The following is a 94,102-nucleotide window of genomic DNA, read 5'->3' on the forward strand; positions in this document are numbered from 1 at the left end:
TTGGGAGCGGAAGGCCCCCGGTTCGAATCCGGGTACCCCGACGGACGGCGCGGCACCCGCGAGCTGCGGGCCGCTGCGCCGTGTAGGGTCCCCGGCGCGGACGGCTAGGCTTCTGCGGTGGGGGGGGGGGGGCGGCCGGCGCCCCCCCCCCCCCCCCCCCCCCCCCCCCCCCCCACCCCCCCCCCCCCCCCCCCCCCCCCCCCCCCCCCCCCCACCCCCCCCCCCCCCCCCCCCCCCCCCCCCCCCCCCCCCCCCCCCCGGGTCCGCGGTCTCAGCGGCGCGCGCCCGCCCCGCGCCCGGCGTCGAGGTCGAGCACGCGGCGCCCCCCGTCCGCGCCGCCGGCCGGGGCGCTCAGGCCCGGCAGGTGCCGCAGCAGGTGCTCGCGGGCGCGCGCGGCCGCCTCGGCGTGCACGGGGTCGTGGTCGTACAGCTCCACGCTGAGCCAGCCCTCGTGCCCGGCCAGCGCCCGCCCCACGGCCGCGAAGTCGACGTCCCCGTCACCGGGCACCAGGTGCGCGTGCACGCGGCCGGCGATGTCCTCCACCTGCAGGTGCCGGGTCAGCGGCAGGTGCCGCTCCAGCGAGCCCAGGTAGTCCTCCTCGACCACGTTGGTGTGCCCGAGGTCCTGGCTCAGCCACAGGTCCTCGCTGCCCGTGCGGGCGATGAGCGCGGCCACCTCGGCGTTGGTCTGGCAGTGGAAGCCCGGCTCCGGCTCCACGCCCAGCACGGTGCTGCCGCGCGGCGCGCCGACGGCGTCCAGCTCGCGCTCCAGGGTCTCCAGCAGGACGGCGACCCCCTCGTCCAGCCACGCGTCGGCCTGCGCGGCGTCCACCGCGGGGTGGCGGCTGCCGGTGGAGAACACCACGAGCGGCACCCCCGCGCGCACGCCGATCCGCACCCCGCGCCGCAGCAGGTCCAGGCGCCGGGCGCGCTCGGCGGGGTCCGGGTCCACGAGCGCGGGCTCGAACGGCAGCGGGCTGAGCAGGTGCGGGTCGCCGGTGGCCAGGCTGCACGCCACCAGGCCCGTCTCCTCCAGCACCGCGCGCAGGGCGTCGGCCTCGCGCTCGGCGAACGACCACGGGTCGACGTGCTGGGCGTTCAGCGACAGCTCGATGCCGTCGTACCCGGCGTCGGCCAGCGTGCGCACGGCGGTGGGCAGGTCGACCGAGCGCAAGCCGTTGGCGTTGTACGCCAGCCGCAGGGCGGGGGTGTTCAGGGGCACTCCGGGCTCCTCGTCGTCGGTGGCCGTCGGACGGCGGCCACGGGCGGTGCGCAGCGGGGACGGGACGTCCGCGGGAAGGGGTGGGGGCAGCTTCACACGGAGCGGGCGCCGCGCGCGTGCCGAACCCGTGTCCCTCGCGGCTGGACCGGTCCTACGGTTGCGCTCACGTCCCGCGCCGGGGAGTGTGGCGCGGGTGACGCTCCAACGACCGGGCGCCCGGCGCTCGCGCGCGCCCCGGACCGGCGGCCGACGATGACGCCGGCCCCCGCGACCGACACCGCCGCGCCGCTCGCGCTCGGCCCCGCCGTCCAGCTGTTCCGCGAGCTGGGCGACCTCAAGCGCCTGCGCGACGCGCGCAGCCCCCTCTCGCTCGCCGACCGCGCGTTCCTGCGTTCCTGGCGCCGCCTGCTGGCCGGCGAGGAACCGGCCGACGTCGCCCGCACCGAGACCGCCGCGGCGCTCGCGGCGACGCGCCTGGCGGGCGTGGACGCGGGCGTGCTGCGCCTGGCGGGGTTGTCGTCCGAGGAGGTCGTGGACGTGCTCCAGCGGGGTTTCGACGCCGTCACGTCGACGGCGGGGCGAACCCTGGGTGAACTCTCCGACCTGCGGGACGCGTTGAGCGGCAACGCCTCCGACGGGACCGCACCGGGCGGGACGCTGCCCGCGCCGCCGCCGTTCGCCGAGGCGCTGGTGCGCCAGCCGCGCGCCGGGGCCACCCACCCCACCCGCCCGCGGGTGGTCGTGGAACCCCCCGAGAGCCACGGCGACCACTGCTTCACCACGGCCGTGTACGCGGGCCTGCTGGCCCCGCTGCACGGCGTCGACCGCGGCGAGGCGTTCCTCACCATGCTGGCCCACCACCTGCCCAACGCCGACCTGCCCGACGCGGGTTTCGGCGGCGAGGTGCTGCTGGGCGACCTGGCCCCGCGGGTGCTGGACGCCCTGCAGGAACGCTCGCTGGCGCAGCTGCCCGCGCGCCTGGCCGACCGGCTGCGGGAACTGCTGCCGCTGCGCGAGGACGTCGGCAGCGCGCTGGGCCGCGCGTGCACGTCGGCGGACGTCCTGGACCGCGTCCTGCAGGTTCACCACCACGCGCGCGCGGCGGGTTTCACCGCCGCGCAGGCCCTGGACGACCTCGACATCGTCCACCCCGGGCCGGTGCAGGAGTTCCAGCTGCGCCTGCTGGCCGACGCCGGGCTGCCCGTCCGGTGACGGCGACCGCGCCGGCGTTCCCCGCGCTGCCCGGCGGCGCCCCGTGGCCGGACCTGGACGGCATACCGTTCCGCCGCGCCGGGCGCGAGGACCTGGCCCTGGCCGCGGTGGACGCGCTGGCCGGCGGCGACGACGCGGCCGCGCGGGCGCTGCTGCTGCGCGACAACGACGACTGGTGGCACGAGGCGCCGCCCAGCGTGGACGAGGCGCGCGAGGCCGCGGCCTCGCCCACCCTGTCGCGGGCGGTGGAGGCGCTGCGGCTGGGCCGCGTCGGGGACTACCTGCGCTACCGCTGGTCCGACCCGGCGTTCCTGGCCGGGCTGGCGCTGCTGGACCGCGCGTGGCCGGGCACGGGACCGGGCGCCCCGGCGGTGCTGGAGGTGGCCGCCGGCACCGGCGTGCTGCTGCGCGAACTGGCCCTGCGCGGGGCGCGGCGGCTGACCGGCGTCGACGTCGTGCACGCCAAGCTGTGGCTGGCGCGCCGGTTCGTGCTGGCCGACGTGCCCGGCGGCGACGACGTCGCGCTCGTGGTGGCCGACGCCGCGCGGGCGTGGCCGCCGGAGGTCGAGGTCGCGCTCGGCGACGGCGACGACCGCGTCGTGCTGTGCCACGACGCCTTCTACTTCCTGCCCGACCCGCCCGCCACCGCGCGCCGCCTGCGCGAGCTGGCCGGGCCGGGCGGGCTCGTCGCCGTCGGCTCGGTGCCCAACGGCGCCCGGCCCGGCCCGGTGTCCGGGCAGCGGATGACGCCGCAGGACCTGGCGTCCTGGTTCCCCGGCGCGCTGCTGTTCGACGACGCCGACCTGGTCGAGGAGGTCGTCACCGGCCGCCCGGCCGCCCCCCGCCCGGCCGCCGAGCTGGCCGGCGCCACCCACGTCAGCCTCGTGCTGGGCGGGCGCGCCGACGGCTCGCCCGAGCCCGGCGCCCCCGCCCACGGGCTGCCCGTGCCCGGGCGGGCGCTGCGCCCCAACCCCCTGTACGGCCCCGACGGGCGCCTGGCGTGGCCCTCCCCGCGCTACGCCGACGACTACGCCGACCGCTCGCCCCACCTGCCCGAACGGCTGCCGCCGCAGGACGAGCTGGCCGCCGACCCCACCGCGTGGGCCCGCCGCCGGGTCCTCCTCGACCTCCCGGAGCACTGGTGACCACCGAACCCGAGCCCACGACGACCGGCTGGGTGATCGCCGGTGCCGGCTGGGTCGCCCGCGACCACATGGCCCCCGCGCTGGCCGCCTCCCCCACCAGCCGCGTCGTCGCCGTCGTCGACCGCGACCTCGCCGCGGCGCGCGCGCTGGCCGAGCGCTTCCCCGGCGCCCGCGCCACCGACGACCTCGCCGACGCCTTCGCCACCCCCGGCGCGCGGGTGGCGTACGTGGCCACCCCCAACCACGCCCACCGCGAGGTCGCCGCCGCGGCGGCCGCGGCCGGGCTGGCGGTGCTGTGCGAGAAGCCGCTGGCGGCCGCCCTGCCGGACGCGGCGGAGCTCGTGGCCGCCTGCGAGGGCGCGGGCGTGCTCGCCGCGACCGCCTTCGACCAGCGCTGGCACCCCGCCCACCGGGCCGCCGCCGACCTCGTGGCGAGCGGCCGGCTGGGCACGGTGACCGCGGTCCGGATCGTCTACGGCTGCTGGCTGCCGCCGGGCTGGTCGCCGCCGGGCAGCACCACGGGCGACAACTGGCGCGTGGACCCCGCCCGCGCCGGCGGCGGCGCCTACGTGGACCTGGCCCCGCACGGCCTCGACCTCGTCGGCGCGCTGCTGGGCGAGGACGTCGAGCGCGCCACCACCCTCGTGCAGCACCGCGTCCACGACTACGCCGTCGACGACGGCTCGGTGCTCGTGGGCGCCACCGGCAGCGGGACGCTGGTGACGATCCACAACTCCTTCAACACCGTCGAGACGCTGCCGCGCCGCCGGCTGGAGGTCGTCGGCACCGCCGCGCAGCTCGTCGCCACCGACACCATGGGCCAGACCGCGGGCGGCCGGCTGGAACTGCTGGACACCGCCACCGGCGAGGCGTCCGACGTGCCGTTCGACGCGGAGCTGTCGCCGTTCGCCGCGCAGGTGCGCGCCGTCGAGGAGCACCTGGCCGACCCGGCCTCCTGGCCGTTCCCGCTGGCGCGCGACCTGCGCCTGCTGCACCTGCTGCACGACGCCCTCGGCTCCGGCGTCCCCCGCTCCGCCCCGCACCCGACGCTGTCCGCCCAGGAGGTCCCCTCGTGACCGGTCCGAACGACGCCCACGACCTGCGCGACGTGCGCATCGCGGAACTGGCGCCGCTGCCCACGCGCGCGCACCGCAGCCACCAGGCCTACTCCTGCACCAACTGCGGGCACTGGCAGCGCTGGTTCCCGCACACGCCGCCGCCGCAGTGCCCGGTGTGCGCGGACGTGCGCAACGAGCTGCCCGAGGGGGGTTTCGCGTTCCGCACCGCGCCGGAGGTGGACGCCCTGGTGACGACGTCGTGGCGCGAGGCCGTGCCGGGTGTCACGGAGTTCTGGTGCGACCCCGTCGTGGGGCTCGGCTCGCACGGCTGGGTGCTGGAGACCGCCGACGGCCTGCTCGGGTTCGAGGCGGCTCCCTGGTACACCGCGGACGCGCTGGCCGAGCTGCGCCGCCGCGGCGGCCTGCGGGTGCTGGCCTCCAGCCACGTGCACGGGTTCGGCGGGCTGTGGCAGCTGCAGGACGAGCTGGACCCGCCGGTGGTCTCCGTCGGCGTGCACGACCTGACGTGGACGAAGGCGTTCCGGGTGACCTGGCCCGCCGACGACGAGCTGGAGCTGGCACCCGGCATCACCCTCGTGCGCACCGGTGGGCACTTCCCCGGTCACAGCGTCCTGCACGACGCCGGCCGCGGCCTGCTGTTCTGCGGGGACTCCCTGAAGATCGACCTCGACGAGGACGGGAGCGCGCGCGCCCTGAGCGCCCACAAGGCGTTCCACGCGCAGATCCCCCTCTCGCGCGCCGAGCTGCGGCAGATGCGCGAGATCGTCGGCGCCCTGGAGTTCGACACGGTGTTCAGCCCGTTCGAGTTCGCCGCCGGCGTCACCACGCGGCACGTGCTGGCGCTGGTGGACCACATGCTGGCGAACCCGCCGTCGGCGGCGCCCGTGCCGATGGACGTGCTGGCGCCGTCGCGGACGGTCCTCGCGTGAGCGCCCCCGCGCGCCCGCACCCGCTGACCGTCGAGCACGACGTCGAGACGGGCACCGACCACGACGTCACCGACCGCTTCCGCGGTGTCCTCGGCGAGCACGACCGGGTGGAGTTCCCCACCTACCGCCTCGACACCGTGGGCGTGCCGTCGTGGTGGACGATCGCCCCCGACAGCGTCGGCGCCCCGGCGGCCGGGCACGGCTACGGCGCCACCGACGCCGACGCCCGCCGCTCCAGCTGGGGGGAGTCCACCGAGCTGGGGCTGCTGCGCGAGCGCGCGGCCTCCCTGGAGCACCGGCGCGCCAGCTACCGCGAGCTCGTCGCCGAGCTGGGCGCCGACGCCGTGGTGGACCCGCCGTCGCTGTGCCTGGACGCGGGTGCGCCGTACTCGCCGGACGCGCCGCTGAACTGGCTGCCGCTGACGCGCTGGGGCACCGGGCAGACGGTGTGGGCACCCCTGGACGTCGTGGTGCGCGACACCGAGGGCCTGCCGCCGGGCCTCGTGGACGACCTGCCGCACCTGGTGACCCGGCACGGCAACGGCCTGGGCGCCGGGGACACCCTGGAGCGCGCCGTCGCCCACGGCATCGGCGAACTCCTGCAGCGCGACGGCAACGGCACCCGCTTCCGCGCGCTGGACACCGGCGTGGTGCTCGACCTCGGCCCGGACGACGAGCTGGTGCGCGACCCCGCCACCCGCGAGGCGCTGCGCCGGCTGCGCGCCGCCGGGGTTCGCGTGGTCCCCAAGCTGGCCAACGACTGGTGGGGCGTCGCGAACATCACCGTCGTCGGCGCCGACGACGACCCGCTGCAGCCGGTCATGGTGACCGCCGCCGGCGAGGCCGCCCACCCGGACCGGGAGACCGCGCTGCGCAAGGCGGTGCAGGAGTTCGCCGCCGCCCGCTCGCGCAAGGCGTTCACGCACGGCTCGCTGGAGGCCGTCGAGGCGATCAGCCCGCCCGGGTACCTGGAGCGCTACGCCGCCCGCCCCGAGAGCGCCGAACCCCGCGCGCTGCGCGGGATGCTGCGCTGGCTCGACATGGACGCCGACGCGCTGCGCGCGCTGCTGGAACCCGTCGTGCTCGCCGAGCGCACCCGCGTGCCGTTCGACGCCCTGCCCACCTGGTCGGCCCCCGCGGGCGCCGACCCGCAGCGGGCGCTGTGCGAGCACCTGGTGGCGCTGCTGGTCTCCCGCGGTCTCGACGTCCTCGTCCTGGACTGCTCGCGCCCCGGCGACGGGGTGGCCGTGGCCCGCGTCGTCGTGCCCGGTCTGGAGGTGGAGGTCATGAGCTACGGCCGCGTCGGCGAGCGCGGCGTCGCTGACCTGCTGGCCCGCGGGGACGGGCGCACCGGCCTGCACGGCATCGCCGGCCTGGGCGTCCCGGGGGAGGCCGGCGTGCCGGACACCGCCGCGCCCGTGCACCTGACCGCGGCTGCGACCGAGCGCCTGGGCGGCCCCGCGTGGCTGGACCGCGCCGCCGTGGACCGCGTCCTCGGCGACCTGTACCCGCTGTACCGCGAACCGGGCCTGCACGCGGCGGCCGTGGCCCGCCGGGAGGGGTGGACGGCGTGAGGATCTGCTTCGTCAGCCGGCGCTACTGGCCGGCGGTGTCCGGGATGAGCGTGTACGCGGAGAAGCTGCTGGAGGAGCTGGTCCGCCGCGGGCACGACGTCGTCCTCGTCTCGCAGTACCGCGGCGACGCGGCCGGTTCCGCCGTGTACGGCGGCGGTCCCCCGCCCGCGGACCGGGTGCCGGCCGGGGTGCGCGCGGTCGGTCTGGAGGCCCTCGGGGAGCAGCGGGTGGCCGACGGGCTGCCAGCCGACTTCGGCGCCGACATCGCGACCATGCGCGAGACCGTCGCGCGCCTGCACGAGGAGGAGCCGTTCGACCTGCTGCACGCGCAGTACGCCTGGCCCGTGGGCGCGGCCGTGCTCGAGGCGTCCGCGCAGCTGGGCGTGCCCAGCGTGGTCAGCGTGCAGGGCGGCGACGGGCACTGGGTCGGGCTGTGCTGCCGCGAGCACTCGGTGGGGATCCGCACCGTCCTCGACCGCGCGGACGCCGTGCTCATCGGCTCGCGCACCTTCGCCGACGAGGTCGTCGAGCACCACGGCACCGACCCGGAGCGGTTCACGCTGCTGGGCGGGGCCACCGACACCCGCGCGTTCACCCCGCCGTCGGAGGAGGCCGTGGGCTCGCTCGACCGCGACGGCGACGGCGTCACCACGCTGGTGTTCCACGGCCGGGTGGACCGGCGCAAGGGCGTGCTGGACCTGCTGCACGCGCTGGCCGCGCTGCGCGCCGAGGGGCGCCCGGTCCGGCTGGTCGTCTCCGGCATCGGCCCCGACGTCGCCGCGGTCGCGGCGCTGGTGGACGAGCTGGGCCTGGGCGGCGCCGTCGAGCAGCGCGGGTACGTCGCCTACGCCGACGCCCCGTCCGTCTACGCCGGCACCGACGTGTTCTGCTCCCCCACCTCCTCCGAGGGTTTCTCCAACACGATCCTCGAGGCGATGGCCGCCGGGCTGCCCGTCGTCACGACCCGCAGCGTCGGCGTCGTGGACTGCGTGCGCGACGGCGAGAACGGCCTGCTGCACGAGGTCGGCGACGTGGCCGGGCTGACGGACGCGCTGCGCCGCCTGCTCGACGACCCCGACCTGGCGCGCGAGCTGGCCGGCAAGGCGCTGCAGGAGGTGCGCGACGTGTGGTCGTGGCCGGCGTTGACCGACCGGATCGAGGCCGTGTACGAGCGGCTGGCCGGCACGCGGCCCGACACCTCGTGGACGGCGCTGCCCGAGCCCGAGCGGGTCACCAGCGCCGGGCGGGGCGTGGAACCCGCCGCGGACGGCGACCCGTGCCGGTTCCTCGCGGCCCCGCACCTGCTGTGAGCGCCGCTGCCCCCGTCCCCCGGCGCGTCGTCGCGGTGTCCCCGCACCTGGACGACGCCGCGTTCTCCGCCGGCGGGTTCCTCGCCGGGCTGGCCGCGGCCGGCGCCGACGTGCTGCTGCTCACCGTCTACACCGCCACCGTCCCGGACCCGCGGGGTTTCGCGCTGGCCTGCCAGCTCGACAAGGGCCTGGACGCGGACGTCGACTACATGGCGCTGCGGCGCGCCGAGGACGCCGCGGCGGTCCGCGCGCTCGGCGTGCGCGGTCGGCACCTGCCGCTGGCCGAGGCCCCGCACCGCGGCTACGGCAGCGCGGCCGCCCTCTTCGGCGACGTGGTGGCCGGCGACGAGGACCAGCCCGAGGCGGTCGCCGAGCACGTGCGTCACGTGCTGGACGAGGAGTTCGGGGACGGTGTGGACCTCGTGCTCGGCCCGCAGGCCCTCGGCGACCACGTCGACCACCGGCACGTGCGCGACGCCGTCGACCTGCTGCGCGCCGGACGGGACCTGCCGGTCTCGCGGTGGGCCGACACCCCCTACCTGCTGCGCCCGGGCGCCCAGACCCCGTGCGGCGCAGCCCGACGGCCCACCGCCGCCGAGCTGGACGCCAAGGTCGCCGCGTGCGCGGCCTACGCCACCCAGCTGGGGTTCCAGTTCGACGGGGTCGCCGCGATGGGCGAGGCGCTGCGCGCCGTGCCGGAGTTCTTCGACCCGGCACCCTGACCCGCACCTCACAGCTCGCTCCCACGCGGCGCACCGCCGCCGCAGGGTTCCGCGGCCGATGGTCGTGGTGCCCGGCAGGAACAGCGACTGGAGGAACCCGTGGACCGCGACACCCGGGACGAGACCGTCCCCACGTTCGAGGGGCGCGCCCTGGCCCGCCCGCACGAGGACGTCGAGGACCAGGGCCTGGCCTTCGACGTCGGCACCCTGCTGCAGCGCCGCCGCGTCCTGCACGGCTTGGCCGTCGGCGCCGCCCTGGGCCTGGCGGCCTGCGGCGGCGACTCGCAGGCCGGCACCACGTCGGCCGGGGCGCTGACCGAGATCCCCGACGAGACCGCCGGCCCCTACCCCGCCGACGGCTCCAACGGCCCGGACGTCCTGGAGGAGAGCGGCGTGGTGCGCAGCGACATCCGCTCCAGCTTCGGCACCGCCGGCGGCACCGCCCAGGGCGTCCCGATGACCCTGACGCTCGACGTCGTGGACGTCGTCGGCGGGGACGTCCCCCGCGAGGGCGCCGCCGTCTACGTCTGGCACTGCGACCGCGAGGGCCGCTACTCGATGTACTCCGAGGGCGTCGAGGACGAGAACTACCTGCGCGGCGTCCAGGTCGTCGGCGCGGACGGGAAGGTCAGGTTCACGAGCGTCTTCCCCGCCTGCTACTCCGGGCGCTGGCCGCACGTCCACTTCGAGGTCTACCCCGACCTGGACAGCACCGCCGACGAGGCGAACGCCGTCGCGATCTCCCAGGTCGCGCTGCCGCAGGACGTGTGCGGGACCGTCTACGCCACCAGCGGCTACGAGGCCTCGGTCGCCAACCTCGCGCAGGTGTCCCTGGAGTCGGACAACGTCTTCGGCGACGACGGTGGCGAGCGCCAGCTCGCCACCGTCACCGGCGACGTCAGCAGCGGCTACGCCGTCAGCCTCACCGTGCCCGTGGACTCCAGCACCCGCCCCGCCGGCGGCAGCGCCCCTTCCGGCGGGATGCCCAGCGGCGGCGAGGGGGTGCGCGGCGCCGGGACGAGCGGGCCGCCGCCGGACGGGACCCGCCCGGACGGCGAACCGCCCGCCGGGGCGCCCGGCGCGGGGGCGACCGCCACGGCCAGCACCTCCGCCGCGGCGGCCTGACGCGCGGCCCGGCGCAGCAGGCCGGACACCCCGAGGGCCGCGCCGGCCGCCAGCGCGCACGCGCCCGGGCCGGCGACGGCCAGCAGCGTCAGCGAGGCCGTCGCCCCGGTGGCCACCGCGCCCGTCGCGGCGGCGCTCAGCGCCCGGGGAGCTGCCAGCGCGGTGAGTCTCGTGCGGTCGTCCATCGGTGCCTCCCGGCCCGACGCCACCGGGACGGGCTCCCCGTGGTCGTCGCGTCACCGATGGTGGAGCTCCGGCTCCGGCCCGCTGCCGCGCGGCCCCCCGGCCCACCCGTCCGGCCGAGGTGCGTCACCCGACCGTCCCACCCGTCGCGCCCGGTCACGGCACGCCGTAGCGTCCGGGGACCGGCGTCGAGGGACGTGACGGCAGCGACGACGGGAGCACCATGGCCGCCGACCGCCCGCGGGTCCTCGACCGGCTCGAGGCGCGCGCCGGCCGCAGCGGGCTGCGCCTGGCCGGGCGCAACCCCGTGCTCGTCGCCGTCCGCGTCGCCCGGCGGTTCGTCGAGGTGCGCGTGGCGGGACTGGCCGCGGAGGCCGCCTACTACCTCGTCGTCTCCCTCGTCCCGCTCGTGACGATGGTCGGCGCCAGCCTCGGGCTCGTGCGCACCGTCCTGGGCCCGGGGGTGGCGGACCAGGTGCAGTCCACCCTCACGGACGCCGTCCGCGCCGTGCTCAGCCCCGACCTGGCCGACGACGTGGCCGTGCCCCTGGTGGAGCAGCTGCTGGCCGAGGAGCAGGTGGGGGTGGCCCTGACCAGCGTGGCCGCGGCCCTGTTCCTCGGCAGCAGGGTGTTCCGGGCCGCCGTGCGCACCCTCGGCGAGGCGTACCGGGTGCAGGAGCGGCGCGGGATCGTCCAGCTGTGGGGCCTGGCGCTGCTGTTCACGGTGGCCTCCGTCGTCCTCGTCGTCAGCGGCCTCACGCTCGTGGTGGTCGGTCCCCTGCTCGGCGGCGGCCAGCAGCTGGCCGACCGGGCCGGGGCCGGGGAGGCCTTCGCCGGCGCGTGGGGGGTGGTGCGGTGGCCCGTCCTCGTCGCCGGGGTCGTGGTGTTCCTGGCGTGGCTGTACACCGTCGGGCAGACCGCCCCGACGCGGTGGCGGGACGCCCTGCCCGGCGCCGCGCTGTCCACCGCGGGCCTGCTGCTCCTGGCGGTGGGGTTCCGCACCTACCTGGAGGTCGCCGGGCCGCGGACGCCCGACGTGGACGGCGGCCCCGCCGCCGTCCAGATCGGCGTGCAGTTCCTCGGCGTGGTCCTCGCGGCCCTGCTGCTGAGCTGGTTGACCAGCGTGGTCGTCCTGACGGGCGGCGTCGTCAACGCCGAGTGGGACGCCGCCCGCCCGCGGGGCGCGCGGCGCTGACCGGGGACGTCAGCCCGTCACCCGGGCCGGCGCGCGCAGCAGGCGCCCGCGCGGGCGCTCGGCCACGACGCGGCCGCGCAGCAGCGTGCGCCGCACGGCGCCGGTCAGCGCCGCGTCCCGCGGCGCCGACGGGCCGGCGGGTGGCCCCGTCTCCTCGTCGGGCGCCAGGACGACGGCGTCGGCGAGCGCTCCCTCCGCCAGCCGGCCCCGGTCCTCCAGCCCGGCCAGGGCCGCGGGACGGGTCGCCGTCCAGCCGGCGACCGCGGCCAGCGGCACCCCGCGCGCGCGGGCCAGCGTCCACACCAGCGGCAGGCGCGAGCGCAGGGCCTCGGCGCGGACCGCCCCGGGAGCTCCCGGCGCCGGGCCGGAGGAGACGGCGTCGACGGTGCCCGCGAGCAGTCCCGCCCACAGCGCCTCCCGGTCGGCCCGCCGGTGCGGGGCGTCGAGGGCGAGGTCGCCCGGGCGGGTGCCCGCGGTCAGCCGCACCCCGGCCGTGCGGGCGCGGGCGACCTCGGCGACCCCGGCCGCCGAGGTCACGGGCGCCACGTGGGCGCGGACACCGGTGAGGGCCGCCGCGTCGGCCACGGCCCGCACGAGCGCGGCCTCGCCGTCCGACCCGTCCGACCCGGCCGGGGCGTCCGGCCGGTCGGCCGCCGCGGCGCCCGGGAGGTGGACCAGGAGCAGGCCGTCCACGCGTGCCAGCTGCCCCGCCACCGCCGCCAGCTCGCCGGCGTCCAGGGGCGCGGGCCCGCCGGTGACCGGCGCGGGGGCCGGCCAGGCGTCCGCGTCCGGCAGGCGCAGCGCGCACTCCGCGCCGAACACGCCCGCCTCGTGCAGGGGCAGCAGCGAGCCCGCGCCGCCGGGCGCGACGGCGCCCCAGGAGCCGACGTCGACGGCGACCCGGTCCAGCGCCGCGGCCCGCCGCACCGCCAGCGCCACCGGGTCCAGCACCGGCGGGAAGCCGCCGGCGGCCGTGTCCAGCAGCGTCGTCGTCCCGCCGGCGGCCGCGGCCCGGGTGACGGCGACCAGGTCCGAGCGGCCGGGCCCGCTGACGCGCGCGTGGACGTCGACGAGACCGGGCAGCAGCACCTCGTCCTCGCCCAGGACGTCCTCGCGGGCGGCGTCCCACGCCACCCCGTACGCCTCCACGCCCGTGACGCGCCCGTCGCGCACGCCGATCGAGCACGCCCGCTCGGCGCCGTCGACGACGGCGCGCGTCGCCCGCAGCACCAGGTCCACCGCTGTCATCGTCGTCCTCCCACGGGTCGTGGCGGAGCGTATCCGCGCCCCACCCGGCCGCGGGAGGGGCGCGCAGGTGCGGGCCGGTGGGCGACGGCGCCACGATGGGCTCATGCGCATCACGCACCTGGGGCACGCCTGCGTGCTCGTGGAGACGGGCACCGCGCGGGTCCTGCTCGACCCGGGCACCTTCAGCTCCGGCTTCGAGGAGCTGCAGGACCTCGACGCGGTCCTCGTCACCCACGCCCACCCCGACCACGTGGACGTCGAGCGGCTGCCGCTGCTGCTGGAGTCCTGCGGCGGGGTGGCCCTGCACGCCGAGCCGGAGGCGGCGGCGGCCCTGCGGGAGGCCGGGATCGAGGCGGCGGCGCTGCGGGCGGGCTCGACCGTCGAGGTGGGCGGGGCGAGCGTGGAGGCCGTGGGCGGGCAGCACGCCGTCATCCACGCCGACCTGCCGCGCATCGGCAACGTCGGGCTGCTCGTGCGCGCGCCGGGCGAGCCGACGCTGTTCCACCCCGGCGACTCCTACGGCGCCGTGCCCGAGGGGGTGGACGTGCTCGCGGTGCCGCTGAACGCTCCGTGGGCGGCGAGCAAGGAGACGATCGACTTCGTGCGCGCCGTCGGCGCGCCCACCGGGTTCCCCGTGCACGACGCCCTGCTGTCGCCCACCGGCCGCGCCCTGTACCTGAAGCAGGTGCGCGAGCTGGGCGGCCTCGACGCCCGCGACCTCGCCGGCGCCGGCCCCGTGGAGTTCTGACCCTCCTCCCTCGCGTTCCCCGGGACCCGCGCTCCCCCGACCACCCCGTCCCCTCCCCGGCGTCACCACTCCTCCCTCCGTGATCTTGCAGGGATTCCCAGCAAGATCACGGAGGGGAGGTGCCGGGTGAACCGCCCACGACCACGGTGATCGTGGACGGGTGGACACGTGACCATCCACGATCACGGCAGGGTTCGACGGGCGGGGGCGGGGCGTCCCGGGTGGCGGGGGCGGGAGCGGGGGCGTGTACTCGCCGGGGCGCCGCCGCGGCCCGCGGCGGTGCGACGAGCAACCGCAGGAGGACAGCACCGTGGCGATCGCGACGACCGACCCGGCGACCGGCGAGACGCTCCGGGAGTTCGAGCCGATGAGCGACGAGGCCGTCGACGAGCGCGTGGCCCGCGCCGCCGCGGCGTTCGAGCGCTACCGGCTGACGACCGTGGACGACCGCGTCCGCTGGCTGCGCAGCGCCGCGGACGTCCTGGAGGCCGACACCGACGACGTGGCCCGGCTCATGACGACGGAGATGGGCAAGACCCTGGCCGCGGCCCGGGCCGAGACCGGCAAGTGCGTGGCCGCGCTGCGCTACTACGCCGACCACGCGCACGAGTTCCTCGCGCCGCGCCCGGCCGACGCGGAGGCCGTCGGAGCGCAGGAGGCGTACGTCGTGCACCAGCCGCTGGGCGTCGTGCTGGCCGTCATGCCGTGGAACTTCCCGCTGTGGCAGGCGATGCGGTTCGCCGCACCGGCCCTGGCGGCCGGGAACGTCGGCCTGCTCAAGCACGCCAGCAACGTCCCGCAGACCGCGCTGTACCTGGAGGAGCTGTTCCGGAAGGCCGGTTTCCCCGACGACGTGTTCCAGACCCTGCTCGTGGGTTCGTCCTCGATCGAGCGGGTGCTGCGCGACCGGCGCGTGGTGGCGGCGACCCTCACGGGCAGCGCCCCGGCCGGGAAGTCGGTCGCCTCGATCGCCGGGGACGAGCTGAAGCCGACGGTCCTGGAACTGGGCGGCAGCGACCCGTTCGTCGTCATGCCCTCGGCGGACCTGGCGAAGGCCGCCTCCGTCGCCGCGACCGCGCGCTGCCAGAACAACGGGCAGAGCTGCATCGCGGCCAAGCGGTTCTTCGTGCACGCCGACGTCGCGGAGGAGTTCACGCGGCTGTTCGCCGACGAGCTGGCGGCGCTGCGGGTGGGGCACCCGGCCGAGGAGGGCACGCAGGTCGGGCCGCTGGCCACCGAGTCCGGCCGCGACGACGTCGAGGAGTACGTGCGCGACGCCGTCGAGAAGGGCGCCACCGTCGTCACCGGTGGGCAGCGCCCCGACGGCCCGGGCTGGTACTACCCGCCGACGCTGCTGACGGGCGTCACGCAGGACATGCGCCTCTACGACGAGGAGGTGTTCGGGCCCGTCGCGGCGCTGTTCACCGTGTCGTCGCTGGAGGAGGCGATCGACATCGCCAACAGCCACCCGTACGGGCTGGGCTCGAACGTGTGGACCGACGACGAGGCCGAGCGCGAGCGGTTCGTGCGCGACGTGCAGGCCGGGATGGTGTTCGTCAACGGCATGACGACCAGCTACCCGGAACTCCCCTTCGGGGGCGTCAAGCAGTCCGGGTACGGCCGCGAGCTGACCGACCTGGGGATGCACGCCTTCACGAACGCGAAGACCGTCTGGGTGGGCGCCCCCAGCTCGCAGCAGGGCGGCGGGGACACCGCCACCGCCTCCGAGTGACCCCACCCCCCGCCGTGGTCCCGCTGGGTCTCCCGGCGGGGTCACGGCGGGGAGGGGGTGGGCACCTCCGGGCCGGCGGGGCGGCGACGACGCGCCTTGACCGCGTACATGGCTACGTCGGCCTCGTGCAGCAGCGCCTCGGGAGCGGTGGCCGGGTCGCGGGTGAGGGACGTGCCCGTGCTCGCCCCGACCCGCACCAGCGCACCGCCCACGGTGAACGGCGCCCGCAGCGAGGAGGCGACGCGCGCGGCGGCCGCCTCGACGTCCCCCGCACCGCCGACGCCGGTGAGCACGACGACGAACTCGTCGCCGCCGACCCGCGCCAGGCCGTCACCGGGGCGCAGGGTCCCCGCGAGCCGCTGCGCGACGAGGCGCAGGAGCGCGTCGCCCGCCCGGTGCCCCCACCGGTCGTTGACCGGTTTGAACCCGTCCAGGTCCAGGTAGACCACCGCGGTCCCGCCGCGCGGACCGGTGCGGGTCAGCTCGTCGCTCAGCCGCTCGTGCAGGCCGGCGCGGTTGAGCAGTCCCGTCAGGGGGTCGTGCGTGGCGGCGTGCCGCAGCTCGTCGTGGTGCGCGCGCCGCTCGGCGTCCAGGGCCGTCGCGGCCTCCTCGCGCCGGGCCGCCAGCAGCGCCGTGTTGACGATGAGCGAGGACGTGAGGACGGCCGTGACGACCGCGGCGACGTCGCTGACCGCCACGGGCAGCACGGAGGGCAGCAGGCCGAGGTGGACGCCCACCTGCACGAGGGCGGTGGCGAGCAGGCCGACGAGGACGCAGGGGCGCCCGGCGCGCGCGCCGGACCACGACACGTGCACCCCGGCCACCAGGGTGGCCGCCACCGGGACGAGGAACGGCAGCCCCGTGGGCGCCAGCACGAGGGCCAGCACGAGGTTGCCGAGGACGGCCCGCAGCCACACCCGGTTGTCCAGCCGCCCCCCGCCCAGCCGCCGCTGGACGGCCTCCAGGCGCACCAGCCACGTCAGCGGCCAGCCGACGACCTGCGTCCACGCCGGGGAGAGCACCGCCTCGTCGGGCAGCAGCAGCCACACCGGGTAGACCGCGGCGCCGATGAGCACCGCGGTGGACGCGGTCCGCGCGACCGCGCGCCGGCTGCCGGTGGCGCGCCGGGCGGTGCGTCGTGGCACGTCCACCTCCCGGTCGGGCGCCGGCCGCGCCGGGTCCCTCCCGCGCGCTCCACCCCGGGGTGTCGACCGGCGCGGCGGGGCCCTTGACGGCGCGGGGCGCGGGGTCACCCGCTCAGAGGCCGTAGGCCTCCAGCAGGCGCAGCCACACCTCGCTGACGGTCGGGTAGCTGGGCACCGCGTGCCACAGCCGGTCCAGCGGCACCTCGCCGACCACCGCGACCGTCGCCGAGTGCAGCAGCTCGGCGACGTCCTGCCCGACGAACGTGACGCCCACGACGACGCGGCGGTCCTCGTCGACGACCATCCGGGCCGCGCCGGTGTACCCGTCGGCCAGCAGCGACGCGCCCGCCACCGAGGCCAGGTCGACGTCCACGACGCGCGTGCGCAGGCCCTCCCGCTCGGCCCGCTCGGCCGTCAGGCCCACCTGGGCCACCTCCGGGTCGGTGAAGACGACCTGCGGCACGGCCCGCCCGGTGGCCGTGGCCGCGTACCGCGACCACGGCTCGGCCCGCTCGCCCAGCTCACCGGCGGCGCGCGCGGCGATCGCGTCACCGCAGGCGCGGGCGTCGTACTTGCCCTGGTGGGTCAGCTTCACCCGGCCCGACACGTCGCCCGCCGCGTACAGCCAGCCGCCCTCGACGCCGGCGACCAGGCCGGTGTCGTCCACCTCCAGCGAGCCGCCGTCCTCCAGGCCGACCGTCTCCAGGCCCACGCCCTCCGTGGCGGGGCGCCGGCCGGTGGCGACGAGGAGCTCGTCGGCCACGATCGTCGAGCCGTCCCCGAGCGTCACCGTCACCTCGCCCTCGCCGGTGGGCCGCGACACCTCCGCGAGCTCGGCGCCGAAGCGCACGTCCACGCCGTCGGCGCGCAGCGCGTCGGCGACCAGGCGCCCGGCGACCTCCTCCTGCCCGCTGAGCAGGCCCGAGCGGGCCAGCAGCGTCACCGTCGAGCCCAGCCGCGCCCACGCCTGCGCCATCTCCACGCCGACCACCCCGCCGCCGAGCACGACCAGCCGGCCGGGCACGGTGTCGGAGCTGGTGGCCTCCCGGCTCGTCCACGGCCGGGCCAGCGCCAGCCCCGGCACGTCGGGCAGCACGGGCACCGAGCCGGTGGCCAGCACGACGGCGTGCCGGGCGGTCAGCTCCACCTCCCCGTCGGGGCCGGTGACGACGAGGCGCCGCGGACCGGTCAGCCGCGCGCGCCCGCGCAGCAGGCCCAGCCCCGCGGAGTCCAGCCACTCCGCCTGCGAGGAGTCGTCCCAGTCGTGGGTGAAGACGGTCCGCCGCTCCAGCACCCGGGCGCTGTCCAGCTCCCCCGTCACCGCTTCGGCGGCCCCCGGCAGGCGGCGGGCGGCGGCCAGCACCTGCCCCGGCCGCAGCAGCGCCTTGCTGGGCATGCACGCCCAGTAGGAGCACTCCCCGCCCACCAGCTCGTCCTCGACGACGACGACGTCCAGCCCGGTGCGCGAGGCGCGGTCGGCGACGTTCTCGCCCACCGCCCCTGCCCCCACGACGACGACGTCGACCTCCTGCGCGCGGACTCCTGTCTCGGTCACGGCGGCGACGCTAGGGCCCGTGCGCCCGCCGCGCCACGGGTGCGGGCGTGTGGTTGCATCGACGGGTGGGCGTCGAGTTCAAGGCCTCCCCCCGCCCCACGCTGGGCGTCGAGTGGGAGATGGTGCTGGTCGACCGGCGCACGCGCGACCTGGCCTGCGCGGCGGCGGAGGTCATCGAGGCCGTCGACCTGGCACCCTCCGAGGCCGGCCCGCGCGTCCAGAAGGAGCTGCTGCGCAACACCCTCGAGGTGGTCAGCGGCGTCCACGGCACCGTGGCGGAGGTGGCCGACGACCTGCGCGCGTCGCTGGACGCGGTGCGCCGGGTGGCCGGCCCGATGGGCCTGGAGCTCGCCTGCTCGGGCACCCACCCGTTCGCGCGCTGGGACGAGCAGGTCGTCACCGACAACCCCCGCTACGCCGAGCTGCTGGAGCGCACCCAGTGGTGGGGCCGGCAGATGCTCATCTGGGGCGTGCACGTGCACGTGGGGGTCAGCTCGGTGCACAAGGTGCTGCCGCTGCTGAACTCGATGCTCAACTTCTACCCCCACCTGCAGGCGCTGTCGGCCAGCTCGCCGTACTGGACGGGCATCGACACGGGTTTCGCCAGCAACCGGGCGCAGATGTTCCAGCAGCTGCCGACGGCCGGGCTGCCGTTCCAGTTCGACCGGTGGGCGGAGTTCGAGAGCTACGTCGACGACATGCTCGTCACCGGGGTCATCGACGCCCTGTCCGACGTGCGCTGGGACATCCGCCCCTCCCCGCAGTGGGGGACGCTGGAGGTGCGCGTGGCCGACGGCACCCCGACGCTGCGGGAGCTGCGCGCGGTGACCGCGCTCGTGCACTGCCTCGTCGTGCACCTGGACGAGCGGCTGGAGGCGGGCGAGGAGCTGCCGACGATGCCGCCGTGGCACGTGCAGGAGAACAAGTGGCGGGCCTCGCGCTACGGCCTGGACGCCATCGTCATCACCGACGCCGCCGGGCACGAGCGGCTGGTCACCGAGGACCTGGCCGACTGGCTGGACCGGCTGGAACCCGTCGCGGACCGGCTCGGCTGCCGCGACGACCTGGCGCTGGTCGCCGACGTCCCGCGGCGCGGGGCCAGCTACCAGCGCCAGCGCGCCGTGCACGACGCGGCCGTGGCCGACGGCCACCCGGAACCGCTGCACGCCGTGGTCGACGCGCTCGTCGCGGAGATGCGCGAGCCCTGAGCGCCGAGGTGCGCGAACCCTGGGCCGGGCGCCTCAGCCGAGGACGTCCGCGGGGCTGACCGCCTCGATCCCGTGCGCCGCACCGACCTCCGGGGAGGTCAGACGGCCCTCGTGGGTGGACAGCCCGTGCGCCAGCGCCGCGTCGGCGCCCAGCGCGGCGCGCCAGCCGCGGTCGGCGAGCGCCGCGACGTAGGGCAGCGTGGCGCCCGTGAGCGCGTAGGTGGAGGTGTGCGGGACGGCGCCGGGCATGTTGGCCACGCAGTAGAACACCGACCCGTGCACGCGGAACGTCGGGTCGTCGTGCGTGGTGGGCCGCGAGCCCTCGAAGCAGCCGCCCTGGTCGATGGCGATGTCCACGAGCACCGAGCCGGGCCGCATCCGCGCCACCAGCTCGTCGGTGACGAGCTTCGGGGCGCGGGCGCCGGGCACGAGGACGGCGCCGACGACGAGGTCGGCGCTCAGCACCGCGCGCTGCAGCTCGAAGGCGTTGGAGGTGATCGTGCGCACCCGCCCGCCGAAGCGGGCGTCGACCTCGCGCAGCTTGGGGATCGACAGGTCCAGCACGGTGACCTCGGCGCCCATGCCCAGGGCGATCTGCGCGGCGTTCTGCCCGGAGACGCCGGCGCCGACGACGACGACGTCGGCGCCGCGCACGCCCGGGACCCCGCCCATGAGGACGCCGCGGCCGCCGCCGCCCTCGCCGGTGCCGCGCATGAGGTGGTAGGCGCCGACCTGGGGGGCCAGCCGCCCGGCGACCTCGGACATGGGCGCCAGCAGCGGCAGGGAGCGGTCGGGCAGCTGGACGGTCTCGTAGGCGATCGCGGTGGTGCCGGCGGCCAGCAGCGCGTCGGTGCACTCGCGGGAGGCCGCCAGGTGCAGGTAGGTGAACAGGACCTGGTCGCGGCGCAGGCGGTGGAACTCCTCGGCGACGGGCTCCTTGACCTTCAGGACGAGCTCGGCCTCCGCCCACACGTCGTCGGCGGAGGCGACGACCTTGGCGCCGGCGGCCTCGTAGTCGGCGTCGGGCAGGGAGCTGCCCGTGCCGGCGCCGGCCTCGACGAGCACGTCGTGGCCGCGGCCGACGAGCTCGTGGACGCCCGCGGGCGTCAGGGCGACGCGGTGCTCGCGGTTCTTGACCTCGCGCGGGACTCCGACGCGCACGACGACCTCCGGGGGTGGGCGGGTACGACCTGTCCCTCCAGGGTGAAGATGCTCGTGTTGGAGGGCAAGCAGTCCGCAGGACGTTCGGTACGGTGCGGGAGTGGGCGACGATCCTTCGACCGGCCCGGCGGCGGGGACGCCCGGTGCGAAGAACCTGCGGCGGGCCGTGGACCCGGTGGACCGGGCGATCCTGCACGTGCTGGCCGAGGACGCGCGGATCACCAACGCCGCCCTGGCCCAGCGCGTGGGCATCGCCGCCTCGACGTGCCTGCTGCGGGTGCGGGCGCTGCGCGAGTCCGGCGTCGTCCGCGGCTTCCACGCCGACGTCGACCCGCGGGCCCTCGGCCACGACCTGCAGGCGATGATCGCGGTCAAGCTCGCCGCGCACGCCCGCGGCAGCATGGGCCCCTTCGTGGCCCGCATCAGCCGCCAGCCGGAGGTCCTCGACGTCTACTTCGTGGCCGGCGCGAACGACTACCTGCTGCACGTGGCCGTCGCCAGCACCGCGGAGCTGCGCGACTTCGTCGCCGAGCACCTCTCCCGCGACCCCGACGTCGGCCTCACCGAGACGAGCCTGATCTTCGAGCACACCCGCGCCGCGGGCCGGCGCTGAGCGGTTCGCGCCCGGCCCCTCAGCCGCCGAAGGAGCGCGCCACCAGCGGCAGCGCCACCGTCATCGCCAGCGCGTTGAGCACCATCGCGGCGCTGGACCAGCCGCCCGCGACCTCGGACTCGGCCAGCGCCCGGGCGGTGCCGATGCCGTGCGAGGTGACGCCCGTGGCGAAGCCGCGCGCCCGCGGGTCGCGCACCCGCACCAGGCTCAGCAGCGCCGGCGCCGCCACGGCCCCCAGCACGCCGGAGACGAGGGTGAGGACGACCGCCAGCGTGGCGCTGGCCCTGATCGTCTCGGTGATGGTCAGCGCGACGGGTGTGGTCACCGAGCGCGGCAGGGCGGTGCGCAGCAGCTCGTCGTCCACGCCGAACGCCACGAGCGCGCCGACGGTGACGCCGACGCTGACGAGGCCGGTGACGACGAGGACGAGCCCCACCTCCAGCGCCGAGGAGGCCAGCGCCCGGCCCGAGCGCAGCAGCGGCAGGGCCAGCGCGACGGTCGCCGGGCCCAGCAGCAGCGTGAGCACCGACACCGAGGCCAGGTACTCCTCGTAGGAGATGCCCAGCAGCCGCAGGCACACCGCGACGGCCACCATGGCCAGCAGGACGGGGGCGAGCAGCGCGGGCCGCCCCAGCCGCCGGTGCAGCTCCCCGGCGCCCAGGTAGGCGACGAGGGTGAGCGCCAGCCCGAACCCGGGCGCGTGGACGACGGCGTCGAGCGCGCTCACGAGGCCGCCCCGCGCGCCGCGCGCAGTTCCCGGCGGCGCAGCAGCGCCTGCAGCAGGGTCCCGGCCACCACGAGGCCGAGCGCGAAGGAGCCGCCGACGGCCAGGGCCAGCGGCAGCGCGTTCGCGGCGAGGCGGTCCAGCTGGGTCAGGGCGCCCACGCCCGGCGGGACGAACAGCAGCTGCAGGTGCTGCAGCAGCGGCGCGGCCCCCGGTTCGGCGCGCCGGCGCAGCGCACCGGAGCGGGCGCCGAGGACGACGAGGGCCACGAGACCGACGACGGCCCCGGGCACCGGCAGGTCCAGCAGGACGACCAGCGCCGTGCCCGCCAGCTGCAGGAGCAGCAGCAGCGCGAGCCCGGCCAGGACGGCGGGCACGTGCGGGCCCCGGCCACCGGGGGCGGGGACGTCGGGCGGTGGTTCACGGCGGGCGGGCACCGCCGCAGCGTGCCAGCCCGCCCCCCGTCAGCGGCCGCCCGGGCGCTCCGGGCCCTCGTCGGGCACGACGGCGTCGGCGGTGTCCTCGGGGTCGGCGAGCACGCCCTCCAGGACGTCGCCGGAGGCGGTGCCGCCGGGCTCGTCGCTCTCGTCGGGCACCCCGGGCACGGCGTCGGCGGGGCGGGCGGGCGAGGGCACGGCGCCGCCGTCGCTGGCGCGGCTCACCTCGCGGCTGCCGGACTCCTGCTGCGCGCGCACCTCGGCGTTGTCGCGCGGGTCGACGTCGGGCGTCTCGCTGCTCACGGGGGTCCTCCGGTCGGTGGCGGGTCCCCGGCGGTCGCCGGGCCCGCCCGACCCTGGCACGGGTACCCGCGGCGCGCCCGTCAGGAGAAGGTGCGCCCCGTCAGGCGCTCGTAGGCCTCCACGTACCGGGCGCGGGTGCGTTCGACGACCTCGTCCGGCAGCGGCGGGGGCGCCTGGTCGGAGGCGCGGTCCCACCCGGAGGCCGGCGAGGTCAGCCAGTCCCGCACGAACTGCTTGTCGAAGCTGGGCTGCGCGCGGCCCGGCGCCCACTCCTCCGCCGGCCAGAACCGGGACGAGTCGGGGGTGAGGACCTCGTCGCCCAGCACGGTGCGCCCGCCGTCGAGGCCGAACTCCAGCTTGGTGTCGGCCAGCACGATGCCGCGCTCGCGCGCGGTGGCCTCCGCCCGCGCGTACACGGCCAGGGTCAGCTCGCGCAGCCGCTCGGCCGCCTCGGCGCCCACGGTCGCCACGACGTGCGCGAAGTCGACGTTCTCGTCGTGCTCGCCCAGCTCCGCCTTCGTCGCCGGGGTGAACACCGGCTCCGGGAGGCGCGAGCCGTCGACGAGGCCCTCGGGCAGCGCCACCCCGCACACGCTCCCGGTGGCCCGGTAGTCGGCCAGCCCGGAGCCGGTGAGGTAGCCGCGCACGACGCACTCGACGGGGAACATCTCCAGCCGCCGGCACACCATCGCCCGCCCGGCGACGACGGCGGGCACCTCGGTGGACACCACGTGGTGCGGCACGAGGTCGGCCAGCCGCTCGAACCACCACAGCGACATCGCCGTCAGCACCCGGCCCTTGTCCGGCACGGGCGTGCTCAGCACGTGGTCGTAGGCGGAGATGCGGTCGCTGGCCACGACGAGGACGGTCCCGTCGTCGGCGCCCGCCGGCGCGTACAGGTCGCGGACCTTGCCGGAGTAGACGTGCCGCCAGCCCGGCACCTCGGGCGCGGCGGGCAGGTCCGGTGCGCTCACGGGGCGACCGCCGCGGCCTCGCCGGACTGCTCGGCGGCGCGCAGCGCGATGTCGGTGCGGTGGTGCGAGCCCTCCAGCCGCACGCGGTCCACGGCCGCGTAGGCGGCGGCGCGCGCCGCGGCCAGGTCCGGGCCGGTGCCGACGACCGACAGCACGCGCCCGCCGGAGCTGACGACGCCCGTGCCGTCGGCGGCCGGCGCGGTGCCGGCGTGCAGGACGACGGCGTCCTCGACGGCGGCGGCCTCCTCCAGCCCGTCGATCCTCCCGCCCGCGCGGGGGGACTCCGGGTAGCCGGGGGCGGCGACGACGACCGTGACGGCGGCGTCCTCGCGCCAGCGCAGGTCCGGCAGCTCGTCCAGGGAGCCGGTGGCGGCGGCGTGCAGGAGCGTGCCCAGCGGCGTGGCCAGCCGCGCCAGGACCACCTGGGTCTCCGGGTCGCCGAAGCGGGCGTTGAACTCCACGACCCGCACGCCGCGCGAGGTCAGCGCCAGCCCGCAGTACAGGACCCCCGCGAAGGGCGTGCCGCGGTGCGCCATCTCGGCGACGACGGGGCGCGCGACGCGCTCCAGGACGGTCTCCGTCAGGTCCACCGGGGCCCACGGCAGCGGTGAGTAGGCGCCCATGCCGCCCGTGTTGGGCCCCTCGTCGCCGTCCAGCGCCCGCTTGGAGTCCTGCGCGGGCTCCAGCGCCACGACCGCCTCGCCGTCGGTGACGCAGAAGACGGACACCTCGGGGCCGTCGAGGAACTCCTCCACGACGACGGGGCCGTGCTCCAGGCAGCGGCGGGCGTGCGCGAGGGCCTCCTCGCGGTCGCCGGTGACGACGACGCCCTTGCCGGCGGCCAGGCCGTCGTCCTTGACGACGTGCGGGGCGCCGAAGGCGTCGAGGGCGGCGGCGACCTCGTCCTCGCTCGTGCACACGTGGGCCATCGCGGTGGGCACCCCGGCCGCGGCCATGACCTCCTTGGCGAACGCCTTGGACCCCTCCAGGCGGGCGGCGGCGGCCGACGGCCCGAAGCACGGGATCCCCGCGGCGCGCACGGCGTCGGCGACCCCGGCGACCAGCGGCGCCTCCGGGCCGACGACGACGAGGCCGGCGCCCAGGCGCTGCGCCAGCGCCGCGACGGCCGCCGGGTCGGTGGCGTCGACGGGCTCGGCGGGCGCCTCCAGCGCGGTGCCGGCGTTGCCGGGCGCGGCGACCACGCGGTCGACGCCGGGGTCGAGGGACAGGGCACGCACGAGGGCGTGCTCACGGGCACCGGAGCCGATGACGAGGACGTCCACGGGCGAGGAGCCTAGGGCCTCGGCCGGTACCGCCCGGCTCCCCGGGCGCGGGCCGCGGGCACCTGCGGGACGATCACCGGGTGCCCGCTCCGACGACCGGCCGGCTGCCCCGCGGGCTGCCGCGCGCCGTGGCGCTGCGCCGGCGCGCGCGGGTCGGCTGGCAGCGCTGGCAGGGCTCGTGGTGGTCGGTGCTGCAGTGCGGGCTGGGCGCGGGCGTCGCGTGGGTGCTGGCGCAGGCGCTGTGGGACCAGGCGTACCCCGTCTTCGCGTGCGTGGCGGTCGTGGTGTGCCTGGGCGTGCAGAACAACCAGCGCCTGCGCCGGGTGGGCGAGCTGGGCGTGGGCGTCTCGATCGGCGTCCTGCTGGGCGAGCTGATCGTGCAGGTCATCGGGCGCGGGCCGTGGCAGATCGGCACCATCGTCGTCACCGCCATGCTCGTGGCGCGGTTCCTGGACTCGGGGATCCTGCTGGTCAACCAGGCGGCGCTGCAGGCGGCGTTCATCGCCGCGTTCCCGCCGCAGGACGGCGGCGGGATCGGGCGCTGGCTGGACGCCATGACGGGCGCGGCCGTCGCGCTGGCGATCGCGGCGCTGCTGCCGCAGGACCCGCGCCGGGAGGTGCGCGGGCGCGCCCGCGCCTACGCGGGCCAGCTGGCGGACCTGCTGGAGGACGGCGCGCACGCCGTGCGCGCGCACGACGCGGCCGAGGCCGAGCGCGTCCTGCAGGCGGCGCGCGACACCCAGAAGGAGCTCGACGGGTGGGCGCAGTCGGTGACCGCGGGCCAGGAGGTGCACCGGCTGTCCCCGCTGCGCCGGCGCAGCCGGGTGGAGATCGAGCGGCAGCGCGCCCTGCAGACCGGCGTGGACCGCGCCACCCGCAACCTGCGGGTGGCGCTGCGGCGCATCACGACCGCGCTGACCTACGACGAGCAGCTGCCCGTGTCGCTGGCCGGGGCGATGGAGCAGCTGGCCGCGGCGGTGCGCTCGCTGGGCGAGCCGGCCTACGAGGGCGAGACCGTGCCGCCGTCGCGGGCTGGCCTGCAGGAGCTGGCGGTGCAGCTGGGCCCGCGCACCCTGGGCGCGGAGTCCCTGTCGGCGACGACGGTGGTGGCGCAGCTGCGCTCGGCGGTCGTGGACCTGCTCGTGGCGCAGGGCGTCCCGCCGGCCGAGGCGCACCGGCTGCTGCCGCACTGAGGGGCCGGACGGGCGCCTGTGCCCCGGCTCACGTTCCCCGCGGCCCGGGAGTGCGGTTAGCCTGTCCTCACCGGCTGACCGCCGGGACGCACCGCGGGAGGGGACGCAGATGGCGGCGAGCACGGCCACGGCCACGAGGGCGGCGGTCGCCGACCCCGCCTACCGGGTGTTCCCGGCCCGGGTGGCCCGCACGGCCCGGCTGTGCCCGAGCTTCGTGCGCGTCACCTTCACCAGCTCCGAGCTCGACGGCTACGGCCCCGGCGGCTTCGACCAGCGCCTGAAGCTGCTGCTGCCGCAGGGCTCCTCGGTCCTGCCGGCCGTGCCGGAGGCCGACTGGTACGGCTGGTGGCGGGCCCTGCCCGACGACGTGCGCCCCACCATGCGCACCTACACGGTCCGCGCGTTCCGGCCGCAGCTGCGCGAGCTGGACGTCGACTTCGTCCTGCACGGCGTGGAGGACGGGCACGCCGGCCCCGCCTCCTCGTGGGCCGCGGGCGCCCGATCGGGTGACGAGGTGTGGCTGATCGGCCCGAGCGTGCCCGGGACGGGACGCATGTGGGGCGTGGAGTTCGCCCCGCCCGCCGAGGCCCGCACCGTCCTGCTGGCCGGCGACGAGACCGCCGTGCCCGCCGTGTGCTCCATCCTGGAGCAGCTCGACCCGGGCCTGCGGGTCACGGCGCTGCTGGAGGTCCCGCACGCGCAGGACGCCCTCGACGTGCCCGCCGGCGCCGACGTGCGCTGGCTGCCGCGCGGCACCGGCGCCGCCGCGCGCCCGCACGGGCAGCTCCTGCTGGAGGCCGTGCGCGAGGTCGCCGGCCCGCTGCTGGACGAGGTCAGCGCCCCGGCCGCGGACTTCACCGACGTCGACGTCGACGCGCAGCTCCTGTGGGAGGTGCCGGAGCAGCCGGCCGCGGCGGGCCCGGAGTGCCTGTACGCGTGGCTGGCCGGCGAGTGCGGCGTCGTCAAGGAGCTGCGCCGGCACCTGGTGCGCGACCTGGCGGTGCCCAAGCAGTCGGTGGCCTTCATGGGCTACTGGCGCGCCGGCCGGGCGGAGGGCGCGTGAGGAACCCGTTCCGGCGCCCGGCCCCGCCCGCCGGGGCCCGGCGCCAGCGCCTGGCCGTCGTGCAGCGCACCGAGCGCCTCACCCCGCACCTGGTGCGCCTCGTCCTGGGCGGCGACGACCTGGCCGACCTGCGCGCCGAGCACGCCGACTCCTACGTGAAGCTCTGCTTCCCGCGCCCGGGCGTGGTCTACGACGAGCCGTTCGACGTGGCGCGGGTGCGCGCCGAGCGCCCGCGCACCGAGTGGCCCGTGCAGCGCACGTACACGCTGCGCGCCGTCGACCCCGCGCGCGGGGAGGCGACGGTGGACTTCGTCGTCCACGGCGACGAGGGCGTGGCCGGGCCGTGGGCCGCGGCCGCCCGCCCCGGCGACACGGTCGTCCTGCTCGGCCCCGGCGGCGCGTACACGCCGGACCCGGCCGCACCGTGGCACCTGCTGGCCGGGGACGAGAGCGCGCTGCCCGCGATCGCCGCGTCCCTGGAGCGCGTGCCAGCGGGCGCGACGGCCGTGGCGGTCGTCGAGGTCGCCGACCCCGGCGAGCAGCTGGACCTGTCCTGCCCGGGCGACCTGCACCTGACGTGGGTGTACCGGCGCCCGGAGGCGGACCCGGAGCTGCTGCTGTCCGCGGTGCGCGGGGCCGTCGCCGACGCGGGCCCGCCCGCCGGTGCGCCGCACGCCTTCCTGCACGGGGAGGCCGACAGCGTGCGCGCGGTGCGCCGCTGGGCGCGCACCGAGCTGGGCGTGCCGCGCGAGCTGCTGTCCGCCTCGGGCTACTGGCGACGCGGGCGCAGCGAGGACGGCTGGCGCACGGAGAAGGCGGAGTGGGCCTCGGCGACCGAGGCCGACGACGCCGCCGCCACCGCGGGCGTCTGAGCGCTCAGCCCGCGTCCCCGCCCTCCTCGCCCGGTCCAGCCGCGGCGAGGAGGGCGTCGCACGCCCCGACCAGGGCCGCGCGCAGCGGCGCGGCCCGGTCGGCGAACTCCCGCTGGGCGCGCACGTACTCGGCCTTGCCCTCCGGCACCTCGATCCGCACCGGCTCCAGGCCCAGCCCGCTGACGTCGTACGGGGAGGCGCGCATGTCGAGCACCCGCACGTCGCGGGCCAGCTCGTAGCAGTCCAGCAGCAGCTCCCCCGGCACGGCCGGGGACAGCTTCGCCGCCCACTTGTACAGGTCCATCGACGCGTGCAGGCAGCCCGGCTGCTCCAGCGCCGGCTGGCCCTCGCGGGTGGGGCGCAGCTCGTTGCGGGGCACGGCCGAGGGGGTGAAGAAGCGGAAGGCGTCGTAGTGGCTGCACCGCACGCGGTGCGTCTCGACGACCTCGTCGGTGCCGGCGTGCCCCAGCCGCAGCGGCAGCCCGGCGTGGCGGACCTCCTCGGGGGAGGCGCGGTGGACCATCGCCCACTCGTGCAGGCCGAAGCAGCCGAGCTGCGCGGGCCGGCCCCGCGTCCCGTCCAGGACGGCGCGCGCCCAGCGGACGGTCCTGCCCCGCTGGGCGGCGAGGGCGGCGGCGTCGACGGCGGCGCCGCGCGCGGTGGCCCGGTAGTGCGCCCACCCGGCGCGCTCGTGCGCGCCGAGCAGCTCGACGCCGGCGCCGGGGTGCCAGCGGCGCAGCTTGCCGGGCGCCCAGGCGTAGTAGGTGTGCAGGAAGTCCTCGACGGGGTGGGACTCGCCGCGGGTGCGGCGCTCGCGCACGGCGGCGGTGAGGGCGTCGGCGCGCGCGGCGTGGGCGGCCTCGCGGGCGCGCCAGTCCGCGGGGTCGAGGGCGGTGGCCGCCCCCGGCGCGTCCGGGGCGGCGACGGGCAGGGCACCGCTCTCCACGCGGTCCACGGTAGCGAGGGCGGACGGGTGCCCCGTCCGCCGCCTCCCGGACGAGCGCCCTGACTGCTACCGTCGTCCGTGACGACAGTAGATAGCGCTACCGGCACCGCGGCCCCACCGCTACGCGCGACCCGCAGCGGCTGGCTGTGGGGCGGCACCGGGGTCCTGGCCTTCTCCCTCACCGTCCCGCTGACGCGGGTCGCGGTGGCCGGGCTGCCGCCGCTGGTCGTGGGCGCCGGGCGGGCCGTGCTGGCCGCCCTGGTCGCGGCCGCGCTGCTGGCCGCGCTGCGCGCTCCCCGGCCCGCCCGCCGGCACCTGCCGGGCCTGACCGTCGTCGCCGGCGGTGTCGTCGTCGGCTTCCCCGTCCTGACGAGCTTGGCGCTGCAGCGGGTCAGCGCCGTGCACGCGGCCCTGGTCATCGCGGTGCTGCCGGCCGCGACCGCCGTCGCGGCGGTGCTGCGCGGGCGCGAGCGGCCGGCGCCGGTGTTCTGGGTCGCCGCGGGCGCCGGGGCGCTGGCCGTGGCGGCCACGACGCTGCTGCTGGGCCCGGCCGGTCCGCCCTCGGCCGCGGACCTGCTGCTGGTCGGGGCGGTCGTCGCCGCGGCCGCCGGCTACGCCGAGGGCGCGCGCACGGCCCGCGAGCTCGGCGCGTGGCAGACGATCTGCTGGGCGCTCCTGCTGGGCCTGCCGGTCACCGCGCCCGTCGCCGCGGCCGCGTGGGCGGCGGGCGGGGGCTCCACGGCGGGCGCGGGCGCGTGGCTGGCGTTCGCCTACCTGGGGCTGGTGAGCAGCCTGCTGGGGTTCTTCGCCTGGTACCGGGGCCTGGCGATCGGCCCGGTGACGAGCGTCAGCCAGACGCAGCTGGTGCAGCCGGTCCTGACGGTGCTGTGGTCGGCGCTGCTGCTGGGCGAGGCGTTGACGCCGGCCGTCGCGCTCGGCTGCGCGGCCGTCGTCGCCGCGGCGGCCTGGGCGGTGCGCGCCCGCGTCGCGCGCCCCAGACCCCACCCCCTCCCCCTCCGCCTCAACCCCCGCCCGCCCCCGCCCCCCCCCCCCCCCCCCACCCCCCCCCCCCCCCCCCCCCCCCCCCCCCCCCCCCCCCCCCCGCCCCCCCCCCCCCGGGGTGCTCAGCCCAGGTGCGGCAGGACGAGCTGCTGGTAGCGCTCGGACACCGCGGCCAGGACCTCGTGCCCGTCGGCGTCCCAGACCTCCTGGTTGAAGATCTCCACCTCGACGTCACCGGTCCACCCGGCGGCCGCGACGGAGCGGGTGAGGGAGGCGAAGTCGACGACGCCGTCGCCCATCACCCCGCGCGAGAGCAGGGCGTCCGCGGCGATCGGCAGGTTGAAGTCGCACACCTGGTAGGAGGCGGTGCGCCCCTCGCGGCCGGCGCGGGCGATCTGCTCGTGCACCTGCGGGTCCCAGAACACGTGGAAGGTGTCGACGACGACACCGACCGCCTCGACGGGGTGCGGCGCGGCCAGGTCCAGGGCCTGCCCGAGCGTGGACAGGACCGCCCGGTCGGCCACGTACATGGGGTGCAGCGGTTCCAGCGCCAGGCGCACGCCGTGCTCGAGCGCGACGGGCACCAGCTCGGCGATCCGCTCGGCCACCCGCTCGCGGGCGCCGGCCAGGTCGCGGTCGCCGGCGGGCAGGCCCCCGACGACCACCACGAGGGCCGGCGCGCCGAGCGCGGCGGCCTCCTCGACCGCGCGGCGGTTGTCCTCGCGGGCCGCGGCGATCCCCGCGTCGTCGGAAGCGGTGAGGAAACCCCCGCGGCACAGGGTCGAGACCCGCAGGCCCGCCTCGCGCACGGTGCGGGCGGCGTTCTCCAGACCCGCGTCGGCGACGATGTCGCGCCACAGCCCCACGGCCGGCAGCCCTGCCTTCACGGCGCCCTCGACGACCTCCGCCAGGCTCCAGCGCTTGGTCGTCGCGGAGTTCAGCGACAGCCGCTCCAGGCTCACGCGCCCACCCCCTGGGTGAGCAGGTACGCGCTCAGGCGGTGCTCGGCCAGGTCCGGGTCCACCAGGAGCCCGGCCTCGGCGGCCAGCCGGTGCAGCGTCACCAGGTGCGGCACGGAGCGCCCGGCGTGCAGGCCGCCGACGAGGGAGAACCCGGGCTGTCGGCCGTTGAGCCAGGACAGGAACGCGATGCCGGTCTTGTAGTGGAACGTCGGCGGCTCGAAGACGTGCCGGGCCAGTTCCTGGGTGCTCGCCAGCAGGTCGTGCGCGCGCCGGTCGTCGCCGGCGTCGAGGGCCTGCACGGCCGCGGAGGCCACCGGGTAGATCGCGGCGAAGATGCCGAGCAGGGCGTCGGAGTGGGCGGTGCCGTCGCCGACGACGAGCTCGGGGTAGTTGTAGTCGTCGCCGGTGTACAGGCGCACGCCCTCGGGCAGCCGGGCGCGCAGGTCCTTCTCGTGGGCCGCGTCGAGCAGCGAGACCTTGATGCCGTCGACCTTCGCGGTGTTCCGCTCGATGAGCTGCAGCACGGTGTCGGTGGCGGTGGGGACGTCCGTCGAGCCCCAGTAGCCGGTCAGCGCGGGGTCGAACATCGGCCCGAGCCAGTGCAGGACGACGGGGGAGGGGCACTCGTCCAGCAGCGTGCCGTACACGCGCAGGTAGTCGTCGGCCGAGCGGGCCGTCTTCGCCAGGGCCCGCGAGGCCATGAGGATGACGGTGGCGCCCGCGCCGGTGACGACCTCCAGCTGCTCGCGGTAGGCGGCGAGGACCGCCTCCAGCCCGCGCTCGCCCTCGGGCAGCGTCGCGAGGTCCAGCTGGTCGGTGCCGGCGCCGCAGGCGATGGCGCCGCCCACCGCGCGGGCGTCGGCGCTGGAGCGCTCGACGAGCTCCTTGGCCGCCGGCCAGTCCAGGCCCATGCCGCGCTGGGCGGTGTCCATGGCGTCGGCGACGCCGAGGCCGTAGGACCAGATGTCGCGGCGGTAGCCGAGGGTGGCGTCCCAGTCGATGTCGACGCGGCCGCCGGGGGTGGTGTCGGACCCGACCACGGGCACGACGTGGGCGGCGGCGTACACGACGCGCGAGCGCAGCGGCGCGCTCGGGCGCGGCCAGGCGGCCGGGGCGCTCTGCGCGGCGGTCACAGCGAGATCTCCGGCACGTCGAGGCGGCGGCCCTCGGCGGACGAGCGCAGCCCCAGCTCGGCCAGCTGCACCCCGCGGGCGGCGGACAGCAGGTCGTAGCGGTGCGGGCGGCCGGCGGCGATGTCGCGCAGGAACTCCTCCCACTGCGCCTTGAACCCGTTGTCGAGCTCGGCGTTCGCGGGGACCTCCAGCCACTGGTCGCGGTAGCGGTCGGCGCTGGGCAGGTCGGGGTTCCACACGGCCTTGGGGGTGTGCGCGCGCTGCTGGGCGACGCAGCGGTGCAGGCCGGCCACGGCCGAGCCGTGGGTGCCGTCGATCTGGAACTCGACGAGCTCGTCGCGGTGGACGCGGGTGGTCCAGGAGGAGTTGATCTGGGCGATCACACCGTCGGGCATCTCGAAGATCCCGTAGGCGGCGTCGTCGGCGGTGGCGGCGTACTCGCGGCCCTGCTCGTCCCAGCGGACGGGCACGTGGGTGGCGACCTTGGCGGTCACGGCGCCGACGCGGCCGAGCAGGCCCTCCAGCACGTAGTTCCAGTGGCAGAACATGTCCACGGTGATGCCGCCGCCGTCCTCGGCGCGGTAGTTCCAGCTCGGGCGCTGCCCGGGCTGGCTCTCGCCCTCGAACACCCAGTACCCGAAGTCGCCCTTGAGGGACAGGATCCGCCCGAAGAACCCCTCGTCGACGAGGCGGCGCAGCTTCACCAGGCCGGGCAGGTACAGCTTGTCGTGGACGACGCCGACGGTGACGCCCGCGCGGTCGGCCTCGCGGGCGAGCGCGACGGCCTCGTCGAGCGTCTCGGCCGTGGGCTTCTCGGTGTAGACGTGCTTGCCGGCGGCCATCGCGGCGCGCAGCGCGGCGGGGCGGCGGGAGGTGACCTGGGCGTCGAAGTAGACGTCGACGTCGGGGTCGGCCAGGACCTCGTCGACGTCGGTGGTCCAGCGCTCGACGCGGTGCTGGGCGGCCAGGTCGGCCAGCTTGACCGGGTTGCGGCCGATGAGGACGGGCTCGACGCCCACGCGGGTGCCGTCCTCCAGCACGATCCCGCCGGCGTCGCGCAGCGCCAGGATCGAGCGCACGAGGTGCTGCCGGTAGCCCATGCGCCCCGTGACGCCGTTCATGGCGATGGTGAGGGTCCGCGTCGGGCGGTCCAGGCGGGCGTCGAGCTGGGGCGGTGTCGCCGTCGTGGTCACGGGGTGCTCCTGACGTCGGTGTCGTGGGCGAGCGCCTGGAATGCGCTTTCCCACAAAGTAGGCGGCAGGTCCCCCGAGGGTCAACCACCTGGGGCGCGGCGGTGCGCGAACGCTCAGCCGGCGACCAGGGGGGCGGCGGGCGCGAGCGCGCCGCCCGTGCCCGCCCGGCTCGTGCTCTCGCGCAGGACGACCTCGCCCTCGAACCCCCGCCGGCGCGGGGTGGGAGGCCGCTCGGTCAGCGCCAGCTCCACGGCCGCCTCGCCCATCGCCAGCAGCGGCAGGCGCACCGTCGTCAGCGCCGGTGTCACGTCCCGGGCGGTGACGATGTCGTCGAACCCGGCCACGGCCACCGGCCCGGGCAGCGGGACCCCGCGCTCGCGCAGCGCCACCATCGCGCCCACCGCCATGACGTCGTTGACGGCGAACACGCACCCGTGGTCGAACCCGCGCTCCAGCAGCGCGCGCATCCCGAGGGACCCGCCGTCGCGGGTGAACTCCACCTCCAGCAGGTGCTCGGCGGCCACGTCGAGGCCGTGCTCGCGCAGGCCCCGGCGGAACCCGGCGACGCGGTCGCGGGAGGTGAGCAGCCCCTCCGGGCCGGCGACGACCGCGAACCGCTCGTGCCCGGCGGCCACGAGCGCGGCGGCCAGGTCCTGCGCGCCGCGCTCGTTGGCCACCACGACGGCGTCGACGGGCAGGCGCGGCTGACCGATGACGGCCGCCCGCCCGCCCTGTGCCTCGAACCGCTGCAGCTCCTCGGCCAGCACGCGGGTGCTCTCCGCGTCGTCCATCCGGCTGCCGGCCAGCAGGACCGCCCGCGCGCGCTGGCTGCGCAGGGTCGTCACGTGGGCCAGCTCGCGGCCCGGGTCGCGGCCGGTGCTGGCCAGCGTCACCAGCAACCCGGCGCGCTCGGCGGCGCGGGTCACCCCGGCGGCGATGCTCGCGAAGTAGGGGTCGGCGATGTCGCCGACGACGAGCCCGACGACGTCGGTGCGCCCGCGGACCATGGCCTGCGCCTGGGCGTTGGGGGAGTACTGCAGCGCCGCGGCCGAGGCGACGACGCGCTGGCGCAGCGCCTCGCCGACCTGGCGCTCGCTGCCGTTGAGGACGCGCGAAGCCGTCGCCAGGGAGACGCCGGCGTGCCGGGCGACGTCCTGCAGGGTCGCCGCGGCCGCCACGGCCGCCACGGCACCGTCCTCGCTGCGCTTGCCGGACCTCACGCGCCCACCTCGGCTCCCTCGTCGCACCCGGTGCGGGCGCTGCGCCGCACCCCGCTGCGGGCACGCTACCGATGCGGCGGCGCCCGGTGGCGGTCCGCGCGGCGGGACGCCCGCCGTCGCGCCTTGCCGTGAGCGATCGGTCGGTCGAGGCTGTCCGCGTGGACGCGGAGCGGCGCCGGGAGCGCCTCGTGCAGCTCGTGGCCGTGCGCGGCGCGGCCCGGGTCAGCGACCTGGCCGCCGAGCTGGGCGTCGCGGACGTCACCGCGCGCCGGGACGTGGAGCTGCTGGCGCGCCGGGGGCTGCTGGAGCGCCGGCACGGGGAGGTGCGCCCGCCCGCGCAGCGGCAGGGACCGGACGGGCCCGCGCTGGCCGGGCGCACCGTGACCGCCGTGACGGGTGCGCTCAGCGCGTACCTGTCGGAGGTCCTGCTGGCCGCGCGCGACGCCGTCGTGGGCGCCGGCGGGCGGTTCGTGCTGGAGGTGGCGCCCGACGCGCCGTCGGTGCGCGACGCCGTCGAGCGCGCGGCGCGCGACGAGGGCGCGCTGGGCGTCCTGCACGCCCCGCGCTGGCGCAGCGCCGAGGAGGCCGCCGCCGAGAGCGCGGCCGGCTTCCCCGGCCGCCTGCCGGTCGTCCTCGTCGAGCGCTTCCCGTTGCGCGGCACCGCTCTGGCGCGCCGGGACGCCGTGCGCGGCGACCACGCCAGCGGGGTGCACCAGGCGCTGGCGCACCTGCAGGAGGCCGGGCACCGGCGGGTGCTGGTGGCCGCGCGCGACGACTCGCCGACCGCGCGCACGGTGCGGGCGTGCGCGGGCGACGCGCTGCGCTCGCTGGGGCTGCCCGTGCTCGGCGAGCCCCTGCTGTCCGCCGACGGCGCCGACGCCCACCGCCGCCAGCGCGCCCCCGACTGGGCGGACGCCGTCCGGCGCCACCGCGCCACCGCGATGCTCGTGCACAGCGACGTCGACGCCCTGGCCCTGGTGCCGCGGCTGCGCTTCGCCGGTCTGGCCGTGCCCGAGGACGTCAGCGTCGTCGCCTACGACGACGTCGTCGCGGGCCTGGGCGACGTGCAGCTGACCGCGGTGGCGCCGCCCAAGGCGGAGGTCGGTCGCGCGGCCGTGGACCTGCTGCGCTGGCGGGCGGCGGACCCCGACGCGCCCGTGCGCCGGGTCGAGGTCGGCCCGCACCTGGTGCGGCGCAGCTCCGTCCGCACGATCGATCAGGCGTGATCGAACGATCTTGACCGTCGCGCCGCGCGGGGGCAGCGTCGGGCAGGTCCGACGACTCGACGACGAGGAGTCCTCCCGTGAGAACCCCCACCCGGCGCCAGGTGCTCGCCGGCGCCGGAGCCGCCGCCCTCGCCGGGGCCGCGACCTCCTGCGGCCGCGCGAGCGCCGGTGACCCCGACGGCCCGCTGACCTTCTGGTCCTCCCTGCGCGGCACCCAGAGCGTCGCCGACGCCTGGAACGCGGCCCGCCCCGACGCGCCCGTCGTCTTCGACGCCGTGCCCTCCGGCGGGTCGGGCGGCTCGGCCAAGCTGTCCAACGCCTTCCGCGCCGGCAACGCCCCCGACGTGGTCTCGATGGAGTACGCCGAGCTGCCCGGCTTCGCGCTGGACGGCGTCGCCAGCGACATCACCGACCTCGTCAGCCCCTCCTTCCGCGAGAAGCTCCTGCCGCAGGCGTGGGACACGGCGACCTTCGCCGGCCGCGCCTACGCGGTCCCGCTCGACGTGGAGCCGATGGTGCTCCTGCACCGGCCCGACCTGCTCGCCGAGGGCGGTGTGGACGTGCCGACGACGTGGGAGGAGTTCGCCACCGCGGCCCGCGACCTCAAGGGGCGCACGGGCGTCGACCTGGCCACCTTCCACCCCAACGGCTACCCCTACTTCGCCGGCTACTGCCAGCAGCTGGACGCCCGCTGGTTCGACATCGACGACTCCGCCCCCGGCGGCGGCGAGTGGGTCCTGGACTTCCTCGACGAGCCCACCCGCAGGGTCGCCGGGTACTGGCAGGGCCTCGTCGACGACGACCTCGTCGCGGTCGACCCGCAGAGCAGCCAGCAGTGGCTGGCGTCCCTGGCCGCGGGCCGCACGGCCTCGTTCATCGTCGGCGCCTGGGGCGCGGCCAACCTCATCACCTCCGTGCCGGGGACCTCCGGGCAGTGGCGGGCCGCCCCGCTGCCGCAGTGGTCCGGCGAGGAGCCGTCGCTGGGCGTGCAGGGCGGCTCGGTGCACGTCGTCACCGCCGACAGCCCGCGCAAGGAGCGGGCCCTGGAGTTCCTGGAGTGGGTCTCCACCTCGCCCGAGGCCATCACCGCGCGCCTGTCCAGCGGCACCTCGAGCATGTTCCCCGCCGCGCCCGCGCTGCTCGGGCCCGCCGCCGACCAGCTCGACACGAGCTACTACGGCGGCCAGGACTACTACGGATTCGTCGCCGAGCAGTCGCAGCTGCTGCAGACCGGCTGGGTCTGGGGCCCGCGCATGCAGGCCACCGGCGCGTCCATCGGCAACGGGTTCGCCCGCCTGCCCTACGGCACCACCATCGAGCAGGCGCTCGCCGCCGCGGAGGAGGAGACGTTGCCCGACATGCGCAGCCTCGGACTGGCGGTGAGGCGGGCGTGAGCGCTCTCGACACCCGCGTCCTGGGCCGGACGGGTCAGGAGGCGCCCGAGCGGGTGCGCCCGTCGAAGCGCTCTCAGCGCCTGGCGGTGGGGGTCCTCCTGGGCCCCTTCACCCTCCTGCTCGTCGCCGTGTTCCTCGTCCCCGTCGTCTACGCGGCCTACCTCAGCTTCTTCTCCACGACCCACTCCGGCCTGGGGTTCGGCACCGCCGAGACGACCTTCGCCGGCGTGCGCAACTACGCGGCGGTGCTCGCCGACCCGAGCTTCGTGCGCGGTGTCGGCATCACGCTGCTGTACATCGCCCTGTTCGTCCCCCTCGTGGTCGTGGGGGCGCTGGTGCTGGCCCTGCTGCTGGACTCCGGCCTCGTCGTGGCGCGCCAGCTGAGCCAGACGGTCCTGTTCGTCCCGCACGCGGTCCCCGGCATCATCGCCGCCGTCATCTGGCTGTACCTGTACACCCCGGGGCTGTCCCCGGTCCTGGGCGCGCTGCAGCGGCTGGACCTGGAGGTGGACTTCCTCGGCCTGCAGCTGCTGGTGCCCTCGCTGGTCAACATCGCGCTGTGGAGCGGGCTGGGGTACACCACCGTCATCTTCTTCGCCGCGCTGCGCGCCGTGCCGCGCGAGCTGCTGGAGGCGGCCTCCATCGACGGCGCGGGCGCGGTGCGCACCGCCCTGCGGGTCAAGGTGCCGCTGGTGCGGGCCACGGTCGTGACCGTCGTGATGTTCACCGTCATCGGTGCCCTGCAGCTGTTCACCGAGCCGATGCTCATGGGCCAGGTCACCCCGCTCATCGGCACCCGGTTCACGCCCAACATGTACATCTTCGACGCGGCGTTCACGCGCAACAACTACGGCCTCGCCTCGGCGGCGTCCGTCCTGCTGCTGCTCGTGTGCTGCACGCTGTCGTACCTGGTGTCGCGCGGCGCCTCCCGCGGGACGCGGCGAGGAGGTGAGGAGGCGTGAGCACCACGGTCCCCCGGACGGGGACGGCTCCCGAGCGCGAGGTCCGCGTCCAGCGCGGCAGGGCGGGACGGACGGGCCGGCCGGTGCGCCGGGCCGGCCTGACCGGCCGGGCGACGGCCAACGTCGTCGTCGCGGTCGCCGTCCTGTACGCCCTGCTGCCGCTGGCGTGGTTGCTGCTGGCCGCCACCAAGGACGCCGAGGCGCTGTTCGCCTCCCGGCTGCTGGACTTCTCGACGTTCGCGTTCGCCGACAACGTGCGCGCGCTGCTCGCCGAGGAGGGCGGGCTGTACCTGACCTGGTACCGCAACAGCCTCCTGTACGCGGTCGTCGGCGCCGCCCTGGGCGCGCTGCTGAGCACCGCCGCCGGCTACGTCTTCGACAAGTTCGAGTTCACGGGCAAGCGGCAGCTGTTCGCCCTGGTGCTCGTCTCGGTCATGGTGCCGGGCACGGTCCTCGCGCTGCCGCTGTACCTCATGGCCTCGCAGGTGGGGGCCGTGGACACGGTGTGGGCGGTGTTCGTGCCGGTCCTGTTCAACCCGTTCGGGGTGTACCTGGCGCGGGTGTTCTCCGCCGGGTACGTGCCCGGCGAGGTGCTGGAGGCGGCGCGCGTGGACGGCGCGGGGGAGCTGCGCAGCTTCTTCTCCGTCGGCCTGCGCATGCTGGCGCCCGGTTTCGTGACGATCTTCCTGTTCCAGCTGACGTCGATCTGGAACAACTTCTTCCTGCCGCTGGTGATGCTGTCCGACCAGTCGCTGTACCCGCTGAGCCTGGGCCTGTACACGTGGAACTCCTCGGCGTCGATCTTCCCCGACTACTACCCGCTGGTGGTGATCGGCTCCCTGCTGGCGCTGCTGCCGCTCGTGGTCGCCTTCGTCCTGCTGCAGCGCTTCTGGCGCTCCGGCCTGACCGCGGGGAGCGTCAAGTGAGCCCGGGCGTGCGCGCGGTGCTGGCGATGGACCCGCACCCGCCGCGCGACGTCCTCGTGGCCGACCTGCGCGAGCGGCTGCGCCCGCACGCGCAGGTCCACGAGGAGGTGCTCACCGACTTCACCGCTCCCGGCGCGCGCGCGGCGCTGGCCGGCGCGGACGTGCTGGTCACCGGCTGGGGCAGCCCGCGCGTCAGCGCCGAGGTGGTGGCGGCCGCCCCGCGGCTGCGGGCGGTCGTGCACGCCGCCGGGACGGTGCGCCACCACCTGTCCCCGGCGGTGTGGGAGCGCGGCATCGCGGTCTCCTCGGCGGCCGCGGCCAACGCCGTCCCCGTCGCCGAGTACACGCTCGCCGTGGTCCTGCTGGCCGGCAAGCGCGTGCTGGAGTCCGCGCACGAGTACGCCCGGGTCCGCTCGCGGGCGGCGACGGCGGTCAGCGACGCGGGCGGCAACCACGGCGCCACCGTGGGCGTGCTGTCGGCCTCCCTGGTGGGACGTCGCGTGGTGGAGCTGCTGCGGCCGTTCGACCTGCGCGTGCTCCTGCACGACCCGTACGTCGCCGACGCCGACGTGCGGGCGCTGGGCGCCGAACCCGTCGGGCTGGCGGAGCTGTTCGAGCGCAGCGACGTCCTCACCGTGCACACGCCCCTGCTGCCGGAGACGACCGGCCTCGTCGACGCGGGGCTGCTGGCGCGGCTGCGCGACGGTGCGACCCTGGTGAACACCGCGCGCGGTCCCGTGGTGGACGCGGACGCGCTGACCGCCGAGCTGCTCAGCGGCCGCCTGCACGCGGTGCTCGACGTCACCGACCCCGAGCCGCTGCCGCCGCAGCACCCGCTGTGGGGGCGCCCCAACGTCCTGCTCACCCCGCACGTGGCGGGTTCGGCGGGCAACGAGCTGCAGCGCCTGACCGCCTCGGCGGCCGCCGAGGTCGAGCGCTTCGCCGCCGGGCGCTCCTTCGCCCACCCCGTCACCCGCACCGCGCTGGAGCGCAGCGCGTGAGCGCGCCCCAGCCCCGTCCCGAACCCCGTCCCGAACCCCGTCCCGGACCCCGTCCCGGACCCCGTCCCGATCCCCGAGGAGCCGCGCCCGTGCCCACCGACCCGAACCCCGCGCTGCCGCCCGAGCTGGCGAGGCTGCGCGCGCTGCCGGAGGACCGCGCCCTGTCGCCGGTCACCGGCTGGACCCGCGCGCACGTCGCCGCCGCCGCCGACGACCTCCTGCTGGCCGCGCGCCCCTGGGCCACCCCGGGGTTCGCCCGCCTGGACCTGCCCGGTGAACCCGCGCGGGCGGGCTGGGTCAGCGACGGGCTGGAGGGCTACGCCCGCACGTTCCTCACCGCGGCGTTCCTCGTCGCCGGGCAGGGCGGTGCCGACCCCCTCGGTCACCTGGAGCGCTACCGCTCGGGACTGGTCGCCGGTACCCGCACCCCCGGCGCCGACGACGCGGAGTCGTGGCCGCTGATCCGCTCGGTGCACGTGCAGGGCCAGCCGATGGTCGAGTCGGCGTCGGTGGCGCTCGGGCTGGAGCTGACCCGCGACTGGCTGTGGGACACGCTGTCCACCGACGAGCAGGACCGCGCCGAGGCGTGGCTGCGCGACAGCCTGCGCCACGAGCCCGCGCCGAACAACTGGTACCTGTTCCCCCTCACCGTCGCCTCGTTCCTCGAGGGCGCCGGCCGCGGGGACGCCGAGACGGCCGCGGCCGTGCAGCGCGGCCTGGACCTGCTGGAGGGCTGGTACGTCGGCGACGGCTGGTACACCGACGGCGACGGGCGGATGTTCGACCACTACGTCGGCTGGGCCATGCACCTGTACCCCGTGCTGCACGCCCGCCACCGCGGCCCGGAGGACCTGCGCAAGGTCCTCGGCGAGCGGTTGCGGGAGTTCCTCGGCACGTACGCGCGCACGTTCGACGCGGACGGCGCCCCGCTGCACCAGGGGCGGTCCCTGACCTACCGCTGGGCCGCGGCCGCGCCCGTCGCCCTCGGCGCCGTGACGGGCGACACCCCGCTGAGCCCCGGGACGTCCCGGGCGGTCGTCAGCGGCTGCCTGCGCCACTTCCTCGAGCGCGGCGCGGCCACCGGCGGCCTCCTGTCCCGCGGCTGGTACGGCCCGCACGCCGCGACGCTGCAGCCGTACTCCGGCCCCGCCTCGCCGTACTGGGCGTCCAAGGGGTTCCTGGCCCTGCTGGCGGGCGAGGACCACCCGCTGTGGACGGCCGTCGAGGAACCCGTGCCCGCGGCCGGGCCGGACACCACCACGCCGATCGCCCCCGCCGGCTGGCTCGTGCAGTCCACCGCCGACGGCCTCGTGCGCGTGCACAACCACGGCGCCGACCACCACCGTCCCGGGGGCTCCGCCGACGGCGCGCCCGACCCGCACTACGCGCGGCTCGCGTACTCCACGCGGACGGGGCCGACGTCGGCGCGCAACGAGGCGGAGAACTCCCTGAGCCTGACCGTCCGCGGACGCTCCTCGGCGCGCGGGGCGTTCGAACCGCTGGGCACCGGCCCGGACTGGGCGGCCTCCGTCCACCGCCCGCGCTTCGAGGGCACGGTCCTGCCGCAGGCGCGGGTGCGCAGCCTCGTCCTGGTGCGCGGGGCCTGGGAGGTGCGCGTGCACACCGCCGACGCCGTCCCGGTCGGCACACCGCTGGCCCTGACGGGCTGGGCGCCGGCCGTGGACCACCCGGACGAGCTGTCCACCGACGTGCGCGCCGAGGGGGAGGGGGCCGGTGCCGTCGTGCGGGTCCCCGGGCTCGTCAGCGAGCTGCGCGGCGTCGGCGACGGCTGGACGGCCGACGTCGTGCGCGCGCCGGCCGGCACCGCGTACGGCGCGTGGGCGGTCGTCCCGCGCCTGCGCACCGCGACCGGTGACGGGCCGCTCGTCGTGCTGGCGGCGCTGTCGGCCGCCGACCCCGGTCCGGCGCCGCGCGTGGCCGTCGAGGGGCGGCGCGTGCGCGTGGACTGGGCCGACGGCGCAGGCCACGACGTCGACGTCTCCGGCCGGGTGCCGTCCGTTGACGGACGTCGCCGGCCGGAACTACGGTGACGTCCGGAAAAGGTTTTCCGACGCCTCGACGAGGAGCGCAGATGGCACGCCGCCGGTACGGGATCGTGGGGTGCGGGTCGCGGGCCCGCATGTACGTGGGGGCGGTGACCGGCGCGCACGCCGACGTCGCCGAGCTGGTGGCCCTCGCCGACACGAACACGGGCAGGGCGCGCTTCCACGCCGACGCGGTCGTGGCCGCCGGGTACCCGGCTCCGGCGCTGTGGTCGCCGGACGACCTCGAGCGGATGGTCGAGCAGGAGCGGCTGGACCGCGTCGTCGTCACCACCCCCGACCACACGCACGCCGACTACGTCTGCCGCGCGCTGCTGGCGGGCGCCGACGTCGTCGTGGAGAAGCCGCTGACCACCGACGTGGAGGGCTGCCGGCGCATCACCGAGGCCGTCGAGCGCAGCGGCCGCTCGGTGGTCGTGACGTTCAACTACCGCTACTCCCCGCGCAACGCCGGCCTCAAGCGCCTCGTCAGCTCCGGCGCGGTCGGCAAGGTCACCTCCGTGCACTTCGAGTGGGTCCTGGACACCATGCACGGCGCGGACTACTTCCGCCGCTGGCACCGCCTCAAGGAGAACTCCGGCGGCCTGCTGGTGCACAAGGCCTCCCACCACTTCGACCTCGTCAACTGGTGGATCGACGACGTGCCCCGGCGGGTGTTCGCCAGCGGCGGCCTGCGCTTCTACGGCGCGGAGAACGCCGCCGCCCGCGGCCTGGGCGAGCGCCCCGAGCGCGGCACCGTCGACGGCGCGGGCGCCGACCCCTTCCTGCTGGACCTGCGCACCGACCCGCTGCTGCGGGACCTGTACTGGGCCAACGAGGACGAGGACGGCTACCGCCGCGACCAGGACGTCTTCGGCGAGGGCATCACCATCGAGGACAACCTCTCCCTCGTCGTCGACTACGAGGGCGGGCCGTCGATGAGCTACTCGCTCAACGCGCACGCGCCCTGGGAGGGGTACACCGTCGCCGTCAACGGCACCGAGGGCCGCGCGGAGCTGACCGTCGTCGAGCGCGGGTCCGTCTCGGCCGACCTGGCCGTGGACCCCAGCGCCACCCCCGAGGACGGCGCGGCCGACGACCCGCGCCCGGTCTCCGAGCGCCTGGTCCTGCAGCGGCACTGGGAGCGCGCCCGCGAGGTGCCGATCGAGTCGGGCGACGGCGGGCACGGCGGCGGCGACGTCAAGCTGCTGCGCGACGTCTTCGTCGGGCCGGGCGAGGACCCGCTGGGCACGCCGGCCGGGCACCTGGACGGCCTGCGCTCGGTCGCCGTGGGCATCGCCGGCAACGCCTCGCTGGCGCTGGGGCGCGCCGTGGCGGTGGCGGACCTCGACCTCGGCGTGGACCTGCGCAAGGACCTGTGAGCGCCCGCTCCGCGACCCCCGCGCCGGGGGTTGCGGGGCGCCCGCGCGCGCGGTGAGGATGATCCCGGGGCGATCTCCGGGAGGGGCCGTGGCCGGGACGGACGCAGGACGACCGACGGTGGTCGTCGGGGTCGAGGACGCGCGCGGCTGCCGCCCCGCCGTCTGGTGGGCCTGCCAGCAGGCCGAGCGCCGCGGCGCCCGCGTCCACCTGCTGCACGCCGCCCCGCCGCCCGTGCCGGTCCGCGCCCTGGGCCAGGCCCGGTACGCCGGGGAGCAGGCCGAGCGCCGCGCGGCCACCGCCCGGGCCGTGGTCGAGGAGGTGCTGGAGCGCGCGCGCCGGGACCACCCCGGTGTCGAGGTCGACGGCTCCGTCGTCCACGACGACCCGCGCGCTGCGCTGCTGGAGGCCTCGCGCACCGCCGCCCTCGTGGTCACCGGCGCCCGCCACGCCGGCCGGCGCCGCCCCGACCTGGGCCTGCACCTGGGCTCGACGAGCCTGTCCGTCAGCGCGCGCGCCTGCTGCCCGGTCGCCGTGGTCCGGGAGGCGGAGGCCGAGGGGGTGCGGGGGGTCGTCGTGGGCCACGACGGCTCGCAGGGCGCCGACGACGCGCTGGCGGTGGCCGCCGACCACGCGCAGGCCCTCGGCGAGCCGCTGCTGGTGGTGCGGGCCTGGCGCACCGCGCTGGTGCCGCTGGACGCCTGGAGCGGGCAGGTGTGGGTGGAGGCGCAGGACGCCGAGCGCGAGGGGCACCGCCAGGAGCTGGCCGAGCTGGCCGAGCGGCTGCGCGCCGAGCGGCCCGGCCTGGAGCTGCGCACCGACCTGGTGGAGGGGGAGGCCTCCGACGCCCTGCTGGCCGCCGCCGACGGCAGCCGGCTGCTGGTGGTGGGCACCCGCGGCCGCGGGGCCTTCCTGACCGTCCTGCTGGGCTCCACGAGCCACGACGTCCTGCAGCGCGCACCGGGGCCCGTGGTCGTCGTGCCCGACGTCCGGCGCAACAGGGGTCGCTGAGGGGTCGCCGGGCGCGGCGCGGGCGCGTGCCCCCGGAGAGATTCGAACTCCCAACCAACCGGGTAGAAGCCGGCCGCTCTGTCCGTTGAGCTACGGGGGCGGACCCGCGCAGCCTACCCACTAGCCTGGGGGCATGGCCGAGTTCATCTACCAGATGCAGAAGGCGCGCAAGGCGCACGGCGACAAGGTCATCCTCGACGACGTCTCGATCTCCTTCTACCCGGGCGCCAAGATCGGCGTCGTCGGCCCCAACGGTGCCGGCAAGTCCAGCGTCCTGAAGATCATGGCGGGGCTCGACCAGCCGTCCAACGGGGAGGCGCGGCTGTCGCCGGGCTACTCCGTCGGCATGCTCATGCAGGAGCCCCCGCTGGACGAGTCCAAGACGGTCCTGGAGAACGTCCAGGAGGGTCTGGGCGACCTCAAGCGCAAGATGGACCGCTACAACGAGATCACGGCCTCCTTCGAGGACCCGGACGCCGACTTCGACGCCCTCATGGCCGAGATGGGGCAGCTGCAGGAGGACCTGGACCACGCCAACGCGTGGGACATGGACTCGCAGCTGGAGCAGGCGATGGACGCGCTGCGCTGCCCGCCCGGCGACGCCGACGTCACCCACCTGTCCGGCGGGGAGAAGCGCCGCGTGGCGCTGTGCAAGCTGCTGCTGGAGCAGCCGGACCTGCTGCTGCTGGACGAGCCCACCAACCACCTGGACGCCGAGAGCGTGACGTGGCTGGAGCAGCACCTGGCGAAGTACCCCGGCGCCGTCCTGGCCGTCACCCACGACCGGTACTTCCTCGACAACGTCGCCCAGTGGATCCTCGAGCTGGACCGCGGCCGCGCCTACCCCTACGAGGGCAACTACTCCACCTACCTGGAGAAGAAGCGCGCCCGCCTGGAGGTGCAGGGCAAGAAGGACGCCAAGCTCGCCAAGCGCCTCAAGGACGAGCTGGAGTGGGTCCGCTCGAACGCCAAGGGCCGCCAGACGAAGTCCCGCGCGCGCCTGCAGCGCTACGAGGAGATGGCCGCCGAGGCCGAGCGCACGCGCAAGCTCGACTTCGAGGAGATCCAGATCCCGGCCGGCCCGCGCCTGGGCAGCGTCGTCATCGAGGCCAAGGGGCTGAAGAAGGGCTTCGGCGACCGCACGCTCATCGACGGCCTGTCGTTCTCCTTGCCCCGCAACGGGATCGTCGGGGTCATCGGCCCCAACGGCGTCGGCAAGACGACGCTGTTCAAGACCATCGTCGGCCTGGAGCCGCTGGACGGCGGCGAGCTGAAGATCGGCGAGACGGTCAAGCTGTCGTACGTGGACCAGTCCCGCGGCGGCCTGGACGGGTCCAGGACGCTGTGGGAGGTCGTCTCCGACGGCCTGGACTTCATCCAGGTCGGCAACCAGGAGATGCCCTCGCGCGCCTACGTGTCGGCGTTCGGGTTCAAGGGCCCGGACCAGCAGAAGCCGGCGAACGTCCTGTCCGGCGGTGAGCGCAACCGGCTGAACCTGGCGCTGACCCTGAAGGAGGGCGGCAACGTCCTGCTGCTGGACGAGCCGACCAACGACCTGGACGTGGAGACGCTCGGCAGCCTGGAGAACGCGCTGCTGGAGTTCCCCGGCTGCGCCGTGGTCGTCAGCCACGACCGGTGGTTCCTCGACCGGGTCGCCACCCACATCCTGGCCTACGAGGGCACGGAGGAGGACCCGGCGAACTGGTACTGGTTCGAGGGGAACTTCGCCGGCTACGAGGCCAACAAGGTCGAGCGCCTGGGCCCGGACGCGGCCCGCCCGCACCGGGTGACGTACCGCAAGCTCACCCGCGACTGACCCGGCGCCTCACCCCTCCAGCGCCCGGGCGGACAGGTCCGGCCGTCCGCCCGGGCGCTGCACGGTCGAGGCGGCAGCGGCCGTGGCCCGGCGCACCGCGCCCGGCACGCGGTCACCGCTCCAGCCGTCCCCGCCGTCGCGCACCAGCGCGACGGCGAGGGCAGCGGTGAGGGTGTCCCCGCCGCCCGTCGGGTCCACCACGGGCACCCGCTCCAGCGGCACCACCTCGTCGTGCACGCGCCCCGGCCCCTCGCGCCAGGCGACGGCGTTGCCCTCCGGCCCGGCGTCGAGGACGACCACCCGCGGCCCGCGACCGGCCAGCTCCCGGGCGGCCTCCAGCACCCGCCCCGCGCCCTCCAGCGGACGGCCGAGCAGCAGCTCCGCCTCCGCCGCGTCGGCGCGCAGCACGTCGGCGCGCGCCAGCACCCGCTCTCGCAGCTCCTCGCCGTCCGGTGCGCCGTCGGCCACGACGAGGGCGCCGGGCGCTGCCGCGTCCAGCGCCGCGGCCACCGCCGCCGCCGGCTGCTGCAGCTGCACGAGGACCGCGTCCGCCGCGCCGATCGCGCCCGTGGCCGCGACGACGTCCCCGGCGCCGAGCAGCACGCCGTCGGCCACGGACTCCACCAGGCGCCGCTGCGCGTGCGGGGGGTCGCCGCTGACCAGGTCGAGCAGCAGCGCCGTCGCGGCGCCCGCGCGCACCACCACGCCGGAGACGTCGATCCCGTCGCCGCGGGCCGCGGCCAGGACCTGCCGGCCCGCCGCGTCGTCGCCGACGACGCCGACGAGCGCGACGTCCGCGCCGAGCTGGGCCGCGGCCACGGCCTGGTTGGCCCCCTTGCCGCCCAGCCCCTCCCAGCGGTGCCGGGCGGGGGCCGAGCCACCCGGCCCGGGGAGCTCCTCCACCCCCAGGACGAGGTCCCGGCCCACCTGACCCACCACCGCCACGCGCACGCGCCGAGCCTGCCGGGCGCCGCTCTCCCGCGCGACCGGGTGCGGGAGCGCGCCGGACCTGCTCGGATGCCGCTCGTGGACGGAGCAGGCAGCAGCAGGGGCAAGGACCTCGGGCCGGTCGAGGCGTGGGCGGTGCGCGAGGGGGAGCTGGACGTCTCGGCGCTGGAGCGCACCGAGTCGTTGTTCACCCTCGCCGACGGGCGCACGGGGGTGCGCGGGACGCTCGACGAGGGCTCGCCGTGCGGCAGCCCGGGCACCTACCTCAGCGGCGCGTACGAGCTGTACCCGATGACGTACCCGGAGTACAGCTACGGCTACCCGACGGTGCAGGAGCGGCTCGTCGCCGTGCCCGACCCGACGCTGGTGGAGGTGTTCGTCGGCGGCGAGCGCTTCGACGTGCGCACCGGGACGCTGCACGAGCACGAGCGGACCCTGGACCTGCGCGCCGGCACGCTGCGCCGCGAGGCGCGCTGGACGTCCCCGTCGGGGGCCTCGCTCGCGCTGCGCTCGGAGCGGATGGTGCCGCTGGAGGTGCCCGGCCTGGTGGTCGTCGACCACCGGGTGCGGGCGCTGGAGGAGCCCCTCGACGTCGAGGTGCGCTCGGCGGTCGTCGCCAGCGCCGAGCTGCACGACGCCCGGACCTCGGCCGGGCAGCGCGGCGGGGTGCTGCGCCAGCGCACCGACGGCAGCGGCCTGGCGGTGGCCGTCGTCGTCGAGCACGAGGTCACCGGGCCGGCGGACACGGAGGTGCGCACGCACGCCACCTCCGACCGCGTCGTGACGGCCGCCACGGTCCGGCTGGCACCGGGCGCGGAGCTGCGGGTGGTCAAGGTCGTGGCGCTGGGCTGGAAGCCGAAGGCGGACACCGATGACCTGGTGGAGGACCTGCGGCACGTCGTCGCCGACGGCCTGCGCACGGGCTGCGAGGGGCTGCTGCGGCAGCAGCGCGCCGTGCTGGACGAGTTCTGGGAGCACGCCGACGTCGAGGTCGACGGCGACGCCGGCCTGCAGCAGGCGGTGCGCTTCGCCCTCTTCCACGTCCTGCAGGCCGCCGCCCAGGGGACCGACCGCGGCATCCCGGCCAAGGGGCTGACGGGCACCGGCTACGACGGGCACACCTTCTGGGACACCGAGGTGTTCGTCATGCCGATGCTCAACCACGTGTGGCCGCAGGCCGCCGCCGACGCCCTGCGCTGGCGGCACGCCATGCTGCCCGCCGCGCGCGAGCGGGCCCGCGAGCTGGGCCTGGCCGGCGCGACGTTCCCGTGGCGCACCATCACCGGCCGGGAGAGCTCGGGGTACTGGCCCGCGGGCACCGCGGCGGTGCACCTGAACGCCGACATCGCCGACGCCGCCGTGCGGTACGTGGGCGCCACCGGCGACGACGACCTGGCGCGCGACGTCGTGGTGGACCTGGTGGTCGAGACGGCCCGCACCTGGGTGGTGCTGGGCCGCGAGGACGAGGCGGGGCGCTTCCACGTCGACGGGGTGACCGGCCCGGACGAGTACAGCGCCCTGGTGGACGACAACGCCTACACCAACCTCATGGCGCAGGCGAACCTGCGCTCGGCCGTGGTGCTGGCGCGGCGCTTCCCCGAGCGCGCGGCGGACCTGGGCGTGGACGACGACGAGCTGGCCGACTGGGAGCGACTGGCGGACGCCGTGCACGTGCCGCGCGACCCGGCCACGGGCGTGCACGCGCAGGACGAGGGGTCCAGCGAGCGCAAGCGGTGGGACTTCGAGGGCACACCCCCGGAGGCGTACCCGCTGGCCGACCACTACCCCTACTTCAGCCTCTACCGGCGCCAGGTGTCCAAGCAGGCGGACCTGGTGCTGGCGATCCAGATGCGCCCGGACTGCATGACGCCGGCGGAGAAGCGCGCGGCGTTCGAGCGCTACGAGGCCCTGACGGTGCGCGACTCCTCGCTGTCGGCGTCCGTGCAGGCCGTCGTGGCGGCCGAGACCGGGCACCTGGGGCTGGCCGCCGACTACGTCCACGAGGCGGCGTTCGTGGACCTGCACGACCTGCGCGAGTCCACGGAGGACGGGCTGCACATCGCCTCCCTGGCCGGTGCGTGGTCGGCGCTGGTGCTCGGCTACGGGGGGATGCGCGACGCCGACGGGCGGCTGACGTTCGCCCCGCGCCTGCCCGAGGGGTTGCAGGGGCTGCGGTTCCGCACGCGGCAGCGGGGGGCGTGCCTGGAGGTGCGCGTCACGCAGGAGGAGGCCACCTACACCGTCGTCAGCGGCGGGCCGGTGCGCACCAGCCACCACGGCGAGGAGTTCACCGTGGACCTGGAGGCCCCCCGCACGCTCCCGATCGAGCCGTTGGAGGAGCTGCCGCGCCCCTCCCAGCCGGCCGGGCGCGACCCGCGCGAGCTGCGCTGAGCGCTCTGGCCCGTCAGCCCGCGGGCAGGTAGCGGCGCGTCGGCGTGCGGTTCAGCTCCCAGTCGCCGATGGCGCGCTTGCGGTGCACCGCGGGGTTGTGGGTGGCGATGGTGCGGGCGTTGCGCCAGTGGCGGTCGAGCCCCAGGTCGACGTCGGTGGCCGAGGCGCCGCCCACCTCGAACAGGTCGCTGGTGGCGCGCACCACCAGCGGCAGGACGACCTGCTGAGCGCGGTAGACCTCCAGCTGCGCCTCGCGCAGCGCGTCGGGGGAGCCGGCCGCCCCGCCGCGGTGGGCGCGCTGGGCCGCGTCGAGCGTGCGGGCGGCGTGCAGGACGACGGCGCGCGCCACCGACGCCGCGCTGGACAGGTCGCCCACGACGGCCTGCACGAGGTCGTGCTCGCGCGGGCGCACCTGCCCGGCGTACCCGAACACCCGGGTGCGGGGGCGGACGAACTCCACGGCGTCGTCGAGGGCGGCGTGCGCGATCCCGGCGCTGACGGCCAGCAGGACGAGCTGGAAGAACCCCAGCAGGTACGTCTGGAGGTCGTCGTCGGGGTCCACGGGCCGGACCTCGGCGCGGTCGACCTCGACGTCGGTGAACGTCGTGGTGCCGCTGCCCGTGAGGCGCTGCCCGAACCCCTTCCAGTCGTCGACGACCTCGACGCCGGCCGCGCCCGTGGGCACCGAGACCTGCACGGCGGCGCCGTCCCAGGTCGCCGAGGTGTCGATCCAGTCCGCGTACAGGCAGCCGGTCGTGTAGAACTTGCGGCCCGTCAGCAGCAGCCGGCCGTCGGCCTCGCGCAGGGCGGTGGACACGTCGGAGGTGCCGCCGGACTCCGAGACGGCGTTGCCGACGAGGCGGCCGTCGCGGAAGCGGGCGAACCAGCGCGCGCGCACGTCCTCGTCCGTCTCGAACAGCTGCTTCTCCACGAACGCCAGGTGCCCGCGGAAGACGTGCGCCACGTTGGAGTCCGCGCGTGCGAGCCGGACGAGGCGGTCGAAGACCGTCACCAGGTCCGCGCCCTCGCCGCCGTGCTCGGCGGGCACGCGGGCCGATGGCAGTCCGGCCGCGGTCAGCCGGGAGACGAGGTCGCGGGGCAGCTCCCGCCGCCGCTCGCGCTCGGCGGCGCCGGCGCGCGCCTCGACCAGCAGGTCGGTGAAGACCTCGTCGTCCACGCGGAGTCCTCCTCGGGTGGTGGCTGTCGACGCCACTGTGCCACGCCTCACCCATCAGTCTTGACTTATGGATGTGGCGGGGGGACCCTCGGGACGTGCACGCGCTCGACGTCCTCGGCGACCCGGTGCGCCGGCGCGTCCTCGAACTGCTGGCCGACGGGGAGCGCTCGGCCGGGGAGGTCGCCGACGTCGTGCGCGCCGAGCGCGGGATCAGCCAGCCCGCCGTCTCCCAGCACCTGAAGGTGCTGCGCGAGAACGGCTTCACGACGGTCCGGACCGAGGGCCGCCGCCGCCTGTACGCCGTGCGCCCCGAGCGGCTGCGCGAGGCGGGCGACTGGCTCGCCGGGTTCCGGCACGTGTGGGGACCGCGGCTGGACGCGCTGGGCACCGAGATCGCCCGCGGGCGCCGCGAGCGCCGCGGGGCCGGGGAGCACCACCACGACGAGCACCACCACGACGAGCACGAGGAGGACGCGGGATGAGCACCGACGGGACGACGGAGCAGGACGGCGCGGGCGGCGGCGCAGGAGGACTGGCCGGCGAGGCGGACGCGGTGACGCGACGGGTCTCGGCCGTCCCGGGCGACGGCGCCGTCGCCTGCACCGCCACGATCAGCCGCACCTACCCCACGACGCTGGAGGACCTGTGGGAGGCGTGCACCGACGCCGAGCGCATCGCGCGCTGGTTCGCGCCCGTCAGCGGTGAGCTGCGCCTCGGCGGCCGCTACCAGGTCGAGGGCAACGCGGGCGGCGAGGTGACCTCGTGCGACCCGCCGCACGGGTACGCGCTGACGTGGGAGTTCGGCGGGCAGACCAGCGTCGTGCGGGTCGAGCTGCGCGCCGAGGGCGACGGCGCGCGCCTCACCCTGCACCACGAGGCCGACGTCCCCGACCCCTTCTGGGCGCAGTACGGCCCGGGGGCGACGGGCGTGGGCTGGGACCTGGCCCTGCTGGGCCTGGCGCTGCACCTGCGCAGCGGCGGCGAGCGCCCCGCCGAGGCGGACGGGTTCGAGACCCGGCCCGAGGGCCGGGCGTTCCTCGCCGCGGCCAGCGCCGCCTGGGGCGACGCGGCCGCGGCGGCCGGGGTGCCGGCCGACGAGGCGCGCGCCGCGGCCGGGCGCACCCGCGCCTTCTACACGGGCGAGGAGCAGCCCGGCTGACCCGGGAGCGTCGCGGCCCGCCGCCACGTGCGCCAGGTCGTGGCCACGTCCGAGTCGTGGGCGTGCGCCGTCAGCCGTCGCACCAGGCTCCCCGGGCCGTCGAGCTGCAGGGCGTCGGGTCCGTCGAGCCGGGCGCCCCAGACGCTGACGGTGTCCACGCAGCGCGCGGTGCCGAGCACGGCGCCGGAACCGCGCGTCCCGACGTCGCGCAGGTCGAGGTCCTCCACCAGCAGCGGCCGGCCGGCGAGGTGGACCCGGGCGGTGCTGCGCAGGCGCCCGCCCACCTCGCCGGTGCGGCCCAGCACGAGGGTCTCCCGCAGCAGCGCCAGCGAGCCGGCGGCCATCCGCACGTCCAGGCTCCGCCGGACGTCGGCCCCCGCGGCGACGACGAACGGCTCGCCGTGCCACAGCAGACGCGCGCCCTCCTCCAGCAGCACGCGCACCGACCACGAGGCGCTGCCGCCCCGGCCGTCGTAGGCGACGGTCCCGGCCACCTCCACGAGGTCGAGGACGCAGCCGGCGCCGACCTGCACGTCCAGCTCCACGTCGTCACCGGCCAGCAGCAGGGCCCGCGCCCCGACGAGGGCGACGCGGGCACCGGCGCCGGTGGTCGACAGGACCCGCGGTGCCAGAGCCCCGGCGCGCAGGTCGACGGCGGTTCCCGCTCCCCGCCGGTGCACTCCGACCCGGGTCACGCGTGGGTGTGCACGGTCCCGTCGGCGTGCGAGTGCGGGGCCATCGGCCCGGGGTCGACCGGCTCGTGGCGGCCGCTGCGGGCGGCCTCCAGGACGTCCGCCAGCCAGCCGGTGAGCCGTCGCACCGAGGCCGGGTCGTGGCGGGAGAGCGCCACGACGGGGCGGTCTCCACGGGCGGCGCGGGCGTCGGCGACCATCCGCTCCACGTCGACGCCGACGTGCGGGGCGAGGTCGGTCTTGTTCACCACCAGCAGGTCGGCGCGGGCGATGCCCGGGCCGCCCTTGCGGGCCACGTCGCCGCCGCCGGCGACGTCGAGGACGAACACCTGGGCGTCGACGAGGGCTGGGGAGAACGTGGCGGTCAGGTTGTCGCCACCGGACTCGACCAGGACGAGGTCCAGCGGCGCGAAGTCCTCCTCGAGGTCCTCCACGGCGAGCAGGTTCGCCGTCACGTCGTCGCGGATGGCGGTGTGAGGGCAGGCGCCGGTCTCCACGGCCCGGATGCGTTCGGGGTCCAGGACACCTGCGGCGCGCAGGAAGCGGGCGTCCTCGTCGGTGTAGATGTCGTTCGTCACGACTCCGAGGCGCATCGACGGGGCCAGTTCGCGGCACAGCAGCGCGATGAGCGAGCTCTTCCCGGTCCCGACCGGCCCGGCGACGCCGAGGCGGAACGAGCGCGTGCGCCGCGCGTGCTCGTGGGAGTGGTCGTGCGGGTGGTCGTGCTCAGGCATGGAACAACCTCTGCTGGGTGCGGTCGTGCAGGACGGAGTGGTGCTCGACGAGCGGTGCCGACCCGGCGGGCACGTCGTCGGGGCGGGTCAGGTGGGCGACGCGGGTCACGAGGTCCTCGACCTCGGGGTGGACCGCCAGGGTCCAGGCGACGGTGTCGGCCGGGTCCAGGGGGACCAGCTTCAGGGCGGCCGCGCCGACCGTGGCGACGTCCTCGTGGGCGCACAGGCGCACCAGTCGGGCGGCGTCGAGCCCGGCGGTGGCCGCCACGACGCCCAGGACCAGGGGGCGTGGGGGCGTCCTGCCCAGGGCCGGCAGCGCCGCGGTGCCCGGCCACAGGCGCTGCGCCAGGCGCAGGTAGCCGCGACCGAGCCGGCGCGACGCCTGGCGCAGCGGGGCGCTGGGCGTCCGCGCCGCCCAGGCGTCCTCGACGGGCGCCAGGTCGTCGCCGACGAGGCAGCGCGCGCGGGCGACGACGGCCGTCCCGGCCTCGACGGCGACGACGGTGGCGAGCCGCGCCCGCAGGTAGGCGGGGATGCCGGCGGGGGTGAGGGCGCCGTGCGCCAGGGCCGGTTCCAGGCCGGCGGACTGGGTGTGCCCGCCGACGGGCAGCCGGGCGTCGGCCAGCAGGGCGAGGAGGAGGTCGGGGGAGGTCACCGGCGGCTCAGAACATCGAGTAGAACTGGGCCAGGGGCAGTTCCGCGGCGGGTGCCGGCTCGACCTGCTCGCCGTCCACCGCGATGGCGAACGTCTCCGGGTCGACCTGGATGCGCGGCAGCGCGTCGTTGTGCCGCATCTGGGCCTTGCCCACCGCCCGGGTGTCCCGCACCGCCTCCAGTCGCCGCCGCAGGCCGAGCCGGCCCGCGAGCCCGTCCGCCAGCGCGGCCGGTGCGACGAAGCTGACCGACAGGGCGGCGCCGTCGGCGTGGGCGAGCGCGGGGCGCAGCAGCACCGGCTGCGGTGTGGGGATCGAGGCGTTCGGGTCGCCGAGCGCGCCGACGACGATCGCGCCCCCCTTGAGGACCACCGAGGGCCGCACGCCGAAGAAGGCGGGGTCCCAGAGCACCAGGTCGGCCATCTTGCCGACCTCCACCGAGCCGACGAGGTGGTCGACGCCGTGCGCGACGGCCGGGTTGATCGTGTACTTGGCGACGTAGCGCCGCGCGCGCTCGTTGTCCGCGGGGTGGGTCTCGCCCAGCGGGCCGCGCCGCGCCTTCATCACGTGCGCGACCTGCCAGGTCCTCGTGACCACCTCGCCGATGCGCCCCATCGCCTGCGCGTCCGAGCTGGTGATGGACAGCGCGCCCAGGTCGTGCAGCACGTCCTCGGCGGCGATCGTGGTGGCGCGGATGCGCGACTCCGCGAACGCGAGGTCCTCGGGCACCCGCGGGTTGAGGTGGTGGCAGACCAGGAGCATGTCCAGGTGCTCCGGCACGGTGTTGACGGTGTGCGGCAGCGTCGGGTTCGTCGACCCGGGGATGACGTTGGGCAGCCCGGCGACGGTGATGATGTCGGGGGCGTGCCCCCCGCCGGCCCCCTCGGTGTGGAAGGCGTGGACGGACCGGCCCGCGATCGCGGCGATCGTGGAGTCGACGTAGCCCGCCTCGTTGAGGCTGTCGGAGTGCAGCGCCACCTGCAGGCCGAACTCGTCCGCCGCGCGCAGGGCCGCGTCGATCGCCGCGGGTGTGGCGCCCCAGTCCTCGTGCACCTTGAACCCGCCGGCGCCGGCGAGCGCCTGCTCGGCCAGGGCCTCCGCGCTGACGGTGTTCCCCTTGCCCAGCAGCAGCACGTTCACGGGCAGGGCGTCCAGCGCCCGGTGGGCCCGTTCCAGGTGCCAGGCGCCCGGCGTCACCGTGGTCGCCTTGCTGCCCTCCGAGGGACCCGTCCCGCCGCCCGCGACGGTCGTGACGCCGCTGGCCAGCGCCTCGTGCACCTGCGACGGGGACAGGAAGTGCACGTGGCTGTCGATGCCCCCCGCGGTGAGGATCCGGCCCTCCCCGGAGACGACGTCGGTCGACGCCCCGATGCGCAGGGCGGGGTGGACGCCGTCGGCGACGTCGGGGTTCCCGGCGCGCCCGATGCCGCAGACGAGGCCGTCGCGGATCCCCACGTCGGCGCGGTAGACGCCGGTGTGGTCGAGGACCACCGCGTTCGTGATGACCGTGTCCGGCGCGCCCCCGGCGCGCGTCGTGGTGCCCTGGGCCATCGACTCGCGGATCGACTTGCCGCCTCCGAAGACCGCCTCCTCACCGCCCACCGTCAGGTCGTGCTCGACCTCGATCCACAGGTCGGTGTCGCCGAGGCGCAGCTGGTCGCCGGTCGTGGGCCCGTACAGCGCCGCGTAGGCGGTGCGGTCGATCTCAACCACCGAGGTCCCCCGTCCCCGTCCGGACCCGCAGGCCGGGCACTCGCCGGTGCCCCCGCAGCGCGACGGCCTCGACGGTGCGGCTCACGCCCGGCTCGAAGCGCACCGACGTCCCCGAGGGCACGTCGAGGCGGAAGCCGCGGGCGGCGGTGCGGTCGAAGCGCAGTGCCGGGTTCGCGTCGGGCAGGTGCAGGTGGGACCCGATCTGCACGGGCCGGTCACCGGTGTTCTCCACCAGGAGGGTGAGGCGCTCGGACGGGCCCCGGTCGCCGTTGAGGACGACGGTCCCGGGCCGGACGCGGAGCGCACCGGGACCGTCGCCGCGGGAGCCGCTCACGAGATCGGCTCGTGCAGGGTCACGAGCTTGCGCCCGTCGGGGAACGTGGCCTCCACCTGGACCTCGCCGAGCACCTCGGCCACGCCCGGCATGACCTGCTCGCGGGACAGGACGCGCCGGCCGCTGTCCATCAGCTCCGGCACCGAGGCGCCCTCGCGGGCGCGCTCGACGACCCAGGTGCTGAGCAGCGCCACGGACTCGGGGTGGTTCAGCTTCACGCCGCGCGCCAGGCGGTCGCGGGCGACCATGCCGGCGACGGCCAGCAGGAGCTTCTCGGTGTCGGCGGGGGTGAGGTGCACGGACGCCTCCTCAGCGCTGCGCGGGTAGCACGTGGTCGGCCACCGTATCGGTGCTCAGGCACAGGGAGCAGACCACGGCGTCGTGCGTCCGGCACGCGGCGACGTCGGGGCGCTCGAAGTCCTGCCGGCACACGTGGCACGTCAGCACCTCGCCGGAGGGGTTGCCGTCCTCGTCGAACAGCGGCGACGGGATGCCGTCGTCGTCGCGGCGCAGGTAGTACCTGCCCCGCGTGGCCACGGCCAGGACCGGGGGCAGCACGACCGCGAGGGCGATCGCGACGACGGGGGAGTACGGCTGGACCCCGGGGCCGAAGGCGCCGAAGAAGACGGCGATGGACAGGCCCGCGGACAGCAGGACCGACACGAAGCCGACGGGGTTCACCGCGTAGAGCATGCCGCGGCGGAACTCCGGCACCGTCGGGGAGATCTTCAGCAGGTGCTTGTTGACGACGATGTCGGTGGCGACCGTCACGACCCACGCCATCGCGCAGTTCGCGTAGAACCCGAGGACGGTGTTGAGGAAGTCGAACATGTTCGCCTCCATCAGCGTCAGCGCGATGACGAGGTTCACGACGACGAAGACCAGGCGGCCGGGGTAGCGCTTGGTGACGCGGGTGAAGGCGTTGGTCCACGCGAGCGAGCCGGAGTAGGCGTTGGTCACGTTGATCTTGATCTGGCTGATGACGACCAGCACGACGGCGAGGGTGATCGCCAGCCAGCCGGGCATCATCTCCTCGTAGACCCCGAGGAACTGGTGGACCGGCTCGTTCGCCGTGGCCGACGCCTGCGGGTCGAGGCGGGCGAGCAGGTAGACGGCGATGAAGAGGCCGACGGCCTGCTTCACGGCGCCGAACACCACCCAGCCGGGTCCGGCCATGACGACGGCCGTCCACCAGCGCCGGCGGTTCTCCGCCGTCCGCGGGGGCATGAAGCGCAGGTAGTCGATCTGCTCGGCGATCTGCGCCATGAGCGACAGGCACACGCCCGCGGCCAGCAGCACAGCGGCGGCGCTGGCGCCGCCGGCGCCGGCCTCGCCCTGGTAGGCGAAGAACGTGTCGACCGACTCCGGGTTGGCCAGGACCAGGTAGACGAAGGGGATGACCATGAGGACCAGCCACAGGGGAGTGGTCCACACCTGCAGCGTGCTGAGCGCCTTCATCCCGTAGACGACCAGCGGGATCACCAGGACGGTCGAGACCGCGTACCCCAGCCACAGCGGGACGCCCAGGCCGAGTTCGAGGCCCTGCGCCATGATGGCGCCCTCCAGGGCGAAGAAGATGAACGTGAACGTCGCGAAGATGACGTTCGTGAGGACCGACCCGTAGTACCCGAACCCGGAACCGCGGGTGATGAGGTCCAGGTCGATGTTGTAGCGCGCCGCGTAGTAGGCGAGGGGGAAACCGCTGACGAAGATAACGACCGCCGCCACGGCGATGCCGAGCAGGGCGTTCGTGGTGCCGTGCGCGATGCCGATGTTCGCGCCGATGGCGAAGTCGGCGAGGTAGGCGATGCCGCCGAGCGCGGAGGTGGCGACGACGCCGGGCGTCCAGCGGCGGTAGCTGCGCGGGGCGAACCGGAGGGTGTAGTCCTCCAGCGTCTCCGACGTCGAGGTGGTGGGGACGGTGCTCGACGTGCCGGTGCCCGAGGGCGGGACCGGTCCGGTGGTTGGGCTCATCTCGACCTCTCGGACGGGCGGTGGTTCCCGGTGGCCGGGCGGCGCGGGACCGGATGCTTCCGTTCGGAAGCGATCTGGAAGCTAGGCCGCTGCGTCGACGGGGGTCAAACCCCCGCGGCGCGGGACCGCGGGACGACCCGGAGATTTGACGCGCCGGAAACACGCCGGAAACACGGGGCCGCGGGAGGGGTCAGGCGCGGCGGCCCGACACGCGCGCGAGGACGTCGAAACCCGTCCCGTCCGCGACGGCCAGGTGGACCGGGTGGTCCGCGCGGCCCGAACGCAGCCGCACGGCGCCGTGCGGCGTCTCCATCCACCCGTCGTGGCGCACGCGCAGCGCCTCCGCGGCAGCGGCCCGCGGGTCGGCCGAGCGCCGTCCGAGGTCGGCGAGCAGGTGGACCGCCGAGTACGTCGTCTCGGCCATCGTCCCCGGCGGCGGCGCGCCGGGACCGGTGGCGGACGGGTCCGCTGCCACCGCGTCGAAGGTGGTGGTGAACCCCCGGGAGAACTCCATCGCCGACCCGCTCGCGAGGTCGGCGAACCAGCCCGCGGCCGCGTAGAGGCCGCGGGTCGCTCCCGGCCCGCTCGCCAGCAGCATGGTCTCGTCCATGAAGGGGCTGAACCGGGCGAACCGGGCGTCCAGCCCGGCGCCGGCGAACTCGCGGTTGAACCGCACCCCGTCCGCGCCCACGAGGAGCATGACGACGCCGTCGACGTCCTCGCGACCCACTGCGGTGACCACCCGGCGCCACACCTGCTCGTCGGCGCACCCCAGCGGCACCCAGTGCCGGCCCCGCAGGCGGACCCCGTGCCCGCGCAGGGTGGCGGCGACCCGCGCCGCCGTGCGGCGGGGCCACACGTAGTCGTCGCCGACCACCGCCCACGAGCTCATCCCCAGCTCGCGGTGCAGCCAGGCGAGGGCGGCGACGACCTGCTGCTCGGGCAGCTCCCCGGTGCAGACGAGCCCGGCCCGGCCGTCCCCGCCCTCGTAGGCGGTGGCGTACACGTAGGGGACCCGCCCCGCGACCACCGGGGCGACGGCCTCGCGCACGCTCGACAGGTGCCAGCCGGTCACCCCCTCGACCGAGCCGGCGTCGAGCAGCGCGCGGACCTGCGCTGCGACGGTGCGCGGCGGGGCGCCCGCGTCGACGTGCGCGAACTCCAGCGCCCGGCCCCGGACCCCTCCGCGGTCGGTGACCTCGCGCGCGGCCAGCTCGGCCGCGGCCCGGCAGGCCAGGCCGAACATGCCCGACGGGCCGCGGCCGGGCGTCAGCAGGGCCACCCGGTGCACCCCGGGACGCGCCCGCGGGGCGGGGCCGGTGCCCTCTGGCATGCTGGCCAGCGTCCCACGCCGCGCCCGGACGACCCGGTGCGGCGCCGGGACCCGAGGGGCGGGAGGCTCGATGGGCGGCGCAGCACCGGGTGCGGGAGCGCTGCGGCTGCTGCGCGCGGCGGCCGAGACCGAGACCCGCCTGGCGGCCGCCCTCGTCGACGGGCTGCCCGACCGGGCCCTCACCGTCGACCGCTGGCGCGTGCTGCAGCACGTCGCCGCGCACCCGGGCGCGTCGATGTCCGACGTCTGCGCGGCGCTGGCCCTGGCGCCGGCGACCGCGACTCGCGCCGTCGACGGTCTCGTCGACACCGCCTGCCTGTACCGCGAGGCCGACGCCGGCGACCGGCGCAGGGTCGTCCTGCGCCCCTCGCGGCGCGGGCTCGACGTCCTGCGCGCCGTCGCTCCCGCCGTCGCGCACGTCGAGGGCGACCTGCGCGGGGTGCTGGGCGACCTCCTCGCCGACCGCCTGCCCTGAGCCGCGGGCAGGCGCCTCAGGAGCCCTGCGGGAGCCGGACCATGCCCTCCTGCGCGACGGTCGCCACCAGGCGCCGCTGCTCGTCGTAGATCCAGCCGGTCGCCAGCCCCCGCGCCCCCGAGGCGCTGGGGCTGGCGGTGACGTGCAGCAGCCACTCGTCGGCCCGCGCGGGCCGGTGCCACCAGATCGCGTGGTCCAGGCTGGCCACGCTCATCCCGGGCGTGCCCCACGGCAGGCCGTGCCGGCGCAGCACCGGCTCCAGCACCGTCACGTCGGACAGGAACGCCAGCCCCGCCTGGTGCAGCAGCGGGTCGTCGGCCAGCCCGGCGGGCAGGCGCACCCACACCGACTGCTCCTCGCGGCGCTCGGCGGCGGGCGCGGCGTAGATCGCCTCCTCGACGTGCCGCAGCTCCACCGGCCGGGCGCGGGCCATGAGCCGGGCCGCCGGGTGGTCGAGCGCCTCCAGCAGTTCGGCGTCGCTCGGCAGGCCCTCGGGGCCGGGCACGTCGGGCGCCGGGCGGGCGTGGTCCAGGCCCTCGGCCGGCACCTGGAAGGAGGCGATGCCCGACAGGATCGGCGCCCCGTCCTGCAGGGCCTGCACGCGGCGGGCTGAGAAGGAGCGCCCGTCGCGCAGCCGCTCCACCGACAGCTCCACCGGCACGTCCGGGTCGCCCGGGCGCAGGAAGTAGGCGTGCATGGAGTGCAGCAGCCGCTCCGCCGGCACGGTGCGGCCGGCGGCCACCGCGGCCTGCCCGAGCACCTGCCCGCCGAACAGGCGCGGGCGCCAGTGCGGCAGGTTCGCCCCCGCGAAGACGTCCTCGCGCTCCGGCAGGGGCCGCACGTCCAGCACCTCCCGCAGCAGCCGCCCGTCGCTCCCGTGGTCCTGCCCGTCCGTCCCGCTCAGCACGCCCGGGAGGCTACCGACCGCCACCGCCGGTAGCGTCGCCGCGTGCTCGCCGCCCGCGCCGTGCGCGCCCTGCCCGACGACCCGCTGGCCGCCCTCGAGGTCGCCGACGCGCCCGCCGCGCCCGCGCCCGAGGGGTGGGTGCGGGTGGACGTGCGCGCCGCCGCCCTCAACCGGCACGACCTGTGGAGCCTGCGCGGGGTGGGGCTGCCCGCCGAGCGGCTGCCGATGGTCCTGGGCTGCGACGCCGCCGGGACCACCGAGGACGGCGAGGCGGTCGTCGTGCACGCCGTCGTCACCCCCGACGACGTGCGCGGCGACGAGACCCTCGCCCCCTCGCGCACGCTGCTGTCCGAGCTGCACCCGGGCACGCTGGCCGAGCACGTGCACGTGCCCCGCCGCAACCTGCTGCCGCTGCCCGCCGGGTGGTCGCCGGAGCGGGGCGCCTCGCTGGGCACGGCCTGGCTGACCGCCTACCGGATGCTGTTCACCCAGGCCGCCGCCGTGCCCGGGCAGACCGTCCTCGTGCAGGGCGCCGCCGGCGGCGTCTCCAACGCGCTGGTGGTGCTGGGCGCCGCGGCCGGCCTGCGGGTGTGGGTGACCGGCCGCGACCCCGAGCGCGCGCAGCGCGCCCTGGACTGGGGCGCCGACCGCGTCTTCGCCGCGGGGGAGCGGCTGCCGGAGAAGGTCGACGCCGCCTTCGAGACCGTCGGCGAGGCCACCTGGAAGCACTCGGTGGCCTCGCTGCGCCCCGGCGGGTGCGTCGTCGTCGCCGGCGCCACGACCGGCGGCGCGCCGCCGGCGATGCTGGAGCACGTGTTCTTCAAGCAGCTGCGCGTGCTCGGTTCCACGATGGGCACGCTGGAGGAGTTCCGCCGGCTGCTGCGCTTCTGCGAGCTGCGGGACCTGGCCCCCGAGGTGGACTCGGTGCACGCCCTCGCCGACGCCCGGGACGCCTTCGCCCGCTTGGAGTCCGGCCGGGCCGTCGGCAAGGTGCTGGTGCGCCCGTGAGCGCGGTGCTCACTCGCCGGTGAGGCGGTAGCGCAGCAGGTCCAGGTGCCCGACGACCTCCTCGGGCAGCGTGCCGCCGAACGTCGTGAACCACTCCCGAAGGTGCTCCACCTCCGCGGTCCACGCGTCCGGGTCCACGCGGAACAGCTCCGCCAGGTCCTCCTCGGGCACGTCCAGGCCGTCCAGGTCCAGCGACCCGGGCGCCGGTACCAGGCCCACCGGGGTGAACACCGCCCCCGCCGTGCCCTCCAGCCGCCGGCACACCCAGTCCAGCACGCGGGAGTTCTCCCCGAACCCCGGCCACAGGAACCGGCCGTCCTCCCCGCGGCGGAACCAGTTCACGGTGAACACCTGCGGCAGGCCCGCGGCGGGCACCCGGTCCCTCATCGACAGCCAGTGCGCGGCGTACCGGCCGACGTCGTAGCCGGCGAACGGCAGCATCGCGAACGGGTCGTGGCGCAGCTCCCCGAGCGTCCCCTCGGCGGCGGCGGTGCGCTCGCTGGAGACGGTCATCCCCATGAACACGCCCTGGCTCCAGTCCTGCGCCTGCGCCACGAGCGGGACGTTCGAGGCGCGCCGGCCACCGAACAGGACGGCGTCGACGGGGACCCCCTCCGGGTCGGAGAACTCCGCCGCCAGCGACGGGCAGCGCTCGGCCGCGACGGTGAACCGGGAGTTCGGGTGCGCCGCGGGGCGTCCGCAGCCGGGCGTCCAGTCCCGGCCCTGCCAGTCGAGCAGGTGCGCGGGCGGTTCCTCGGTCAGGCCCTCCCACCACACGTCGCCGTCGTCGGTGAGGGCGACGTTGGTGAAGATCACGTCCGAGCGCAGCATCTCCACCGCGGTCGGGTTCGTCGCCGGCCCGGTGCCCGGCGCCACCCCGAAGAACCCGTTCTCGGGGTTGAGCGCGCGCAGCCGCCCGTCCGGGCCCGGGCGCATCCAGGCGATGTCGTCGCCGATCGTCTCCACCCGCCAGCCGGGCAGCGTGGGCCGCAGCATCGCCAGGTTCGTCTTCCCGCACGCCGAGGGGAACGCCGCCGCCACGTGGAACACCCGCCCGGCGGGGTTCGTCAGCTTCAGCAGCAGCATGTGCTCGGCCAGCCAGCCCTCGTCGCGCGCCATCACCGAGGCGATGCGCAGCGCGAAGCACTTCTTGCCCAGCAGGGCGTTGCCGCCGTACCCGGAGCCGTACGACCAGATCTCCCGCGTCTCGGGGAAGTGGGCGACGTGCTTGAGGTCGTTGCAGGGCCAGGGCACGTCCGGGCGCTCGCGCCCGATGGCGTCCACGAGCGGGTACCCGACGCTGTGCAGGGCGGGGACGAACGGGGTGCCGGGCGTCAGGGCCGCCAGCGCCTCCGAGCCCGTCCGCGTCATCGTGCGCATCGAGACCACGACGTAGGGGGAGTCGGTGATCTGGACGCCCAGCTGCGAGATCGGCCCGCCGACCGGGCCCATCGAGAACGGGACGACGTACATCGTGCGCCCGCGCATGCAGCCGTCGAAGATCCCCGTCAGCTCCTCGCGCAGCGCCTCCGGCTCGCGCCAGTTGTTCGTCGGGCCGGCGTCGGCGCGGCGGCGGGAGGCGATGAACGTGCGCGACTCCACCCGGGCCACGTCGCCCGGGTGCGAACGCGCCAGGTAGCTGTTCGGCCGCTTCACCGGGTCCAGCGCGATGAGGGTGCCGTCCGCGACCATCCGCGCGGTGAGGCGGTCGGCCTCGGCCTGCGAGCCGTCGCACCAGACGACCCGGTCCGGCCGGGTCAGGCGGGCCGTCTCGCGCACCCACGCCAGGAGCCCGGGGTGGTCGGTCGGGGTGCCCGACAGGGACGGGAGGCCGCCGGTGGCGGGTCGGGTGCGGGTGGCCGGTTCGTCGATCGTCGTCACGGTCGTCCTCCTCGGTGTCGGTGCGCGGTGTTCCGACTGTCCTCAGTCGCTGAGGCCTCCACAACGGCACTGACGGGTGAAGAACCGGGGTTCTTCCGCTAGCGTGAACGGGTGACCCGCCTGCGCGTCGCGGCGCTGGAGCCGCTGTCCGAGCCGGAGACCGCCCGCGCCGAGGTGCCGGAGGTCGACGCCCTCACCGTCGGGCGGCGCATCCGGCACCACCGCCAGGCCCGCGGCATGACCCTCGCCCAGCTCGGCGCGGCGGTCGGCGCGGCGCAGAGCCGGTTGTCGCAGGTGGAGAACGGCAAGCGCGAGCCGAAGCTGTCGCTCATCACGGCCGTGGCCGCCGCGCTGGGCGTGCCGCCCGGCGAGCTGCTGGACGGCTCACCGCCGCCCGGGCGCCGCGCCGCCCTGGAGATCGAGCTGGACCGCGCCCAGCGCAGCCCGCTGTTCCGCTCCCTCGGCGTGCCCGAGGTGCGCGCCGGGCGCACCCTGCCGATCGACGCGCTGGAGGCGCTCGTCGCCCTGCACCGCGAGGTCGCCCGCCGCCACGACGCCGCCAACGCCACCCCCGAGGAGGCCCGGCGCGCCAACACCGAGATCCGCCGGCTCCTGCGCGCCGCCGACAACCACCTGCCCGAGGTCGAGGAGGTCGCCGAGGACCTCGTGCGCGCCGCCGGGTACACCGTCGGCGCCCTCACCCACCGCACCGTCGCGCGCGCCGCCGCTGAACTGGGGTTCTCGATCATCCACGTCGACGACCTGCCGCACTCCACCCGCACCGTCACCGACCTGGCCAACGGGCGCATCTACCTGCCACCCGCCTCCATCCCCGGCGGGCACGGCCTGCGCTCGCTGGCCCTGCAGGCCATCGCGCACCGCGTCCTGGGCCACGAGCGCCCCGGCAGCTACACCGAGTTCCTGCGGCAGCGGCTGGAGATCAACTACTTCGCCGCCTGCGCCCTCATGCCCCGCAGCGCCGCCGTGGAGTTCCTCGCCGCCGCCAAGGCCGACAAGGACCTGGCCGTGGAGGACTTCCGCGACGCGTTCGGCGTCACGCACGAGGCCGCCGCGCACCGGCTGACGAACCTGCTGACCACCCACCTCGACCTGCCGCTGCACTTCCTGCGCGCCGGGGACGACGGCGCCCTGTACCGCGGGTACGAGAACGACGGCGTGCCGTTCGTCGAGGACGCCACGGGCGCCATCGAGGGCCAGCCGGTGTGCCGGCAGTGGACCGCGCGCCGTGTCCTGGGGTTGACGAACCGCACGACGGAGAACTACCAGTACACCGACACCCCCGCGGGCACGTTCTGGTGCTCCAGCCAGACGGGCACCACCCGCGAGGGGGACTTCTCCATCACGGTCGGCGTGCGCTACGAGCACGCGAAGTTCTTCCGCGGCCGCGACACGCGCGCCCGGGCCGTCAGCCGCTGCCCCGACGTCTCCTGCTGCCGCCGCGCGCCGCAGGACCTCGCCGGCCGCTGGTCGGAGAACGCCTGGCCCAGCGCCCGTCTGCACGCGCAGACCCTGGCGCCCCTGCCGTCCGGCACGTTCCCCGGCGTCGACGACGTCGAGGTGTACGAGTTCCTCACCGCCCACGCGCCGCGCCAGCACGGCGGCGCGTGAGACCGGCGCCCGGGGTCAGCGCCCGCGCCGGGGACCGTCCGCGCGGGTCGTGGGGGACGTGGTGGACGTGGTGGACGTGGTGGACGTGGCGGCCTCGGCGCGCTGCGCGGCCAGGATCCCCAGCAGCGCCAGGCCGTCGGCGGCCGGCGTCCCCGGCGGCGCGTGGTAGACCACGAGCTGCTGGCCCGCCGCGCCGCGCACGTCGAACGTGTGCACGTGCAGCGCAAGCTCCCCGGCGCCCGGGTGCGCGAACCGCTTGACCTCCGACGTCTTGCCGCGCGCGTCGTGCCGCGCCCACAGCCGGTCGAACACCGGGTCGCCGGCCAGGCGCTCGCGCACGGCGCGCACCCGCGCGTCGTCCGGGCGCGCGCCCTCGGCCAGCCGCAGCGCGGCCGCGGTGTCGCGGGCCACCGCGTCCCACGCCGGGTACAGCGAGCGCGCCGCGGGGTCGGTGAACACGAGTTCCGCGAGGTTGCGGGTGAGGGGGAACCCGGCGAACAGCTCCTCGGCCAGCGCGTTCGCGGCCAGCACGTCCAGCGCCCGGCCCAGCACCAGCGCCGGGGTCGCCGGCCAGGCCCCCAGCAGCTCCACCAGGCGCGGGTCGGCCCGCTCCGGGCCGGTGCCGCCCGCCCCGCCCGCCCCGTCCGCCGCGGGTGCCAGTCCGGCCAGCCGGTACAGGTGCTCGGCACCGTCGCGCGGCAGCCGCAGCGCCGCGGCCAGGGCGTCCAGCACCGCGGGGGAGGGGTTGCGCTCGCGGCCCTGCTCCAGCCGCACGTAGTACTCCACGCTGATGTCCGCCAGGAGGGCGACCTCGCTGCGGCGCAGCCCCGGCACCCGCCGCCGCGTCCCGGCCGGCAGGCCCGCCTCCTGCGGCGCGACGTCCGCCCGGCGGGCGCGCAGGTAGTCCCCCAGCTCGCTCACGCGCCCACCGTAGGCGCGCCCGCCCGCGCGAGGGTGGCCGTGCCGGGGCCACCCCCGTCGCGGTCTCCCCGCCGGCCCGCTGCGCGGCGAGGCTCGAGCCATGACCGATCACGAGACCGACCAGCCCACCGGCACCAAGACCGTCCTCGTCACCGGTGCCTCGAGCGGCATCGGTGAGGCCACCGCCCGCGAGCTGGCCGCCGCCGGCCACACCGTCGTCCTCGCGGCCCGCCGCGCCGACCGCCTCGAGCGGGTCGCCGCCGACATCACCGCCGCCGGCGGGCGCGCCGGCACCGCCGTCCTCGACGTCACCGACGCGGACGCGTTCCGCCGGGTCGTCGACGCGGTCGTCGCAGAGCACGGGCACCTGGACGTCCTCGTCGCCAACTCCGGGGTGATGCTGCTGTCCCCGATGACCTCGCTGCTGGCCGACGAGTGGGACCGGATGGTCGACGTCAACGTCAAGGGCGTCCTGCACGGCCTGGCCGCGGCCCTGCCGCACTTCCTGCGCCAGGGCTCCGGGCACGTCGTCACCACGGCGTCCATCGCCGCGCACAGCGTCGTCCCCACGGCCGCGGTCTACTCGGCGACCAAGTACGCGGTGCGGGCGCTCATGGAGGGCCTGCGCCAGGACCTGCCGGCGGGCGTGCGCACGACGACGATCAGCCCCGGCGTCGTGGAGAGCGAGCTGGCCACCCACATCACCGACCCGACGGCCAGCGCCGGGATGGACGTGTACCGCCGCGCGGCGATCCCGCCCGCGGCCATCGGGCGCGCCGTGGCCTACGCGGTCGGGGAGAGCGCGGACGTCGACGTCAACGAGCTCGTCGTGCGCCCCGCCGCGCAGCGGCCCTGACCCGGGTCCGCCGGCGGTCGCTCAGCCCGCCGGCGGCTGGTCCGGGCGCAGCTCGAACACCAGCCGGTCCTCGTCCGCGGACACGGGCGTGAAACCCAGCTTGCCCAGCACCGCGGTCGAGGCGGTGTTGGCGGGCAGCACGACGGCGGTGAGCCGGTGCAGTCCGAGCACGGTGAAGGCGGCCTCGACCAGCGCGCCCGCCGCCTCGGTCGCCAGCCCGCGCCCCCACCGGTCCGCGCGCAGCGCGTAGCCCAGCGCCGCCTCGTCGTCGCCGGTGCGCAGCAGCAGGACCTCCCCGACGACCGTCCCGGTGGCGACCTCCTCCACGGCCAGCACCACCGCCTCCCCGGTCGCCGCGGCGCGCACCTGCCCGGTGCGCACCGCGAGCGCCTCGCGGGTCTCCTCGCGGCTGCGCACGGGCCACGGCGTGTGCCGGGTGACCCGCTCGTCGCCGTGGAACACCACCAGGTCGTCGAGGTCGCCCGGGCGGTGCTCGCGCAGCCGCATCCGGGACGTGAGCAGGGGCAGCGGCAGCGACCAGACGGCGGGCACCGCTCGACGCTAGCCCCGCCCGCCGGTGCGTGGGTCAGGATGGCGGCGTGCTGGAACGTCGAACCGTCTCCTCGGGCGCGCCGTGGGAACCCGTCGTCGGCTACTCGCGGGCCGTGCGGGTCGGGCCGTGGGTCAGCGTGGCCGGCACGACCGCGGCCGGACCCGACGGCAGCCCCGTCGGCGGCGACGATCCCGCCGCGCAGACCCGCGAGGCGCTGCGGCGCGTGGAGGCGGCTCTGGCGCACGTCGGGGCCGGCCTGGCCGACGTGGTGCGCACCCGCCTGTACGTCACCGACATCGCCCGCTGGGAGGAGGTCGGGCGCGTCCACGGCGAGTTCTTCGCCGACGTCCGCCCGGCCTGCACGATGGTCGAGGTGAGCGCGCTCGTCGACCCCCGGTTGCTCGTGGAGGTCGAGGCCGACGCGGTCGTGCCCTGACGATCGGAGGACGAGCGTGCGCGGGCGGGATCCTCTCAGGTCGACGGGTGCGCGAGCCGATGACGACACCGGGGCGAAGCTCGGGCTCGACTCGGGTAGTGGCCGGCGGGGCCTCAGCGCCGACGGGCACTGGCCACCAGGTCGCCCGCGGCCGCGCTCCACGCGGGGTGGGTGAAGGTGAACCCCTCCTGCAGGAGGCGGGTGGGCACGACCCGCCGGCTCTTCAGCAGCAGTTCCGTGTCGGTGCGCAGCGCGAACGCTCCGACCTCGGCCATGAGCCGGGTGGCGGGCAGCCCGAGGCGGCGGCCCCAGGCGCGGCGCAGCGACCGCGTGAACTCCGCCTGCGCGACCGGTCCGGGAGCGGCGAGGTTGAAGGGGCCGTCGAGGTCCTCGCGCTGCAGGAGGAACTCCACCGCGCGCACGAAGTCCTCACCGTGGATCCAGGAGACGTACTGCCGCCCCCCGTCGACGGGGCCACCCAGGCCGAGGCGGGCCATCCAGGACAGGTAGTCGAAGACACCACCGCGGTCGGGGGTCATGACCATCGCCGTGCGCAGCGCGACGCGGCGGGTGGTGGGGGTGGCGGCCTCCGCCTGGGTCTGCTCCCAGCGCCGCGCGATGCGGACGCTGTACTCCCAGTAGAGGGGGACGTCGGGTTCCTCCCCGCCGACGACCCCGTCCACCTCGTCGTGGGGCAGGTCGTCGCCGCGGCTGCGGGAGTCGGCGTAGAGGGTGGCGGTGCTCATCTGCAGCCACGTCGACGGCGGGCGCTGCGCGCGGGCGATCGCCTCGCCCACCACGCGGGTGGAGTCGACGCGCGAGTCCATCATCTGGCGCAGGTTCGTGTCGGTGTAGCGGCAGCTGACCGTGCGCCCGGCGAGGTTGACGACCGCGTCCGCGCCGTCGACCTCGTCCGCCCACGCTCCGAGGGTCCGACCGTCCCACACCACGTGGTGGACCCCGTCCTCGAGCGTCCGGGGGCGCCGGCTCAGGACCGTGACCTCGTCGCCGCGCGCGGCCAGCGCCCGGCGCAGCAGCCCGCCGACCTGACCGGTCCCCCCGGGAATGACGATCTTCACGCTGCGAGACTAGGTGGGGACGGTGCGGAGGGTGGTGAGGACGCCCGGGTCCCGCCGCACCGACGTGCCGCTCCGGGTGCTGCGCACGGGGGTGTCCACTCTCACAACCGGTCCGGTGGCGGCCCCGCGGGGGCCGGGGGACCGTGACCGGGTGAGCTCCCCGACGCTCCCCGACGTCCGAACCTCCCCCTCCCCGTCGCGCGGCGACGCGGCCGACTCCTACGACGTGGTCGTCGTGGGCGGTGGCCCGGCCGGCGTCTCGGCCGCCCTCCGCGCCGCCGAGCTCGGCGCCCGCACGGCCCTGCTGGAGGGCTCGCGCACCGGCGGCACCTGCGTGAACACCGGCTGCGTGCCGACCCGGGTTCTGGCCAAGACGGCCCGGCTCGTCCGCGAGGTGCGCACGGCCGCCGAGTACGGCATCGCCGTGCCGCAGGAGCGCGTGGACTGGCCCGCGACGGTCGCCCGCGTGCGCGCCACCGTCGAGCGGGTGCAGGCCGCGAAGGCGGACCCGCAGCGGCTGGCCGACGCCGGCGTCGACCTGGTGCTGGAGGGCCGCGCGCGCTTCGTCGACCCGCACGTGCTGGAGCTCGCCGCGACCGGGCGGCGGGTGCGCGGCGAGAGCGTCGTCCTGTGCGTCGGCGGGCGCTCCCGGCGGCTGCCGCTGCCCGGCGCGGAACTGGCGACCTACCCCGAGACCGTGCTGGACCTGCCCTCCCTGCCCCGGCGCCTGGCCGTCGTGGGCGCGGGCAACACCGGCGCGCAGCTCGTCACCGTCTTCCGCGCCCTGGGCAGCGAGGTGCAGCTGCTGGACCTGGCTCCGCGGGTCCTGCCGACCGCCGACGCCGACGTCTCGCGCGCCGTGCAGCGGGCGTTCGAGGAGCAGGGCGTGCGGGTGGACACGGGCATCGAGGCGGTGCACTCCCTGAGCCGGCGCGCCGACGGGGCGATCGACCTGGCCTGGTCACAGGGCGGCGCGCGCCGCGAGCAGGCGTTCGACGCGGTCGTGATGAGCGTGGGCTGGCCCGCGTCGCTGGACGGGCTGGGGCTGGAGGCCGCCGGGATCGAGGTGCACCGCTCGGCGATCGCGGTCGACGAGCACCTGCGCACCACCGCGCCCCACGTGTTCGCCGCCGGCGACGCCAACGGGCGGGCGATGCTGGTGCAGGCCGCCCACGCCGAGGCGGAGGCCGCCGCCACCAACGCCGTCCTCGGCGCGACCCGCCGCACCCCGCACCCGCTGCTGCCGTCGGGGGGTTTCACGGACCCCGACTACGCGTGGGTGGGGCTCAGCGAGGACGAGGCGCGGGCGCGGGACCCGCAGTGCCTCGTGGTGACCGTGCCGTTCGCGGCGATGGAGCGCGCCGTCATCGACGACCGCACGCGGGGTTTCCTCAAGCTCATCGCCGACCGGCGCCGCGACGTCCTGCTGGGCGCCCACGCCGTGGGGGAGGAGGCCGTCGAGATCGTGCAGGCCGTGACGACCGCGATGGCCGCGGGCGTCGACGTCGCGACCCTGGCGCGCGTCGAGTTCGCCTACCCCACCTACAGCGCCGTCATCGGCGAGGCCGCCCGCCGGCTCATGCGCACGGCCGTCGCCTGACGCCCCCGCGGGACCCTCGCTACTCCTCGAACGTGTTGAGCATGCTGTGGGCGGCGCGCTCCAGGTAGTCCCACAGCACGCCCTCCTGCGCGGCCGGCAGGCCCAGCGAGTCCACCGCGGCGCGCATGTGCGTCAGCCAGCGGTCGCGCGCGTCCGGGTTCACCTTGAAGGGGGCGTGCCGCATGCGCAGGCGCGGGTGGCCGCGCTGCTCGGAGTACGTCGTCGGCCCGCCCCAGTACTGCTCCAGGAACAGCCGCAGCCGCTCCTTCGCCGGGCCCAGGTCCGCCTCCGGGTACATGGGCCGCAGCACCTCGTCGGCGGCGACCCCGTCGTAGAAGGCGTCCACCAGGCGGGTGAACGTCGCGGCGCCGCCCACCTCGTCGTAGAACGTGCGCCCCGCGGGCGTCGTGCGGGTCAGGCTGCTGCGCCCGCCGGTGGGCGGGCCGAGGGGGGAGGGCGGGGTCGTGCTCACCGCTCGAGGATCGCACGGGCGCCCCGCCGCCCCGGCCGCGCGTCAGGCCGCGTGCGCGCCCTCGCGGGCCTCGCCCGCCCGGCGCGCGCTGTCCGCCGCGCCGGCCGGGGACGAGCGGCGCTCGCGGACCACGGCCTCCGCGGCCCGGGCCACGTTGCGCTGCATCCCGCCGAACACCACGTCGTGGAACGGGCTGATCGCCGCCCAGTACGCCTGCCCCGCCAGGCCCTTGGGGTGGAACAGCGCCCGCTGCCGGAACAGCGTGCGGCCCACCGGGTCCGTCTCGATCCGCAGTTCCAGCCACGCCAGGCCCGGCAGGCGCATCTCCGCGCGCAGCCGCAGCAGCTCCCCGGGCAGCCGCTCCTCCACCCGCCACCAGTCGACCGCGTCGCCGATCATCAGCGAGCGCGGGTCGCGCCGACCGCGCCGCAGCCCTGGCCCGCCGGAGAAGCGGTCCATCACCCCGCGCACCGCCCACGCCGTCGGCCACGAGTACCAGCCGCGCTCGCCGCCGATGCCCTCCAGCACCTCCCACAGCACCTCGCGGGGGGCGTCGACGACGGTGGTGCGGTCGTCCACGTACAGGTTGCCGCCCGACCAGCCCGGGTCGCTGGGCAGCGGGTCGCTGGGCGCGCCGGGCAGCGACGCCGAGGACCAGCGGGTGGCCACGTTGGCCTCCTGGATGCGCTGCAGCGCCAGCGCCACCGCCTCCCGGTAGCCGATCAGGCCCTCCTCCGGGTCCGGCACCCACCGGGCGATGTCGTGCTCCTGGCAGACCACCTCGTGCACCAGGCTCTCCACCAGCGGCTGGGCGATCTGCTTGGGCACCGGGGTGACCGTGCCCACCCAGTGGCTCGACAACCGCGGCGACATCACGCCCACCGGCAGCACGCGGCGCTTGGGCAGTCCGGCCACCTCCGCGTACACGCGCATCATGTCCAGGTACGTCAGGACGTCCGGGCCGCCGATGTCGAAGACCCGGCTGACGTCCGGCGGCAGGTCCGCCACCCCCACCAGGTAGCGCAGCACGTCGCGGATCGCGATGGGCTGGATCCGGTTGCCCACCCACTTCGGGCAGACCATCGCCGGCAGCCGCTCGGTCAGGTGGCGGACCATCTCGAAGCTCGCCGACCCCGACCCCAGGATCACCGCCGCGCGCAGCACCGTGGTCGGCACGCCGGAGTCCAGCAGGATCTCCCCGACCTCCCGGCGCGACTCCAGGTGCGTGGACAGCTCCTCGCCCTCCGGGTACAGCCCGCCCAGGTACACCAGGCGGCCCACGCCCTGCGCCTTCGACGCGCGCGCGAACGTGCGCGCCGTGCGGCGGTCCTTGGAGGAGAACTGCGACCCGCTGCTCATCGCGTGGATGAGGTAGTAGGCCACGTCCACGCCCTCCAGCGCCGCGCGCACCTGCTCCGCGTCGGCGGCGTCGGCCTGCACGACCTCCACGTCGTCGATCCACGGGCGGTCGCGCAGCGCCTCCGGCCGCCGCGCCACCGCGCGGACGCGGAAACCGGCCCGCAGCAGCTCCGGCACGAGCCGGCCGCCGATGTAGCCGCTGACGCCGGTGACGAGGGCGAGACGCTGGGTCATGGCGCCAGTGTCGGCCGCGGACGGCGCGCGCGCACCCCCTCCGCCGGGCCGCGGCCGCGTCAGCGGATGCGGGGGATCTCCCCGGTGTCGTCGGCCACCACGTCCGCCTCGCTGCGCCGCGGCGGCTGCGAGCCGCCGGCCGTGGCCGGGTCGCCGTGCCGCGCCGGCGGCGGCGCCGCGGGGGCCTCGTCCTGGCGCAGCCACACCGTGCGCTGCGGGAAGGGGAACTCGATGCCCTCGGCGTCGAACGCCGCCTTGATCCGCCGGCGCAGCTCGCGCTGCACCGCCCACTGCTGCAGCGGCGCCGTCTTGACCACCATGCGCAGCACCACGCCGTCCGCGGCCATCTGCTCCACGCCCCACACCTCCGGCCGGGCCAGCACCAGCGGCTTCCACGCGTCCTCGGCGGCCAGCCGGTCCCCGATGCGCTGCAGCACCTCCTGCACGTGCGCGATGTCCGCGCCGTAGGCCACCGACACGTCCAGCACCGCGCGCGCCCAGCCCTGGCTCTGGTTGCCCACCCGCAGGATCTCGCCGTTGCGCACGTACCAGACGGTCCCGCTGACGTCCCGCAGCCGCGTCACCCGCAGGCCCACGGCCTCCACCGTGCCCGAGGCGTCGCCCAGGTCCACGACGTCGCCGACGCCGTACTGGTCCTCGGCGAGCATGAACACCCCGGACAGGAAGTCGCGCACCAGCGACTGCGCGCCGAAGCCCAGCGCCACGCCGACGATGCCCGCCGAGGCGATGAACGGGGCGATGTTGATGTTCAGCTGCCCCAGCACCCCCAGCACCGCCACGACGCCGATCACCAGCGTCGTCGTGCTCTTGAGCACCGAGCCCAGGGTCTGCGCGCGCTGCTGGCGGCGCTCGGACAGCAGCGGGCTGGAGTCCAGCAGACCGCCGCGGCGGGCCTCGCGCCGCCCCGCCGCCACCCCCGCCACCGTCCGGTCGATGACCTTCATCAGCAGGTACCGGGCGACGAAGCAGACCAGCAGGATCAGCACGATCCGCAGCGGCCAGCCCAGCAGCACGTCCGCGATCCGCCCGGCCACGCGCGAGCCCGTCAGGTCGTAGACCGTCCCGCACACGCCGGGCGAGCCGGACACGCAGTACGAGCCGGTCAGGTCCGCGACGTCCGAGAGCACGTCGGAGGCGGTGGTGCCCGGTGACGCGTCCGGGCTCGGGGTCGGTGCGGGGGTCGTCGCGGCGACGAGCACGGTGGGGGTCCTCCTGCGGTGGTCGGGTCGGTCGGGAGGGGAGCGGGGTCAGCCGGTGACGTCGAGGCCCGTGGCGGCCGCCGCGAAGGCCAGCCGGTCCGCGGCCAGCGCCGCGCTGCGCGAGACCGAGCGCGCGCCGTGGCCGACGTCGCCCTCCGCGCGCAGCAGCACCGGGCGCTGCGAGGCGGTCGCGTGCTGCAGCGCCGCGCACAGCTTGCGCGCGTGCAGCGGGTCCACCCGCGAGTCGCCGTCGAACACCGTGAACAGCACCGCCGGGTACTCCGCCCCCTCCACCACGCGGTGGTAGGGGGAGTACGCCAGCAACCAGCGGAACTCCTCCTCGACCGCCGCGCTGCCGTACTCCTCGCTCCACGTGGCGCCCAGCCCGTGCCGCTCGTAGCGGACCATGTCCAGCAGCGGCGCCGAGCAGACGATGCCCGCGAACGCCGCCGGGTCCTGCGTCAGCACCGCCCCCACGAGGAGGCCGCCGTTCGAGCCGCCCTCCGCGACCAGCTGCGCCGGCGTCGTCCAGCCGTCCGCCACCAGGTGCCGGGCCGCGGCCAGGAAGTCGTCGAAGACGTTCTGCTTGGACCCGCGCGTGCCCGCGCGGTGCCAGTCCTCGCCCTCCTCGCCGCCGCCGCGCAGCTGCGCCACCACGTGCACGCCGCCGGCCTCCACCCACGCCAGCGCGTCGGGGGAGTAGTGCGGGGACATGCTGATCCCGAACCCGCCGTAGCCGTACAGCAGCGCGGGGGCCGGGCGCAGCGGGCGCCCGTCGCCGTCCACCGCGTCCGCGCGCGCCGTCAGCAGCAGCCGCACCGTCGTGCCGTCCGCGCTCGCGCACTCCAGCAGGCGGCTGGTCACCGCCGGCACGTCCACCACGCCCGGCGGGCGGGACTCCAGCTCCAGGCGGCCCGTGCGCGCGTCCCAGTGCCACACCTCGTGCGGGACGGTCGTCGCCGTGAACCCGAACCACAGGTCGTGGCCCGGCTCGCCGCGCGTGACCAGGCCGCCCACCGACCCCGCCCCCGGCAGCTCCAGGGAGCCCGCCGCCCCCGGCAGGCGCTCACCGCTCACCAGGTCGTGCACGCTCAGCGACGACAGCGCGTGCCGCGTCCAGCCCGCCACCAGCAGCGGGCGCTCCAGCTCCCCGCCGTCCAGGACGGCCACGTCCTCCAGCAGGGCGTCCTCGGCCTGCGGCAGCAGGTCGCGCCAGTGCTCCGGCCCCGGGGCCGCGGGGTCGGCCACCGCCAGCCGCCCGCGGGGGGCGTCCAGGTCCGTGAACGCGTACAGCCGCCCGTCGCGGCCCACCCACGCCCCGGTGCTCGCGTCCAGACCGCGCACCACCTCGCGGAACGGCGGCCGCGCCGGGTCCGCGCCGCGCAGGTCCGCCAGCCACACGTCGTTGCGCGGCGCGGTGCCGTCAGCGGCGCTGACGACCAGCCAGCGCCCGTCCCGGGACGTCCACGCGCCGTAGTACGTCGTCATCGGCAGCGGCGGCGCGCCCTCCGGGTCGCCCGGCACCGGCCCGCCGAAGACCTCCACGTCGGTGGCCGGGTCCGCACCCACCCGGTGCAGCCACACCCGGCGGTGGTACTGCCGCTCGCCCTCCGGCAGCTGCTCCGGCGGCAGGCGCCGCACGTAGTAGAACCGGCGCTCGCCGTCCCCGGTGTCCGGCAGCCACGCCACCGGCGAGTAGCGGGCCCGGTCCAGCGGCCCGTCCACGACCTCGCCCGTGGCGACGTCCAGCACCCGCAGGACGCTCTCCTCGGTGCCGCCCTCGGACAGCTGGTAGGCCAGCAGGTCGCCCTCCGGGCTGGGCCGCCACGCGTCCAGCGTCGTCGTGCCCGAGGGGTCCAGCGCCAGCGGGTCCACCAGCGTCCGGGTGCCGGCGCCGTCGGTGACCGTCAGCACCCCCAGCTCCCCGTCCACGTCCCGGCGGGTGCGGAACACCCGCCCGTTGCGGTGCGCGGGCGCGCCCACCGACCCCGTCGCCATCAGCCGGCCCACCCGCTCGCGCAGGCGCTCGCGCCCCGGCGCCCGGCCCACCCAGTCCTCCCACGCGGCCGCCTGCCAGCACGACCACTCCCGCGTGCGCGGGTCGTCGGCGTCCTCCAGCCAGCGGTAGGGGTCGGGCACCGGGGTGCCGTGCAGCTCCTCGACGAGGTCGAGGCGCGGGGCCAGGTCGGCGGGCGGGCGGACGGCGCCGGTCGCGGGGTGCACGAGCGCCACCCTAGGCAGCAGCACCGGACCGCCGCCGCCGCGCCGGGACGGGGGCGCTCTGGCAGAGTCGGCGCGTGCCACCCGAGCCCGCCGACGCCCGCGCCGACGACCGCGCCGACGACCGGACCCCGCCCCAGCTGGCCGAGCTGGCCGCCGCCGAGGGCGTCTCCACGTCCTTCACCGACTGGCGCGGCCGCACCGCCGACGTGCCGCGCGCCACCGTCGAGGCCGTCCTGACCGCCCTCGGCCACGACGTGTCCGGTCCCGACGCGGTCGCCGGGTCGCTGGAGGAGGTGCGGCTGCGGCCCTGGCGCCGGCGCCTGCCGCCCGTGGTCGTCACCCGCGAGGGCAGCAGCGCCCAGGTGCCCGTGCACGTCCCCCACGGCGACCCCGTCGACGTCGTCGTCGAGCTGGAGGACGACGGCGGCTGGGCGCCGCTGCGCCAGGTCGACCGCTGGGTGGACCCCAAGCACGTCGACGGCCGCCTCACCGGCCGCGCCACCTTCGAGGTCCCCGACGACCTGCCGCTGGGCTGGCACCTCCTGCGCGTGCGCACCCCCTCCGGCGACGCCGAGTGCCCGCTGGTCGTCACCCCCGACGTCCTGGAGCTGCCCGAGGCGCTGCAGCGCGGGCGCTCCGTCGGCTACCAGGCGCAGCTGTACTCGGTGCGCTCGCGCCGCTCCTGGGGCGCCGGCGACCTGGCCGACCTGGCCGACCTGGCCGCCACCACCGCCGCGCAGGGCGCCGGCTGGCTGCTCGTGAACCCCCTCGCGGCCGCCTCCCCGGTGCCGCCGATGGAGGCCTCCCCGTACCTGCCGACCACCCGGCGCTTCGTCAACCCGCTGTACCTGCGCCCGGAGGACGTGCGCGAGACCGCCTACCTGCCGCCGCAGCGGCGCGCGCTGGTGGAGGAGCTGGCCGCGCGCTGCCGCGCCGCCAACACCGACCCCGGCGAGATCGACCGCGACGCCCTGTGGGCGCTCAAGCGCCAGGCGCTGGAGGTGCTGCACGCCCACCCGCGCACGCAGGCCCGCCAGGCCGCCTTCCGCCGCTACGTCACCGACGAGGACCCCGGCCTGACCGACTTCGCGCTGTGGTGCGCGCTGGCCGAGGAGCACGGTCTGCCCGCCTCCGGCTGGCCCGAGCAGGACCGCGACCCCGCCGCGGCCCGCGCCTCCGGCGCCCTGGAGCGCCTGGCCGACCGGGTCGACTTCCACCGCTGGCTGCAGTGGCAGTGCGACGAGCAGCTGCGCAGCGCCCAGGACGCGGCCACCGCCCCCGGCACCGGGCCGGGCATCGTGCACGACCTCGCCGTCGGCGTGCACCCCGAGGGCGCGGACGTGTGGAGCCTGGGCGACACCCTCGCCCGCGGCGTCACCGTGGGTGCCCCGCCGGACGCCTTCAACCAGCAGGGGCAGGACTGGAGCCAGCCGCCGTGGCGGCCCGACCGCCTCGCCGAGCTGGCCTACGTGCCCTTCCGGGACATGGTCCGCACGATCCTGCGGCACGCCGGCGGCCTGCGCGTCGACCACGTCATCGGCCTGTTCCGGCTGTGGTGGATCCCGCAGGGGGCCACCGCCGACCGCGGCACGTACGTGCGCTACGACCACGAGGCGCTGCTGGGCGTCCTGGCCCTGGAGGCCCAGCGGGCCGGTGCCGTGCTCGTGGGCGAGGACCTCGGCACCGTCGAGCCGTGGGTGCGCAGCTACCTGGCCGAGCGCGGGATCCTCGGCAGCGCCGTCCTGTGGTTCGAGTACGACGGGGACCGCCCGAAGGCGCCGGAGGACTACCGCGAGCTGGCGCTGGCCAGCGTCACCGTCCACGACCTGCCGCCCACGGCCGGCTACCTGGCCCAGGAGCACGTCGCGCTGCGCGACCGCCTGGGCCTGCTGACCCGCGACGTGGCCGAGGAGCGCGCCGCCGACCGCGCCGAGCAGGACCGCGTCCTGGGCCTGGTCCGCGGGCGCGGGCTGCTGCGCGAGGGGGCGGGGGAGCAGGCGACCGTCGAGGCGCTGCACCGCTACCTGGCGCTGGCGCCGTCACTGATGCTCGGCGTGTCCCTCGTCGACGCGGTCGGCGACCGCCGCACGCAGAACCAGCCGGGCACCTCGACCGAGTACCCGAACTGGCGGATGCCCCTGACCGGCCCCGACGGCGAGGTCGTCCTGCTCGACGACCTGCCCACCCACCCGCGGGCGCTCTCGCTGGCCCGGGCGGTGCGCGAGGCGCTCGCCGCGAGCAGCGGCGGGCACGAGGACGGGCACGAGGGCGAGCGCACCGGGGCGGCGGGCGGCGCGGAGCGCTGACCGGGACGGGCGGTCCCCCCCGACCGCCCGTCCCGCGGCCCTCCCCCCGGCGGGCCGCTGCGACCAGCGTGCCGGGCGGTCCTTGCAACGCGCTTGCAGCGGTCGGGCCCGCGACGGGGCCGGGGAGACCTACGCTGCCGTCCGTGACGTCGGGGGTCGCGGTCCACGTCCTGGGGCCGGTCGAGGTGCGCACGCCCGCGGGGCCGGTGCCGCTCGGCGCGTCGCTGCGCACCCTGCTGGCCGCCCTCGCCGTCGACGCCGGGCGCGTCGTGCCCGCCGACGTCCTCGCGGACCGGCTGTGGGCCGACGGCGGCCTGGACGCCGGGTCCTCCACCGTGCACAGCTACGTCTCCCGGCTGCGCCGCCGGCTGGAGCCGCAGCGCCCCGCCGACGGCTGGCGGGTCCTGACCACCCGCCCGCCCGGGTACCGGCTGGAGCTGGGCGACGACGGCCTGGACGCCGAGGAGTTCCGCCGGCTGCTCGCCGCGGCCCGCGCCGGCGCGGACCCGGCGGCGGCCCGCGAGCAGGTCGCGCGCGCCCTGGCCCTGTGGCGCGGCCCGGCCTACGCCGACGTCCCGGCCGGGTTCGCCCGCCAGGAGGCCACCCGCCTGCACGAGCAGCGGCTGGAGGCCGAGGAGCTGGCCGCCGAGCTCGACCTGGCCCTGGGCCGGCACCGCGCCCTCGCCGACCGGCTGCCCGCCCTGGTCGACGCCGAGCCGTTCCGCGAGGGCCTGCGCGCCTCGCTGGTGCTCGCCCTCTACCGCAGCGACCGGCAGGCCGACGCCCTGCGCACCTGGGAGGAGGGGCGCGTCCTGCTGGCCGACGCCCTGGGCGTGGACCCCGGGCCCGCCCTGCGGCGGCTGCACGAGCTCGTCCTGCGCCAGGACCCGTCCCTGGACGCTCCCGCCACCGTCCCCGCCGCCCGGGTGACCGGGACCGGACCGGTGCCCGCGCGCGCCGCCGGCCCCCTCCAGCCCGTCCAGCAGCCCGGCGCCCGGCGCCCGGCGCTGCCCACGCCGCCGACGCCGCTGCTGGGCCGCGACGAGGACCTGGTGCGGGTGCGGCACCTCGTCGACGACGGCGCCCGCCTGCTGACCCTCACCGGCACCGGCGGGGTCGGCAAGACGCGGCTGGCGCTGGAGGCGGCCCGCCGCGCGGCCGAGGACTCCGGGCGCTTCCCCGACGGCGCCGTGCTCGTGCCGCTGGCCACCCTCGACGACGCCGCCGGCGTGCTGCCGGCGCTGTCACGGGCGCTGGGCACCGGGGCCACCGAGGGACCCGGCACCCGCGAGGCGCTCGTGGAGCACCTGCGGCCGCTGCACCTGCTGCTCGTGCTGGACAACCTCGAGCACCTGCTCGACGCGGCGGTCGAGGTCGCCGAGCTGGTGCGCGACTGCCCGCACCTGGTCGTCCTGGTGACCAGCCGCGCCCCGCTGCGCGTGACGGGGGAGGTGGAGCACCGCGTCGAGCCGCTGGCCCTGCCGGACAGCGGTGCCGGCCCCCACGAGGTGCTCTCGTCCGCGGCGGTCGCGCTGTTCCGCGACCGGGCCCGCGACGTCGCCCCGGGGCTGAGCCTGGACCCCGGGGACCCGGACGGGGCCGACGCGCTGCGCGTGGTCGCCGACGTGTGCACCGCGCTGGCCGGCATCCCCCTCGCGCTCGAGCTGGCCGCCGCGCGCCTGCGCGTGCTCAGCCCCCGCGACCTGCTGACCCGCCTCGACGAGGCCCTGTCCGGCGGCCGGCGCGACCTGCCCGCCCGCCAGCGCACGATGCAGGCCACCCTCGACTGGAGCTACGGCCTGCTCGACGCCCCCGCGCAGCGGCTGTTCCGGCGCCTGGCCGTCTTCACCGGCGGCTGGACGCTGCCGGTGCTCGAGGCCGTCGAGGGACCCGGCGTGCTGCCCGTGCTGGAGACGCTCGTCGAGCAGTCCCTCGTGCGCGTCGAGCGCACGCCGGAGGGGCTGCGCTTCTCCGTGCTGGAGCCGACCCGCCAGCACGCCCAGCGCCTGCTGGGCGACGACGAGCGCGCCGAGGTCTCCGCCGCCCACGCGGCGGCGCACCTCGCGCTCGCGGAGCGGGCGGCCCCGCACTACCAGGGGCCGGAGCAGGTGGAGCACCTGCGGCGGGTGGAGCGCGAGCACGCCAACCTGCTGGCCGCCGTCGACGGGCGCGTGGCCGCCGGGGACGGGGAGACCGCCGGCCGCCTGGTGTGGGCGCTGTGGCTGTTCTGGTGGATGCACGGGCACCTGAGCGCCGGCCGCCGCGCGGCCGCCGCCGTCGCCGCGCTGCCGGACCTGCCCGAGCCGGTGCGCGTGCGGGTGGACCTCGCCCTGGGCGCGATGCTCTTCGCCCAGGGGGAGCACGCGGCGGCCGAGGAGGTGTGGGACCGCGCGCACCGGCTCAGCGCGGCCACCGGCGACGCGGCGGGCCTGGCCCACGCCACCGCCGGGCGGGGCATCACCGCCCTCGCGCGCGGCGAGGCCGCCCTCGCGGTGGAGCGGCTGCGCGACGCGCTCCCGCTGGCGGCGGCGCTGCCGCCGGACTCCGACGGCCCGTGGCTGGAGTCGCTGGGCCACGTGTGGCTCGGCACCGCGCTGACCGCCTCGGGCGCCGGGGACGGGCAGCGGGCGCGCGCGCACGTCGAGGAGGGCCTGCGGCGCTCCCGCGCCCGCGGGGACCGGCTGACCACCTTCATCGCCCTCTTCAACCTCGCCCAGGCCGAGGCGCCCCACGACCCGCGCGCCGCCGAGCGCGCGCTGCACGAGGGCACCGCGCTGTCCGCCCAGGTGGGGGACCTGGCGAACCTGTCGCACTTCCTCGACGCCCTCGCGGTGCTGGGCGCAGGTGCGGACGCCGCGGCGGACCCCGAGCGGCTCGCCGCGCTGCTGGGTGCCGCCCGCGCCGCGCGCGAGCGGATCGGGGCGGACGTGTACGGCTTCTACGTGCGCGACGAGGCGCAGCTGGCGGCGGCCCGCGCCCGCGTGCACGCGCTGCTGGGGCCCGAGCGCGCCGCCGAGGCCGAGGCCCGCGGGCGCGCCCTGCCGGTGGAGGAGGTCGTGCGCCTGGCCGTGCGCGACGCCGCCGGCACCACCACCGGCACCACCACCGGCACCACCACCGGCACCACCACCGGCCTCACGCCGGCCCCGGCAGCCGGGGCAGGGCCAGCCACTGCTGCCAGGTGAGGTCGCGCCCGACGAAGCGGGGCGCGGTGAACGGCCAGTCGCGGTGCACCCAGCGGGGCACCTCCCTCTCCAGCACCGCCTCCAGGTCGGAGCCCACCAAGCGGTCCACCACCCACCAGCACACGTCCGCGTCGGCGCCCGCGCGCCCCGGCGGGTCGACGTACACGCAGCCCAGGAGCTCGGTCTCCTCGTCGTCGAACAGGCCGTAGTCGAACGCCTCCCGCCGCGCGGCCTCGGCCTCGTGGCGGGCCAGGTCGGCGCGGTCCTGCTCGCGGGTCAGACCGGCCGGCGGCCACCCCCACACCTGGCCGAAGACGGACCACAGGCGCTCGCGGGAGCCCGTCACGGCGGCCAGGTCGAGGTCGACGTCGAGCTCGCGGACCGGGCGCAGGTGGTGCCCGGTGGGCAGGTCCAGGTGGGTGGGGTGGCGGAACCACGCCGGCAGCCAGGGAGCGGTCGGCGTGTCGGGCGCCGTCACGGGCGCGGGTGCGGGGTCGGGCACGGGGACTCCTCGGGTCGGCGGTCGCCCCGACCCTCCCGCCCGACGCCTGCAACCGCCTTGCACGCGCGCCCGGTGGGCGCCGCCGCGCTGCAGGCCGGGTGCAGGTGATCCCCGCCAGCCTCGGAGCGTGTTCTCGACCACCGCGTCCCCGACCCTCCCGCGCCAGGCCGGCCCGCACCGGGCCGGTCCGAGCCCCGTCACCCGTCCGCGGACGACCCCGCCGCCGGCCACACCGTGCGGCAGCGCACCCGTGCCCTGCCGCACCGCACCGGCCGACCTCTTCTTCGCCGAGGAGGGCGAGCCGCTCGAGCGCGCCAAGGCGCTGTGCGCGACCTGCCCGTGCGCGGCCGCGTGCCTGCGCGGGGCCCTCGCGCGGCGCGAGCCCGCGGGGGTGTGGGGAGGGCACCTGTTCGTCGACGGCGTCCCCGTCGCCTACAAGCGCCGCCGCGGCCGCCCGCGCAAGGACGCCCCGCCCGTCACGGTGCAGCTGTGAGGGGCGGGGCGTCCCACCGGGCGCCGTGACGTCCGGGTGCGGCCGGGCTCGCGGGGGTCAGCGGCCGTCGCGCTCCTGGGCGCGCAGGGCGCGCGCCACGCCGTCGCGGTTCTCCAGCACCAGGCGGCGCAGCGCCGGCGGGGCGTCCCGCTCCTGCTCCAGCCAGGCGTCGGTGCGCTCCAGCAGCGCCCGGTCGGCCAGCACCGCCGGGTACAGGCCGGTGACCACCTGCTGGGCCATCTCGTTGGTGCGCTCGGCCCACACCCGGCGCAGGCAGGCGAAGTACGGCTCGACGAAGGGGCGCAGCAGCTCCGCGTCGTGCACCCGCCCGAACCCGGCGATGACCGAGGCCGCCACCGCGTTGGGCAGCCCACCCTCGTCCACCACGCGGGTCCACGCCTGCTGCTTGGCCTCCGGCGACGGGCGGGCCGCGCGCGCCGCGGCGGCCGAGCGCTGCCCGGTCGCCGTGCCGTCGCGCTCCAGCTCCGCGTCGACCTCCGCGTCGCCGGCCGCGCCGCCCGCCACGAGCGAGGTCAGCAGGACCCAGCGCATGTCGGCGTCGACGTCCAGGCCCGGCAGGGGGGTGGAGCCGTCCAGCAGCCCGCCCACGACGGCCAGGTGCTCGGGGGTGCGGGCCGCGGCGGCGAAGGCGCGGGCGAACTGCAGCTGGGTGTCGCTGCCCGGCTCGGCCGCGCGCAGCAGCTCCAGCAGGCGCTCGGCGGTGCGCGCGCGCACCGCGTCGCGGTGCTGCGGCGCCGTGTACAGCTCCACGGTCGTCGTCAGCTGCCGCAGCAGCACCAGCAGGACGGTGGAGTCCTGGCGCGCGCCGTCCCCGCCCAGCAGGGTGCCCAGCAGCAGGTCGACGTAGTCGCGGGCCGCGGCCTCCCCGTCGCGGGTCATGTCCCACCACGCCGCGGCGACCAGCGAGCGGGGCAGGGAGTCGGCGAAGGCGTCCAGGTGCTGGGCGGCCGTGGCCGCCGAGCGCTCGTCCAGCCGGATCTTGGCGTAGGCGAGGTCGTCGTCGTTGACCAGCAGCAGGTCCGGCCGGCGCGCGCCCACCAGCTGCGGGACGGGCGTCAGCTCGCCCGCCACGTCCAGCTCGACGCGGTGGGTGCGCCGCAGCACGCCGTCGACCAGGTCGTAGCAGCCGATGGCCAGGCGGTGCTCGCGCAGGTGCGGGTGCTCGGCCGGCGCTTCCTGGCGCACCGCGGCCGCGGTGATCGTGCCGTCCTCGCCGACCTCGACCTCCGGGCGCAGCGTCGCCACGCCGGCGGTCTCCAGCCACTGGCGCGACCACGCCTGCAGGTCGCGCCCGGAGGTGGCCTCCAGCTCGCGCAGCAGGTCCACCAGCTCGGTGTTGCCCCACGCGTGGCGGCGGAAGTACGCGCGCACGCCGGCGAGGAACTCCTCCCGGCCCACGTAGGCGACGAGCTGCTTGAGGACGCTGGCGCCCTTGGCGTACGTGATGCCGTCGAAGTTCACCTCGACGTCCTCGAGGTCGTTGATCTCGGCGACGATCGGGTGGGTCGTGGGCAGCTGGTCCTGGCGGTAGGCCCAGGACTTCTCCAGGGAGTTGAAGGTCGTCCAGGCGCCCTCCCACTCGGTGGCCTCGGCGGCCGCGAGGGTGCTGGCGAACTCCGCGAACGACTCGTTGAGCCACAGGTCGTTCCACCAGCGCATCGTCACGAGGTCGCCGAACCACATGTGCGCCAGCTCGTGCAGCACGGTGACGACGCGGCGCTCGACGGTGGCCCGCGGCACCTTGGAGCGGAAGACGTAGCTCTCCACGAACGTCACCGCGCCGGCGTTCTCCATGGCGCCGGCGTTGAACTCCGGGACGAACACCTGGTCGTACTTGGCGAACGGGTAGGGCGCGTCGAACTCGCGCTCGTAGAACTCGAAGCCCGCCTTCGTGGCGGCGACGACGTTGTGGGCGTCCAGGTGCTCGACCAGGGAGCGGCGGCAGTACACGCCCAGGGGGACCGTGCGCCCGTCGGAGGAGACCAGGGAGTCCTCCGAGCCCTCGTACGGGCCCGCGATGACGGCGGTGACGTAGCTGGACAGCCGCGGGGTGGGCTCGAAGCGCCACCGCTTCCCCGCTGCGACGTCCTCGGTCGCGGCGACCGGCGCGCCCGAGATGACGCGCCAGTGCGCGGGCGCGGTGACGGTGAAGGTGAACGCGGCCTTGAGGTCCGGCTGCTCGAAGACGGCGAACACGCGCCGGGAGTCGGCGACCTCGAACTGCGTGTACAGGTACACCTCGTCGTCGACGGGGTCGACGAACCGGTGCAGTCCCTCACCGGTGTTCATGTACCGGCAGTCGGCCACCACGCGCAGCTCGTTGCTCCCCGCCAGGCCGTCCAGCTGCACGCGCACGCCGTCGCTGACCGCGGCGGGGTCCAGGGACCGCCCGTTGAGCACCACCTCGTGCACCGCGGCGCTGATGAGGTCGATGAACGTCGAGGCGCCCTCGCGGGCGCTGAAGCGCACCGTCGTGACCGAGCGGAACACCTCCGGCCCCGTCGTCAGGTCCAGCTCCACCTCGTAGCCGTCGACCTGCACGAGGTCCGCGCGGGCGCGGGCCTCCTCGCGCGTCAGGTTCTCGCCGGGCACGTCCACGTCCTTCCGTCCACCGGTCGCTGGCGGGCCGTCCCTCGTCCAGCGGTCCGGTCACTCTGCCACGCGGTCCCGACGCGACGGCGGGTGAGGGCGGGGGCAGGATGCGGGCCATGACCGACGCCCCGCAGACCGACGCCCAGCAGCCCGCCGGCACCGCGCACGCCGACTTCTGGTTCGACCCGCTCTGCCCGTGGGCCTGGATGACGTCCCGCTGGATGCTCGAGGTGGAGCGCGTGCGCGACGTGCGCGTGCGCTGGCACGTCATGAGCCTGTCCGTGCTCAACGAGGGCCGGGACCTGCCGGAGGAGTACCGCGACCTCATGGACCGCGGCTGGGGCCCGGTGCGCGTGGTCACCGCCGCCCGCCTCCTGCACGGCGAGGAGGTCGTCCTGCCGCTCTACACCGCCATGGGCACCCGCATCCACCCCGGCGGGAACAAGGACTTCGACGACGTCGTCGCCGCGTCGCTGGCCGAGGTGGGCCTGCCCGCCGACCTGGCCGCCGCCGCGCGCAGCGACACCTACGACGCCGAGTTGCGCGCCTCGCACACCGAGGGGATCACCCGGGTCGGTGAGGACGTCGGCACGCCCGTCGTCGCGTTCGAGGGCACGGCGTTCTTCGGTCCCGTCGTCACGCCCGCGCCGAAGGGCGAGGACGCCGGGCGGCTGTGGGACGGCTGCCTGCTGGTCGCCGGCACGCCCGGGTTCTTCGAGCTCAAGCGCACCCGCACGCAGGGCCCCGTCTTCGACTGACCGCGGCCTCCCCCGGCCCGAGCGGCCGGGGGAGGGGGCGGTCTGGGAGGCTGTGGGCCATGCGCGTGCACATCGGGACCGACCACGCCGGCTTCGAGCTCAAGCAGCACCTGGTCGAGCACCTCCGCGGCCTGGGCCACGACGTCGTGGACCACGGCGCCCCCGTCTACGAGGCCACCGACGACTACCCGCCGTACGTGCTGCGCGCGGCCGCGGCCGTCGCGGCCGAGCCGGGCAGCCTCGGCATCGTCCTCGGCGGCTCCGGCAACGGCGAGCAGATCGCCGCGAACGCGGTGCCGGGCATCCGCGCCGCCCTCGCGTGGTCCGTCGAGACTGCCCGCCTGGCGCGCGAGCACAACGACGCCCAGGTCGTCGGCATCGGCGCGCGCATGCACTCCGCCGAGGAGGCCGCCGCCATCGCCGAGGCCTTCGTCGCCACCCCGTTCTCCGGCGAGGACCGCCACCGCCGGCGCATCGAGATGCTCACCGAGTACGCCGCGACGGGGGAGCTCCCGCCGCTGCCCGCCTGAGCCCCGCGTGCCGGAGGGGCACACCGTCCACCGCGGCGCCCGGGACCTCGCCGGGCTGCTGGCCGGCCGCCCGGTCGCGGTGAGCAGCCCGCAGGGCCGCTTCGCCGACGGCGCCGCCCTGCTGGACGGGACGGTCCTGGAGGACGTGCACGCGCACGGCAAGCACCTGTTCGCCCGCTTCGCCGGGCAGCGGGTGCTGCACGTGCACCTGGGCCTGTACGGCGGGTGGACCCTCGGCCGGGGCGAGCCGGAGCCGGTCCGCGGCGCGGTGCGCGCCCGGCTGGTGGTGCCCGGCGCGTGGGCCGACCTGCGCGGCCCGACCGCGTGCGAGGTGCTGGACCCCGCCGGCGAGGCGGCGCTGCGCGCGCGGCTGGGCCCGGACCCGCTGGTGCCCGGCACCGACCCGTCCCCGGCCCGGGCGCGCCTGGCGCGCTCGCGGACGGCGGTCGGGGCGCTGCTCATGCAGCAGGACGTCGTCGCGGGCGTCGGCAACATCTACCGCGCCGAGGTCCTCTTCCGGCAGGGGATCCACCCCCACCGCCCCGGCCGGGACGTCACCGACGCGGAGTGGGACGCCGTCTGGGCCGACCTCGTGGTGCTCATGCGCGCCGGGGTGCGCGCCGGGCGGATCGTCACCACGCGCGTGGAGGACCGCCCGCGCCGCTCGGGCCGCGTGCGTCGCGAGGACTCCTTCTACGTCTACCACCGCACCGGCGAGCCCTGCCGCCGGTGCGGGACCCCCGTCGCCCACGCCGTGATGGCCGCGCGCAACCTCTACTGGTGCCCGCGCTGCCAGCCCGGCTGAACGGCCCGGCCCCCACCGGGTCGGCCCAGCTGAACGGCCCTCACCGGGCCGGCCCGGCTGAACGGCCCGGCTGACCCGCCGGGTCACCCCCGCGCGGCGGCGAGGTCGGCGGCCAGCTCCCGGCCCAGGTCGGCGGCCAGGTCGTGCAGCAGCGCCCCGGCGGCCGCGACGCAGCGGGCCGGGTCGGGCTCGCGGTCGGTGAGGGCCCGCGCGTCGAGGAACCCCGCGGCGCGCCACTCCTCCTCCGCGAGCGCGCGCCGGCCCGACACCACGAGCGTCGGCACGCCCAGCGCGCGGGCGGCGGCGGCGACCCCGACCGGGGTCTTGCCGCCCAGGCTCTGCCGGTCGAAGCTGCCCTCGCCCGTGACGACGAGGTGCGCGCCGCGGCAGCGCCGCGCGAAGCCGACGACGTCGAGGACGACCTCCACCCCGGGTCGGCGCCGGGCGCCCAGCAGGCCCAGGGCCACCAGGCCGGTGCCGCCGGCGGCGCCCGCGCCGGGCTCCTCGCGCGCGTCGGTGCCGGTGGCGGCGGCCAGGACGTCGGCGAAGCGGGCCAGCGCCGCGTCCAGGGCGGCGACGTCCTCGCCGGTGGCGCCCTTCTGCGGCCCGAACACCGCGGCGGCGCCACGCGGGCCGAGCAGCGGGTTGTCCACGTCGGCGGCCAGCACCACCTCGGTGTCCGCCAGGCGCGGGTCCAGCCCGGCCAGGTCCAGGTGCTCCAGGCGGGCCAGGGCCGCGCCGCCGCCGGGCAGGTCGCGCCCGTCCGCGTCGAGCAGCCGGGCGCCCAGGGCGGCGAGCAGGCCGGCGCCGCCGTCGGTGGAGGCGCTGCCGCCCACGGCGAGGACGAGGTGGCGCGCGCCGTCGTCCAGGGCCGCGCGCACGAGCTCGCCGGTGCCGCGGGTGCCGGCGTTCAGCGGCGCGCGCACCCCGCCGGGCAGCCGGTCCAGGCCGGAGGCCTGCGCCATCTCCACGACGGCGCCCGGGCCGCCGGGCTCGCGGGCGACGACGGCGTCGACGGGCTCGCCGGTGGGACCGGCGACGCGCACCCGCAGCGGCCGCCAGCCCTCGGCCAGGACGGCGTCCACGGTGCCCTCGCCGCCGTCGGCCACCGGCAGCCGCACCACCTGCAGCGCCCCGGGCGCCCCGCCGCCGGCGGCGAACCCCGCCCGCAGCCCGTCCTCGAGGTGGGCGGCCACCTCGGTGGCCGTGAGGGAACCCTTGAACTTGTCGGGCGCCAGGACGACCCGGACCGGTGGCGCGGGTGGCACCGGCAGGAGCGTGGACGACGGCGTCGGCTGCGGTGGCGGCTGCGGTGCGGGCACGCGGCGAGCTTGCCAGGCGGGTGCGCCCGCGCCGCGGACGTGGTCCCCTGCCCGGGTGGGGCGAGCGGCGCGGCTGGAGCGCGCGGACGTGGCGTGCTGGGTCCTGAAGACCCGCACGGACCCGGTCGAGCTGCTCAGCGGCGCGGGGGCCGGGACGCTGGAGCGCTGCCTGCACCGCACCTACCGGGCGGACCTCGTGCGCGCGGGCGACGCGTGCCTGCTGTGGGCCAGCGGCGCGCGCGCCGGGGTGCGCGCGGTGGGGGAGGTCGTGGGCGCGGCCGACGCGCAGCTGCGCGTGCGGGTGGCGGTGCGGGTGCTGCGCGACCCGGTGCCCCGCTCGCTGCTGCTGGCCGACCCCGCGCTGGCGCGGGCGGAGGTGGTGCGCGTGCCGGTGGGGAGCAACCCCTCGTACCTGGACCACGCGCAGCTGGCCGCGCTGGCCGCCCACCTCGACGACGAGGTGGGCTGGCCGCGCGGCGTGGAGCGGGCGACGGGAATCGAACCCGCGTAGCTAGTTTGGAAGACTAGGGCTCTACCATTGAGCTACGCCCGCGCGGCGCACCGCAGCGCCCGGGCGGCCCGGGAGCGTGTGCGCCGGTCCCAGCCTAACGGGTCACCGGGGGTAGCCTCGTGCCCGTGCCCCGGTGAGGTCGCCGGCGCGCGCGGGGTGTGGCGCAGCTTGGTAGCGCGTCCGCTTTGGGAGCGGAAGGCCCCCGGTTCGAATCCGGGTACCCCGACGGACGGCGCGGCACCCGCGAGCTGCGGGCCGCTGCGCCGTGAAGGGTCCCCGGCGCGGACGGCTAGGCTTCTGCGGTGCGCCGGGGCCGTCCCCCGGCGCCCGCACGCCTGACCACGACCTCCGCGAGGCGGAGAGACCCCAGGAGAGCCCCGCTGTGAAGAGCGACGTCGAGACCCTCAACCCGACCCGGGTGAAGCTGACCGTCGAGGTCGGCTACGACGAGCTGAAGCCGGACCTCGACGCGGCCTACAAGACCATCGCGGGTCAGGTGCAGGTGCCGGGCTTCCGCCGGGGCAAGGTGCCCGCGCGCGTCATCGACCAGCGCTTCGGCCGCGCGGCCGTGATCCAGGAGGCCGTCAACGAGGCCCTGCCGAAGTTCTACCAGCAGGCCGTCGAGTCCTCCGACATCCGTCCGCTGGGCCAGCCGACGGTCGACGTCGGCCAGGTGCCCGACCCGCAGGACGGCGGGGACCTGAAGTTCTCCGTCGAGGTCGACGTGCGCCCGGTGCTGGAGCTGCCGGTGCTGGAGGACCTCGAGGTCTCCGTGGACGACCTGCAGGTCGCCGACGAGGACGTCGAGGCGCGCCTGACGGCGCTGCGCGAGCGCTTCGGCACCCTGACCGGCGTCGAGCGCGCCGCCGGCGACGGCGACTTCGTCTCGATCGACCTGCGCGCCGAGATCGACGGCGAGGAGATCGAGACCGTCTCCGGCATCTCGTACCAGGTCGGCCAGGGCAACATGATCATCGGCATCGACGAGGCGCTGACGGGCCTGTCGGCGGGGGAGTCGACCACCTTCACCGCCCCGCTGGCCGGTGGTGACCGCAAGGGCCAGGACGCGCAGATCACCGTCACCGTGCAGTCGGTGAAGGAGCGCGTGCTGCCCGAGGCCGACGACGACTTCGCCCAGATGGCCAGCGAGTTCGACACGCTGGAGGAGCTGCGCGCCGACCTGCGCGGGCAGGTGGAGCAGTCCAAGAAGTTCGAGCAGGGCATCCAGGCCCGCGACAAGGTCCTGGCCCGCCTGCTCGAGCTCGTCGAGGTGCCCGTGCCGCAGTCGCTGGTCGAGGCCGAGGTGCACCGCCACCTCGAGCAGGAGAACCGCCTGCAGGACGACGAGCACCGCGCCGAGGTGACCACCAGCACGCAGGAGGCCCTGAAGAGCCAGCTGCTGCTGGACGCCCTCGCCGACCGCGAGGAGGTCGGCGTGGAGCAGGAGGAGCTCATCGAGTACCTCGTGGGCCAGGCCCAGCAGTACGGCATGCAGCCGCAGCAGTTCATCCAGGCGATGGACAGCGCCGGCCAGGTCCCGGCGATGGTCTCCGAGGTCCGCCGCCGCAAGGCGCTGGCCGTGGCGATGGAGAAGGCGACCGTGACCGACGCGTCGGGCGCCGTGGTGGACCTGGAGGAGCTCGTGGGCGGTCAGGACGACGAGGCCGAGGGCTCGGACACGGACGCCGTGACGAGCGACGTCGTCGCCGAGGGCCCGGTGCCCGAGGAGGGTGAGACCGTCGACCCGACCGGCGACGACGTGCAGGAGGCCGCCGACGCCGCGCAGGCCGCGGACGAGGGCGCCGAGGGCGAGCAGAAGGCCTGAGCCCCCGCGGGTCCCTCCCGGGCCCGCCGCTGTGGGCGCCCCGCACCGTCGCGGTGCGCCCACAGCGAAACGGCGGTGGTGCGGGAGTGGCCCGTCCGGGCCCCGCGTTAGGGTCGATCGAGATCGGCGGCTCCACCGCCGGCCCCCGAGACCTCGGGGGTGGTCGACACCGGAGAGGGCCAGGGATCGTGAGCGAGTTGGTGAGCGCACCGGGACTGGTGACGCCGCAGCAGGCCCGGGCGAACCAGCCCGGGATGGGCCTGGACGACAACGTCTACCAGCGGCTGCTGCAGCAGCGGATCATCTGGCTGGGTTCCGAGGTCCGCGACGAGATGGCCAACGCCATCTGCGCGCAGCTGCTGCTGCTGGCCGCGGAGGACCCGGACGCGGACATCTACATGTACATCAACTCCCCGGGCGGATCGGTCTCCGCGGGGATGTCGATCTACGACACCATGCAGTACATCAAGCCGGACGTGGCGACCATCGCCACGGGCCTGGCGGCGTCGATGGGGCAGTTCCTGCTGTGCGCCGGCGCCCCGGGCAAGCGCTCGGCGCTGCCGCACGCGAAGATCATGATGCACCAGCCGCTGGGCGGTCTGGGCGGCTCGGCCAGCGACATCAAGATCCTCGCCGAGCAGATCATCATGACCAAGCGGCAGATGGCCGAGCTCATCGCCCAGCACAGCGGTCAGACGTACGACAAGATCACGACCGACTCCGACCGGGACCGCTGGTTCACGGCGGAGGAGGCGCGCGACTACGGCCTCATCGACCACGTCGTCGGCCGCTCCAGCGAGGTCACCGGCGGGGGTGGCACCGGTGCGTGACCCGTTCCAGCGCCCGACCGAGCGACCCGTCACCGCAGGAGGCCCCCCCGTGGACCAGTACAGCCGGTTCGACCCCGCCCTCGCGCCCTCGGCGCGCTACGTGCTGCCGCAGTTCGAGGAGCGCACGTCCTACGGGATGAAGCGCTCGGACCCGTACACCAAGCTGTTCGAGGACCGGATCATCTTCCTCGGCGTGCAGGTGGACGACGCGTCGGCGGACGACATCATCGCCCAGCTGATCGTCCTGGAGTCGCAGGACCCCGAGCGCGACATCGTCATGTACATCAACTCGCCGGGCGGCTCGTTTACGGCGCTGACGGCGATCTACGACACGATGATGTACATCCGCCCGCAGATCCAGACCTACTGCATGGGCCAGGCCGCCTCGGCCGCGGCGGTGCTGCTGGCCGCGGGCAGCCCGGGCAAGCGGTTCGCGCTGCCCAACTCCCGCATCCTCATCCACCAGCCGGCGATGGCCGGCGGGGACTACGGGCAGGCCTCCGACCTGGAGATCCAGGCCCGGGAGATCCTGCGGATGCGCGAGTGGCTGGAGGAGACGCTGGCCAAGCACTCGAAGCGTCCCGTCGAGCAGGTCCGCGAGGACATCGAGCGCGACAAGTTCCTCACCGCCCGCGAGGCCGTGGACTACGGCCTCATCGACGGGGTGCTCGAGAGCCGCAAGGGCTGACCTCTCGACACAGCGTCACTACATAGCAGCAATCCGTCACTCCGGTGGCGGTACCCGGGGGGACCGGCCTGGCACCGGCTCCCCCCGGGGCGTCTAATGGGCCAGGCACGCCTCCCCGGCGGGTAGCGTGGAGGGGACGTGACGCTCCGGTGACGGGGCGCCGGGCGCACCGCCCGGACGGCAGCACGAGGAGAGGACGGCGTCGGTGGCACGCATCGGGGACGGTGGCGACCTGCTCAAGTGCTCGTTCTGCGGGAAGAGCCAGAAGCAGGTCAAGAAGCTCATCGCCGGCCCCGGGGTCTACATCTGCGACGAGTGCATCGACCTGTGCAACGAGATCATCGAGGAGGAGCTCGCCGAGGCCAACGACCTGGGCCTGGTGGAGCTGCCCAAGCCCCGCGAGATCTTCGAGTTCCTCGACCAGTACGTCATCGGCCAGTCCTCGGCGAAGAAGTCGCTCGCCGTGGCCGTCTACAACCACTACAAGCGCATCCAGGTGGGCGAGCCCGCCGCCAAGGGCCGCGAGGACGCGGTCGAGATCTCGAAGTCGAACATCCTGCTCATCGGCCCGACCGGCTGCGGCAAGACGTACCTCGCGCAGACGCTGGCGAAGATGCTCAACGTCCCGTTCGCGATCGCCGACGCCACCGCGCTGACCGAGGCCGGCTACGTCGGCGAGGACGTCGAGAACATCCTCCTCAAGCTCATCCAGGCCGCCGACTACGACGTCAAGAAGGCCGAGACGGGCATCATCTACATCGACGAGGTCGACAAGATCGCCCGCAAGTCGGAGAACCCGTCGATCACCCGCGACGTCTCCGGCGAGGGCGTGCAGCAGGCGCTGCTGAAGATCCTGGAGGGCACGACGGCCAGCGTGCCGCCGCAGGGCGGGCGCAAGCACCCGCACCAGGAGTTCATCCAGATCGACACCACGAACGTGCTGTTCATCGTCGGCGGCGCGTTCGCCGGCCTGGACCGCATCATCGAGTCCCGCGCCGGCAAGCAGGGCCTCGGTTTCGGCGCGCAGCTGCGCTCCACCGCCGCCTCCGCCGAGCCCACGTTCAGCGAGGTCATGCCCGAGGACCTCATGAAGTTCGGGCTCATCCCCGAGTTCATCGGCCGCCTGCCGGTCATCACCTCGGTGGAGAACCTCGACCGCGACGCGCTCGTGCAGATCCTCACCCAGCCGCGCAACGCCCTGGCCAAGCAGTACCAGCGCATGTTCGAGCTGGACGGCGTGGAGCTGGAGTTCACCCCCGACGCCCTCGAGGCCGTCGCCGACCAGGCGATCCTGCGGGGCACGGGCGCGCGCGGCCTGCGCGCCATCATCGAGGAGGTCCTCCTGCCGGTGATGTTCGACGTCCCCAGCCGCGACGACATCGCCCGCGTCGTGGTCACCCGCGAGGTCGTCCTGAAGAACGTCAACCCGACGCTGGTGCCGCGCGAGGCGCCGCAGCGCAAGAGCACCCGCGAGCGCCGCGACAAGTCCGCCTGAGCCGCACGCGACGAGGGCCCGCCCGGGGATCGCGATCCCCGGGCGGGCCCTCGTCACGTCCCCGGGCCGTCGCGTGATGCCCGCAGCACGGCATGCACGTCCACCCTGC

The 94,102-nt window shown here is 76.6% G+C and carries 83 protein-coding genes and 3 tRNA genes; 47 read left to right on the forward strand and 39 right to left on the reverse strand.

All coding sequences use genetic code 11. From position 1 onward, the window contains the following. Positions 1-271 precede the first annotated feature (271 nt). Entirely contained in the window at positions 272-1,222 is a 951-nt protein-coding gene (locus ACRYMY_RS05535) for a sugar phosphate isomerase/epimerase family protein (RefSeq protein WP_432546269.1), read from the reverse strand. 252 nt (positions 1,223-1,474) lie between these two features. On the opposite strand from ACRYMY_RS05535, the gene ACRYMY_RS05540 reads away from it, so the two are divergent. The 9 genes from ACRYMY_RS05540 (at position 1,475) to ACRYMY_RS05580 (ending at position 11,696) form a co-directional block, all read left to right on the forward strand. Beyond that, entirely contained in the window at positions 1,475-2,434 is a 960-nt protein-coding gene (locus ACRYMY_RS05540) for an HD domain-containing protein (RefSeq protein ID WP_432546270.1), read from the forward strand. Then, on the forward strand, positions 2,431-3,579 hold the full coding sequence (locus ACRYMY_RS05545) for a class I SAM-dependent methyltransferase (RefSeq protein WP_432546271.1): 1,149 nt from the start codon (positions 2,431-2,433) through the stop codon (positions 3,577-3,579). The genes ACRYMY_RS05540 and ACRYMY_RS05545 overlap by 4 nt, the downstream gene beginning before the upstream one ends. Then, on the forward strand, positions 3,576-4,655 hold the full coding sequence (locus ACRYMY_RS05550; protein ID WP_432546272.1) for a Gfo/Idh/MocA family protein: 1,080 nt from the start codon (positions 3,576-3,578) through the stop codon (positions 4,653-4,655). Before ACRYMY_RS05545 ends, ACRYMY_RS05550 begins: the two co-directional genes overlap by 4 nt. Next, entirely contained in the window at positions 4,652-5,587 is a 936-nt protein-coding gene (locus ACRYMY_RS05555) for an MBL fold metallo-hydrolase (protein ID WP_432546273.1), read from the forward strand. The genes ACRYMY_RS05550 and ACRYMY_RS05555 overlap by 4 nt, the downstream gene beginning before the upstream one ends. Beyond that, the gene (locus tag ACRYMY_RS05560; protein ID WP_432546274.1) at positions 5,584-7,161 is read left to right on the forward strand and encodes a YcaO-like family protein; all 1,578 of its coding nucleotides are present in this window, start codon (positions 5,584-5,586) and stop codon (positions 7,159-7,161) included. Before ACRYMY_RS05555 ends, ACRYMY_RS05560 begins: the two co-directional genes overlap by 4 nt. Continuing rightward, positions 7,158-8,471, forward strand: a complete 1,314-nt coding sequence (locus ACRYMY_RS05565; protein WP_432546275.1) for a glycosyltransferase family 4 protein — start codon at positions 7,158-7,160, stop codon at positions 8,469-8,471. Before ACRYMY_RS05560 ends, ACRYMY_RS05565 begins: the two co-directional genes overlap by 4 nt. Next, a complete protein-coding gene (locus tag ACRYMY_RS05570; protein WP_432546276.1) occupies positions 8,468-9,193 on the forward strand; it encodes a PIG-L family deacetylase in 726 nt (241 codons plus the stop codon). The genes ACRYMY_RS05565 and ACRYMY_RS05570 overlap by 4 nt, the downstream gene beginning before the upstream one ends. Before the next feature lie 99 nt (positions 9,194-9,292). Continuing rightward, the gene (locus tag ACRYMY_RS05575; protein ID WP_432546277.1) at positions 9,293-10,318 is read left to right on the forward strand and encodes a dioxygenase family protein; all 1,026 of its coding nucleotides are present in this window, start codon (positions 9,293-9,295) and stop codon (positions 10,316-10,318) included. A gap of 406 nt (positions 10,319-10,724) precedes the next feature. Next, a complete protein-coding gene (locus ACRYMY_RS05580; protein ID WP_432546278.1) occupies positions 10,725-11,696 on the forward strand; it encodes a YihY/virulence factor BrkB family protein in 972 nt (323 codons plus the stop codon). Between the two features lie 9 nt (positions 11,697-11,705). Here ACRYMY_RS05580 and ACRYMY_RS05585 read toward each other — a convergent pair whose 3' ends face one another. After that, a complete protein-coding gene (locus tag ACRYMY_RS05585) occupies positions 11,706-12,944 on the reverse strand; it encodes an amidohydrolase family protein (RefSeq protein WP_432546279.1) in 1,239 nt (412 codons plus the stop codon). A 103-nt stretch (positions 12,945-13,047) separates the two neighbouring features. Here ACRYMY_RS05585 and ACRYMY_RS05590 point away from each other — a divergent pair, with 103 nt between their 5' ends. Continuing rightward, the gene (locus tag ACRYMY_RS05590) at positions 13,048-13,692 is read left to right on the forward strand and encodes an MBL fold metallo-hydrolase (RefSeq protein ID WP_432546280.1); all 645 of its coding nucleotides are present in this window, start codon (positions 13,048-13,050) and stop codon (positions 13,690-13,692) included. A gap of 310 nt (positions 13,693-14,002) precedes the next feature. Next, entirely contained in the window at positions 14,003-15,424 is a 1,422-nt protein-coding gene (locus tag ACRYMY_RS05595; RefSeq protein ID WP_432546281.1) for an NADP-dependent succinic semialdehyde dehydrogenase, read from the forward strand. A gap of 41 nt (positions 15,425-15,465) precedes the next feature. On the opposite strand, the gene ACRYMY_RS05600 is transcribed toward ACRYMY_RS05595, so the two are convergent. Together ACRYMY_RS05600 and ACRYMY_RS05605 are read right to left on the reverse strand one after the other, a co-directional pair. Then, positions 15,466-16,569: a diguanylate cyclase domain-containing protein gene (locus tag ACRYMY_RS05600; protein ID WP_432546282.1), complete on the reverse strand. Its 1,104-nt coding sequence runs from the start codon at positions 16,567-16,569 to the stop codon at positions 15,466-15,468. 112 nt (positions 16,570-16,681) lie between these two features. Then, positions 16,682-18,124 (reverse strand): dihydrolipoyl dehydrogenase family protein, encoded by a 1,443-nt coding sequence (locus ACRYMY_RS05605; protein WP_432546283.1) that lies wholly within the window; start codon positions 18,122-18,124, stop codon positions 16,682-16,684. A gap of 65 nt (positions 18,125-18,189) precedes the next feature. Here ACRYMY_RS05605 and ACRYMY_RS05610 point away from each other — a divergent pair, with 65 nt between their 5' ends. Then, positions 18,190-19,332 (forward strand): glutamate--cysteine ligase, encoded by a 1,143-nt coding sequence (locus tag ACRYMY_RS05610; RefSeq protein WP_432546284.1) that lies wholly within the window; start codon positions 18,190-18,192, stop codon positions 19,330-19,332. Between the two features lie 33 nt (positions 19,333-19,365). Here ACRYMY_RS05610 and ald read toward each other — a convergent pair whose 3' ends face one another. After that, on the reverse strand, positions 19,366-20,493 hold the full coding sequence (ald, locus tag ACRYMY_RS05615; RefSeq protein WP_432546285.1) for an alanine dehydrogenase: 1,128 nt from the start codon (positions 20,491-20,493) through the stop codon (positions 19,366-19,368). A gap of 100 nt (positions 20,494-20,593) precedes the next feature. On the opposite strand from ald, the gene ACRYMY_RS05620 reads away from it, so the two are divergent. Beyond that, positions 20,594-21,106 carry an Lrp/AsnC family transcriptional regulator gene (locus tag ACRYMY_RS05620; protein ID WP_432546286.1) on the forward strand — a complete coding sequence of 171 codons (513 nt, stop codon included), beginning with the start codon at positions 20,594-20,596 and terminating at the stop codon, positions 21,104-21,106. Between the two features lie 19 nt (positions 21,107-21,125). Here ACRYMY_RS05620 and ACRYMY_RS05625 read toward each other — a convergent pair whose 3' ends face one another. From ACRYMY_RS05625 to purD, 5 genes are all read right to left on the reverse strand, one after another. Then, entirely contained in the window at positions 21,126-21,833 is a 708-nt protein-coding gene (locus ACRYMY_RS05625) for an LrgB family protein (protein ID WP_432546287.1), read from the reverse strand. Further along, positions 21,830-22,267, reverse strand: a complete 438-nt coding sequence (locus ACRYMY_RS05630) for a CidA/LrgA family protein (protein ID WP_432546288.1) — start codon at positions 22,265-22,267, stop codon at positions 21,830-21,832. Before ACRYMY_RS05630 ends, ACRYMY_RS05625 begins: the two co-directional genes overlap by 4 nt. Positions 22,268-22,294: 27 nt before the next feature. After that, a complete protein-coding gene (locus tag ACRYMY_RS05635) occupies positions 22,295-22,570 on the reverse strand; it encodes a hypothetical protein (RefSeq protein ID WP_432546289.1) in 276 nt (91 codons plus the stop codon). 80 nt (positions 22,571-22,650) lie between these two features. After that, positions 22,651-23,544 (reverse strand): phosphoribosylaminoimidazolesuccinocarboxamide synthase, encoded by an 894-nt coding sequence (locus ACRYMY_RS05640; protein ID WP_432546290.1) that lies wholly within the window; start codon positions 23,542-23,544, stop codon positions 22,651-22,653. Continuing rightward, positions 23,541-24,827 carry a phosphoribosylamine--glycine ligase gene (gene purD, locus ACRYMY_RS05645; protein WP_432546291.1) on the reverse strand — a complete coding sequence of 429 codons (1,287 nt, stop codon included), beginning with the start codon at positions 24,825-24,827 and terminating at the stop codon, positions 23,541-23,543. The genes ACRYMY_RS05640 and purD overlap by 4 nt, the downstream gene beginning before the upstream one ends. A gap of 80 nt (positions 24,828-24,907) precedes the next feature. On the opposite strand from purD, the gene ACRYMY_RS05650 reads away from it, so the two are divergent. From ACRYMY_RS05650 to ACRYMY_RS05660, 3 genes are all read left to right on the forward strand, one after another. Further along, positions 24,908-26,020, forward strand: coding sequence for an FUSC family protein (locus ACRYMY_RS05650; RefSeq protein WP_432546292.1), 1,113 nt, complete (start codon positions 24,908-24,910; stop codon positions 26,018-26,020). Positions 26,021-26,129: 109 nt separating this feature from the next. Next, a complete protein-coding gene (locus tag ACRYMY_RS05655; RefSeq protein WP_432546293.1) occupies positions 26,130-27,083 on the forward strand; it encodes a siderophore-interacting protein in 954 nt (317 codons plus the stop codon). A 50-nt stretch (positions 27,084-27,133) separates the two neighbouring features. Next, positions 27,134-27,955: a siderophore-interacting protein gene (locus ACRYMY_RS05660; protein ID WP_432546344.1), complete on the forward strand. Its 822-nt coding sequence runs from the start codon at positions 27,134-27,136 to the stop codon at positions 27,953-27,955. 4 nt (positions 27,956-27,959) lie between these two features. Here ACRYMY_RS05660 and ACRYMY_RS05665 read toward each other — a convergent pair whose 3' ends face one another. Next, positions 27,960-28,901, reverse strand: a complete 942-nt coding sequence (locus ACRYMY_RS05665) for a 3-methyladenine DNA glycosylase (protein WP_432546294.1) — start codon at positions 28,899-28,901, stop codon at positions 27,960-27,962. 78 nt (positions 28,902-28,979) lie between these two features. Between ACRYMY_RS05665 and ACRYMY_RS05670 the strand changes: the two genes are divergently transcribed. Further along, positions 28,980-30,059, forward strand: coding sequence for a DMT family transporter (locus ACRYMY_RS05670; protein WP_432546295.1), 1,080 nt, complete (start codon positions 28,980-28,982; stop codon positions 30,057-30,059). Here the strand turns inward: ACRYMY_RS05670 and ACRYMY_RS05675 are convergent. From ACRYMY_RS05675 to ACRYMY_RS05690, 4 genes are all read right to left on the reverse strand, one after another. Next, on the reverse strand, positions 30,026-30,865 hold the full coding sequence (locus ACRYMY_RS05675; RefSeq protein ID WP_432546296.1) for a sugar phosphate isomerase/epimerase family protein: 840 nt from the start codon (positions 30,863-30,865) through the stop codon (positions 30,026-30,028). The genes ACRYMY_RS05670 and ACRYMY_RS05675 overlap by 34 nt on opposite strands. Then, positions 30,862-31,998: a dihydrodipicolinate synthase family protein gene (locus tag ACRYMY_RS05680; protein ID WP_432546297.1), complete on the reverse strand. Its 1,137-nt coding sequence runs from the start codon at positions 31,996-31,998 to the stop codon at positions 30,862-30,864. The genes ACRYMY_RS05675 and ACRYMY_RS05680 overlap by 4 nt, the downstream gene beginning before the upstream one ends. Continuing rightward, a complete protein-coding gene (locus tag ACRYMY_RS05685) occupies positions 31,995-33,119 on the reverse strand; it encodes a Gfo/Idh/MocA family protein (protein WP_432546345.1) in 1,125 nt (374 codons plus the stop codon). The genes ACRYMY_RS05680 and ACRYMY_RS05685 overlap by 4 nt, the downstream gene beginning before the upstream one ends. Positions 33,120-33,304: 185 nt before the next feature. Further along, positions 33,305-34,411, reverse strand: a complete 1,107-nt coding sequence (locus ACRYMY_RS05690) for a LacI family DNA-binding transcriptional regulator (RefSeq protein ID WP_432546298.1) — start codon at positions 34,409-34,411, stop codon at positions 33,305-33,307. 158 nt (positions 34,412-34,569) lie between these two features. Here ACRYMY_RS05690 and ACRYMY_RS05695 point away from each other — a divergent pair, with 158 nt between their 5' ends. From ACRYMY_RS05695 to ACRYMY_RS05730, 8 genes are all read left to right on the forward strand, one after another. Next, positions 34,570-35,637: a substrate-binding domain-containing protein gene (locus ACRYMY_RS05695; protein WP_432546299.1), complete on the forward strand. Its 1,068-nt coding sequence runs from the start codon at positions 34,570-34,572 to the stop codon at positions 35,635-35,637. A 77-nt stretch (positions 35,638-35,714) separates the two neighbouring features. Next, on the forward strand, positions 35,715-37,031 hold the full coding sequence (locus ACRYMY_RS05700; protein ID WP_432546300.1) for an ABC transporter substrate-binding protein: 1,317 nt from the start codon (positions 35,715-35,717) through the stop codon (positions 37,029-37,031). Continuing rightward, complete coding sequence (locus ACRYMY_RS05705; protein WP_432546301.1) at positions 37,028-37,993, forward strand: carbohydrate ABC transporter permease; 966 nt, start codon at positions 37,028-37,030, stop codon at positions 37,991-37,993. Before ACRYMY_RS05700 ends, ACRYMY_RS05705 begins: the two co-directional genes overlap by 4 nt. Positions 37,994-38,076: 83 nt before the next feature. Continuing rightward, positions 38,077-38,919: a carbohydrate ABC transporter permease gene (locus ACRYMY_RS05710; RefSeq protein ID WP_432546346.1), complete on the forward strand. Its 843-nt coding sequence runs from the start codon at positions 38,077-38,079 to the stop codon at positions 38,917-38,919. After that, positions 38,916-39,920: a hydroxyacid dehydrogenase gene (locus ACRYMY_RS05715; RefSeq protein ID WP_432546302.1), complete on the forward strand. Its 1,005-nt coding sequence runs from the start codon at positions 38,916-38,918 to the stop codon at positions 39,918-39,920. Before ACRYMY_RS05710 ends, ACRYMY_RS05715 begins: the two co-directional genes overlap by 4 nt. A gap of 89 nt (positions 39,921-40,009) precedes the next feature. Next, positions 40,010-41,971 (forward strand): DUF2264 domain-containing protein, encoded by a 1,962-nt coding sequence (locus ACRYMY_RS05720; RefSeq protein ID WP_432546303.1) that lies wholly within the window; start codon positions 40,010-40,012, stop codon positions 41,969-41,971. Between the two features lie 41 nt (positions 41,972-42,012). Next, entirely contained in the window at positions 42,013-43,344 is a 1,332-nt protein-coding gene (locus ACRYMY_RS05725) for a Gfo/Idh/MocA family protein (protein ID WP_432546304.1), read from the forward strand. 88 nt (positions 43,345-43,432) lie between these two features. Then, positions 43,433-44,353, forward strand: coding sequence for a universal stress protein (locus tag ACRYMY_RS05730; protein ID WP_432546305.1), 921 nt, complete (start codon positions 43,433-43,435; stop codon positions 44,351-44,353). A gap of 27 nt (positions 44,354-44,380) precedes the next feature. Here the strand turns inward: ACRYMY_RS05730 and ACRYMY_RS05735 are convergent. Beyond that, positions 44,381-44,453, reverse strand: a tRNA-Arg gene (locus ACRYMY_RS05735). 33 nt (positions 44,454-44,486) lie between these two features. Here ACRYMY_RS05735 and ettA point away from each other — a divergent pair. Beyond that, positions 44,487-46,169, forward strand: a complete 1,683-nt coding sequence (ettA, locus tag ACRYMY_RS05740) for an energy-dependent translational throttle protein EttA (RefSeq protein WP_432546306.1) — start codon at positions 44,487-44,489, stop codon at positions 46,167-46,169. Positions 46,170-46,178: 9 nt separating this feature from the next. Here the strand turns inward: ettA and ACRYMY_RS05745 are convergent, their stop codons facing one another. Beyond that, positions 46,179-47,120, reverse strand: coding sequence for a PfkB family carbohydrate kinase (locus ACRYMY_RS05745; protein WP_432546307.1), 942 nt, complete (start codon positions 47,118-47,120; stop codon positions 46,179-46,181). Between the two features lie 75 nt (positions 47,121-47,195). Between ACRYMY_RS05745 and ACRYMY_RS05750 the strand changes: the two genes are divergently transcribed. Beyond that, on the forward strand, positions 47,196-49,508 hold the full coding sequence (locus ACRYMY_RS05750; protein ID WP_432546308.1) for a glycoside hydrolase family 65 protein: 2,313 nt from the start codon (positions 47,196-47,198) through the stop codon (positions 49,506-49,508). A 13-nt stretch (positions 49,509-49,521) separates the two neighbouring features. Here the strand turns inward: ACRYMY_RS05750 and ACRYMY_RS05755 are convergent, their stop codons facing one another. Beyond that, complete coding sequence (locus ACRYMY_RS05755) at positions 49,522-50,685, reverse strand: acyl-CoA dehydrogenase family protein (protein WP_432546309.1); 1,164 nt, start codon at positions 50,683-50,685, stop codon at positions 49,522-49,524. A gap of 95 nt (positions 50,686-50,780) precedes the next feature. Between ACRYMY_RS05755 and ACRYMY_RS05760 the strand changes: the two genes are divergently transcribed. Next, positions 50,781-51,167, forward strand: a complete 387-nt coding sequence (locus ACRYMY_RS05760; RefSeq protein ID WP_432546310.1) for an ArsR/SmtB family transcription factor — start codon at positions 50,781-50,783, stop codon at positions 51,165-51,167. Continuing rightward, positions 51,164-51,844, forward strand: a complete 681-nt coding sequence (locus ACRYMY_RS05765; RefSeq protein ID WP_432546311.1) for an SRPBCC family protein — start codon at positions 51,164-51,166, stop codon at positions 51,842-51,844. The genes ACRYMY_RS05760 and ACRYMY_RS05765 overlap by 4 nt, the downstream gene beginning before the upstream one ends. Here the strand turns inward: ACRYMY_RS05765 and ACRYMY_RS05770 are convergent. The 8 genes from ACRYMY_RS05770 to ACRYMY_RS05805 all read right to left on the reverse strand — a co-directional run bounded on the left by ACRYMY_RS05770 (position 51,817) and on the right by ACRYMY_RS05805 (position 59,277). Beyond that, positions 51,817-52,539 (reverse strand): urease accessory protein UreD, encoded by a 723-nt coding sequence (locus ACRYMY_RS05770; RefSeq protein ID WP_432546312.1) that lies wholly within the window; start codon positions 52,537-52,539, stop codon positions 51,817-51,819. The two genes, ACRYMY_RS05765 and ACRYMY_RS05770, sit on opposite strands and share 28 nt — an antisense overlap. Continuing rightward, positions 52,536-53,270, reverse strand: a complete 735-nt coding sequence (gene ureG, locus ACRYMY_RS05775) for an urease accessory protein UreG (protein WP_432546313.1) — start codon at positions 53,268-53,270, stop codon at positions 52,536-52,538. The genes ACRYMY_RS05770 and ureG overlap by 4 nt, the downstream gene beginning before the upstream one ends. Further along, positions 53,263-53,925 carry an urease accessory protein UreF gene (locus tag ACRYMY_RS05780; protein WP_432546314.1) on the reverse strand — a complete coding sequence of 221 codons (663 nt, stop codon included), beginning with the start codon at positions 53,923-53,925 and terminating at the stop codon, positions 53,263-53,265. The genes ureG and ACRYMY_RS05780 overlap by 8 nt, the downstream gene beginning before the upstream one ends. Positions 53,926-53,932: 7 nt before the next feature. Then, positions 53,933-55,636, reverse strand: coding sequence for an urease subunit alpha (locus ACRYMY_RS05785; RefSeq protein ID WP_432546315.1), 1,704 nt, complete (start codon positions 55,634-55,636; stop codon positions 53,933-53,935). Beyond that, positions 55,629-55,970 (reverse strand): urease subunit beta, encoded by a 342-nt coding sequence (gene ureB / locus ACRYMY_RS05790; protein ID WP_432546316.1) that lies wholly within the window; start codon positions 55,968-55,970, stop codon positions 55,629-55,631. The genes ACRYMY_RS05785 and ureB overlap by 8 nt, the downstream gene beginning before the upstream one ends. After that, a complete protein-coding gene (locus ACRYMY_RS05795) occupies positions 55,967-56,269 on the reverse strand; it encodes an urease subunit gamma (protein ID WP_432546317.1) in 303 nt (100 codons plus the stop codon). The genes ureB and ACRYMY_RS05795 overlap by 4 nt, the downstream gene beginning before the upstream one ends. Before the next feature lie 10 nt (positions 56,270-56,279). Next, the gene (locus tag ACRYMY_RS05800; protein WP_432546318.1) at positions 56,280-57,944 is read right to left on the reverse strand and encodes a purine-cytosine permease family protein; all 1,665 of its coding nucleotides are present in this window, start codon (positions 57,942-57,944) and stop codon (positions 56,280-56,282) included. A gap of 190 nt (positions 57,945-58,134) precedes the next feature. Continuing rightward, complete coding sequence (locus ACRYMY_RS05805) at positions 58,135-59,277, reverse strand: ABC transporter substrate-binding protein (protein WP_432546319.1); 1,143 nt, start codon at positions 59,275-59,277, stop codon at positions 58,135-58,137. A 70-nt stretch (positions 59,278-59,347) separates the two neighbouring features. On the opposite strand from ACRYMY_RS05805, the gene ACRYMY_RS05810 reads away from it, so the two are divergent. Next, complete coding sequence (locus ACRYMY_RS05810) at positions 59,348-59,752, forward strand: MarR family winged helix-turn-helix transcriptional regulator (RefSeq protein WP_432546320.1); 405 nt, start codon at positions 59,348-59,350, stop codon at positions 59,750-59,752. Positions 59,753-59,768: 16 nt separating this feature from the next. Here ACRYMY_RS05810 and ACRYMY_RS05815 read toward each other — a convergent pair whose 3' ends face one another. Next, a complete protein-coding gene (locus ACRYMY_RS05815; protein WP_432546321.1) occupies positions 59,769-60,659 on the reverse strand; it encodes an acyl-CoA thioesterase in 891 nt (296 codons plus the stop codon). 42 nt (positions 60,660-60,701) lie between these two features. Here ACRYMY_RS05815 and ACRYMY_RS05820 point away from each other — a divergent pair, with 42 nt between their 5' ends. Beyond that, positions 60,702-61,667, forward strand: a complete 966-nt coding sequence (locus tag ACRYMY_RS05820) for a zinc-binding dehydrogenase (protein ID WP_432546322.1) — start codon at positions 60,702-60,704, stop codon at positions 61,665-61,667. A 9-nt stretch (positions 61,668-61,676) separates the two neighbouring features. Here ACRYMY_RS05820 and ACRYMY_RS05825 read toward each other — a convergent pair whose 3' ends face one another. Beyond that, complete coding sequence (locus tag ACRYMY_RS05825) at positions 61,677-63,548, reverse strand: phosphoenolpyruvate carboxykinase (GTP) (protein ID WP_432546323.1); 1,872 nt, start codon at positions 63,546-63,548, stop codon at positions 61,677-61,679. Positions 63,549-63,692: 144 nt separating this feature from the next. Here ACRYMY_RS05825 and ACRYMY_RS05830 point away from each other — a divergent pair, with 144 nt between their 5' ends. Continuing rightward, complete coding sequence (locus tag ACRYMY_RS05830) at positions 63,693-65,177, forward strand: helix-turn-helix domain-containing protein (protein ID WP_432546347.1); 1,485 nt, start codon at positions 63,693-63,695, stop codon at positions 65,175-65,177. 15 nt (positions 65,178-65,192) lie between these two features. Here the strand turns inward: ACRYMY_RS05830 and ACRYMY_RS05835 are convergent, their stop codons facing one another. Beyond that, positions 65,193-66,098 (reverse strand): MmyB family transcriptional regulator, encoded by a 906-nt coding sequence (locus tag ACRYMY_RS05835; RefSeq protein ID WP_432546324.1) that lies wholly within the window; start codon positions 66,096-66,098, stop codon positions 65,193-65,195. Between the two features lie 100 nt (positions 66,099-66,198). Between ACRYMY_RS05835 and ACRYMY_RS05840 the strand changes: the two genes are divergently transcribed. Then, entirely contained in the window at positions 66,199-66,954 is a 756-nt protein-coding gene (locus ACRYMY_RS05840) for an SDR family oxidoreductase (RefSeq protein WP_432546325.1), read from the forward strand. A gap of 21 nt (positions 66,955-66,975) precedes the next feature. Here ACRYMY_RS05840 and ACRYMY_RS05845 read toward each other — a convergent pair whose 3' ends face one another. Further along, positions 66,976-67,506, reverse strand: coding sequence for a GNAT family N-acetyltransferase (locus ACRYMY_RS05845; RefSeq protein ID WP_432546326.1), 531 nt, complete (start codon positions 67,504-67,506; stop codon positions 66,976-66,978). A 50-nt stretch (positions 67,507-67,556) separates the two neighbouring features. Here ACRYMY_RS05845 and ACRYMY_RS05850 point away from each other — a divergent pair, with 50 nt between their 5' ends. Then, positions 67,557-67,943: a RidA family protein gene (locus tag ACRYMY_RS05850; protein WP_432546348.1), complete on the forward strand. Its 387-nt coding sequence runs from the start codon at positions 67,557-67,559 to the stop codon at positions 67,941-67,943. Between the two features lie 113 nt (positions 67,944-68,056). On the opposite strand, the gene ACRYMY_RS05855 is transcribed toward ACRYMY_RS05850, so the two are convergent. Next, on the reverse strand, positions 68,057-69,022 hold the full coding sequence (locus ACRYMY_RS05855; RefSeq protein ID WP_432546327.1) for a TIGR01777 family oxidoreductase: 966 nt from the start codon (positions 69,020-69,022) through the stop codon (positions 68,057-68,059). 151 nt (positions 69,023-69,173) lie between these two features. Between ACRYMY_RS05855 and ACRYMY_RS05860 the strand changes: the two genes are divergently transcribed. Further along, a complete protein-coding gene (locus tag ACRYMY_RS05860) occupies positions 69,174-70,622 on the forward strand; it encodes a dihydrolipoyl dehydrogenase family protein (RefSeq protein WP_432546328.1) in 1,449 nt (482 codons plus the stop codon). 19 nt (positions 70,623-70,641) lie between these two features. On the opposite strand, the gene ACRYMY_RS05865 is transcribed toward ACRYMY_RS05860, so the two are convergent. From ACRYMY_RS05865 to ACRYMY_RS05880, 4 genes are all read right to left on the reverse strand, one after another. Continuing rightward, positions 70,642-71,040 (reverse strand): globin, encoded by a 399-nt coding sequence (locus ACRYMY_RS05865; protein ID WP_369053456.1) that lies wholly within the window; start codon positions 71,038-71,040, stop codon positions 70,642-70,644. A 96-nt stretch (positions 71,041-71,136) separates the two neighbouring features. Beyond that, complete coding sequence (locus tag ACRYMY_RS05870) at positions 71,137-72,687, reverse strand: SDR family oxidoreductase (protein WP_432546329.1); 1,551 nt, start codon at positions 72,685-72,687, stop codon at positions 71,137-71,139. Positions 72,688-72,746: 59 nt separating this feature from the next. Then, on the reverse strand, positions 72,747-73,907 hold the full coding sequence (locus tag ACRYMY_RS05875) for a mechanosensitive ion channel family protein (RefSeq protein ID WP_432546330.1): 1,161 nt from the start codon (positions 73,905-73,907) through the stop codon (positions 72,747-72,749). Between the two features lie 48 nt (positions 73,908-73,955). Continuing rightward, positions 73,956-76,130, reverse strand: coding sequence for a prolyl oligopeptidase family serine peptidase (locus ACRYMY_RS05880; protein WP_432546331.1), 2,175 nt, complete (start codon positions 76,128-76,130; stop codon positions 73,956-73,958). 74 nt (positions 76,131-76,204) lie between these two features. Here ACRYMY_RS05880 and malQ point away from each other — a divergent pair, with 74 nt between their 5' ends. Together malQ and ACRYMY_RS05890 are read left to right on the forward strand one after the other, a co-directional pair. Beyond that, the gene (gene malQ, locus ACRYMY_RS05885; RefSeq protein ID WP_432546332.1) at positions 76,205-78,436 is read left to right on the forward strand and encodes a 4-alpha-glucanotransferase; all 2,232 of its coding nucleotides are present in this window, start codon (positions 76,205-76,207) and stop codon (positions 78,434-78,436) included. Between the two features lie 143 nt (positions 78,437-78,579). Continuing rightward, positions 78,580-81,621 carry an AfsR/SARP family transcriptional regulator gene (locus ACRYMY_RS05890; RefSeq protein WP_432546333.1) on the forward strand — a complete coding sequence of 1,014 codons (3,042 nt, stop codon included), beginning with the start codon at positions 78,580-78,582 and terminating at the stop codon, positions 81,619-81,621. Here the strand turns inward: ACRYMY_RS05890 and ACRYMY_RS05895 are convergent. Further along, positions 81,572-82,123 carry a GNAT family N-acetyltransferase gene (locus ACRYMY_RS05895; RefSeq protein ID WP_432546334.1) on the reverse strand — a complete coding sequence of 184 codons (552 nt, stop codon included), beginning with the start codon at positions 82,121-82,123 and terminating at the stop codon, positions 81,572-81,574. The genes ACRYMY_RS05890 and ACRYMY_RS05895 overlap by 50 nt on opposite strands. Before the next feature lie 250 nt (positions 82,124-82,373). On the opposite strand from ACRYMY_RS05895, the gene ACRYMY_RS05900 reads away from it, so the two are divergent. Continuing rightward, entirely contained in the window at positions 82,374-82,616 is a 243-nt protein-coding gene (locus tag ACRYMY_RS05900) for a WhiB family transcriptional regulator (protein ID WP_432546335.1), read from the forward strand. 57 nt (positions 82,617-82,673) lie between these two features. Here the strand turns inward: ACRYMY_RS05900 and pepN are convergent, their stop codons facing one another. Beyond that, positions 82,674-85,229, reverse strand: a complete 2,556-nt coding sequence (gene pepN / locus ACRYMY_RS05905; RefSeq protein ID WP_432546336.1) for an aminopeptidase N — start codon at positions 85,227-85,229, stop codon at positions 82,674-82,676. 116 nt (positions 85,230-85,345) lie between these two features. Here pepN and ACRYMY_RS05910 point away from each other — a divergent pair, with 116 nt between their 5' ends. From ACRYMY_RS05910 to ACRYMY_RS05920, 3 genes are read left to right on the forward strand one after another with little or no spacing between them, the layout of a single operon-like run. Beyond that, complete coding sequence (locus ACRYMY_RS05910; protein WP_432546337.1) at positions 85,346-85,987, forward strand: mycothiol-dependent nitroreductase Rv2466c family protein; 642 nt, start codon at positions 85,346-85,348, stop codon at positions 85,985-85,987. Between the two features lie 59 nt (positions 85,988-86,046). Beyond that, the gene (locus ACRYMY_RS05915; RefSeq protein ID WP_432546338.1) at positions 86,047-86,517 is read left to right on the forward strand and encodes a ribose-5-phosphate isomerase; all 471 of its coding nucleotides are present in this window, start codon (positions 86,047-86,049) and stop codon (positions 86,515-86,517) included. 7 nt (positions 86,518-86,524) lie between these two features. Further along, positions 86,525-87,322 carry an Fpg/Nei family DNA glycosylase gene (locus tag ACRYMY_RS05920; protein WP_432546339.1) on the forward strand — a complete coding sequence of 266 codons (798 nt, stop codon included), beginning with the start codon at positions 86,525-86,527 and terminating at the stop codon, positions 87,320-87,322. Between the two features lie 83 nt (positions 87,323-87,405). On the opposite strand, the gene ACRYMY_RS05925 is transcribed toward ACRYMY_RS05920, so the two are convergent. Further along, positions 87,406-88,596 carry a glycerate kinase gene (locus tag ACRYMY_RS05925; protein ID WP_432546349.1) on the reverse strand — a complete coding sequence of 397 codons (1,191 nt, stop codon included), beginning with the start codon at positions 88,594-88,596 and terminating at the stop codon, positions 87,406-87,408. A 103-nt stretch (positions 88,597-88,699) separates the two neighbouring features. Here ACRYMY_RS05925 and ACRYMY_RS05930 point away from each other — a divergent pair, with 103 nt between their 5' ends. Further along, entirely contained in the window at positions 88,700-89,155 is a 456-nt protein-coding gene (locus tag ACRYMY_RS05930; protein ID WP_432546340.1) for a hypothetical protein, read from the forward strand. On the opposite strand, the gene ACRYMY_RS05935 is transcribed toward ACRYMY_RS05930, so the two are convergent. Next, positions 89,124-89,197: transfer RNA gene (locus ACRYMY_RS05935), tRNA-Gly, on the reverse strand. The genes ACRYMY_RS05930 and ACRYMY_RS05935 overlap by 32 nt on opposite strands. A gap of 110 nt (positions 89,198-89,307) precedes the next feature. Between ACRYMY_RS05935 and ACRYMY_RS05940 the strand changes: the two genes are divergently transcribed. The 5 genes from ACRYMY_RS05940 (at position 89,308) to clpX (ending at position 93,993) form a co-directional block, all read left to right on the forward strand. Continuing rightward, a tRNA-Pro gene (locus ACRYMY_RS05940) sits at positions 89,308-89,381 on the forward strand. Positions 89,382-89,537: 156 nt separating this feature from the next. Then, positions 89,538-90,980 carry a trigger factor gene (gene tig, locus ACRYMY_RS05945; protein ID WP_432546341.1) on the forward strand — a complete coding sequence of 481 codons (1,443 nt, stop codon included), beginning with the start codon at positions 89,538-89,540 and terminating at the stop codon, positions 90,978-90,980. Between the two features lie 254 nt (positions 90,981-91,234). Further along, the gene (locus ACRYMY_RS05950; protein ID WP_369053452.1) at positions 91,235-91,810 is read left to right on the forward strand and encodes a ClpP family protease; all 576 of its coding nucleotides are present in this window, start codon (positions 91,235-91,237) and stop codon (positions 91,808-91,810) included. A 49-nt stretch (positions 91,811-91,859) separates the two neighbouring features. Further along, complete coding sequence (locus ACRYMY_RS05955) at positions 91,860-92,498, forward strand: ATP-dependent Clp protease proteolytic subunit (protein WP_432546342.1); 639 nt, start codon at positions 91,860-91,862, stop codon at positions 92,496-92,498. Positions 92,499-92,703: 205 nt separating this feature from the next. After that, complete coding sequence (gene clpX, locus ACRYMY_RS05960) at positions 92,704-93,993, forward strand: ATP-dependent Clp protease ATP-binding subunit ClpX (protein ID WP_432546343.1); 1,290 nt, start codon at positions 92,704-92,706, stop codon at positions 93,991-93,993. The last annotated feature ends 109 nt before the right edge of the window (positions 93,994-94,102 follow it).

The sequence above is a fragment of the Kineococcus haloalkalitolerans genome, assembly GCF_050871905.1.
In the GTDB taxonomy this organism is placed as follows: domain Bacteria; phylum Actinomycetota; class Actinomycetes; order Actinomycetales; family Kineococcaceae; genus Kineococcus.

What these genes read in the sequence shown, in the direction of transcription:
- ureG (WP_432546313.1), bottom strand. Translation starts at nt 53,270, where the DNA reads ATGCCTGAGCACGACCACCCGCACGACCACTCCCACGAGCACGCGCGG.
- ACRYMY_RS05765 (WP_432546311.1), top strand. Translation starts at nt 51,164, where the DNA reads ATGAGCACCGACGGGACGACGGAGCAGGACGGCGCGGGCGGCGGCGCA.
- ACRYMY_RS05910 (WP_432546337.1), top strand. Translation starts at nt 85,346, where the DNA reads ATGACCGACGCCCCGCAGACCGACGCCCAGCAGCCCGCCGGCACCGCG.
- ACRYMY_RS05950 (WP_369053452.1), top strand. Translation starts at nt 91,235, where the DNA reads ATGGGCCTGGACGACAACGTCTACCAGCGGCTGCTGCAGCAGCGGATC.
- ACRYMY_RS05685 (WP_432546345.1), bottom strand. Translation starts at nt 33,119, where the DNA reads ATGAACGGCGTCACGGGGCGCATGGGCTACCGGCAGCACCTCGTGCGC.
- ACRYMY_RS05810 (WP_432546320.1), top strand. Translation starts at nt 59,348, where the DNA reads ATGGGCGGCGCAGCACCGGGTGCGGGAGCGCTGCGGCTGCTGCGCGCG.
- ACRYMY_RS05870 (WP_432546329.1), bottom strand. Translation starts at nt 72,687, where the DNA reads ATGACCCAGCGTCTCGCCCTCGTCACCGGCGTCAGCGGCTACATCGGC.
- ACRYMY_RS05585 (WP_432546279.1), bottom strand. Translation starts at nt 12,944, where the DNA reads ATGACAGCGGTGGACCTGGTGCTGCGGGCGACGCGCGCCGTCGTCGAC.
- ACRYMY_RS05655 (WP_432546293.1), top strand. Translation starts at nt 26,130, where the DNA reads ATGGCGGCGAGCACGGCCACGGCCACGAGGGCGGCGGTCGCCGACCCC.
- ACRYMY_RS05540 (WP_432546270.1), top strand. Translation starts at nt 1,475, where the DNA reads ATGACGCCGGCCCCCGCGACCGACACCGCCGCGCCGCTCGCGCTCGGC.
- ettA (WP_432546306.1), top strand. Translation starts at nt 44,487, where the DNA reads ATGGCCGAGTTCATCTACCAGATGCAGAAGGCGCGCAAGGCGCACGGC.
- ACRYMY_RS05800 (WP_432546318.1), bottom strand. Translation starts at nt 57,944, where the DNA reads ATGAGCCCAACCACCGGACCGGTCCCGCCCTCGGGCACCGGCACGTCG.
- ACRYMY_RS05580 (WP_432546278.1), top strand. Translation starts at nt 10,725, where the DNA reads ATGGCCGCCGACCGCCCGCGGGTCCTCGACCGGCTCGAGGCGCGCGCC.
- ACRYMY_RS05915 (WP_432546338.1), top strand. Translation starts at nt 86,047, where the DNA reads ATGCGCGTGCACATCGGGACCGACCACGCCGGCTTCGAGCTCAAGCAG.
- ACRYMY_RS05725 (WP_432546304.1), top strand. Translation starts at nt 42,013, where the DNA reads ATGGCACGCCGCCGGTACGGGATCGTGGGGTGCGGGTCGCGGGCCCGC.
- ACRYMY_RS05840 (WP_432546325.1), top strand. Translation starts at nt 66,199, where the DNA reads ATGACCGATCACGAGACCGACCAGCCCACCGGCACCAAGACCGTCCTC.
- ACRYMY_RS05590 (WP_432546280.1), top strand. Translation starts at nt 13,048, where the DNA reads ATGCGCATCACGCACCTGGGGCACGCCTGCGTGCTCGTGGAGACGGGC.
- ACRYMY_RS05805 (WP_432546319.1), bottom strand. Translation starts at nt 59,277, where the DNA reads ATGCCAGAGGGCACCGGCCCCGCCCCGCGGGCGCGTCCCGGGGTGCAC.